The sequence below is a fragment of the Streptomyces sp. NPDC017936 genome (assembly GCF_044328485.1).
Classification (GTDB): domain Bacteria; phylum Actinomycetota; class Actinomycetes; order Streptomycetales; family Streptomycetaceae; genus Streptomyces.
Map to the genome: position 1 here is coordinate 198,095 of NZ_JBIRHK010000010.1, position 112,056 is coordinate 310,150.

Here is a 112,056-nt window from a genome sequence, read left to right on the forward strand (position 1 = left end):
CGGCGGGCAGGCGCTGCGGCGCTCCGTCTTCGACCCGCTGCCCGGCGAGAGCCGCTGGGGCACCGTCCTGCTCATGGACGGCAACGTCGGCATCGGCGGCGAGCCCCGCGCCCTGCTGGACCGCGTCGCCGCGCTCCTCGCCCCCGGTGGCCTGCTGATCGCCGAGACCGCGCCGGTGGACGTCGACGAACGCGCACAGGTGCAGGTCGTCGGCGTCACCGACGCGCGGGCGGGGAGCCGCCCGTTCCCCTGGGCGCGGCTCGGCACACCGGCCCTGCTGGGGCACGCGCGCCGCGCGGGCTGGCGGGCCGCCGATCAGTGGACGGCGGGCGGCCGCCGCTTCGTCGCCCTCCGCAGCCGCAGCACCAGCAGCGCTGCCGAGACGCCGAAGAGGGCGGCCGTGATCAGCAGCCAGCGGGCGAGGAACCCGTCCGTCGAGAGCCCCGCACCCCACCGGTAACGCCGCTCCACCCGGCCGCTGATCAGCGGGAACCACACGAGCAGCAGCAGGCCGGAGAGCACCGCCGGCACGCGCGCGTACGGGACCCACCGGCGGTGTCCGGCCGCGCCGAGTCCCCGCGCGACCGCCCGGTCGGCCGCCGCGTACAGCGGCAGCAGCACCAGGTCGTGCAGCAGCGCCGCCCCCACGAACCACAGCGCCACACCGACCGGGTCGTCGGCGAGCAGCCGTACGCCGGCGTAGGCGGCGAGCGCGAACGAACAGACCAGCAGGAGGAGTTGCGGGGGGCTGCCGACCGCGGTCCGCCATCGCGCACGGCGCATCACAGGTCCCCGAACGTCATCCGGGCCACCCACTTGGTGTTGAGCACACCGGGCGCGGCGGGCACGATGACCCGCGCCGGGTATCCGTGGTCGGGGGACAGGTCCTCGCCGTTGACGTACAGGGCGAGCAGGGAGCGCGGGTCGGCGACCTGGTTGGCGCGCAGGGCCGCGCGGCGGAAGGCGCCGTGCTGCTGGAGGGACTCGACGAGCAGGTCCGGCGGGTCGTCGTCGTGACCGACGAGCGCCGCGAGGTCCCGGAGCGGGACCCCCCGCCACCACTGGTCCGAGGTGGACCAGCCCTCGACGCAGGCGATGGGCAGCGCCGAGCTGCGCAGGGGCAGCCCCAGCAGCCGGGCGCGGCTGAGGCGGACGGTTCCGGTGCGGCCGGTGAGCACGAGCCGCCACGCGTCCTCGCCGGTCACCGCGGGGGTGATGCCCGCGTAGGCGGCCGTCTTGTTGATCTGGAAGCCGTTCGGGCCGCTGCCCGGATCGGGTCCTCCGTGCGGCGCGAGCAGGGCGGTCTCCCGCAGCGGCCCGTCGAAGCCGCGGCCGGCGCTGGTGGCGAACAGCAGCAGCGACCCGCCGCCGACCAGCCACAGCGCCCCGCGCCGGGAGACGGTGGGCGGATCGGGGGCAGGAGAGACCAGGACGTCCGGCGCCGGGAGCACCGAGGGGGCGCCGGACGCGTCGGACGCACCGGAGGCACCGGGACCGCCGGGGGCGCCGGACGGGCCGCCCGAGGTGCCGGACTCACCCTCGGACCGCCTCCGCCGGACCGTCCGCACGGCCATCGGCGCCCTCAGGGCCACATGCACCACGAACGCGGAGACGAACACCCACGCGCCGTAGAAGTGCAGCGGGTAGAACGAGCCGGGGAAGACGTAGTCGAGCTGGATGTTGAGCACGCCCGTCACGAACTCGAAGAGCACGCCGCCGACCAGGAGCAGCAGGGAGATCCGCTCCAGCGCGTGGGCGAGCGAGCGGGCCGGGGGCAGCGCGAACAGCCGGGGCACCACCGACCACAGCTTGGCCAGCAGCACCGGGACGAGGGTGATGCCGAGGGTGACGTGCACCCCCTGGGTGAGCCGGTACAGCCAGTACGGACGGGTCGGCCACGCGAAGAGGTAGAAGCCGAGGATCCCCTTGTCCGGGGTCTTGTCGTTCACCGGGGACAGGTCCGGGTTGTACGCGGCGTACGAGAGGAGACCCGTCACGAAGAGCACGGTGACGCCGACGAGCAGGACGAGGCCGAGCACCGAGGTGAACCAGGGGCCGCGCAGGGGGCTGCGCCAGAAGCCGGGCGAGGTGGGGAGCCGTGGGGAGTCGAGGGCGGGCATGTGCCGACGGTAGGCCGGGACCACGCCCCGGAGGGGGCCGTGACCCATGACGAAACGCTGACGTCCGTCGTGTGCGCCGTCCCGTCCGCCGTCCGGCGGCCTAGCGTGCCGCTGTGACCCGCCCCGCCCCGCGCGATCCGTACGCCGTCCTGGCCGCCGCCCTGCTCGTCACTGCGGCCGTCCTGGTCGGCCACCGCATCCAGCACGCCCACCACACACTGCGGGTGAACTGGCCCCCGTTGCTGGCGACCTGGCACCCCCACGCCGGTCCCGGCACGCCGGCCGCGCTGCTCGTGGCGGCGGCCGTGGCGATCCACGGGCCCGCCCTCGCCGCCCGTCTGCCCTGGCGGGCCCTGCTCGCGGCGGTCTGGGGGACCAGCACGGCCTGGGTCCTCTCCCTCGCCCTGGTCGACGGCTGGCAGCGGGGCGTCGCGGGCCGGCTCACCACGCCCCACGAGTACCTCCGGGCCGTCGACCGCTTCCCCGACGTCCCGGCCGCGCTGCACGACTTCGCACACCACATCCTGATCGGCTCCCCCGACAACTGGCCCGCCCACGTCGCGGGCCATCCGCCGGCGGCCACCCTCACCTTCGTCCTGCTCGACCGGCTCGGCCTGCGGGGCGGCGGCTGGGCCGGGACGTGGTGCGTCGTCGTCGGCGCGACGGCGGGCGTGGCCGTGCTGGTCGCGCTGCGGGCGCTGGCCGGCGAGCGGCTCGCCCGGCGGGCGGCGCCGTTCCTGGTGCTGGCCCCGGCCGCCGTGTGGATGGGCACGTCGGCCGACGCGTACTTCGCCGCCGTCGCCGCCTGGGCCGTGGCGCTGCTGGCCCTCGCGGTCACCGGCCGGCCGGCGGCGTGGGCGGCCGGCTCCGGGCTGCTCTTCGGTCTGGCCTGCTACCTCTCCTACGGGCTGACGCTGCTGGCGTTCCTCGGCGCGGCCGTGCTGCTGCTGCGCCGCCGGCGCGTCCGGGAACGCCCCGCGCCGCTCGTGTGGCTGCTCGCCGGGCTGGCGGTCGTGCCGACGGCGTTCACCCTCGCCGGGTTCGACTGGTGGGAGGCGTACCGGCTGCTGGTCACGCGCTACCACCAGGGCGCGGGCGGCGTCCGCCCGTACGGCTACTGGGTGTGGGCGAACCTCGCGTGCACGGTGCTGATCACGGGATTCGCCACGGCGGCGGGGCTGCGGCGGACGGGCGCGGTGCTGCTGCTCCGCCCGGACGCCGGGGGGCGGCGGCACCGCCCGGCCGGGGAGGCCGCCACCGCCGTCCTCGTGACCGCCGCCCTCCTCGCCCTCCTCGTCGCCGACCTGTCCGGGATGAGCAAGGCCGAGACGGAACGCATCTGGCTCCCCTTCGCCCTGTGGCTGCTCCCGGCCTGCGCCTTCCTCACCCGCCCCCGCGCCTGGCTGGCCGCCCAGGCGGCCCTGGCGCTGCTCCTCAACCACCTGCTGCTCACCGGGTGGTGATCCGACCGGAGCACAGCCGTGTGACGCAGATCACTTCTGACGGCAGATGAGATCGCGCCCGCCCGCCGGTCATCAGAGCGAGACGGCCCGCGACGGCCGACGCCACCACGTCCACCAGGACAGACGGGACGACCTGACATGACCGCCACCGCGAAGGGCCCCGCGAGCTACTTCCCCTCCATCGAGAAGAAGTACGGCCGCCCGGTCGCGGAGTGGAAGGAACTCATCCGCTCCTCGCCCCTGACCCGGCACATGGACCTCGTGAACTGGCTCAAGACCGAACACGGGCTGGGGCACGGCCACGCCAACGCGCTCGTCGCGCACACGCTCGCGGAGTCCGGCGCCGCGCGCTGACCTCCGCCCAGCCCACCCTTCCCTCCACCTTCAGGAGTTTTCCATGGCTTCGCGCCTCAACCCGTACCTCCACTTCGGCGGCGACGCCCGGCAGGCGATGGAGTTCTACCGGGACGTCTTCGGCGGCGACCTGAAGCTCAACACCTACGGCGATTTCGGACAGCCGGACAGCCCGGTGGCCGACAGGATCATGCACGGCATGCTGGAGACCCCGGGCGGCTTCACCCTGATGGGCTCCGACAGCCCGTCCGACACGGAGCCCGGCACCGGCGACGGCTTCTCCGTGAGCCTGAGCGGCGACGACGAAGCCGAGCTGCGCGGCTACTGGGAGAAGCTGTCGGCCGGCGGCACGGTGACCGTGCCGCTCGAGAAGCAGATGTGGGGCGACGTGTTCGGCATGTGCACGGACCGGTTCGGCGTCCCCTGGATGGTCGACATCACCGCGTCGCGGAGCTGAGGACGCGGACCCCGGCCCGGGAGCGGGGCTCCCGGCTCAGGGGGCCGGCGGGCCGGCCTGGACCAGGCCCGTCTGGTAGGCGACGACGACCAGCTGGGCGCGGTCGCGGACGTCCAGCTTGGTCATGGCCCGGTGGATGTGGGTGCGCACGGTCAGCGGGCTGAGCACGAGGACCTCGGCGATCTCGGTGTTCGACCGGCCCTGTGCCGCCAGCGCCATCACCTCGCGCTCCCGGCCGGTGAGCTCGGCCAGGCGTTCCGGCGGCGCCGGCCGGGCGCCGGGAGCGGGGGACGCGAGGAAACGGGTGATGAGGGTGCGGGTGGCGGCGGGCGACAGGAGCGCCTCGCCGGAGGCCACCGTGCGCAGGCCCGCCAGCAGCGTGTCGGCGGTGACGTCCTTGCCGAGGAAGCCGCTGGCGCCGGCACGCAGCGCCTGCGCGACGTAGTCCTCGGTCTCGAAGGTGGTCAGGATCAGCACGCGGGTGGCGGCCAGCTCCGGGTCGGCGCAGATGGCCGAGGTGGCGGCGAGGCCGTCCGTGCCGGGCATCCGGATGTCCATGAGGACGATGTCGGGGCGGTGGGCGCGGCTGAGGTCCAGCGCCTCCGCGCCGTCGGAGGCCTCGCCGACCACCTCCATGTCCTCGCAGGAGTCGATCAGGATCCGGAACGTGGCCCGCAGCAGGGCCTGGTCGTCGGCGAGCAGGACACGGATCGTCATGGGGTGCGTGCTTCTTCCGGGACGTGCGGGTGCAGGGGGAGCGCCGTGGAGACCTCGAAGCCGCCCTCGGGGCGGTGGCCGGCGCGGAGGTCGCCGCCGACGGACTGGGCGCGTTCCCGCATGCCCATCAGGCCGAAGCCACGGCCCCGCTCGGCGGACGGGACCGCGCCGGCCGCCGTTCCGTCGTCGGTGACGGTGAGCGTCAGCCGTCCTCCGGCGTAGGCGAGGCGGATGTGCGCCGCCCGGGCGGCGGAGTGCTTGGTGACGTTGGTGAGGGCCTCCTGCACGATCCGGAAGGCCGTCAGGTCCACGCCCGGGGAGAGGGGCCGCGGCTCCCCCTCGGTGGTGACCGTGACCGTGAGCCCCGCCGACGCGCACGCCGAGACCAGCTCGGGCAGGCGGTCGAGCCCGGGGGACGGTTCCAGGGACTCGCCGTCCGGGTCGTTCGGCCGGCGCAGCACGCCGACGGTGGCCTTGAGCTCGCGCAGCGCCGAGGAGGTGGTGCCGGTCAGGTCGTCGAGGATCCTCTGCGTCTGCGCGGGACGGGTGCGCGCGAGGTGGGCGGCGGTGCCGGCCTGGGCGTTCGCCAGGGCCAGGTGGTGGGCGACGACGTCGTGCAGCTCGCGGGCGATGCGCATCCGCTCCTCGGTGACCCGCAGCCGCGCCTCCTCCTCACGGGTGCGTTCGGCGTGTTCGGCGCGGGCCTGCACCGCGGCCAGGTAGGCGCGGCGCAGCTGGGTCGTCTTGCCGGCCGCGAGGGGCAGCATCAGCCAGAAGACCGGGCCGATCGTCCTGAGCAGCAGCGACAGGTGGTCCATGGAGTCGGCGAACACCGCCGCGAGCGTCACCGCCACCAGGGTGGTGACGCCGTAGACGCGGGTGGTCCTGCCGTCGGTGAGGGCGGCCAGCCAGTACAGCGCCCCCATGACGGGCGCCAGCAGGAGCGGGGTGAGCAGGTAGCCCAGGGCGACCGCCGCCACCGTGCAGAGCGCGGTCACGGTGACGGCGGTGCGCGGGTGGGTGCGGTGCTTCAGCAGGGCGAGGCAGGACACGCCCATGAGCGCGGTGGCGGCCCCGTCCGAGCCGGGCGGGGCCGCGCCGGGCATGGTGAGCGACCTGCCGAGCGTCGCGCAGCCCGCCAGCGACAGCACCAGCACCAGGTCGACGACGAAGGGGTGGCGGGCCGAGAACTCCTCGAGGCGGTCCGCGTAGCGCCGCTCCTGGGTGATGCTCATCTGGGTCTCCGGTCGGTTGCTGGCACCATCGTGGACTCCCCCGCGTGCGGACGGCGAGCGGGGCCGCCCGTGTCCTTCGCCACGGACGGCCCCGGTGGGGGGGGTCAGGTGCGCGCCGTCTCCAGTCCGGCCGCCCCGGCCGGGGCGGTGTCCGGGCCGGAGCGGCGGGTGAGCGCCTCGCCCTCGACGTCGACGCGGGGCAGGATCCGGTCCAGCCACGCCGGCAGCCACCAGGCCTTGTCGCCGAGCAGGGCGAGCACGGCGGGCACGATCGCCATCCGGACGACGAACGCGTCGAGCAGGACGGCGGTGGCCAGGCCGAAACCGATCATCTTGATCATGGATTCGCTCTCGCCGACGAACCCGGCGAAGACGGCGATCATGATGAGGGCGGCGGCGACCACGACCCGGGCGCTGTGCCGGAAGCCTGAGGTGACCGCCCGGCCGGGCCGCTCGCCGTGGACGTACGCCTCCCGCATCCGGGAGACGAGGAAGACCTCGTAGTCCATCGCGAGTCCGAAGACGATGCCCACCAGGAAGATCGGCATCAGGCTCATGATCGGGCCGGTCTGCTCCACGCCCAGGACCCCGGCGCCGTGGCCCTGCTGGAAGACCACGACGACCGCGCCGAGGGACGCCAGCACCGACAGCAGGAAGCCGAGCGCCGCCTTGAGCGGGACGAGCAGGGACCGGAAGACCACCAGCAGCAGCACGATCGCCAGGCCGACCACGACGACCAGGTACGGCACCAGCGCGTCCTGCACCTTGCCGGAGATGTCGATGTTCACGGCGGTGGTGCCGGTGACCTCGAAGGTCGCCCCGGTCGCGGACTCGGTCCCGGGCCGCTCGCCGCGGATGGTCCCCACCAGCTCCTCGGTCTTCCCGTCGGTCGGCGCGGTGGCCGGCACGACCTGGAAGACGGCGGTGTCGCCGGCCTCGTTGAACCGGGCCGGGGAGACGGACACGACGCCCTCGGTGGCGGCGATCCGCCGGGAGACCGTCTCCGTGGCGCCCTGCGCGTCGTCGGCGCCCCGGGCGTCCACGACGACGGTCAGCGGCCCGTTGAAGCCCGGCCCGAAGCCTTCGGCGAGCGCGTCGTAGGCCCGGCGCTCGGTGCTGGAGACCGGCTTGGCCTCGTCGCCGGGCATGCCCAGCTGGAGGCCGGTCACCGGCACGGCGAGGGCGCCGAGGCCGACGACGCCGAGGAGCAGCACGGGCAGGGGGCGGCGCAGCACGAACCGGGCCCAGCGGGTGCCCATGTTGTTCTCGGTGCTCTCCCCGGCGCGGCCGCTCCTGCGGGCCCGCCGCGGCAGCACGGCCTCCGGCCAGAAGCCGAGGAACGCCGGGACCAGCGTCAGCGCGACGAGGACGGCGACGACGACGGCGCCCGCCGCGGCCAGACCCATCCGGGTGAGCATCGGGATGCCGACCACCGAGAGTCCGGCGAGCGCGATGACCACGGTGAGCCCGGCGAAGACGACCGCCGATCCGGCGGTGCCCACCGCCAGCCCGACCGCCTCCCGCGGGGTGCGGCCCCCGGTGCGCTCCTCGCGGTAGCGGGAGACGACGAACAGGGCGTAGTCGATGCCGACGGCGAGGCCCAGCATCATCGCCAGGGTGCCGGTCGTGGCGGACAGGCCGAGGGCGTCGGACAGGGCGAGGATCGTGGCCATGCTGACGCCGACGCCGATGACCGCGGTGAGCAGGGGCAGTCCGGCCGCGGCCAGGGAACCGAAGGTGATCAGCAGGACGACGGCGGCGACGGCGATGCCGATCACCTCGGCGGGGCCGCCGGCCCCGGCGCCGCCGTCCGTCGCGTCGCCGCCGGTCTCGACGGTCAGTCCGGCGTCCCGGGCCCCGTCGACGGCCCGCTCGAGCTGGTCCCTGCTGGCGTCGGTGAGGTCGGCCGCCCCCACCTCGTAGGTGACGGTCGCGTACGCCGTCGTCCCGTCCTCGCTGACGGCGCGCGCCCGGAACGGGTCGGCGGCGCTCGCCACCTGGGTGCCGTCGGCGAGCTCGGCCACGGCCTTCTCGACGGCCCGCCGGTTCCCGGCCGCGGTCACCTTCTCGCCGCCGGGCGCGACGAACACGACCCGCGCGGTCGCGCCGTCGGCCGTGGCGCCGGGGAAGCGCTCCTCCATCAGGTCGAACGCCCTCTGGGACTCGATGCCCGGCATGCCGAACTCCTCGTCGGAGGCCCCCGGGGCCTTCAGGGCGCCCAGCCCGACGGCGGCCAGGACGGCCGCCCAGACCAGGGCGACGTACCAGCGTCGCCGGAAGGCCAGACGGCCCACTCGGTAAAGAAAAGCAGCCACGGCAGGGGGTCTCCACATCTGGTGCGACGGTCCGTCCAGGCTCCCCGGCGCGGCCCCGCCCTGTCGTCGTGCGCCTGCCGACAATCCCCGCTACTCGGAACGCAGTACGCGGCGGCCCGCCGGTCCGCCCCGGGGACGACCGCGTATCGGCCCCAGGTCGCGGTGGGCCCTCCCGCACGGCGCCGGCCCCGCACCCCGGAGGACGGGGTGCGGGGCCGGAGCGTCGGCCGGGGCGTGTGCCCCGCTAGAGGGTGACCTGCTTGCCGCCGAGGGTCACGACGAGCTTGCCGTCCGAGGCGAACGACCAGCCCAGGGCGCCGCTGTACGAGGAGCAGCGGGACCCGTTCGAGCCGGACCAGAACTGGTTCGAGCTGTCGGAGTTGCCGATGATCCGGTCGTTGGTGCCGCTGCCGCTGCGGCAGGAGGTGTTGTTGCGGAAGACCGACGTGCCGCCGTCGAAGGTGAAGTTGCGCTCGGTGTTGTCGATGCTCAGGTTGTTCGACACCGTCATCGTGCCCGGGTTGCTGTTCCAGGTGAACCCGTGCTTGCCGTTGTGGAAGGCGATGCTGCGCCGCACCACGTGGTCGACCGCGATGTCGTCGCCGCCGAGCTTGTAGCCGTTGCGGTCGCCGTTGCCGGCCTGGGAGCCGTCGCTGAGGGTGCCGTTGTCGTAGGCGAGGGAGTCCTCGATGGTCACCGGGCCGATCGCGCCCGTGTCCGTCTTGGTGTAGAGGTCCCAGCCGTCGTCGATGTTGTGGTGGGACACGGCGTAGCGGAAGACGTTCCCGGTGCCGGTGGTGAGCTTCGCGGCGAACCCGTCGGCGTCCTCGCCGTCGGAGTCGGCGTTGTCGTGCGACTCGGCGCTCAGGATCAGGTTGTCCGACGGCCAGTCGCTGCTCGGGGTGGAGGAGGCGATCCGGCCGAGCTGGAGGCCGGTGTCGCGGTTGTGGCGGGTCACCGTGCGCTCGATGATGTTGTCGCTGCCGCCGACGTAGATGCCGTTGTCGCCGGCGCGCTCCACGACGATGCCCTTGACGTGCCAGTACGAGCCGAACAGCTGGAGCCCGCGGTTGGAGGAACTCTCGCTCTGGGCCGCGAAGTTCAGCACCGGGGTCTCGCCCGGGTAGGCGGCCAGGGTGGTGCGGGCGGCGGCGGTGCCGTTGTTGGTCTGCGGGATCGTGACCGTGGACGCGTACGCGTACGTCCCGCCGCGCAGGTAGATCGTGCCGCCGGCGCCGATCCGGCTGATCGCCGAGGTGAGGGTGGTGGGCGCGGACTGGGTGCCGGCCGCGCCGTCGGTGCCGTTCGGCGCCACGTACAGCGCGCCGCTCGCGGGCGGGGTGCCGTCGGTGGTCACCGCCTCGAGGTAGTCGAGGTTGGCGAGGCCCGCGGAGGTGGTCGGGCTGAGCCGGACGGTGTTGCTGCCCGCGTTCAGCGTGACCGTCAAGGTCTTGGTGACCCAGGTCGACCAGGCGCCGGTGCCCTCGAAGGACGGGGTCTGCACGGTGGAGCCGTTGACCACGAGGGAGGCAGGGCGGGCGGTGGTGGTGCCGTTGGCGAAGCGGACATTGAGCGTCGCCGTGCCGGCGGTGGCCGCGTTCACGGTGAACTGGGCGTAGGCGCCGGACGCGTTGGTGCCGTTGCAGAAGCCGCTGCCGGAGTAGCCCGCCCAGTCGGAGTCGACGGTGCCCTGGCACACCGCGGGGGAGGTCTCGGCCTCGTAGCGGGTGGTGGCGGCCTGCGCGGTCGGGCCGGACAGCGCGGCGAGCGCGCCTGCCACCAGGCCGGCGGACGCGATGACGGATCTCAGACGCATCGTGGGATCTTCCTCTCCAGGACGGTGCGGGTCGTCTGTTGGAGAAAGCGCTTTCTCGCGAAGCTTTGCCGGGCTAGCCTGTACACGTCAATAGACGCGTCCTTGATTTCTGTTCACATGGATGGACGCGAGAAGCGTGCTTCCCCGCCGTGGCAGGCGTCGGCTCCGGCTCCGGCACCGACATCACGAGTCCCGCGGGACACCTGCCGGACGGGACGCTTGCAGGACAATGGGGCCATGAGCATCGTCAAGATCAACGTACTCACGGTTCCCGAGGAGCAGCGCGAGACGCTGGAGAAGCGGTTCGCCTCCCGGGCGGGCGCGGTCGAGGGCTCGGGCGGGTTCGAGTGGTTCGAGCTGCTGCGCCCGGTGGAGGGCACCGACCAGTACCTCGTCTACACGCGCTGGCGGACCGAGGAGGACTTCCAGAACTGGATGTCCGGGCGGGGCCAGGCGGCGCACGGCGGCGGCGGGTCCGCCGAGGGCGGCGGCGAGCGGCCGAGGCCCGCCGCGACGGACGCGACGCTGTGGTCCTTCGAGGTGGTCCAGCAGGCGGCGCCGAAGCAGGACTGACGGCCCGCACACCGGGCCGGCGCCCGTCCGCCGCCGGCGCCACCGGGCCGGCGGGCGTCCCACCGCCGGCGCCACCGGGCCGCCCCCGTCCCGCCGTCGACGTCCCTCCCGCCGGGACGCCCCGCACGCCGGACGGACGCCCGCCACACCGGTGACTCCCCTCCCCCGCCGGGCGTCACGCACACCGGGCGGACGCCCGCCACACCGCTGACGCCCGCACGCCGATGTGGCGGCTCGGGCGGACCTGCGGCGGCCGGAACGGACCCGCGGCGGGCGGGACGGCCCCGGGACCGACCGGAACGAACCCAGGACCGACCAGAACGGCCCCGGGACCGACCGGAACGAACCCAGGACCGACCAGAACGAACCCAGGACCGACCAGAACGGCCCCGGGACCGACCGGAACGGCCCCGGTACCGACCGGAGCGGTCCCGGGGCCGGCCACGGCGGTGTCTCCGGTCCGGTGAGCGGCGTGCCGCGGGGCCCGGGTCTGCCGGGCCGGAACCGGCCCGCGGCCGGGGCCGTGACCGGGCCACGGCCAACTGCACCACTTCACGCCCCGGTTACATTTCGCTCAACCCCTGGTGGACGCGCGGTGAGCGGGTGACCATGTGCGCATGACTCCGGCCGATCGCGCCATGGAACGACTCCAGGGCTGGCCCGACCTCACGGCGGGCCAGGCCAGTTGCGGCGCAGGACGGGCACTGCGCTCCGTCCACAGCGAGATACTCCACTTCCACTCCGCCCGGGACGTGGACCTGCACCTCACCGTTCCGGCCATCCAGCGCATCCACGCCGACCTGCGGGGGTCGACGGCGGTGCGGCTGGTGCCGGGCTCCCGCTGGGTCACCGTCCACCTCGACTGCGAGACGGACGTCGACCTGCTGATGAGCCTGGTCAGCATGGCCCTCAAGGCGCACCTGACGGAGGGGCCGGCCACCGGACCGTCCCCCGTCTCCTGCAACCTCCACCGCGTGACGCTGGTGCCGCGCGACGAACCCGACGAACGCTGAACCCCGGCGCCCCTTGGCCCTGCCGGGACCCCCGGCCGGGGCGCGGCGGCCGTCGGCGGGGGGGGTGTCGGGCCGCGGCGACGGCGCAAGCGTGTGCCGTCCCGTCAGACCGTCGGCTCCGCCAGGCCGGTGGCCCTTCCCTCCTCGTCCCAGCGCACCTCCAGGACGCGGGTGACGGCGTCGCGCTCCAGGGGGCCGAAGACGTGCGGGAACAGGGTGGCCGCCGGGACGCCGGGGGGCGGGGCCGGCGCCGCCGCCTCCCACGCGCAGCGCGCGGTGAGCCGGTCCTCGTCGACGAGCAGCGCCAGCAGGGGCCGGGGCGCGGCGCGGTAGAAGGCGTTGACGACGGCGAGCGTGGTCTCCTCGTCCGGCGAGCAGTGGACGAAGCCCTCCTCCGCGAGGGAGGCGGGCGCGTACGGCCGGTCGGGACGGGCGTCCCACTCGGACCTCGGCACGACGTGGTAGATCATGGCCCGATCATCCGGCCGCCGCGGCCGCCGTGAGGAGCGCGTACGGCAGGAGGACCGCCGGGAGGGTCCACAGGCGTGGCGCGAGGGGGCGGCCCTCGGCCAGGGGGCGCCGGACGTCGAGGAGCAGGACCAGCCACAGCACCAGCGCGCCGAACAGGACCAGCCCGAACAGGACGAACCCGCTGTTCTCGATCTGGTCGTACGTGCAGCCGTCCAGGTCGCGCCGCCGGAGGTCCTCGTCCCCGCAGTGGCCGTGCTCGGCGTACCACCGCGCGCACGCCGCGGCGACGACCGCCGGTATCCCGATCACCAGGTTGACCAGCAGTGCCCCCGCCCAGCGGCGAACGACACCACCGGGGACGTGGACGGCTGCGGGGGCGTTGTCGGTCATCCCGCCACCCTAGGCCGCCGCGCACCGCACCCACCGCTCCGGGCGGCGACCGTGCTCGCGGGCACAACGCGCGAGGCCCGCCCCGCAGAACACGGGACGGGCCTCGTCGAGAAGAGCGCCGGGCAGGCCTTGCACCTGCATTTCCCCGCAGGAAGCGGGGCGTCTTTCCTTGGACCACCAACGCAGAACCGTTTTGCCTTTGTTCTGGCGACCGGCTCAAGATCAAGCTTACCGCATTCCGGGGGGTGATCAAGCCCCTCCGTCAGTCGAGTTCCTTCACGTCCAGGTCGGGGCCGACGACGAGGGTGACCACCCCCGCGGCGGCGTCCGCGGACGCGGCGGACCGCGCCTCGGGCAGCCGCGAGGACAGGACCGCGGCCTGCTTCTCCAGACCCGTCGGGAAGGTGACGGCCGTCTTGGCCACCGTCTGCGGCGCGTTGCCCGTCCCGGTGACGGTGAAGCCGGCCTTGCGCAGCTTCTCGGCGACCTCCCCGGCGCGCCCGGAGACCCCGGTGCCGTTGAGGACCTGCACCCGCACCTGGGAGGCGTACACGAGGTCCTTCACGGCCGCCTGCAACTGCGCCTTGGTCATCTCCTTGTCTTTGGCCAGGGAGGTGAACAGGTTCGCGGCCTGCGGGTACTGCCAGACGACGTTGGCCTTGTCGGTGGGGACGTCCGCCTCGCGCGGGTAGTTGGGCACGGTGAGGAAGGCCAGCCGGTCGCTGGGGATGCCCTTGAGTTCGTCGGCGAGGCCGTAGATCGGCTGGATGCCGGCCAGGTCCGGGTCGGTCGTCAGGGACTTGGTCGCCGACTGGAGGAAGCCGTAGAGGGAGCTGGGGCTGGTCAGCTTGCCCTTGGCCTTCTTGACCAGGGCGTTCATGAACTCCTGCTGGCGGCCGATGCGGCCGATGTCGGAGCCGTCGCCGACGCCGTAGCGGACCCGGACGTAGCCGAGGGCCGTCTCGCCGTCGACGGTCTGGCAGCCGGCCTCCATGTTCAGGCGGGCCTTGTCCGACTTGATGGCCTGCTCGGGGCAGACCTCTATGCCGTCCAGGGCGTCGACCATGCCCTTGAAGCCGGAGAAGTCGACGGACATGAAGTGGTCGATCCGCAGGCCCGTGTGGGCCTCGACGGTCTTGATGCTGCACGCGGCCGCCTCGGCGACCTCGCCGCTGGTGCCGCCTATCGCGAAGGCCTCGTTGATCTTGGCCTTGTGCGGGGAGGACGTCTTGCCGTCCCCCATCTCGCAGGCCGGTATCTCCACCCAGGAGTCACGCGGGAACGACACGACCGCCGCCCACTTCCGGTCGGCGGGGATGTGCAGCACCATCAGCGTGTCCGACTGCATGGTGGTCAGGTCCTTGCCGTACTTGGCGTTCGCGCCGTCCCGGCTGTCGGAGCCGACGACCAGGATGTTCTTCGACCCCGGGCTGAGGTTCTCGGGCCGGTCGCCGCCCAGTTTGTCGTCCACGTCGGCGGAGTTGATGTTGTCGTTGAGGTCCTGGTAGATCCACGCCCCGACCCCGCCGACCGCGAGGACGACGACCGCCGTCACGCCCGCGCTCCACGCGAGTATCCGCCCCCGCCGCGTCAGCCTGGTCTTCCCGGGCCGCTCGTCCCGCCCCGACTGGGAACGCCGACGCCTTCCTGTACCGCTCACCGGCGCTCGCCCCTCCGCCTCGGCCGTTTCACCCCGTACACCGTGCTCGGATCGTGCGGCCTGCATGGTTCACCGCCGAACGACGGCACCTTACACGCAGGTTGTCATACGTCCTGAAAACTCAGACGTCTCATCGGCCCCGGGCGTTCCCGGGACGGGCCACCGGAACGGACGGGCCGCGGGGGGGCGCGGCGGCCGGGCTTCCGGGGCGGCGGTGGCCGTCGTCCGGCAGGCCCGGCCCGTGCCGGAGGCGCAGGCCGGTGATGCCGGAGGGCCGGACCGGACGGCGCCGGGTCCCGTCGCGGGCGTCGCCTGCCGGGGGGGGACTCACCTCTCCCGGCCGGCGCGCGGGGTCTCGGAGCGGAAGGAGTGGCCGAGCCGCGGGGCGAGGCCGTGGTGGTGCCGGAAGTTGTAGATCAGCGGGCTCCACGCCGACGGGTCGACGTGCTGCGTGCCGGGCACGACGACGGAGGCGTCGGCGTGCACGCGCAGCACCTCGCACTCGACGATCCGGAAGTGCCCGTCGGGACCGCCCGGGATCGTCCGCCGTACCGCCGCCTCCAGTTGGAGGGGGCACTCGGCGACCCTGGGCGGCCGTACCGTCTCGGCGGGCTGCGGGGTGAGCCCGGCGGCCGCGAACTTGTCCGGCTCGTGGCGGTAGGCCGCCCGCTTGGCCTCGGGCACCGGGTCCGCGCCGGTGAGCGGGGCGAGCGCCTCGACCTGCCGCCACGGACCGGGCCCGGGCAGGTTGACGACGAGCTCCGGCCGCGCGGCCAGGTTCTCGGCGGTGCGGCTCTCGCCGCCGATGCCGAGGACGACGGTGTACCCCAGCGCCCACGCCGAGGAGACGGGGGCGAGGTTGGGGCTGCCGTCGGCGTTCTCGGTGGCCAGCAGGGCCACCGGGGTGCCGAAGCAGAGGACGCCGGGGGAGAGGGCGATGTGCCGCCCGCCGTCCTCGGGACGGGCCGTCACGGTGCTGTCGGTCGGTGCGCTCATGCCGGGAACGCCAGGGGGCCGACGTTTCGGTCCCCGCCGAAGCGTGCGGCCCTGACCGTGGCGGACGTGAGCGGCCCCGCGGCCGGCGTGGGACGGTCCGGCGCGGGGGTCAGTAGCGCACCGCCCGGGGGACCGTCGCGCGGGTGCCGCTCGGCAGTCGGTGGGTGCTGCGGGCGGTCGCCGTCTTCTGCTTGCCGGCGGGGACGTCCGGGACGGTGACGACGACGGTGTCCTTCCAGTCCCCCTTGCTGTCCTTGAAGTCGACCTGGACGGCGAAGGACTTGGTGGAGCCGGCGGAGTTGGTGACGGTGACCTGGACCGTGGTGCGGTCGTCCGAGGTGGACGGGGTGCCGAGCTTCACGTCGTCCGTCGCGTCGACGCCGCCCTTGATGTCGTTCAGCTTTTCACCCGCCGACGCGGTCGCCGAGGCGAAGGCGTCCCCGGCGCGGCTGCCGACGGACTGGACGGCGGAGGCGGCACGGCTCGGGACGGACGACGCGCCGCCGTCGTCCGAGCAGCCGGAGAGCAGGACGGCGCACGCCGTCGCCGTCAGGGCTGTTCGCCCGGTCCCACGCGTGCGGTGAGGGGTCATGGGGGTCTCCAGCGTGCGGTGCGTCCTGGGCGGTGGTCGCCTCCAGTGAAAGGCCGGCCGCCGGCGTCCGCATGCCGGCTCACCCGGACGGGCCACCCTCGTGGTGACGGCGCCCGGCCGCACGGATGGTCGTGGGAGCAGGGAGAGAGGCAGAAGGGGAGAAGTCATGAGTGAGCATCCGTCGCGGCCCCGTCCTCCCTCCCCCGAGGATTCGCCCGTCTGGGACCCGTCCCACCAGGGCACCGGACCGCCCGTCTCCGGACGGCCCCCCGCTCCGGCGGCCCGGAGCGGATGGGCCGCCGGCGGTGTCGTCTTCGCCGGGGTCATGCTGGTGGTGAACGGCGTCCTCGCCGTCTTCCAGGGCATCGCCGCGATCGCCGAGGACGACGTGTACGCCCGGCTCGGCGACTACGTCTTCGAGATCGGCCTCACCGGGTGGGGCTGGGTGCTGCTGGTCCTCGGTGTCGTGGCGGTCGCCACCGGCTGGGGGCTGCTGCGGACGGCGGCCTGGGCCCGTGCCGTCGGCATCGCGCTGGCCTCGCTGGGCGTCGTGCTCCAGTTCCTGTTCCTGCCGTACGCGCCGGTCTGGTCGGTCGTCCTGATCGCGATCGACGTGTTCGTGATCTGGGCGCTGACCGTGTACCGGCCGGCCGGGACGGCGACGGCGCGGGCGGGGCGGTGACGGCGCACGGCGCGGGCGGGGCGGCGGGGCTGAGCCGTCCGCCGGGCGCCGGGGCCGGTCCTCAGCGTTTCGCCTTCTTGTACTTCCGCATCAGTTCGACGACGCGCGCCTGGTCCGCGGGCCCGTTCAGCTCGGCCGGCAGCTCGTCCGGGCACAGTTCGCAGAAGTCGCCCCAGTAGCGGTGGCCGCGGTTGTCCCCTATGCGGTAGCCGCCGGGCACGCCCCGGGCGACGCAGCGCCGCTTGCTCACCGTGCGCCCTCCCCTCACGTCGTCGTCGCCCCCACTGTGCCCGGCCGCCCTCACTTCCCGCGCGTGGTTTCCCGGTCGGCGGAGCCGGGGGGCGTCACGTCGACCGCCTTCCTCCGCAGCCACGGCAGCGGCGGCACCGAGGAGCCCAGGTAGGGCGTGACGCGGACCTCGAAGTGGAGGTGGGGGCCGGTGACGTTGCCGGTGGCGCCGGACAGGCCGAGGGGCCGGCCCGCCTCGACCCGGCGGCCCTTGCGGACGTCGATGCGGGAGAGGTGGGCGTACTGCGTGAAGTAGCCGTCGGGGTGGCGGACCAGGACCTGGTTGCCGAAGCCGTCGCCGCAGGTCGTGGCATGGACGACGCCCGGTCCGACGGCGTACACGGGGGTGGCGGCGGGCACGGCGAAGTCCTGGCCGGTGTGGCGGTGGGCCCAGCGGGAGCCCTGTTCGGCGTAACCGGCGGAGAGCCAGTAGCCGCGGGTGGGCACGGTCCAGGTCTCCTCGTCGTCGGCCCGCTCCCGGGGAGGGCGGTCGTCGGTGCCGGCGGCCTCGGGGCGGGTGTCGGCGGCCTCGGCGCGGGTGTCGGCGGCCTCGGCGCGGGTTCCGTCCCCTGCGCGGCCGTCGTCGTCCGCCCGGTTGCCGCCGTCGGCGCGCCGGTCGTCCCCGGTGCCGGCGACCGGGCAGTGGCCGGTCCTCCCGGCCGGGTCGACGGCGACGGGATCGCCCGCGCTCCGCGCCGACGCCCGCAGCAGGCCCCAGAGTTCCTTGCGCAGGTCCTGGCGGCGGCGTTCGGCGGCCTCGACCTCCGCGTCGTCGGCGTCCGCCTCCCGGAGCCGGTCGACGCGTTCGCGGGCCCGTTCGTGCGCCTGGACGACCCGGGCGGCCCGCTCACGGACGCCGCCGCTGCCACCGCTGCCGCCGTGCCCGTCGCTCCCGGCGCCCGCGGGCACCGCGGCGAGCGTGACCAGCAGGGCGGCCGGGAGGGCCGCCAGCAGCGCGGTGGCAGCGGGACGGCGGCACACAGGAAGTTCTCGTCGCATTGTGTGATCATCTGGCCGTCCTGGGCGGCCACCTGGCGGACGCGCCGCGCGCTCACCCGTACGGCGGCCCCGCCGCACATCACCCGGACGGCCTCGCCACCAGGCTCCGGTACACGGACGCCGACCGCGGGTTCCACGGGCACTGCCACACGCCGTGCGGGCAGTAGTCGCTGATGGTCTGGTAGAGGGGCCGGTGCCGGGCGAACCAGGTGAGCATCCCGCGCACGTACTCCGGGTTGTCCCCGTTGCGGAACAGTCCCCACTCGGGGTACGAGACCGGCTTCTTGTGCTCCCTGGCGAACCGCACGTGTGCCGCGAGCCCGTACGGCTCACGCACCTGTTCCGCGAAGGGCATGCCCTCCGGCTGGTCGTAGGCGTCCATGCCGATGACGTCGACGTACCGGTCACCGGGGTAGCACGCGGTCCAGTGGATGGCGTCCCGTCCCCGGTTGGGCGCGAAGTCGAACCGGAACCGCTGTCCCGGCACGGCCCGCATGGTCCGGACGATGCGCGTCCAGTACCGCTTCCAGGCGACCGGGTCCGGACCGCAGCGGTGGGTGTAGGTGATGCCGTTCATCTCCCACCCGAGGACGAGCACGGTGTCGGCGAGCCCGAGGGCGACGAGCCGCCGGCCGAGCGTGCGGAAATGCCCGTCGTGCTCCCCGCTCGCGCCCCTGGCCAGCTCCGCCCGTACGTAGGCGTCCGGCAGGTGCGCCTCGTTGCGGTCCAGCATCGGCACGTTGAGGACGAACATCCGGTCCGCACGCGCCCTGCGCCACGCGGCCCAGTGGTCCAGGTGCCCGGGTTCGCCCTCGATGCGGCTCCACCGGTCGCCCGGCAGGAACGCCCGCCCGACCCGCGGCGTCGCCGGCCCCACCCATCCGTCGAGCCCCGCGAGCTGCCGCACGGCGTCGGAGTCGTGCCCGAGGTAGGCGCCGAACGCGGGCGGCACACCCGGCGGCGGAGCGGCTCCCCCCGCCCCGTCCGCGCGGGAGCCGTCCGCGCGCGGAAGACAGGCCACGCCGGTGAGCAGGGTCAGGCCGACGAGGGCGAGGAGAAGGAATCGAAGCGGCTGTCGCACCGGCTCATGATGACCACCCCCGTCCCCCGCGCGGGCCGGACTCGCGAAGGGACCACCCGGACCGGCGAACCCCACCGGGCGGAACGGCGGAGGGGGCCCCGGCACCGAACCGGCCGGAACCGGTCCCGGCGGACGGCAACCTCGCGGGCGGCGGCGACGACCCACCGGCGTCATCGCCACTCGTTCCCCCCCACGAGGAGTTCACCCATGCGCAGGCATCTCGCACGGTTGTTCACCGTGCTCGCGGCCCTGGCCGCGTTACTGCACGCGACCGGGACGGCCGCCCCCCGCGCCGAGGCCGCCGCCGAGTGGAACCCGCCGTCGAACCTCGTCCAGCCGCTCGACGAGGTCTGGAACCACGTCTCGACGACCTACCCCGACCTCTACGGGTTCCGCAACTACGGCTGGGACCAGGTCATGGCCAACAAGGGCAGCATCAACTACTGCGTCCGCTGGGAGTCCGACGCCCCGGTCAGCGCGGCCCTGCGCGACCGGATCCACGCGTCGCTCAAACGGCAGTTCGCCCTGTGGATGTCGGCCCAGGTCGAGAACGGCCGCGGCTACGACGACTGGCCGTACACCACCGTCCCGGTCAACATCGTCGGCTGGGCCGTCAAGAACCGCTCCACCCTCCAGTGGACGGACGACTCCGTCGACGTCTACGCGGGCGTCCTGGACGGCGGCGGCGCCCCGCAGTGCGCCCCCGACTGCGGCCGCTTCTTCCACCAGGACGGCGACTACTCCACGTGCCCCGGCGGCACCGCCCGCCACTACGACCAGTCCCTGTGGCTGACCAAGGGCTTCCAGGGCGGCGCCGGCGGCGACTGGGGCCAGCGGGTCGGCCAGGAGTACTTCGTCTCCGCCCTCGACCAGCAGAACATCCACATCTACCTGCACGAGGTCGGTCACACCTTCGGCCTGGACGACTTCTACGACTGGTCGCCCACCGGCCAGTGCTGCTTCCTCATGAAGGCGGGCAGCGCCACGCAGATCACCGACTTCGACAAGTGGATGCTCCGCGACTTCTGGCGCCACCTGAAGGGACGCTACGGCCTCTGAGCGCGCCCGCGCGCCGAGCCGGTGTCCGCCTTCCCCCACCTCCTCCGCTGCGCACCGCGACGGCGGCGTGCAGCGGAGTGTCACGGCCGCCCGTGACGCCGACGGCGGGAAGCACGGCATCCGGGTGACCGGGACCGCTCCGGTCACCTCTCGAAGAGGTCCTCCGCCCTCTCCGCATGAAGCGCCCGCTCGACCCACAAGGCAAGAACATCGAGGTCGGAACAGGTCTCCACCCGCTCCCGCACGGAGTCGGAGACCGGCACGCCCCGCAGGCGCAGAAGCCGGATCACCGTCGCAGCCCGCTCCTTGGCGACGCCCAACCCGATGCCTTCCTCCCGGCCTTCCTCGCGTACCTGCTCGGCGAGCGGGTGCCGCCAGAAGTACTGCATGGTCGTCATCAGGTCCCTCCACATCTGCCGGGCCCGGGGATCTGCCAGGCACGAGTCGACGAACTGCACGAAGACCGCGGCGGTGTCGCGATCGATGGTCCGCAGGGCGGCTGCCAGGGATTCCAGTATGGCGGGGGCCTGCCGACCCCGGCCATGTGTCATGGCCGAGAGCACCGCGAGAGGGACATCTCGTCCCGCCGCCCCCTCGTCCGCGATCACCGGCACATTGTCCGGACCCAGCACGAACGGACGTACGGTCAGTGAGGGACACCCCCGCACGCCCAGGTGGATGGGCTGCGCCGCCCAGCGGGCGGTGGCACGGTTCTGCGTGACGACGATCAGCACCGGCTCACAGCGGTACTTCTCGTACAGGAAGCTGAGGTAGTACGGCCAGCTGCCGCGTTTCCGCTCGTCCGGCTCGCCCTGTGACTCCACGACCAGCAGGTACGCACCCTGGCCGGTCTCTGCCCGCAGCAGGGTGTCCACGCGCCGCTCGACCGGTTCGACCTCGGTGAGGTCGACGTTCATGGCCGCGAAGTCGTACGGATCCGGGAAGGGAACCTGCAGCACCCCTTGCAGGGCACGAGTCAGCAGCGCCGGGTCCTTCTGGAAGATGCGGTGCAGCGCCTCGTGCGTCGAGCCGACCATCAGCTCTCCTTCCTGTCCGACATGATCAACGAGTGAGGTCGTGGCCGGTCACCCCACGCGTGCTCGGCCCGGTGTCCGGGCCGAGGCAGCGCCTGCCGACCCCGGCCCTCACGCCCCCTCCCCGAGGACCCGTTCGATCAGTTCCCGTTGGGATTCGGACAGGCCCGGGTCGGTGAACTCGGCCGTGCGGTCGTCGCCCTCGACCGTGACCGTGTAGCGGTAGGCGTCGGGCACGGCCGCGGCGGGCGTGCGCGGGGGGCGTGCCGTGGCGAGGACCTCGTGGGCGAGGTGTTCCAGCTCGGCCGCGTCGGGGCGACCGGACGTGTCCAGTTCGCCCCGGCGGCTCGCGCCGAGCAGGCCCCCGCTCCGGGTCACCCTGACGCGCATGTCACCCCCGCGTCCGGACGGCCGGGATCACGGTCCATGGCCGTTCAGCCCCACGTCCGACCAGGCCTTGACGACCGCCTCGAACTCGGTCCGCGTCCCGTACAGCCGTTCCGCCGTGGCCACCGTGGCCCGCGCGAACTCCTGGAAGTCGGCGGTCCGTGACAGCCGCCCGGAGGTGAGCGTGTCGTACCAGATCCGGCCGGCCCGCTCCCAGGCGAAGCCGCCGATGGCGACGGCGGTCAGGTAGAAGGCGTGGTTGGGGATGCCGGAGTTGATGTGCACGCCGCCGTTGTCCTCCGGGCCGTGCACGTAGTGGGTCATGTGGTCGGGCTGCGGGTCCCTGCCGCCCAGCAACGGGGAGTCGTAGGCCGTGCCCGGAGCCCTCATCGAGCGCAGGGCCTGGCCGCGGACGGCCGGGGTGAACAGTCCCGCGCCGATCAGCCAGTCCGCCTCCTCGGCGGTCTGCCGTCGCGCGAACTGCTTGACCAGCGAGCCGAAGACGTCGGACATGGACTCGTTCAGGGCGCCGGACTGGTCCTGGTACTCGAAGCCCGCGGTGTACTCCGTGACACCGTGCGTGAGTTCGTGGGCCACGACGTCGACGCTGATGGTGAAGTCGTTGAAGACGCGACCGTCACCGTCCCCGAAGACCATGCGTTCGCCGTCCCAGAACGCGTTGTTGAACCGGCGCCGGTAGTGCACCGTGGCGTCCAGCCCCAGGTTGCCGTCGTCGATCGAGTGGCGGCCGTACGCCTCCCGGTAGAAGTCGAAGGTGAGGCCGAGGCTCTCGTAGGCGCGGGTGGCCGTGCCGTCCGTCCCGGGCGGCTCCCCCTCGCGTCTGACGACGTCACCGGGCAGGAACAGGCTGTGGTGGGTGTCGAAGACCGTCCGCTTCAGGACGAACCGCTCGGGCAGCGCCTCCGGCCCCACCCGGCTGGGCGTGATCGCCCGGGCCTCCCGGAACTCGGCGTCGACCGCCAGGGTCTCCTGTGCGGCCTCGCGCACGGCCGTCTCGTCGGCTTCGGCGAGTTTCTCGAGGATGTAGGGCGGCAGGATGCCGCACACGCGGCGCCCCGCCCCCGTGCCGTCGGTACCGGTCATGGTCATCAGGCCCCGCGGAACGTGTGGACGTGGTTCGGACTCGTGACCTCGAACTGGTGCATCTGGATCGTCCGCGACTGGGTGTCGGAGATCTTCTCGCACCACTCGAAGCGGCGCACCGGCACGAGTTCCGGGAAGGTGCCCGCCCACTCGACGCCGTCGCTGGTGTGCGCGTAGGCGTACCAGAAGCGGTTCACGGCGTCCGCGTCGGCGGAGTAGACGACGGCTTCCTGGCCGGGCTCGATGCGCCACCAGCCCTTCTTCAGCCAGTCCCCGCCGTCCGGGCAGTTGGGGAAGTACCGCTCGAACATCGCGAAGACCGTCGCGTGGTAGTCGTTCCTGAATGTCAGTGACATGGCCCGTCTCCTCACCCGTCACACGGAGGGGGCTTGCTTGCGAACTGCGGGCTTGGTGCCGTTGGACTGCGCCTCGGCGTTCAGTCCGGAGGTGGGGCGCGCCTCGCTGACGCTCACCCCGCTCCCTCCCGCGACCGCCGCCCTGGCGGCCTGTGCGCGGTCCAGCGCTTCTTCGGTGGTCCCGGTGGTCGGGTCGGCCTCTGCGGAAGGTACGTGGTTCATGGAAGTGCTCCAGACCTGGACCTCGGGGTGGGGACCCGTAGGAAAGGGGAGCCGCGTCGTGGGTGCGACGACGCAGGTCAGAGGAGTCCCACGGCTTCCATTCTGGTCCCGCACGCCCCGTCGTGCACGTGGAGCACGGCCTCACACGGCGGCCAGTTCGCCCCACACGTACTTGCCCCGCCGGCCGAACCGGGAGAGCGGCTGCCAGCCCCACACGTCGGCGCAGGCCCGCACCAGCGCGAGACCCCGGCCGTCCTCCGCGTCGGTCAGCTCGTCGAACTTCGCGGGCGGGTCGGGGGGTTCGGGGTCGGAGTCCCAGGCCCCGACCCGCAGCACTCCACCGGAGTGGCGGACGCGCAGCATCGCGGGGCCGTCCGTGTGCCGCACGGCGTTCGCGACCAGCTCCGCGGCGATCAGCTCGGCGGTGTCGACGAGGTGGATCAGCCCGTGCAGCGTGAGGATCAGCCGCAGGGTCCGGCGCGCAACGGGGACGGCTCTGGGGTCGTTGGGGATGTGGAGGGAGTACTCCCAGGTTTCGGACATGGCGGAACTCCGGTCGGTGGAGGGGTGGTCGAGGGCGCGGTGGCAGTGCCGCAGCCGTCGTGGCAGGACGGAGCGGTGCGCTTCCGCAGCGTGAACGTCGCGTCACCGACAGTAGATCTATATCTAGAGACACAGCAAGCGGATCGCGTAATCTGACACCGAACGAGTCGTCCTCGTGGGCGCGTTGAACCTAGGAGCGGTCGAGAGCATTGAGGCGCGAACCAACGGCACGCCAGATGCGTCTTGCGACGGAACTGCGCAGACTCCGCGAGGCGGCGGACCTCACCTCCCGCCAGGCGGCAGCCCTTCTCGGAGTGAGCCCCGCCCAGATCACGCACATCGAGTCAGGACTGGCGGGCGTGAGCGAGCGACGGCTTCGCCGCCTCGCCTCCCACTACGCCTGTACGGACGGCGAGTTCGTCGACGCGCTGGTCGCGATGGCCACCGAACGGACGCGCGGCTGGTGGGAGGAGTACCGGGGGCTGCTGCCGACGTCGTTCCTGGACCTGGCGGAGCTGGACCACCACGCCTCCTTCCGGCTGGGCGTGGCCATCCTCTTCGTGCCGGGCCTGCTCCAAACGGAACGCTACGCCCGAGCCGTCTTCTCCTCCCGGGTTCCTGAACTCCCCTCCGAGGAAGTGGACTTGCGCGTACGCCACCGCATGTCACGGCAGCAGTCCACCATCCCGTACGAGGTGGTGATCCACGAGGCCGCCCTACGCATGAGGGTGGGCGACCGAGCCGATTCGCAAGCTCAACTCGGTCGTCTGGTCGAGCTTTCCGAAGCGGACCACATCACCCTGCGCGTCGTCCCTTTCGACCTGGACGGCTTCTCCAGGGCCTCGAGCACCATGACGTACGTGGGCGGCCCCCTGCCCAAACTCGACACGGTAGTCCTTGACGCGCCCAGCGGCACAGTCCTCGTCGATTCCGAAGCTCAGCTCAAGGCCTATCGAACGCGCTTCCGTAAAGTGCAAGCTGTGTCACTCGAACCGGAGCAGTCGCGTGACTTCATCCACAGGCTGGCCAAGGAGCTGTGAGGACCCCCATGACCACCCCCCGCAACTGGCAGAAGTCGTCCTTCTCCGGCGAGGGCGACGGCAACGACTGCCTCGAACTCGCCTCCACCCCCACCACCCTCCACCTCCGCGAGTCCGACGCCCCCGCCACCGTCATCACGACCGCCCCTACGCCCCTGGCGCACCTTCTCGACGCGGTGCGTCGGGGGACCCTGTGAGCGAGGCCGGGTCCCCCACGGCCACCCTCCCCGCCCGCACCACCGTGTAGTACGCGCCGAGGGCGACGCCCTCCGGCTCCCGTCGGTAGTCGGCGAGGGTGCGCAGGGGTTCGGGGCCGGAGCGGGTGCCCGTGCTCTGGTCGACCATGGTGACGGCGCAGCGGATCGTGCGCTCGGTGAAGGTGAGCTCGGTGCCGCCGAGGGCGAGCCGGCCGGCGGTGTCCTCGGTGTGCGGGTCCGGCCAGCCGCCGATCACCACGTTGGGGCGGAAGCGGTCCATGGGAAGCGGCTGCTCGCCGCGCTCCACCAGCTTGGCGTTCAGCAGGTCGAGGGTGGCGCGGGAGACGACGTGCAGGCGGGCGCCGTTGCCGTCGGGCGGGCGGACCAGGCGGCTGGGGCTGCCGAGGAACTCGGTCAGCCAGGCGTCCGCCGTCCCGCCGCCGTCCGGCGGCACGCGGAGCGTCTCCATGCCGGGTGCGCGCAGCAGCAGTCCCCCGTCGACGGGTTCGGGAGCGATCAGGGCCAGCGTCGGGTCGCCCCCCTGCCAGCGGGTGTCGCCCTTCTCGTCGACGATCGCGTAGGCGCGGTCGTCCCGCAGGCCGGTCGGCAGCACCTCCGCTTCCGTGACGGTGACGCCCGCGCAGCCCTTCACTGGGTAGTACGTGATGTCCGTGATCCTCGCCGACATGTGCGGCACCCTCCTCAGTCCGTGACCAGCGCGAGCACGAAGCCGTCGTAGCCCTTCTCGCCCACCGTCTGCACCGCCGTCGCCGTCAGCCTCGGGTGGGCGGCGACGAGTTCGGTGAAGCGGCGGACGCCCCGCACGCGCGGGTCCTCGCTGCCGGCGTCCGTGACCGCGCCGTCGCGGACGACGTTGTCACCGACGATGACGCTGCCGGGGCGGGTCAGGCGCAGGGCCCAGTCCAGGTAGTCCGGGTTGGAGGGCTTGTCGGCGTCGATGAAGACCAGGTCGAAGGGGGCGGCCGGGCCGTCCGCCAGTTCCGGCAGCGTGTCCAGGGCCTTGCCCACCCGCAGGTCGACCACGTGCTCCAGGCCCGCCCGGGCGATGTTCGCCGCCGCCACCTCCGCGTGCCGCGGGTCCGCCTCCAGCGTCACCAGCCGGCCGCCCTCCGGCAGGGCCCGCGCGAGCCACAGGGTGCTGTAGCCGCCGAGGGTGCCGATCTCCAGGATCGTGCGGGCGCCCCGGAGGCGGGCGATGAGGTGGAGCAGCTTGCCCTGGTTGGGCGCCACCTGGTGCGGTGGCAGGCCGGCCGCCTCACTTCCCCTCCCGGCGGCCCTCAGGGCCTCGTCCTCCTCGACCAGCAGACCGTTGAAGTACGCGTCGACAGCCGTCCAGGTGTCCTTCGGCACCGGCTCTCCTCTCCCCCGACAGAGTTCCCTGTGGGAACTTACTGCGCCCCCGCCGACACGTCGAGCAAGTTTTTACGGAAACCGGTGAATTCCCGCGGCTCCGCGTCCGTACTCCTGTGCGTCCGACCCCGCCGAGCACGAGCCCAGGCGGTCATCCCCTACCGGGCAGGAGGAACGGTGCGCTTGTCGCGGAACGTGATGGGAACCGCCTTCGTGGGCGGCGCCCTGAGCTTGACTCTGGTGGCTCTGGCCTATCCGTCGATGCTGGGGCTCCAGACGGTCTCCACATCGAACGACCGGATCATCGCCAACACCCAGTGGGGTCCGCTGACGGAGGGCGACCGGGACTTCGTGGTCAAGGTCCGCGCCGCCGGGCTGTGGGAGTACCCGCTCGGCGTGATCGGGCTGCAGAAGGGATCGAGCCCGGCGGTCAAGACCGCCAGCGAGCACCTGATCGACGGCCACGCGGCCCTGGACACCACCTGCCGCAAGATCGCGCCGATGCTGAACATCACCCTGCCCAACGTGGCCAGCCCGCAGCAGGTGGGCTTCGTCAACCAGATCAACGCGAAGACGGGCAAGGACTTCGACTACGACTTCGCCAACATCCTGCGCATGACGCACGGTTCCATCTTCAACACCATCGCGAAGGTCCGTTCCACCACCAAGAACAGCCTGATCCGCGCCCTGGCCGACCAGGCCAACGACACCGTCCTCGACCACATCACGGTGATGGAGAAGACGGGGATGGTCGACTTCGACCAGACGCTCTTCCAGCAGACCACCCCGCCGAAGCTGCCCGACGCGGACCTGACCCCGCCGCCCCCGGCCGCCGGCCAGCCCATGGTCGTGCTCACGCCGCCGCCCACCGCCACGGCCGTCCCGGTGGACATCGACGCCGCGTCCGTGGTGGGCGGGGTCGCCCCGGCCCCCACCCCCACGGCCGGCTAGGCGTTCCGCCCGGCTTCCGTGTCACGCCAGCCAGACCGTCGTGTCCGGCCCGAGCCGTCCGTCGCCGTCCAGGGGCACGCTGCTCAGCAGCACCTCCCCGGGCGGCAACGGCACCGGGCGCTCCGACAGGTTCGCCACGCACCGCCAGCCGTCGGAGCGGGCGAAGGCCAGGACACCGGGCGGGGTGCCGTCCGCCCACCGCAGTTCCTCGCCCTCCAGCAGCTTGCGGCGCAGGCGCAGGGCCGTGCGGTAGAGCTCCAGGGTGGAGCCGTCCGCACCGTCCTGCGCCTCGACGGCGTACCGCGCGAAGGACTCCGGCTGCGGCAGCCACGCGCCGCCCGCGCCGAAGCCGTACGACGGGCCCGTCGTCGTCCACGGCAGCGGCACCCGGCAGCCGTCGCGGCCCTTGCGGACCCGTCCCGTCTGCTCCCACAGGGGGTCCTGGAGGACCTCGAACGGCAGGTCGGCGACCTCGGGCAGCCCGAGCTCCTCGCCCTGGTAGACGTACGACGACCCCGGCAGCGCCAGCATCAGCAGGGTCGCCGCGCGGGCGCGGCGCAGGCCGGCCTCCTCGTCGACGGGCGGGGCGTGGCCGCCGGACAGCAGCCAGGCGTTCTCGTCGGTGCCGGGCGGCAGCGACAGGCGGGAGGCGTGGCGGACGACGTCGTGGTTGGAGAGCACCCAGGTCGCGGAGGCGCCGACGGCGCGGGCGGTGGCCAGGGAGTGCGCGATGACCGCGCGGATCGCCTCCGCGTCCCACGGCGCCTGGAGGTACTCGAAGTTGAAGGCCTGGTTCAGTTCGTCGGGGCGGGCGTACAGGGCGCGGCGGGCGCCCGGCACCCAGGCCTCGGCGACCGCCGTGCGGGGCGGTGCGTAACCGTCGAGGACGCGGCGCCAGTCGCGGTAGATCGCGTGCACCTCGTCGCGGTCGTAGTAGGGGTGGGTGCCCGGGGGGAACGACGCCAGCGTCTCCTCGCCGATCGACCCGGGAGCGCCCAGGTCGCGCAGCGGTTCGTCCAGGTCCTTGGCGAGGGCGTGGGCCACGTCGACCCGGAAGCCGTCGACCCCGCGGTCGGACCAGAAGCGCAGGGTGGTGCGGAAGTCCTCGCGGACCTCCTCGTGGCCCCAGTTCAGGTCGGGCTGCTCGCGGGCGAACAGGTGGAGGTACCACTGGCCGTCCGCGACGCGCTGCCAGGCGCTGCCGCCGAACACGGACTGCCAGTCGGTGGGCGGGAGTTCGCCGTGCGCGCCGCGTCCGTCGCGGAAGACGTAGCGGTCGCGGGCGGGCGAGCCGGGGCCGGCGGCGAGGGCCTCCTGGAACCACACGTGGCGGTCGGAGGTGTGGTTGGGGACGAGGTCGACGATCACCTTCAGGCCGAGGCGGTGGGCCTCGGCGGCCAGCGCGTCGAAGTCGTCCAGCGTGCCCAGGCGCGGGTCGACGTCCCGGTGGTCGATGACGTCGTAGCCGCCGTCGGCCAGCTCGGAGGGGTAGAACGGGCTCAGCCAGAGCGCGTCGACGCCGAGGGCGGCGAGGTGCGGCAGCCGTTCGGCGACGCCCCTGAGGTCGCCGAGCCCGTCGCCGTCCGCGTCGGCGAAGCTGCGCGGGTACACCTGGTAGACGACGGCCTGGCGCCACCAGTCGGGGTTGCGGGAGGACAGGTCGGCCGGGAGAGCGGTCTCGTGGTCGGTCACGCAGGAAAGCCTGTCCACTTTGCCGGGAAAGCCAACGTCCGCACCATCCGGATCCGATCATTCCCCACGTGGGGGATGTGTGACGGACGTGCGAACTCCCCTTCCACAGGCCCAGGTTGACAGCCGTCCGCCGGTCGCTCCACGATGTGCCCACGCTGTGGCGCATGTGACCGATGAGCCCAGTGTTTCTTCCGGACCGACCCGTCGCCCCGGCCCGCCGCCGACCGGCCCGCGCCGCCCGTGACGGTCACTCGCCAAGATGGGATCCGCATGTCCATAGCGAGACGTGTTTCCGTGCGCCGCCTGCTGGGGACGGGCGCCGCCTCACTCGCCCTGTGCACCGCGTCCGTCGCCGCCGCCTCCGGCGCCTGGGCCTCCACCGGGACGCCCGGCGGCGACGGCTGGAAGTCCGGCGGCCAGTACCAGCCGGGGACCGGCGCGGGCACCGAGACGGGGACCGACCGCTGCCAGTTCTCGCTCGACGGCACGCACTTCTTCGACTCGGTGAAGGTCGACGACCAGAACCTGAGGCCGACCGGCGACGGCAAGGTCCACCTCACGGTCCGGGCCGCCGGCGACGCCACCACCTGCACCGCTTCCCTGGCCTCCTACCTGGCCCACGGACCGGACTTCAAGACCTCCGGCGAGCAGGTCTTCGTCGACTTCGACACCGTGACGGTGAAGCCGGGACGGACCGACACCCTCGACATCGCCGTGCCCGACGCCGGCTGCTACGCGCAGGTCGACCTCTACCGGGGCGCGGTGAAGTTCGACGGCCTGCTCGACGCCGAGGACGGCTTCGAGCACGGCCAGCTGCCCGAGGGACCGGACCGCACGGTCATCAAGGACAAGCTGATCGCCGCCTGGAACGGCGGCACCAAGGACTGCACGGCCGTCGAGCAGCCCCCGTCCGCTCCGCCGTCCTCGCAGCCGCCGAGCGCCCCCGGGTCCCCGTCGGCGCCGGCCTCCGAGACGCCGTCCGAGACCCCCTCGGACACGCCGTCGGACACTCCGTCGCAGACCCCCTCCGGGTCCCCGTCCGCCTCCGCCCCGGCGCCCGGCGCCTCGGAGTCCACCCCCGCGGCGGCGCCCACCCCCGACGGCGGTGGCGGCGACCTCGCGGAGACCGGCGCCGACGGCAACACCGGCCTGATCGCGGCCGGCGCGGCGGCCCTCCTCGCGGGCGGCGCGGCCATCGTCGTCGCGACGCGACGCCGCAGGGCGACGCGCTGAACGATCCGCTGGACGACCCGCCGAGAGATCCGCCGAGCGGGTCGCCGGGCGACCAGCCGAGTGGGCCGCCGGGCGAACGCGCACGCGTTCCGCGCGGAGGGCGGTGACGGGCCGCCGATCGCCTGACGGTCCGTCATGGCCGCTCGCGCCCACGCGGTGGAGCCGCCCACCGGCACGGCCCCGCATCCCTGCGGGGCGCCGCCGACCTCGCGGTCGGCCTGTGACGCGGCGCCGGCCGGGCCGTGGGAAACCGGCCGGCGTCGTTCGCCGCGGGCGGCAAAGGCCGCCGGGCCCTGACCCGATCAGGCCCCGGCGGCCGCCCGCCCACCCGGGCCGACGGCGGCGGCGCGGGGGGCTCGGTCCCCCCACCCCTCCCCGGCTCCCCTCCGTCCGCGAGCGCCCTACGCGGCGGTCCACAGTCCGGCGCCGCGGTCCGCGACCCGGCCGGCGATCCGGTGCAGCACCTCGTCCGCCGGCACCGCCCCCGGCCGCCGCCCGTCCCGCAGCCGTACGGCCAGCAGGCCGCCGTCGGCCTCCCGCTCCCCGATCACCGCCTGGTACGGCACGAGGCGCGCCGCCCGGATCCGGGCGCCGAGGGTGCCCTCCCCCGGACCGCGCACCTCCGCCCGCAGCCCCCGCGCCACCGCCTGCCGCACGACCTCGTGCGCCCGCTCCTCCTGCGCCCCCGCCACCGGCAGCACCACCAGCTGCACCGGCGCGAGCCACACCGGGAAGGCGCCGCCGTGCTCCTCCAGGAGGTGGGCGACGGCCCGCTCGACACTGCCGATGACACTGCGGTGGACCATGACGGGCCGGTGTTTCGCGCCGTCGGCGCCGACGTAGCGCAGACCGAAGCGCTCGGGCTGGTGGAAGTCGATCTGCACGGTGGACAGGGTCGCCTCGCGGCCCGCGGGATCGGTGATCTGCACGTCGATCTTCGGGCCGTAGAAGGCGGCCTCGCCCTCGGCCTCCTCGTAGGCGACGCCCGAGCCGTCCAGGACCTCCCGCAGCAGCGCGGTCGCCCGGCGCCACAGCCGCGGGTCGGCGACGTACTTGCCGCCCTCGCCGGGGAGCGAGAGGCGGTGGCGGGAGGCGCGGATGCCGAGGTCGGCGTAGGCGCGGGCGATCAGGGCGAGGGCGGCGCGGGCCTCCTCCACCACCTGCTCCAGGGTGCAGAAGACGTGCGCGTCGTTGAGGGTGATGGCCCGGACGCGGGTCAGGCCGCCGAGCACGCCCGACAGCTCCGAGCGGTACATGCCGCCCACCTCGGCCATGCGCAACGGCAGTTCGCGGTGGCTGCGGGAGCGGGAGCGGTAGATCAGGGCGTGGTGGGGGCAGAGGCTGGGGCGCAGGACGACCTGCTCCGCGCCCAGCTCCATGGGCGGGAACATGTCGTCGCGGTAGTGGTCCCAGTGGCCCGAGAGCTCGTACAGGTCGCGCTTGCCGAGGACCGGCGAGTACACGTGCCGGTAGCCGGCGGCCCGCTCCGCCTCCCGGACGTACTCCTCCAGGGCGTGGCGGACGACGGCGCCGTCGGGCAGCCAGTACGGCAGGCCCGCGCCCATCAGCGGATCGGTGTCGAACAGGCCGAGTTCACGGCCGAGTCGGCGGTGGTCGTGCATGGCTGCTCCTCCAGGGACACGGACGAGCACCCACGACGAAGCCCCGGGGCACTCGCCCCGGGGCTTCGGACATCCAGTGGTCAGCGCGCCGGGACACTCTCCGGCGTCGTCGTGGGGGACACGTGGGCGCGCTGCATGGGCAGACCGTAGCCGGGGCGGCGGGAGGACGGCGACCGGTTTTCCGGCGGACGGGTCCGCCGGGGACGGCCGGTGGAGCCGCGTACGGTACCGGTCCGCGCTGGTCGGGGCGGGTGCGGGGGCTTCCGGCGGGCGCCCGGCCGTGCCGACACGCCACATCACCCGGACGGCCCACCACGCTGGTCGGGGCCCCGCCGCGATGGTGCCGTGAGAGGAGGCAGTCCGCGGTCCGCGCCGGACACCGCCCACCCCGGGAGGCACCTACGATGACCCGCCGCACCCTCCTCGCCGCCGCGCTCTGCGTCACCGGGCTGCTCCTCGCCTCCAGTGCCTGCGCCACCCTCGGCCTGGAACACCCGCCGACCGCGCGGCCCGCGCTGCCCACCGTGCGGAAGTCACCGTCCGGGTCGGCCTCCCCGACCACCACCTCCGCCCTCACGGAAGCCCAGGCGCACGACGCCCTGATCAGCGCCACCGACCTGGGCGCGCCCTGGACGCCGACGCGCGGCGCCGCGACCTGGCGGGACGGCCTGCTCAAGGCCACCACCCCGACCGCGGAGTGCCAGAAGCTGCTCGACGGCCTCTACACCGACGAGCTGCTCGGCGGCACCGCCCGCGCGGTCGTCGCCCTCGACGACCCGGACGCCGGGGCCCAGCTGCGCTACCAGCTCACCGACCGCCGCCCCGCCGAGGCCGACCGGGCGCTCGCCTGGCTGCGGACGCTGCCGCAGAAGTGCGCGCGGTTCACGGCCGAGGCCCCCGACGCCACGGTGCTGGACGTGACGGTCACCGATCTGGCCCTGCCGGAGGTGGGGGACGCCCGTCAGGGGCTGCGGGTGACGCTGACCGACTGGAGCGCCGAGGGCGATCCGCTCACCCTGGGGGTCGACGTGGCCGCCGTCCGGACCGGCCAGGACACGTTCGCCCTCACCAACGGCAGCCTCGACGACGTCCCGAACGAGGCGACGCAGGTGGCGGTGCAGTTGGGGGTACGGCGGCTGACGGAGGTGCGGAGGCAGGGGCGGGCGCAGGTGTGAGGGGTGCCTGCGGCGGGCTGTGCCGTGTTCCTGTGCGCTGGGCCGCCCGCGGCGGGGCGTGCCCACCGGGGTGGGGTGTCCGCGCGGCGGGCGGGTGCGGGTGGGGTGTGGCTGGGCGCGCCGTTCCCCGCGCCCCTGGGCCGCCTGCGACGGCCTGCGCCCAGCTAGGCGGGGTGCCTGCCGGACGGCGCGTGCGGATGCGGTGTGGCTGGACGCGCCGTTCCCCGCGCCCCTGGGCCGCCTGCGACGGCCTGCGCCCAGCCGGGCAGGGGTGCCTGCCGGACGGCGAGTGCGGGTGGGGTGTGACTGGGCGCGCCGTTCCCCGCGCCCCTGGGGCGCCTGCGACGGCCTGCGCCCAGCCGGGCAGGGGTGCCTGCCGGACGGCGAGTGCGGGTGGGGCGTGGCTGGGCACGCCGTTCCCCGCGCCCCTGGGCCGCCTGCGACGGCCTGCGCCCAGCTAGGCGGGGGTGCCTGGGGTGGGCTGTGCCCAGCCGGGGTGCGGGTGTTCGTCAGTCGGGGTCGAAGCGGGTGGTGTGGGTGATGACGTCGTGGGCCAAGTGCAGGACCGTGCGGCCTTCCGCGAAGGCGTGGGCGCGGAGGAGGGCCAGGGCCTCGTCGGCGGTGACGCCGCACTGGGCCATGACCATGCCGACGGCCTGGTAGACCTCGTCGTGGTCGGTGGCCAGGGGGCTGAGCCAGAGGCCGTCGCCCAGCCGGCCGGCCTCCTCGCCGCGCGGGAGGGCCATCAGGGCCACCGTCAGCACGTCGGCGACGAAGCGGGCGGTGCTGATGTCGTCGTCGGCCAGCTCGCCGGGGGCGTCCCGGTAGAGGTCGAGGGTGCCCACGCACACCGAACGGTCGCCGAGCGGAAGCGCGTACACCGCCCGCACCCCGGCCGCCGCCGCCTGTTGCGCGTACACCGGCCAGAGCGAGGCGTCCCGGCCGGTCGTCAGGTCGGAGGCGAAGACGGGCGCGCCGGTCTCCGCGGCCCGCAGACAGGGCCCGTCCCCCAGGGTGGCCTGCACCTCCATCAGGTACGCGGCCCGCGCACCGCTCGCGCTCAGCGGTACGGGCATCCCCTCGCCCCGCAGCGACACGCTCGCACCGCTCACCGGCAGCAGCCGCACCGCCGCCGCGCACAGCCGCTCCGGCACCTCACCCGGCTCGGCGTCCCGGACCTCCTGGGCGATCACGTCGGCGATCCGCTCCCGGTCCTGTTCGCGCACGCCGACCACCTCCGCGCACGCCCGTCGCACAGACCTTCGCTTGCCCGGGTCGGGTACCCCCCGCCCGCAGGGGAAACCGGCGGCCCCGGCCCTCCTGCCCCCGCGCCGGCCCGCGCCCGCCTACGCCTTCTCGTACGGATCCGCGGGCTGCTCCACCCGGGTGACCGTCACCGCGTCGAGGACCGGCGGCCAGGCCTCGTCGGAGCCCGGGGCGCCCTCCGGGTGCCAGGTGCCGGTGACCGTGACCCAGGTGTCGACGGGCAGCGCGTCCGCGCCACGGACCTCCGCCTTGCCGGTGGTGGCGTCGGCGGCGCAGCAGGCGACGGCGAGACGGGTGACGTACCAGACGCCGTCGTCGCCGTGGGTGACGAAGCCGGTCAGCCGGACGGTCCGGCCCGCCAGGGAACGGCCGCTGTCGTAGATCGCCCGTGAGCTGAACTCCGAGAGGGTGAGCGGCACCGGGTCGCCCGCCGGGAGCGCCGGGAAGGTCCCCACGCCCTGCGCGGCCCGCCGCGCGGCCTCCCGGTCGGCGCTGTAGGAGCCGAGGGCGGGCGGCGGGAAGAGGAGCAGGGCGAGGGCGGGCAGGGCGAGGAGCCAGGCGAGGCGGGGGCCGGGGGAGTGGTGGGCGTGCCCGTGCGCGTCCCCGTCGTGCCCGTGCCCGACCCCGTCGGGCCCGTGCGCCTCCCCGTCTGGCCCGTCCTCGTCCGGTGTGCGGGTCCGCAGGACCGCCGTCACCACGCCCAGCAGCACCAGCACCGCACCGGAGACGATCAGGTACGGCCGGAGCCCCGTCTGCACGTACCGCAGGTACAGCTCGCTGAAGAGCGTGATGCGCAGGACGGCCCCGCCCGTCAGCAGGAGCAGCACCGCCGGTCCGTACCGCCTCACAGCAGCCACCACCCCACGAGCGCGCTGGCCGTCACGGCCACCACCCAGGTCGCCGACGCGAACCGGACCGCGAAGGCGCGGCCGAACGTGCCCGTCTGGAGGGCGATCAGCTTCAGGTCGACCATCGGTCCGACCACCATGAACGCCAGCCGCGCGGTCGCCGGGAAGGCGCTCAGCGAGGCGGCGACGAAGGCGTCGGCCTCGCTGCACACGCACAGCACGACCGCCAGCAGGGCCAGCAGCGGTACCGCCACCCAGGCGGAGCCGGTGAACACGTCGAGCACCGAGCGCGGGACGACGACGTCGAAGGTCGCCGCGGCGGCCGCGCCCAGGACGAGGAAGCCGCCGGCGTGCAGGAAGTCGTGCTGGAGGCCGGTGAGGAAGGCGCGGGCGCCGGTGGCGTGCGGGGCCGGCCGGCGCGGCGGGCGGATCCACTCGTCCTTCCCGAACCTCGCCCACAGCCAGCCCATGACCACGGCGGTGCCGAGCGAGGCGAGGAGCCGGGCCAGGACCGTCTCCGGCCGGCCCGGGAAGGCGATCGAGGTCGCGACGAGCACCACCGGGTTGATCGCGGGCGCCGAGAGCAGGAAGGCGAGGGCCGCCGCCGGCGCCACCCCGCGCCGCATCAGGCTCCCGGCCACCGGCACGGACGCGCACTCGCAGCCGGGCAGCACGGCCCCGGCCACCCCGGCCACCGGCACGGCGAGGGCCTGCCGGCGCGGCAGCAGCCGCCTGAGCACCCGCTCCGGCACGAACGCGCCGATCGCCGCCGAGACGACCGTGCCGAGCAGGAGGAACGGGACGCCCTGGACGGCGACGGCCGTGAAGACCGTCCACCAGGCGGCCACGGGCGGGGTGGAGAGGTCGAGCGCGAGGGTCGGCCCGAGGACGGACACGACGGTCGCGACGGCGAGGAGCGCGGTGCCCCCGAGGACGGCGTACACCAGCGCGCGCACGGCGAGGCGGAGGCCGTCGGCCACAGTCCGTTGTTCCCGCACGCGCACGTCCCACCAGTTCGTCGTCACGGGGACGCTAGAGGCGGCGGCTGTGCGCGACCCCGGGAACGGCGGGGAGGAACCTGTGAGGGCCGCGGGACCGCCGCCACCGCGCGTCCGCCGCTCCGGGCCCGCCGGGGCGGGGCCGGCATCCGACGGCGGCGGCGCCGCAGCCGGGCCCGCGGTCGGTCGTGCCCGCACCGCCCACGGCCCCCGGTCGGACAGGGAGCCGTGCCGCAGCCGGGGCAGCGGGCCGGCACTCGGCGGCGGCCGCCCGGAGCGCCCGCACGGGGGCGCGGGGAACCGCGCGAACGACCCGCCACGACCGGCAGCCGCTCCCGCGGCCCGGCCGGCGACGCCCCGGGCCCGCCCGAGGCGCCCGCCGTCGCCCCCTACAGCGGCGGCTGCGCCGGGGCCGGGCCCAGGGTCGTGGTGCCCGGCGCCGTGCGGTGGCCGAGGCCCGTCCGGTACGCGTCCAGGGCGGCCTCCACCCGGCCGGTGCGCCGCAGCAGGTCCCCGAGGAGCCGGCACAGGTCGGCGAGGTCGCCGGCGGCCCCCGCCCGCTCCAGGAGGCTGAGGGCGCGGACGTAGTGCTCCTCGGCGGTCTCCGTGTCGCGGGCGTCCTCGGCGATGATGCCGAGGAGGCGGTGCGCGCCGGCCGCGTGCACGGCCCCGCGCTCGGGGGAGAGGTCCCCGAGCACGCCGTGCAGCAGTGCGGCGGCCTCCTCCGACCTGCCCCTGCGGTGCAGCACGTCGGCGAGCTCGACGGCGACCTGACTGCTGTAGAGGGCGGCGCGCTGGGCCGAGAGCATGGCCTGGGCCTGCTTCAACTCGTCCTCGGCGCGCTCCAGTTGGCCGTTCTGGGCGTAGACGTAGCCGCGCATCCAGTGGCAGTTGGCGAGTTCGGTGCGCAGCTGGAGCTGGCGGTAGAGCTCGGCGGCCTTGCCCAGGGAGGCGTCGGCCTCGGCGAGGCGGCCCTCGGCCAGGAGGGTGCGGGCGACGGAGCGGTGCATCCGCGCGACGAGGGCGGGGTCGCCGACCTGGGGCGCGAGGGCGAGGGCGAACTCGGCGGCCTGGGCGGCGCGGGCGTGGGCGCCCATGTCCATGTAGGGGCCGATCACGGAGGCGTAGAGCAGCAGGAGCGCGTCGGGGTCGTGCAGTCCGCCGCGGTTGAGTTCGTCGAGGGTGGACTCCAGCAGGTAGACGGCGTAGCGGAGTTCACCGGCCAGGTAGTGGGCGACGGCCCGGCCGCGCAGCGCGGGCACCCGGGACGGCAGCGGCGCGTGCGCCAGACAGCCCTCCGCCCGTTCGAAGAACTCCCGGCCCGGCTCCAGGTCCCCGGTGGCGAGGGCGCACTCCCCGAGGCCGAGCAGGGCGGTGGCCCGCTCCTCGGCGAACCCGTGCTCCTCGGCCTCCGCGAGCAGCCCGGTGTACTGGCGGGCCGCTTCCTCGGCCTCCCCGGTGGCGAGGGCGCGCCGGGCCTCGGTGAGCCGGAGCCGCAGGTCGGTGACGAGCCGTGCCGAGCGTCCGGTGGCCAGCTCCTCGAAGTCGACGCCGAGCCGCCCGGCGATGTGCTTGAGCGCCTCGTCGGAGGGCCGCACCCGGCCCGCCTCCAGGGTCGAGACGTAGGCGGGGGTGTAGGTGGGCTCGGCCAGCTGCCGCTGGGTCATCCCCCGCTCGACCCGCAGCCGCTGCACGCGGCGCCCGATGACGTCCGGTTCATCGCGCTCTCCCACGCTCCCGCTCCCCCAACTCCCCCTGGAACCCTTGCCGTCGGGCTCGCACAGCCCCTAGGTTAAACGGCGAATTAATCATGCTTAATACACGGTTGACGCGAGCAGCCGTGGCAGAAGTCGCTTTTTGACCGCCGCAGTCGCCGACGTTGTGAGGTTGCCGTGCCCGGACGCGCCCCGACCGCACCCCACGGACGCCCCTCCCGCCTCCCCCACGCCCGGCTGCGCTCCGGCGGGGGCGCCTCCGCGGTCAGAGCCGTCGCGGCGGCCGTCCTCGCGGTGGCCGCCCTGGTCACCGCGGCCAACGCGGTCCCGGCCCACGCGACGCAGCCCGCGCCGGCGTCGTCCTCGGCGCCGGACCGGGCACGGGACGAGTAGGTCAGGACTCCGCCGTGTCCAGGCCGAACCCGAGCGGGGCGGGCAGCGGCACGGTGAGGCCCACGACGCGACCCTCCCGGCGTGGGCGGGGAGCCCGGGGAGGGAATCCGGAGCCGTCCACTCGAACGAGCGTGCTGGTGCGTTTCGCGGCAGGCGTCCCCCTGCGCGCACGTCCCCGGGGACCGGTCGGACCGGTCAGCTCTGGGTCTGCAACTGGCGCAGCTGGCGGTGCACGTGGTCCAGGGCGCCCTCGCGGCGGCCCGGGACGCGGGCGCGCAGGGCGGCCAGGGCGGGGCCGAGGTCGCGGGCGCGGGTGGCGTCCGCTATGCGGCCCCACTGGTGGTGCGCGCGGTCCACGGCCGCCTCGACCGCGGGCGCGTCGGCCGGCTGTCCGGCGGCCAGCCGCGCGTCGGCGACCGCCATCCAGGTACGGCAACTGCGTTCCGCGTCCCCCGCGAACATCGCGAGATCGGCCCGCACCTCGGTCCAGTGCAGCGCCTCCTCCGACCCGGTGCCGTGCGCGTCCGCGGCGGCCCGCTCCCAGCGGGCGGCGAGGGCGTCGGCGTCCGCGTGTTTCCCGGACTGGACGGCGGTGGTGATGGCGGCGTGGGGGTCCGCGCTCGGCGTCGCCGGCGCGGGGGGGACCGGTCCGGCCGGCGGTGCCCCCTGCGGGGCGGCCTGGGGACCGGTCCCGTTCAGGGCCGGGACGGGGGGCCGGGCGCGGAGGTCCCCGGGGAGGGAGGGGACAGGGGCGGCGGGGGCGAACCCGCCGGCCGGGGCGAACCCGCCGACGGGAGCCGGACCGCCCACGGAGGCCGGGCCACCGGCGGCGAACCCGGCGAAGGGACCCGCGCCGGCCCCCGACAGCACGAGGTCCCCCACCTCCCCGTCCCCGGCGATCCGCGCCAGCGCCATCTGGTGCAGCTGCTCCACGGGCGGCCGCCCGCCGCTGCGCAACACGGTCGCGACGGCCTTCATGTACGTCGGCGCGGCCACCTTCCGCCGCCCGGCCGGCGGCGCGATCCGGCCGTGCACGGCGACGCCGGGCCCGCAGTCCAGCGCACGCCCCCGCAGCCACTCCCACGTCTCCGCGTCCGCGTGCAGATCGACCAGCAGCGTGGTCGAGCCGGCCGGCCGCAGTCGCAGCTCCTCCCGGAACCACTGCCAGGGAAAGGCCGTGTACCGGACGGTCGCCGGTGTCGTGCGGGCCAGCGCGAGGTGGGGCAGCCGCTGGCGGCGGTCCAGCTGGAGCTGGCCGGCGACGAACACCGTCAGCGGCCCGGTCGCGGCCGCGGCGGCCCGCAGCCGGGTGAGGACGGCCTGCGGCTCCAGCGGATCGGCCAGCTCGACGACGTTCGCGGTGTCGGTACCGGACAGCACGGCGGGCGGCACCGCCGCCAGCACGGGAAGCACGGAGGCCGCGTCCACCAGGCACCCCTTGCCCGCGGGTGAGGCCGCGAGCAGCAGCACGGTTCCGGGCATCGTCCCTCCCCCTGTCGATCAGTACGTCAGCACCGTAACCGCTGCTGCTGCAAAGGTGTGCCTCAGGACCGCAAACGTCCCCGTACGGGGTCTTCGCCGGCCGCCCGCCGCACCGCGAAGACCGTCGTGTCGTCGGCGAGCCGGCCGCCGCAGTGCAGCAGCGTGCGGTCGCGGACGTGGGCGACGAGACGGGCGGGCTCGGCGGTGCCCGGCTCGCGGGCGAGGGCCTCGGTGAGGTCCTCGACGAGCGGGTAGAAGGCGCCGGAGCGGTCGCGCGCCTCGGTGACCCCGTCGGTGACCAGCAGCAGCGTCTCCTCGGGACCGAGGGCGGCGCGCCGGACGGGCGGGGCGCCGCCGGGGATGAGGTCGCCGAGGCCGAGGGGGAGGCCGCCGCCGTGCGGCAGGACCCGTACGCCCGCCGGGCCGACCGCGAGCGGCGGCTCGTGGCCGAAGCCGACGACGTCGACCGCGCCCCGGTCCCCTCGCGGGAAGCCGATCAGGACGGCCGTGGCGAAGCGGTCGCCGTCGTCGCGGCCGAGCTCGGTGCGGTGCCGGCGGTGGAGCAGCATCCGGGTCTCCAGCCGGCCGGCGACGGTCGCCAGCTCCGGCTCGTGGTAGGCGGCCTCGCGGAACGTGCCCAGCAGCGCGGCCGCCGCCTCCACCGCGCCCAGCCCCTTGCCCTGCACGTCGCCGAGGAGGACGCGGGTGCCGTGCGGGCCGGGCTGGATGTCGTAGAAGTCGCCGCCCATGCGGGCGTCGGCGTCGGCGGCGAGGTACACCGCCGCGTGCTCCAGGCCGCCCCAGCCGGGCGGCAGCGGGCGCAGCACGGTGCGCCGCGTGGTCTCGGCGATGCGCCGCATGCGCCGCATCCGCCGCTCGCCGCGCACCCGGACGGAGCACGCGAGGACGGAGAGGAGCGCGCCGACCAGGACGAGGACGAAGTCCGCGGTGCCGCCCCGGTACTCGCTCGGCCAGGTGGCGTCGACCAGGACGTACGTGACCATCGCCAGCACCGCGAAGAGGGCCGTCGTCCACACCCCGCACAGCGCGGCGGCGATGGCGACGACGAACACGCACCAGGAGACGATCCGCAGCTCGCCGGCGGTGTTCATGTCGACGAGCGCGATGACCACGAGCATCAGCAGCGGCACCAGCCAGGTCACGCTGTGCCCGCGGATCCGCAGCAGCTCGTGCCGTGGCACGTCCCCGCGACGGGCGCGCGGGGATCCGTCGGGCAGCCGTCGGCCCCGCCTCATGAGGCCAGCGAAGCACGGGCGGGTCCCGGGCGCACCCGGACGCGGTCCGACTTGCCACCGCGCCCTCCCCAGGTGTGCCCTGGAAGCCGGGGGCGAGGAGAGAGAGGAGTGCTCCCATGGCTCACGCGGCACCCGCACCGGGCATGCGGCCCCGTTCCACCCCTTCCACCACCCGTGCGCTTCCTCCGGCGGCGACGCCCGACGTCTTCGGCGAACGCACCCACCGGATCGCGAAGTGGGCGGTGCCCGCCGTCCTGGGGCTCGTCTACGGCTACTGGGCGGCCGCCAACCAGCGCCACGGCGGACCCGTCACCGGCTGGAACCTCCTGTTCGGCTTCGTCACCGCGCTCGTGTTCTTCGCGCTGTACGTCGCCGTGCGCGCGCTGGCCTCGGGGATGATGCGGGAGCTGCACGCGCTGTTGTGGGCGGTGTTCGCCGGCTGCGCCCTGGGCTTCCTGGTCAACCAGACCGGGGCGAGCGTGGTGTGGTCCGCCGGCATGGGCGTGGTCACCGCGTTCGGTTTCTTCGCGGTGCTGTTCTACCGCTACTACACGCACGAGGACGCGGCAGGACACCGCATCGGCTGACCGCGTGCCCGGAAGGCGCGCGGGGCGCGCAGGGCGTGCGTGGGCCCCGGCGGTTCCCGCCGGGGCCCACTTCCCTCATCCCTCCACTCACCGCGCGGGCGGAACCGCTTCCACCCGCCCGACGAGGCTTCCGGAAGCGACGCGGCCTCGCACCCCGGGGCCGTGCGGTGCGTTCGGCCGCTTCGTCCTCAGATCCATGAGACACCCGTTCGGGTGAACCCTCCACCGGAGGACACGGTGACCGCCCCGACCAGGGCGGACACCGGCCGCGGGGTCCCGGTCCCCGACAGGGCGTCCTGACCGGAGGTTCCGCCTCCGGTGTCCGGTCGCCTCACCCGGCGCTCCCCTCCCGTGCGATCGCCGCCAGGACGCCGAGCGCCCGGTCCAGCTCCTCCTCCCCCGCCGACGCCAGCCCCAGCCGCACCGCGTCCGGGGTGCGGTGCGGGTCGACGGCGAAGGCGGTGCCCGGGGTGACGGCGATGCCGTGCGCGGCGGCCGCGGCGGCGAAGGTGTCCGCGCGCCAGGGCGCGGGCAGCTCCCACCAGGCGAAATAGGCGCGCGGGCCGGTCCGTACGGCGAACCCGTCGAGGTGGGCCGCGAGCAGCCGCTGCCGGCGTTCCGCGTCCGCCCGCTTGGCGGCCACCAGCCGGGCCACGGTCCCGTCCCCGGTCCACCGCACGGCCGCCTCCAGCGCGAACCGCCCCGCGCTCCACCCGCCGGACCGCACGACCGCGGCCACCGCCTCGACCCGGTGCGGCGGTACGACGAGGAAGCCGGCCGTCAGCCCCGGCGCGACCCGCTTGGACAGGCCGTCGACGACGTGCGCCCGCTCGGGGGCGTGGGCGGCGAGCGGGGTGGCGTCCGGCCGCAGGAAGGACCAGATGCGGTCCTCGACCACGGGCAGGGCCGACTCCCGCACCACCCGGCCCAGTTCGGCGAGGCGCCGGTCGCTCGTGGTCAGCGAGGTCGGGTTGTGCAGGGCCGGCTGGAGGTAGAGCGCGGAGAGGGGAGCGGCGCGGTGCGCGTCGGCCAGGGCATCCGGCCGCAGCCCCTCGCCGTCACCGGCGAGCGGCACCAGCACGATGCCCAGCCGGGCGGCGATCTCCTTGACCAGCGGATACGTCAGCTCCTCCACCCCGAGACGGCCGCCCGGCCGGACCAGGGAGGCGAGCGCGGCGGCGATGGCCTGGCGGGCGTTGCCCGTGAAGAGGAACTGTCCGGGGTCCGGGCGCCAGCCGGGGACGGCCAGCAGGCCGGCCGCGGCCGCGCGGGCGGCGGCGGTGCCGCCCGCGGCGGCCGGCCGCATGACCTCGCCCAGCACGTCCGGCCTCAGCAGCGGCGCCAGCGCGGGCGCGAGCAGCTCGGACTGTCCCGGCGCGGAAGGGTAGTTGAGCTCCAGGTTGACCGGGGCGGCCGTCGCCGTCTCGACGAGCGCCCGCCCGTGTCCGACGTCCGGCGCGGCCCGCACGAAGGTCCCCCGCCCCACCTCGCCGACCACCAGCCCGCGCCGCACGAGTTCGCCGTACACCCGCCCCGCCGTCGAGGCGGCGATCCGGTGGCGGCGGGCGAACCGACGCTGCGGGGGCAGCTGCTGGCCGGGACGGAGCCGTCCGGCGGCGATGTCCTCGGCGATGCGGTCGGCGATGCGCCGGTAGTCGCCCATCGGGGCCCCCTTCACGGAACGACGAGACGGAACGGCGGGACGGAACGGCGGGGATTGCACCGAGGGCAAAGATCTTATTGCACCGGGGAGTTGGCCCCGCCTAGGGTCGACACATGGCACCCTTCCTCGCATACGAGGACAAAGGCGCGGATTCCCCTCTGCTTCCCTTGGTCCTCGTCCACGGCCACCCCTTCGACCGCACCATGTGGGCCCCGCAGATCGAGGCGTTCGCCCCGGCCCGCCGGGTGATCGCCCCCGACCTGCGCGGCTACGGCGCCTCCCCCGTCCGCCCGGGCGTCACCCCCCTCTCGCGCTTCGCGGAGGACATCGGGGAACTGCTCGACGCCCTCGGGGTGGACGCCTTCGTCCTGGCCGGACTGTCCATGGGCGGCCAGATCGCCATGGAGTGCTACGACCGGTTCGGCGACCGCGTCCGCGGCCTGGTCCTCGCCGACACCTTCCCCACGCCGGAGACGGCCGCCGGCAAGGCGGTCCGGCGCGAGACGGCCGACCGGCTGCTCGCGGAGGGCATGCGCGGCTACGCCGACGAGGTGCTGGAGAAGATGGTCGCCCCCTACGCCGATCCCCGGGTCAAGGCGCACGTGCACCGCATGATGACGGCCACCTCCCCCGAGGGCGCCGCGGCGGCCCTCCTCGGCCGCGCCGAGCGCCCCGACTACCGGGGCCTGCTGACCCGGGTCGCCGTCCCCGCCCTGGTCGTGGTCGGCGCGGACGACGAGTTCACCCCGGTCGCCGACGCCGAGGCGATGCACGCGGCGCTGCCGGACTCCGGCCTGTGCGTGATCGACGGCGCCGCCCACCTGCCGAACCTGGAGCGCCCCGAGGAGTTCAACGCGGCCCTGGGGAAGTTCCTGGAGCGGGTCGACGGCGCCGCGTGAAGCCGTCACGGACGGAACCGCCGCCACCGGCGGGTAAAGCCTTCGCGGGCGGGACGCCGCCGCGGATACCGTCACCGTCCATGAGCGACACGACGACCCTGTGGCGCCCCACCGGCCCCGAGGAGCTGGCCCTGGTGGAGGCCTCCGGGTGGACGGCCTGGCCGCCGCGCCTGCCCGAGCAGCCGATCTTCTACCCGGTCCTCGACGAGGACTACGCGGTCCGGATCGCCCGGGACTGGAACGTGCCCGCGTCCGGCGTCGGCTACGTCACCCGGTTCGAGGTCGACAGCGCGTTCCTGGAGCGGTATCCGGTGCGCCGGGTCGGGGGAGAGACCATCCTGGAGCTCTGGGTGCCGGCGGAGGAGCTGGATGAGTTCAACGCGCACATCACCGGGCGCATCGAGGTCGTCCGGGAGTTCCGCTGACGTGCCCGCGGGACGGCGCCGGGGACGGCTGCTCGGGGGCTGGTGCGCGGGGCTGCTGTTCGCCGGGGTGAGCGTGGTCATGGGGTGCCGGACCGCCGACACCGACGCCTTCACCCCCGTACCGCAGCTCCTCGCCTTCCTGCCGTGGCTGCTCGTGCCGGCCGGCCTCGGGCTGCTGCTGTCCCTGCTCTCGCGCTGGTGGACCGGGCTGGTGTGGGGCGTCACCCTGCTCGCCCTGCTCGCCTGGTTCATCGAGCCGTACGGGAAGGACAACGAGCCCGTGGGGGCGCCGGTCGCCCGGTTGCGGGTGCTCGCCTCGAACGTCGAGTTCGGGCGGGCGACGGACGAGCTGATCGCCGCCGTACGGCGGGAGAAGCCGGACCTGGTGTTCGTGGCGGAGTGCGAGCACGGCTGCCAGGCGGCGGTCGCCCGGGAGCTCGGCGGCGGCTATCCGCACCGCCGGGCCGTGCCGGGGGGCACCTCCGTCGGCTCGGTCGTCCTCAGCCGTTTCCCGCTGACGCCCACCGCCGGCGTGCCCGGCCGCATGGGCATGCCCGGTGCCGTCGCCGACGTCGGCGGACACCCCGTACGGCTCCAGCTCGCGCACCCCGAACCGCCGCTGCCCCGCCAGGTCGCCGTGTGGAAACGGGAACTGGGCCGGCTGCGGGACTTCGCCGGCCGGCACCGCGACGACGGGCCGCTGATCCTCGCCGGCGACTTCAACGCCTCCCAGGACCACGCGGCCTTCCGCCGCATCCTCGACACCGGGCTGTACGACGCCGCCCGCCTCGCCGGATCACCCCGCGAGCCGAGCTGGCCCACCCGCACGACCCCCGCCTTCGGCGTCCAGATCGACCACGTCCTCGTCTCCGAGGAGTTCTCCGCGAGCCGCGCCCGCTTCCTCGACCTCCCCGGCACCGACCACCGCTCCCTGCTCGTCGACGTCACCCTGCACCGGTCGTAGCCGCGCCCCCCGTGCCGCCGGGACGGCACGGGGGGCGCGGCGGTCGCGTCAGGCGACGAACCACACGTCAGACGCCGATGTCCTCGCCGTCCCGCCGCCACACGGCCACGACCGCCGGACGGACGATCCTGCCGGGACCGTCGGGCCAGGTGCTCGCCGGCTTCTCCACCGACGCCCCGTCGACCTCCCCCGGGTGCTGCACAGCGACCAGCACCCGCCGCTCCTGGACGAGCGGACCGCAGGTCTCGGCGCCGGTCGGCACGGTCAGGAACTGCTTCAGCTCACCGCGGCGCTCCCCGCGCGTGGCCACGCCGAACAGTCCGTCGTGCGAGCCGAGCTGGGAGCCGTCCGTGGAGATCCACAGGTTGCCGTGGGGGTCGAAGGCCACGTTGTCCGGGCAGGAGATCGGGCTGACGGAGTCCTTCGGGAAGCCCGCGAAGTAGGTGGCCGGGTCGTCCGGGTCACCCGCGACGAGGAACAGCGACCAGGCGAACTTCGTGCTCTCGGGCCGGTTCCACCGCTCGGTCAGCTCCAGCACGTGCCCGTGCTTGTTGGCGTTGCGCGGGTTGGCCTCGTCCGCCTTGGCGTTGGAGCCGACACCGCGGTTGGTGTTGTTGGTGAGGGCGACGTACACCTTGCCGGTGACCGGGTTCGGCTCGATGTCCTCGGGCCGGTCCATCTTCGTCGCGCCGACCTTGTCGCCGGCGAGCCGCGTGAAGACGAAGACCTCCTCGGCGGTCATGCCCTCGACGTGCGAGACGGCGCCCTTGGCGGTGGCGGTCGCCAGCGGGATCCACTCGCCGCCGCCGTCGAACTCGCCGTCGGACGGCAGCTTGCCGGTGCCGTCGATCTCGAGGGCCGGGGAGTCGCCGGTGAGCCTGGCGACGTAGAGGGTGCCCTCGTCGAGCAGCGACAGGTTGTGCTCGCGCACGGCCCGGGAGGTGCCGTGCTTCATCCGCTTGCTGCTGACGAACTTGTAGAAGTAGTCGAAGCGCTCGTCGTCGCCGGAGTAGACGACGGGACGGCCGTCGTGCGTGAGCCGGACGGTCGCCGCCTCGTGCTTGAAGCGCCCGAGCGCGGTGTGCTTGCGGGGCGTCGAGGCCGGGTCGTACGGGTCGAACTCGACGACGTACCCGAACCGGTGCACCTCGTTCGGCTCCTGCGCCACGTCGAAGCGCTTGTCGAACCGCTCCCACTTGCGCTCGGTGGCGCCGGTCCCGATGCCGTACCGCTTGTCCGTGGCCCGGCCGCTGTTGGCGAAGTACTGGTTGAAGTTCTCCTCGCCGTGCAGCGTGGTGCCCCACGGGGTGGTGCCGCCGGAGCAGTTGTTGAGCGTGCCGAGGACCTTGGTGCCGGTCGGGTCGGCGGAGGTCCTCAGCAGCGCGGAGCCGGCCGCCGGGCCGGTGATCCGGAACTCGGTGGTGGCGGTGACCCGCCGGTTCAGCGGGTGCCGCGGCACGGCGACGAGCCGGCCCGTCCTGCGGTCCCCCTCCACGACGACCGCGGACAGCCCGTGCGCGGCCCAGGCGATCTCCACCTGCTGCCGGGTCGGGGCGGCGGGGTCGTACCCCCGGAACATGAGGATCTCGTCGGTGTACTCGTGGTTGGCGACGAGCAGCTGCCGGTTCTTCTCCCCCGGGAGGGGCAGCAGCGCGAGGAAGTCGTTGTTGTAACCGAACTGGCCCGCCTGGGCGGCCGGCGTCTGGTTCTCCGGGTCGAAGGCCGGGGCGCCCCGCAGGATGGGCTCGCCCCAGCGGATCACGACGTTCTGCGCGTACCCGTCCGGGACGACGACGGCGTCGGCCGTGTTCGGCGCGACGCTGCTGTACCGCAGCCCTCGCGCCGCCTTGCCCGGTTTCGAAGGATTCGACGATCTTCCGGAGGCGGACGCCGCGGACGAGCCGCCCGCCTGCGTGCTCGCGGCCGCCGGGAGCGCCCCCGCGACGCCCGCCGCGCCGGCGGCGCCCGCGACGGTGACGACGGCGGCGGCGCGCATCATCGAACGGCGGCTCAGGGCCCCGGCGATGACGTCGCCGACGTACTCGTTGTCGCTGGTGTTGGGCACCTCGTGGAAGCAGGCGTCACCACACCGGAAACGGCAGGTCATGGCGGAACGCCCGCCCGGATGGGACTGGGACGGCGTTCCGATCAGCGGCAGCAGCTTGCGCACCTTTACTCTCCCCTTGCGTGCCCGTGGGTGTGATCGTGACGGTAGGGGGACGTACGTGCGGGAGTGCTGACGCCGGGTGAATGCCGGGTGAATCCCCGGAAGCCGCCGGGGTGTCGGAAGGGCGGCCGGCGGAGCTCCGAGGCGGTGTTGACACACCCGCCTTCTCCCCACTCACCCCTACCCAAGATCACTACCCGGGGCCGCTAACCTTACGTGTCCGTCCTGGCCAGGGATTGACGGGCATCACCTCACGCGAAGGGTTGCGCACATGGGCATTCTCTCTCTCCTGCGGAACGCGTTCGGCCGCTCCCGCAAGACGAGCACGGCCGAGTCGGAGAATGCGGAACGGGTCCCTTCGCAGGGCACGACGCCCCCGCAGGACACGACCCTCTCCCCGGACACGACGCCTTCCCCGGACACGACGCCTTCGCCCACCACGGAACCCGAGCACCCGCCGACCCCGGCGGCCCAGGTGCCCGAGCCCCGCACGGAGTCGAACGAGGAACACGAACTCGTCGCCGCGGCCTTCGACAACGTGACGGTCCCGAAGCCGGCCCGCTCCACCGAGGACACGCCCGCAACCCCCGAACCGGCCACCGAGAAGCCCGAAGCCGCGGCCGAGCCGACTGCCGAGAAGCCCGAGGCTGCGGCCGAGCCGGCAGGAAGCGAACCGTCCGCCACGGAAACGGCAGAAGAGACCGAGCCGACCACCGAGGCGCGCGAGCCCGAAACGCAGCCCGAGCCCGAGGCGACCCCCGAGAAGCCGACGGCCGAGTCCGAGCCCGAGGTGACGGCCGAGGCCGAGGTTGCGGCTGAAGCCGAGCCCGAGGTGACGGTCGAGGCCGAGCCCGAGGTTGCGGCTGAGCCCGAGGCGGTTACCGAGGAGCCCGAGGCCGAGGTGGCGACTGAGCCCGAGGCCGAGGTGGCGACTGAGCCCAAGGCCGAGGTGGCGACTGAGCCCGAGGCGGATGCCGAGGAGCCCGAGGCCGAGGCCGGAAACAAGGCCGCGACCGAGACGGTTGCCGGGAAGCCCGAGGCCGAGGCCGAGCCCGAGGCGGTTGCCGAGAAGCCCGAGGCCGAGGTGACAGCTGAACCGGTTGCCGACGAGCCCGTGGCCGAGGCGGTGGCTGAGGCCGAGCCCGGGCTGGTTGCCGAGGACCCCGAGGCCGAGGCCGAGCCGGTTGCCGACGAGCCCGAGGTCGGGGCCGAGGACGAGGACGAGCCGCAGGCCGAGGCGGCCGCCGAGGCGGATACCGTGGAACCCGCGGCCGCCGACGGCGAGGACACCCCGCAGGGGCCACCCGCACCCGACGACGAGACCCGCACGGGTGGTGCGGGTGGGAACGACCCGGCCGAAGGCGAAGCCGAGGCCGACCAGCCCGAAGCGACCGAGCCCCCCACGGCGGAGCCGCAGCCCGCGCCGGCGGAGTCGGCGGCTGAGCCGGCGGAGTCGGATTCGACGGAGCCGGCGCCGGAGCCGCAGCCCGAGCCGGAGGCCGACCCGGCACCGGCCGCCGAGGCCGACCAGCCCGCAGCGGCCGAGCCCCGGACCCCGCCCCACCTCACCACCGCCTACAAGGCAGCCCACGCCACCCTCACCAAGCTGAACCTCACCGAGGCCGGCGCCGGCGTCTACCTCGTGCTCGACCGCTCCGCGTCCATGCGCCCGTACTACAAGGACGGCTCCGCCCAGGCCCTCGCCGACCAGACCCTCGCCCTCGCCGCCCACCTCGCCCCGGCGGGCGCCGAGCCCAAGGTCCACGTCGTCTTCTTCTCCACGGAGGTCGACGGCACCGCCGACCTCACCCTCGCCGACCCCGAGAACCGGATCGACGAGCTCCACGCCGGCCTCGGCCGCATGGGCCGCACCAGCTACCACGCCGCCGTGGAGGCCGTCGTGGCCCACCACGAGGAGCACGGCGGGGGCCCCGCCCTGGTCGTGTTCCAGACCGACGGCGCCCCGGACGCCAAGACCCCCGCCACCCAGTCCCTCACCGACGCCGCGAAGAACCACCCCACGGTGTTCTTCTCCTTCGTCGCCTTCGGCGAGCACGACAACAAGGCCTTCGACTACCTCCGCAAGCTGAAGACCGGCAACACGTCGTTCTTCCACGCGGGCCCCACCCCCCGCGAGCTCACCGACCAGGAGCTCTACGAGGGCGTCCTGGCCGCCTGGCGCCCGTAGGCACCCGCCGCACGGCACCCGCGCCCGGGGGGTGGACGGACCGGACCGGTCCCGTCCACCCCCCGAAACGCGTGTGAGTCGATCTTCAGGGGGCCAGTAGGATTTCGACCATGGCGGCCACTGGAACCGAGAAGCAGGGGGCGAAGGCGTACTACGTCTCGACCCCCATCTACTACGTCAACGACGCTCCTCACCTGGGCCACGCCTACACGACCGTCGCAGGGGACGTGCTCACCCGCTGGCACCGTCAGCGCGGCGAGAAGGTGTGGTACCTCACCGGCACGGACGAGCACGGTCAGAAGATCATGCGCACGGCCGAAGCCAACGGCGTCACTCCGCAGGAGTGGGCCGACAAGCTCGTCGACGAATCCTGGCGCCCCCTCTGGGAGCACCTGGAGATCGCGAACGACGACTTCATCCGCACCACGCAGAAGCGGCACACCGACCGCGTCCAGGAGTTCGTGCAGGACCTGTACGACAAGGGCGAGATCTACAAGGGCGGCTACGAGGGCCCGTACTGCGTCGGCTGCGAGGAGTACAAGCTCCCCGGCGAGCTGCTCGACGGCGAGGGCGACTTCGCGGGGCAGAAGCTCTGCCCGATCCACAAGAAGCCCGTGGAGATCCTCAGCGAGGAGAACTACTTCTTCAAGCTGAGCCAGTACGGCGACAAGCTCCTCGCCCACTACGAGGCGAACCCCGGCTTCATCCAGCCCGAGTCCGCGCGCAACGAGGTCGTGAACTTCGTCCGCCAAGGCCTGCAGGACCTCTCCATCTCCCGCTCGACCTTCGACTGGGGCATCCCGATCCCCTGGGACACCAAGCACGTCATCTACGTGTGGGTCGACGCGCTGCTGAACTACGCCACGGCGGTCGGCTACAACGAGAACCAGGAGAAGTTCGAGGCCACCTTCCCGGCCGACGTCCACCTGGTCGGCAAGGACATCCTCCGCTTCCACGCGGTGATCTGGCCCGCGATGCTGATGGCGCAGGGCCTCCCGCTGCCCGGCAAGGTCGCCGCGAACGGCTGGCTGATGGTCGGCGGCGAGAAGATGTCGAAGTCGAACCTGACCGGCATCAAGCCGCAGGACCTCACCTCGCACTTCGGCGTGGACGCCTACCGCTGGTACTTCCTGCGCGCGATCGCCTTCGGCCAGGACGGCTCCTTCTCCTGGGAGGACTTCTCCGCCCGGTACACGAGCGAGCTGGCGAACGACTACGGCAACCTCGCCTCCCGCGTCGCGGCCATGGTCGGCAAGTACTTCGACGGCGTCCTGCCCGAGGCCGCCGCCGAGGGCGAGGCCGAGCAGGCGCTGCGCGACGGCCTGGCCGCGGCGGCCGCCGCGGCCGACCGGAAGATCGGCGAGGAGCTGGACTTCCAGGGCGGCATCCTGGCCGTCTTCGACTTCGTCAAGCAGGTCAACGGCTACATCACGGAGCAGGAGCCGTGGAAGGTGGCCAAGGACGACTCGCCGGAGGGCAGGGCCCGCCTGGCCACGATCCTCTACACGGCCGCCGAGTCGCTGCGCGCGGTCGCCGTGCTCCTCAACCCGGTCATGCCGGACACCTCCCAGAAGCTCTGGGACTCCCTGGGCGCCGAGGCGACCCTGGGCGCCCTCGCCGACCAGCGCGTGCAGGAGGCCGCCGAATGGGGCCGCCTCCCCGCCGGCTCCACGGTCACCAAGGGCGCGGTCCTCTTCCCCCGCCTGGAGGAGAAGCCCACCGCGTGACCCACGGGCCCCACGACGACGCGCCCCGCTCCCGGTTCTCACCGGGAGCGGGGCGCGAACGTTTCCTCCGCCCTCGCGGGAGGGAACACCTTCCGTCCGCCGGACGCACCGCGGCGAGAACCGCCGCGGAGGGCGGGGCGGAGGCCGGTGTGGGTACGCGAGGGCCGGGGGCTCGTGGTCACCCGGCCCTCGCGCGTCCGGGGTGTTACTTCAGGACGCCCGCGCCGGCCGAGGCCGCCAGCGTCGTCGGCAGGTTCTTCGCCGAGGACTCCAGGCCCGCCGTCAGGGTCGGGGTCCAGTTGACCGTCGTCTTCAGGTCCTTGGAGGAGGCGGCGTTGTAGGCGGCGACCAGGTCGGTCACCGTGCCGTTGACGAGGTTGCCGGAGCCCTTGACCGAGCCGGTGCCGTCGCCGCTGAGCAGCTTGGCGACCTTCACGCTCGACGGCACCTTCCAGTAGTTGTTCTCCGCGACGACCTGGGCCTTGGCGCGGGAGTTGATGCTGTACTGCACCGCGTAGCCGTTGAGGGGCGTGACGTCGTACAGGTTGTTGTAGATGTGCACCTGGCCGACCCGGGCCAGCGGGGCCCGCTGGACGATGCCCTTCCACACGTTGTGGTGGAGGGAGACGCGCAGCTTGCCCGCGGGCTCGCTGTCGCTGCTGCCGATCAGCATGGTCTTGTCGTGGTTGGTGAACTGGTTGTTCGAGACGGTCACCAGGTCGGAGCTCTTGGTGATGTCGAGGGCGCCGTCGTGGATCTGGTACTCGCGGCCGAAGTACGTGGGGTTGGCGCTGTCCAGGTGGGGCGCGTCGGTGAAGGTGTTGTGGTCCGCCCAGACGTGGGTCGCGCCGCGCAGGGTGACGGAGTCGTAGTTGGAGTTCCAGTTGCCGTCGTCGCCGTCGGTGGGGTCCCACTGCGGGAAGCAGTCCTCGGTGGCGGAGAAGGCGAGGTTGCGGACGATGACGTTGTCGACGTTCTGGATCTGGACCATGCCGCCCGTGATCCCGGCGTCGGTGCCGGGCACGCCCACCAGGGTGGTGTTGGCGGGGACCTTGAGGACGACGTTCTTCGCCTGCTTGGCCTGCGCGGCGGCGCGCGCCGTCTCCTGGGTGCCGGAGGGCAGCTTGGAGGTGCCGTAGGTGGCGGGGTCGTAGGCCTTCAGGTACGCCGACAGCGAGTAGCCGGTGCCGGACGCGTAGTCGGCGCAGGTCAGCTTCTTGCCGGAGTCGTCGGTGTTGGCGTCGATCGTGCCCTTGACCTTGATGATCCGGGGCGTGGTGTCGGACGCGGACCCGAGCGCCTTCACCAGCTCGGCGCGGGTCGAGACGGTGAAGGTGTGGGCGGCGTCGGCCTTCGCGCCCCCGGTCGTCCCCGTGCCGGAGGACGCCCAGCCGTCCTTCGCGGCGAGCGTCTGGTGGTACAGGTCGACGGTGTCGGCGTTCGCGTTCAGCACGAACACGCCGGCACCGACCCCGGCCGCCACGACGGCGGCGGAGACGACGAGGGTGCGCCGCTTGCGGAGGGACCGGCGGTGGGAGGGAGCTGCCACGGAGGAGTCCTAACAGGTCTGTCGAACAAGCCTTACGCCTCATCAGTGGCCGCCCGGCCGGGAAGGGTTGCCGTGCCGGGAAGATTTTTTTCAGTGGTCCGCCGCGACGCGGTCACGGCCCCGTGGGCCGTGGGTCCCTCCGGCCGCGGTGCCCGTGGCGGGACCGGCGGGCGGACGCGGCCCCCGGTCGCCGGTCCGCACGGCCTCCCCGTGATCACCGGCGTCCGCACGAACGTCCCGGGCCGTCGCCACGACCCGGGCCGTCGTCGCTCCGACGGGTTCAAGGGCCGTTCGGGCCGTTCGGAGGTGGGCCAGACCCTCGGTCGCCGCACGGGTCGCCTCCGCGTAGTCCGCCGGCGTGCGGGCCGTGGACAACCGGGTGCGGGCCCGGCGGTGGCATTCCGCCGCGCTCGTCAGCGCGCGGCCCGCCTCCTCGCCGGCGGCCGACCAGGCACGGGCGTCCGGCGGGACCAGGCCGGCCGTCAGGCGTACGAGCACGTGGTGGGCCTCCGCCTCCGCGTCCAGGCCGGACGGGGGACGGCTGCGGTGAACCCGGCGCCGGGCCAGGACTCCCGCCCCGGCGCCGACGACCAGCAGTACCGAGAGCCCGATCGCGAATGCCACGGCGCCTCTCCTCCCTCGTCCCGCCGGCCCTCGCCGGCTCCCTCCTCCCCATGAGAAGGCAGACCGCTGTGACCGGCCCCCGGGGTTCCTGTGCGGGGCCGGTGAGGGCACCCGGAAGGGGGCGGGAGGGGGCGGGACAAGGGGGAGATCCCGTCGGACCGCGGGAAGCGTCGGATCGCGGGACCCGTCGGGCCGCGCGGGAGGCGTCAGGTCGCGGACGGGGACGCCGACGGCGCCGGGCCCGGCTGCGGGGCGTCCTGGCCGTCGTGGGTGGCGTCCGGGTCGACGCCCACGGTCAGGGTCGCCTCGACGCCCTTCGTGATGTCCCGCTCGTCGTAGCGGAGCTTGAGCAGGCCGCCCGCCGTGCCGTTCTGGTCGTAGATCGTGTCCTCGGTCAGCAGGGTGCGCTCGGCGGTGTTCGAGGCGTACGGCTCCACCGTCTCCGTGGCCACCACCGACTCCTCGTCGAAGAAGAACTGGCCGGTGTGGCAGGCGTGCCCGCCCTCGTAGCCGCCGGCGGTCCACTCGCCGTCCACGTGGACCTTGGTGTGGATGTGGACGCAGCGGCCCCGGTACCAGCCCGGGAAGATCGTCTTGAAGGTGACGAAGCCGTCGCGGTCCGTCCGCCACGTGCCGCGCAGGTAGCGGGTGTCGTCGGTGGGCTCCTGGTGGCCGCCGGGGTTGCCGGACGGGGGCGCGCCCGTCGGGACGCCGGTCGGGGGCTCGCCGGTGGGGACGGGGCCGCCGCCACCGCCGCTGCCCATGTCCTCGTAGCCGGAGTAGACGCCCACCGCGTCGCAGTGCCAGATGTCGACGGCCGCGTCGCGGACGGGCCGGCAGGTCCCGGCGTCGATCACCTTGAGCCGGAGGGTCAGCGGGATGCCCGCGCGGTCCTCCCGGACGTCCCGGCGGATCTTGTCGGCGTCGATGTAGTAGGGGCCCTCGACGGTCTCCGAGGTGAGGACGTAGCAGTCCTTCGGCGGGGTGCCCGTCCCGCCTCTCGCGCCCGGCGCGCGGTCGTCCGGGGTTCTCTCGCCCGCCGCCGCGTCGACCGCCAGCGCGCCGCCGCCGAGTCCCGCCACGGCGAGCGCGCCCGCGCCCACCGCGACGACCCGACGCCGTGTCAGATCACGTGCCTCAGGGGCCGTTCGGGGTTCCTGGTGCTCAGCTGTCATGCGCATGGAAGCTAGGGAGGAACCCTGTCAGCGGGCTGAGAAAACGGCGCCCTTTCGCACTCCCGCGCGAAAGGGGCCGGAAATCGACGGAGGGGTGGTCGCGGTTCAGTCCGTGCCGTCGTGGGTCGCGTCGGTGTCGACGCCCATCGTGAGGGAGGCCGTCACGCCCTTGGCGATGTGCTTCTTGTCGTACTTCAGCTTGAGCAGGCCGCCCGTCGTGCCGCTCTGGTCGTAGATCGTGTCCTCGGTCAGCTTGGTGCGGGTGGTCGTGCTCGTCGAGTACGGCTCGACCTCCTCGGTGAGGAGCACGGTCTCCTCGTCGAAGAAGAACTGACCGGTGTGGCAGGTGTGCCCGCCCTCGTAGCCGGCGTCGGTCCACTCGCCGTCCACGTGGACCTTGGTGTGGATGTGGACGCAGCGGCCCTGGTACCAGCCAGGGAAGATCGTCTTGAAGGTGACGAAGCCCTTCTTGTCCGTCTTCCAGGTGCCGCGCAGGTAGCGGGTGTCGCTGGTCGGCTCCTCGTGGCCGCCCCCGCCCCCGCCGGACGGCGGCGCGCCGGTCGGCATGCCGGTCGGCGCGTCCGTGGGCGTGCCGGTCGGCGCGTCCGTGGGCGTGCCGGTCGGCGCGTCGGAGGGGGGCGCGCCCGTGGGAGCCGTGCCGCCGCCCTGGGAGAGGCTCTCGTAGCCCGAGTAGAGGCCGAGCGCGTCGCAGTGCCAGATGTCGACGGCCGCGCCCACCACCGGCTTGCAGGTCTCGGCGTCGATCACCTTGAGCCGGAGGGTCAGCGGGATGCCCTCCTTGTCCTCGGTGATGTCCTGGCGCAGCTTGTCGGCGTCGATGTAGTACGGCCCCTCGGTGGTCTCCGAGGTGAGCTTGTAGCAGGTCTCCGTGGTGCCGGACGCGGACGCGGACGCGGTGTCCGCCGCCTCGTCGGCGGAGGCGTTCAGGGCGAGCGCGCCGGCCGCGCCCACGCCGACCACGGCGGCGCCGCCCGCGACGACGACCCTACGGCGCGTCATGTTCCGCTTGTGGGCGGGCCCGTGGGGTTTCTGTTCTTCGGTGTTTCCCGTCATGCCCCGGACGCTAGGGAAGGAGGCTGTCAGGGTCGTGGGCGCGGACTGTGGCTTCCTGAGAAACCTGAAGTCGCCGGCCGCCGACGACGCGGGAGGGGCGGGGAACCGGTCCGGTTCCCCGCCCCTCTCGCGTCGGCCTACTTCGGCTGCGGCTTGCGCACCGACAGGTGCAGCTCCTTCAGCCGCGCCTCCTCCAGCTCCGTCGGCGCGCCCATCATCAGGTCCTGGGCGTTGCCGTTGAGCGGGAAGGCGATCGTCTCGCGGATGTTCGGCTCGTCCGCGAGGAGCATGACGATGCGGTCGACGCCCGGCGCGATGCCGCCGTGCGGCGGGGCGCCGAAGCGGAACGCGCGCAGCATGCCCGCGAACTTCTCCTCGACCGTCTCGCGGTCGTAGCCCGCGATCTCGAACGCCTTGAGCATGATCTCCGGCTCGTGGTTCCGGATCGCGCCGGAGGACAGCTCGACGCCGTTGCAGACGATGTCGTACTGCCAGCCCAGGATGTCCAGCGGGTCCTGGGTCTGCAGCGCCTCGAGGCCGCCCTGCGGCATGGAGAACGGGTTGTGCGAGAAGTCGATCGCGCCGGTGTCCTCGTCCTTCTCGTACATCGGGAAGTCGACGATCCAGCAGAAGCGGAAGACGCCCTCCTCGAAGTGGCCGGCCCGCTTGGCGGCCTCGACGCGCACCGCGCCCATGATCTTCGAGACCTCGTCGAACTCGCCCGCGCCGAAGAACACGGCGTGCCCGGCGGCCAGCGACAGGCGCTTGGTCAGCTCGGCGACGTTCTCCTCGGTGAGGAACTTGGCGATCGGGCCGGTCAGCGAGCCGTCCTCGGCGACACGGACCCAGGCCAGGCCCTTGGCGCCCAGCGAGATCGCGTACTCGCCGAGCTGGTCGAAGAACTTGCGGGGCTGGTCCTGGACGGCCGGGACCGGCAGCGCGCGCACGTGCTTGCCGGCGAACGCCTTGAACTCCGAGCCCTCGAAGACGTCGGTGATGTCGACGAGCTCCAGCTGGGCGCGCAGGTCCGGCTTGTCCGAGCCGTACTTCAGCATCGCCTCGCGGAACGGGATCCGCGGGAACGGCGAGGTGACGTGGCGGCCGTTGCCGAACTCCTCGAACAGCTCGGTCATCAGCTGCTCGATCGGCCGGAAGACGTCCTCCTGCTCGACGAAGCTCATCTCGACGTCGAGCTGGTAGAACTCGCCCGGCGAGCGGTCCGCGCGCGCGTCCTCGTCGCGGAAGCAGGGCGCGATCTGGAAGTAGCGGTCGAAGCCCGAGATCATCAGCAGCTGCTTGAACTGCTGCGGCGCCTGCGGCAGGGCGTAGAACTTGCCCGGGTTGAGGCGGGACGGCACGACGAAGTCACGGGCGCCCTCGGGGGAGGTCGCGGACAGGATCGGCGTCGCCATCTCGTTGAAGCCCAGTGCCGTCATCTTGTGGCGGATCGCCGAGATGACCGCCGTGCGCAGCATGATGTTGCGGTGCATGCGCTCGCGGCGCAGGTCCAGGAAGCGGTACTCCAGGCGCCGCTCCTCGTTGACCCCGTCCTCGGTGTTGATGGTGAAGGGGAGCGGCTGGGCGGCGCCGAGCAGCTCGACCTCGCCCACCTCGACCTCGACCTCACCGGTGGGCAGGTCCGGGTTGACGTTCTCGGCGCCTCGGGAGACGACCTTGCCGTCGACGCGGACGGTCGACTCCTTGGTCAGCTTGTCGAGGGCCTCGTACGCGGACGTGCCGGGACGGGCGACGAGCTGCGTGATGCCGTAGTGGTCGCGCAGATCGATGAAGAGGATGCCGCCCAGGTCGCGCCGATTGTGCAGCCAGCCACTCAGCCGGACGTCGGTGCCGACGTCAGAGGCGCGGAGCTCGCCGCAGGTGTGGGACCTGTACCGATGCATCGTCGTTCATCCAGTCTTCGCGGATCGGGGGCACGTTTCACGTGAAACAACCCCCAGGGTACCGGGCGGGCCGCCATCGGCTCTCCTGACCGAAGAGGGACCAGGGGGACGGCGTGCGACCGCGCCCCTGCCGACAGGTGGCCCGGGAGGATCGGTGGCATGCTTCGGCGGGCTGTTCTTAAAGTGGGGCAATGCGCACTGGCGAGGCCCTGCCCGCCGTGGGGGAGGTCCTCGCCGCCCTCGCGACCGGTCTGTGGCACTGGAGCACGGCCACCGGGCTGGTCACGGTCGACGCCGAGGCGGCCCGGCTGCTGGGACTGCCCGCGGAGGAGACCGTCCTCACCGAGGCCCAGACCCGGGCCCGGCTGCACCCCGTCGACTGGAACGAGATCACCGGCGTGATCCAGCTCGCCGTGGCCGAGGGCACGCTCGCCGAGGTCCGGATCCGGATCATGGACGACCGGGGGCGGGTCGTGCGGGTCGTCCGCAGCCGCTCCAAGCCGTCGTTCGACCCGGAGAAGAAGGCGTACGAGCTGATCGGGACCCTCCAGGAGGTCACCGAGCCGAGGCCCGGCACCCCCGCCGGGCGCACCACCGTCACCGGCGACTGGCGGCGCTCGCGGGAGGCGTTCCTGCTGGACGCGGGACGGGCGCTGGCCGAGGCCCGCTCCACGGAGGAGGTGCTGCGGGTCGCCGCGGGCCTGTCGATGCCGGGCTTCTCCCCGGACGGCCTCGCCGTCTTCGGGAGGGAGGGCGACCGGCTGACGATCATCGGGCAGCACGGACACCGCGCCGGCGACGCGGAGCCCTTCACCCAGATGTCCCTCCAGACGGACTATCCCGCCGCCGAGGTCACCCGCACGGGCCGGGCCGTCTACATCTCCTCGCCCGAGCAGTACAAGGAGCGCTACCCGCTCACCTGGCCGCTGATCGCGCACTTCGACCGGCAGTCCTGGGCGTATCTGCCGCTGACGGTGGCCGGCCGCACGATGGGCGCCTGGATGGCCGCCTTCACGCATCCGGTGGCGTTCACCCCCGACGAGCGGTCCGTCCTCACCACCGTGGCCCGCATGCTGGCCCAGGCCCTCACCCGGGCGGGGGCCGCCGAGACCCAGCGCGAGCTGACGGACGGCCTGCAGCGCTCCATGCTGCCCACGCTCGGCCCCGAGATCCCCGGCATGACCCTCGCCGCCCGCTACATCCCCACCGGCGGCGGCCTCCAGGTCGGCGGCGACTGGTACGACATGATCCCGCTGCCCGGGGGCACCTCCCGGACGGAGTCCCGGGGAGGCCGGTTCGCGCTGGTCATCGGGGACGTCCAGGGGCACGACGTACGCGCCGCCGGCCTCATGGGCCAGCTGCGCACGGCCCTGCGGGCGTACGCCGCCGAGGGCCACCGTCCCGACGCCGTCCTCTCCCGCGCCTCCCGCTTCCTCCACGGCCTCACCCACACCGACGACGAGGCCGCCGACCTGCGGTTCGCGACCTGTCTCTACGTCGAGGTCGACCCGGTCACCGGGGTCCTGGAGACCGCCCGGGCCGGCCACCTCGACCCGGCGGTCCGGACGGCCGACGGCACGGTCCTGGTCCGGGCCACGGCCGGCGGACTGCCCCTCGGCGTCGACCCCGACTCCGACTACCCCACCACCCGCCTCGCCCTGGAGCCCGGCGAGACGCTGATGCTGTGCACCGACGGTCTGCTGGAGACCGGCGGACACGACCTCGACACCGGCTGGCGGCGGATCCGCAGGATCCTGGAGAGCCACGAGGAGGGCCTGGAGGAGCTGGCGGACGCGCTGGTCCAGGCGGTCCACGGGCCGTCCTCGCACCACACCACCGGCCCGTTCGCCGACCGGCGGGAGGACGACATCGCCGTCCTGCTCCTCGGCCGCCACGGGGAGGGCGCCGTCCCCGCACGGCCGCCCGTGCGGCGCACCGTGCTGACGATCGCGCAGGCCGAACCCGAGCGGATCGCCGAGGCCCGCGGTCAGGTGCGCGAGCTGCTGCACGACTGGCCCAGCGAGGACCAGGTCGACTCGGCGGTCCTGCTCGTCTCCGAGACGCTCACCAACGTGCTCGTGCACACCGACGCCGACGCCCTGCTGGTCGCCGAGGTCACCGGCGGGCCCGGCGAGCGCCGGATGCGGATCGAGGTCACCGACACCAGCGACGCGCTCCCGCACAAGCGCCGCCCCGGAGAGCTGGCCTCCTCCGGGCGCGGCCTGGTCCTCATCGAGCTGCTCGCCGACGAGTGGGGGGTGGCGCCGCGGGGCGAGGGCAAGAGCATCTGGTTCGACCTCTACGAACCGGGCTGCGGACCCGACGGCCCGGGCGGCGACGGAGCGGCGGGCGCGGCCCCGTCGGGGGCGTAGCGCTGCCGCAGCTCGTACACGACCCCGAACGCCGCCGCCGTCAGCGGCACGGCGAGCAGCATGCCGAGGATCCCGGCGACGGACGCCCCCGCCGTGATCGTCAGCATCACCACGGCGGGATGCATCTGCACGGTCCGGCTCTGGATCGCCGGCTGGAGCACGTGCCCCTCCAGCACCTGCACGGCGAGCACCACCCCGAGCGCCCACAGCGCGATCACGAACCCGCGGTCGGCGAGCGCGACGAGCACGGCCACGCCACCGGAGAGGAAGGCGCCGAGGTAGGGGATGTACGCCCCGACGAAGACGAGCGCGGCGAGCCCCGCGGCGCCCGGCACGTCGAGGACGAGCAGCCCGACGCCGATGCACACGGCGTCGATGAACGCGATGACCGTCGTCCCGCGCATGAACCCCTCGACGGCGTGGAAGGCACGCCGCCCCATGGCCTCCAGCGTGTCCGCGGTGCCGTGCGGCGCGACCGCCCGCAGGGTGCCGACGGCCCGGTCGGCGTCGCGCAGGAAGAAGAAGACCAGCAGCAGGGCGAGCACGGCCATGGCGATGGTCTCGCCCACGACGCTGACCCCGCTGAGGACGCCGGACGCGGCGGTCCCCCCGAACTTGGCCAGCAGCTGGCGGGCGTTGGAGGCGAGGTCGTCCAGCGAGGTCCCGGCCGCCCCGAAGTGCCGGGCGACGTCCCGCGCGGCGCCCTTCAGCGCCACGACGATCTGGTCCCCGCTGTCGACCAGCGCGGCGACGACGATGTAGACGGCCCCGCCGACCACCCCCACGACCGCGACGCAGGTGACCCCGGCGGCGACGGACCGGTTGACCCGCGCCTTGACGAGCCGCCGGTGGAACGGTCCCAGCAGCGCGGTCCCGAGCAGGGCGAGCAGCACGGGCACGACGGCCGTGCGCAACTGCGCGCAGAGCCGGATCCCGACGTAGGCCACACCGGAGACGAGGAGCAGGACGGCACACCAGGCGGCGAGACGGCGGACGGGGGCGGGGAGCAGGCGCACAGGACCAGCGGACCACACGCCCCGGACGTTGTCCTGTGCGGACGGACCGCCCGGGTGACGGCCCGTCACCCGCCCGAGGGCGGTGGGGGTATGGCGCGGCGGAGCGCCCGAGGTGAAGATGCTCTGGAACGCAGCGTGCGCCGGACGGGGACGGTGAGAGGTGCGGACGAGAGCCTTGTCGATCGGTGAGTTACCGCCGCAGGCGGCCGGATCCGACGTCACACGGCAGTTGTGCACGGCGGTGTACGCCCGCCCGGACCGGGCCGGCGACCGCACGCCGTGGGGCGAGGACCTGCTCTTCCGGCTGATCGACGAGGTGCTGCGCGACCCGGCCCGCTCGGTTCCGTCGTACGGCTTCGACCTGGTGCCGGTCCTCGCGCACGGCGTGCGCGCCCGCCGGCTGCGGCTGGCCCGCCGCGCGGCGCTGCTCGCGGTGCTCGTCCTGGTCGCCGTCTGGGCGCCGCTCGCCTCCCTGACCTGGCTGGTGGCGCTCGGCTGCGCCTACGTGCTGGGCCCCTCGGGGACCGGCTGGGCCGTGCTCCCGCTGGCCGGGTACTGGATCTTCGCCCTGCTGGCGATCCAGCGGCACGACGGGCTCGTGGAGCTGTGGACGCGCAGCGTCCAACTGCCCCTCGTGCTGGGTGCCGCCGTCGCCCTGGTGTACGTGGTGGACGCGGTGGCCGCCGGGGCGGCGCGGGAGCGGGCCGTCCGGGACGGCGGTACACGCGAGCGGCTGCCCCCCGTCGGCGGGCCGCGCCGAAGACGGGTGGAGCGGCTCGCCGCCCGGCAGAACGGCACCGAGCTGCCGTACGACGACCTGGGCCGCTTCATCGGCGCGGGCCGGGACGTGCGGGGCGCGGCCCAGCTCCGGGTGCCGCTGCGGCCGGAGCACCCGCAGCGGCCGGTCGTCGCCCTGCGGGAGGCCGACCTCCTGCACAGCATCGCCGTCGCCCTGAGCGCGGCCGGGCACGGGGAGTCGGCGCCCGGCGAGCCGACGGAGACCGCCCCGCTGCCCGGCTTCTCCGTGGCGCGGGTGCTGGCCCTCCCGGCGGGACTGTGGCTCGAGCGCAACCGCAAGGACGGACGGGCGTCCCCGCAGGCCGGCGGCCTCGGCCGGCCGGACCGGCCGTACCTGCGGGCGCAGTGCGTCAGCTGGGAGGGGCAGCTGGTCGTCAACCTCTTCGTGCACGCCGCGCTCCAGGCCGGTGAGCTGCGGCTGACGATGCGGCCCCAGGTGATGGCGCCGTTGCTGGCGCTGCCCGGCCCGACCGGACCGGCCGTGCTCACGGGCCTGCGCCGGACGGCCGTCCCGTGGCACGCGCTGTGGCGGCGGATCCGCAAGACGCCGGCCGAGGGGACGCGACCGGCGGCGCCGGACGGCCCGCTGAGCCTGCGTGACGCCCTCTCCCTCGCCGCGCCCGCCGACCTCCACCAGCGCGGCGACGCCGAACGCCACGTCGAGCTGATGCAGTCGGCCGTCCTCAGCGCCGTCGAGTCCCTGCTGGAGCGGCACGGCTTCGCGACGGAGGCGTTCTCCGACCGCCGCACGGTGATCAACAGCATTCACGTGCTGGGCGACAACACCGGGGTCGTCCAGCTCGCGGGAGGCGTGCGGGTGACGCACGTGGCCCAGGACGCGGAGGCCGCCACGCGGCACACGGGCGCCGGCCCGGCCCCGGGCGCCGCGACCGGCCCGGACGCCGTCCCGGCGGTCCCGTCCCCGCCGCCTCCTCCTCGTCCGCCCGGGAACACGACCGAAGGAGTGCTCATGAGCCCGGGATTCCCGCGCAGGGACCCGGCACCCGAGCCCGCCAGGGCCCCGGGTGCCGGTATCAGCATCGGCGGGGACAACAACGGCACCGCGCAGAACGCCGTCGGTCACCGCCTGTCCCGCATCACCCAGTCGGGGACCGGCCAGGCGAGCGCGCCCCTCGACTCCGTCGCCCGCCTCCTCGAGGCCTTCCGCGCCGACGTCGACCACCACGCCGCCCTGCTGGCGGACCCGCAGGCCCTCCAGGACCAGGCGTCCGTCCTGGCCGGCGCCCTGACCGCCCCGGACGGCGAGGGCTTCCGCCCCGCGCTGCGCACGGCCGCCCGCTCCCTGCCCGCGCTGATCGCCGGAACGGCCGTCCAGCAGTCGGGCGAGGCCCTGGTCACGGCGATCAGGGAGCTGCTGGGCTGACGGGGAGCCGCCGGGCCGCTCCGGGCCGGCGGCGACACCGCCGTCGCCCGGGAAACGTGGGCGAGGCCCCCGGCCGCGAGCGGAATCGCGGCCGGGGGCCTCGCGCGCACCGTGTCCGGTTCCTCAGGCCTCCGGCCCGCTCTCCGTCATCCCGTGCACCGCCGGGACCGTGCCCAGGCGGCCCTTCTGGAAGTCCTCGAAGGCCTGCATGAGTTCGTCCTTGGTGTTCATGACGAACGGGCCGTAGTGGACCATCGGCTCGCGGATCGGCTGCCCGCCGAGGAGGACCACCTCGAGGTCCGGGGTGTGCGCGTCCTGCTTCTCGTCGGCGCGGACGGTCAGCGAGGAGCCCGCGCCGAAGACCGCCGTCTGGCCCAGGTGGATCGGGCGGCGCTCGGCGCCGACCGCGCCCCTGCCCGCCAGGACGTAGGCGAGGCCGTTGAAGTCCTCCCGCCAGGGCAGGGTGATCTCGGCGCCCGGCGCCAGCGTCGCGTGGATCATCGTGATCGGCGTGTGCGTGATGCCGGGGCCCGCGTGGCCGTCCAGCTCACCGGCGATGACGCGCAGCAGCGCGCCGCCGTCGGGGGACGTCAGCAGCTGGACGGAGCCGCCGCGGATGTCCTGGTAGCGCGGGGCCATCATCTTGTCCTTGGCCGGCAGGTTCACCCACAGCTGCAGGCCGTGGAAGAGACCGCCGGACATGACCAGGTGCTCCGGCGGCGCCTCGATGTGCAGCAGGCCCGAGCCCGCGGTCATCCACTGGGTGTCGCCGTTGGTGATGGTGCCGCCACCGCCGTTGGAGTCCTGGTGGTCGAAGACGCCGTCGATGATGTAGGTCACGGTCTCGAAGCCGCGGTGCGGGTGCCAGGGGGTGCCCTTGGGCTCTCCCGGCGCGTACTCCACCTCACCCATCTGGTCCATCATGATGAACGGGTCGAGGTGGCGGTAGTGGATCCCGGCGAACGCGCGCCGCACCGGGAAGCCCTCGCCCTCGAAGCCGCCGGGCGCGGTCGTCACACCGAGCACGGGGCGCGCCACGGCGTCGGCCGGCGCGGCGACGCGGGGCAGCGTCAACGGGTTCTCGACGGTCACTGCGGGCATGTCGGTACCTCCTTGGGCGACGTGCGCTCCACTTTAGTTGAGCGTTGAACTTTCCGCCAGCCTGAACGACGGGAGCCCGGAGGACATTCCCTCCGGGCTCCACCACCGACGATCCGGCGTCCAGGGCCTGACTCGGCGCCGCTCCGGCACCCGGGTCCCGTCCGCCGCCGGCGCTCAGCCGTACATCCGCCGCATCGCGAAGTCGACCATCTGCTCGACCGCCTTGGCGTCGAAGACCATCCGGTGCTCGCCCTCCATGTCGAGGACGAAGCCGTAGCCGGTGGGCAGCAGGTCGAGCACCTCGGCGCCCGTGATCACGAAGTACTTGGACTCCTTGCCCGCGTACCGGCGCAGCTCCTTGAGCGTGGAGAACATCGGGATCACGGGCTGCTGCGTGTTGTGCAGGGCGAGGAATCCGGGGTTGTCGCCGCGCGGGCAGTACACCTTGGAGGTCGCGAACACCTGCTGGAAGTCCTCGGCGGCCATCTGCCCGGTGGTGAAGGCGCGCACCGCGTCCGCGAGCGAGGGCGGGGACGGCTCGGGGTACAGCGGCGGCTGCTGGCCGTATCCGCCGGCCATGGGCTGCTGCGGCGGGGCGTAGTGCTGCTGAGCGCCGCCACCGTCCATGCCGTATCCGTACATGCGCGCAAGCCTACCGAGAGCGGTGGGCGCGGCGGGCCGGTACCGGAGCCCCGGGGACCGGCGGCGGGCCGGCGGCCGCCCCGCCGGTCGCCGGCGGTCCGCCGCACACGGCGCCCGCGGCACCGGGGGGGCACCCGTGACGGCGCCGCACCGGCGGGGACCGCGTCGTCGGGGACGGCCGCGAGCGGCAACCGGCAACGGCGACGGGCGACTCGGGGACGGGAGTCACCACGGCCCTCCGTGGTCCCGGTGTGACCTGTCACAGTTCCGCGGATCGGGGTTGCGTCTTATTACCGACGGGTAGCATCATCGTCTAGCTACTTGTTGGTACGTGAACTAGCGCGAGGATCCAGTGCCTCGCCGATCTCTCTACGGAGCCGGGAGCCGTCGCCATGGGGCACTACAAGTCGAATCTCCGCGACATCGAGTTCAACCTCTTCGAAGTACTCGGGCGCGACAAGCTGTACGGCACCGGCCCGTTCGAGGAGATGGACACCGAGACCGCCAGGAGCGTCCTCGAGGAGCTGACCCGCCTCTCGGAGAACGAGCTCGCGGAGTCCTTCGCGGACGCCGACCGCAACCCGCCGGTCTTCGACCCGGAGACCAACACCGCGCCGGTCCCCGCGTCCTTCAAGAAGAGCTACCAGGCCTTCATGGACTCGGAGTACTGGCGCCTCGGCCTGCCCGAGGAGATCGGCGGCACCACCGCCCCGCCGTCCCTGATCTGGGCGTACGCCGAGCTGATCCTGGGCGCCAACCCGGCCGTGTGGATGTACTCCTCCGGCCCGGCCTTCGCCGGCATCCTCTTCGACGAGGGCAACGACGTCCAGAAGAAGATCGCGCAGATCGCCGTCGAGAAGCAGTGGGGCTCCACCATGGTGCTCACCGAGCCGGACGCCGGCTCGGACGTCGGCGCCGGCCGCACCAAGGCGGTCCAGCAGGAGGACGGCTCCTGGCACATCGAGGGCGTGAAGCGGTTCATCACGTCCGGCGAGCACGACATGTCGGAGAACATCCTCCACTACGTCCTCGCCCGCCCCGAGGGCGCCGGCCCCGGCACCAAGGGCCTGTCCCTCTTCCTGGTCCCGAAGTACCTCTTCGACTTCGAGACCGGCGAGCTGGGCGAGCGCAACGGCGTCTACGCCACCAACGTCGAGCACAAGATGGGCCTGAAGGCCTCCAACACCTGCGAGATGACCTTCGGCGACCGGCACCCCGCCAAGGGCTGGCTGATCGGCGACAAGCACGACGGCATCCGCCAGATGTTCCGCATCATCGAGTTCGCCCGCATGATGGTCGGCACGAAGGCGATCTCCACCCTCTCCACGGGCTACCTCAACGCCCTGGAGTACGCCAAGGAGCGCGTCCAGGGCCCCGACCTGGCGAACTTCATGGACAAGAGCGCCCCCAAGGTCACCATCACCCACCACCCCGACGTCCGCCGCTCGCTGATGACGCAGAAGGCGTACGCGGAGGGCATGCGCGCCCTCGTCCTCTACACGGCCTCGATCCAGGACGCGATCGCGGTCAAGGAGGCCGCCGGCGAGGACACCAAGGCCGAGCACGCGCTGAACGACCTGCTCCTGCCGATCGTCAAGGGCTACGGCTCCGAGAAGGGCTACGAGCAGCTCGCCCAGTCGCTGCAGACCTTCGGCGGCTCCGGCTTCCTGCAGGAGTACCCGATCGAGCAGTACATCCGCGACGCCAAGATCGACACCCTGTACGAGGGCACCACCGCGATCCAGGGCCAGGACTACTTCTTCCGGAAGATCGTCCGCAACCAGGGCGCCGCGCTGAACTCCCTCGCCGAGGACATCAAGAAGTTCCTGGCGCTCGGCACGGGCGGCGAGGAGCTGTCCTCGGCCCGCGAGCACCTGGCCAAGGCCGCCGTCGAGCTGGAGGCGATCGTCGGCCTGATGCTGACCGACCTCGCGGCCACCGAGCAGGACGTCAAGAACATCTACAAGGTGGGCCTGAACACCACCCGCCTGCTGCTGGCCTCCGGTGACGTCGTCGTCGGCTACCTGCTGCTCAAGGGCGCCGCGATCGCCGCCGAGAAGCTGGAGACGGCCTCCGCCAAGGACAAGGCCTTCTACACCGGCAAGATCGCCGCGGCGAAGTTCTTCGCCGCCAACGTCCTGCCCGGCGTCACCCTGGCCCGCAAGATCGCCGAGGGCGTCGAGCTGGACCTGATGGAGCTGGACGAGGCCGCTTTCTAGGACACGTCCCCCGAGGACGCGTTTCCGGACACATCCGTACAGCCGAGCGAAACTCCACACCGTCCTCACGAAGGCCCGCTCCCATCACCGGGAGCGGGCCTTCGTCCGTCGTTAAGGTGAACCCATGAGCGAACCGGCCCACCCGTCACCCGCCGCCACCCCCGCGGAGAACGCTTCGCGCGCATCCGCGCCGTTCGACCGCGGCCACACCGACGACCTCATGTCCTTCCTGACGGCGAGCCCGTCGCCGTACCACGCCGTGGCGAACGTCGCCGAGCGGCTGGAGAAGGCGGGTTTCCGGCAGGTCGCCGAGACGGACGCCTGGGACGGGGCGAGCGGTGGCAGGTACGTGCTGCGCGGGGGCGCGGTCGTGGCCTGGTACGTCCCCGAGGGCGCCGCGCCGCACACCCCCTTCCGGATCATCGGCGCGCACACCGACTCCCCCAACCTGCGCGTCAAGCCGCTGCCCGACACCGGGGCGCACGGCTGGCGCCAGGTCGCCGTGGAGATCTACGGCGGTCCGCTGCTCAACTCCTGGCTCGACCGCGACCTGGGGATCGCCGGCCGCCTCACCCTGCGGGACGGCTCCACCCACCTGGTGAACGTGAACCGGCCGCTGCTGCGGGTGCCGCAGCTCGCCATCCACCTGGACCGCTCCGTGTCGTCCGAGGGCCTCAAGCTCGACAAGCAGCGCCACCTCCAGCCCGTCTGGGGCCTCGGCAACGACGTCCGCGACGGCGACCTGATCGCCTTCCTGGAGGAGGAGTCCGGACTGCCGGCCGGCGAGGTCACCGGCTGGGACCTGATGACGCACTCCGTCGAGCCGCCCGCCTACCTGGGCCGCGACGAGGAGCTGGTGGCCGGGCCGCGCATGGACAACCTGCTGTCCGTGCACGCCGGCACGGCGGCCCTGGCTGCCGTGGCGACCGGCGGGGCCGCCCTGCCGTACATCCCCGTCCTGGCCGCCTTCGACCACGAGGAGAACGGCTCGCAGTCGGACACCGGCGCGGACGGGCCGCTCCTCGGCAGCGTGCTGGAGCGTTCGGTGTTCGCGCGCGGCGGGTCGTACGAGGACCGGGCACGGGCCTTCGCCGGCACCGTCTGTCTCTCCTCCGACACGGGCCACGCGGTCCACCCCAACTACGCGGAGCGGCACGACCCGACGCACCACCCGCGCGTCAACGCCGGTCCCATCCTCAAGGTGAACGTCAACAACCGCTACGCGACCGACGGTTCGGGCCGGGCGGTCTTCGCCGCCGCCTGCGAGAAGGCCGGCGTCCCCTTCCAGTCCTTCGTCTCCAACAACTCCATGCCGTGCGGCACGACCATCGGCCCGATCACCGCGGCCCGGCACGGCATCCGGACCGTCGACATCGGCGTGGCCATCCTGTCGATGCACAGCGCCCGCGAACTGAGCGGCGCCGACGACCCGTACCTGCTGGCGAACGCCCTGGCGGCGTTCCTGGAGGGCTAGCGCCGCCCGCGCAAGGGAGCGCTCCTGCATGGGAGTTGCCCGCCGGGGTACCCGGATGCGGACACCGGAACAACCGGTACACCGATCAGGGAGGCGACACTCATGGGCCTCGGCGGGTGCATCATCCTCATCGCCGTGGGAGCCATCCTCACGTTCGCGACCGACTGGGACATGCAGGGGGTCAACCTCGACATGGTCGGGATCATCCTGATGATCGTCGGCCTGATCGGCGTGACGACCTTCAGCAGCATCGCCCGGCGCCGCCGGGTGATGGTGCCCCCGGCCTCGACCACGGTCGTCGAAGAGGAGCACCACCACCACCGCGGCGGATACAGCGACGGCTACGGCGTCTGACCACCACCACGGCCGAGCGGCGGCCAGGGCGTCCGGCCGCCGCCGTCAGGCGTCCAGACCGGCCAGCACCAACGGCAGCCGGTCGGCGCCCTTCTCGGTGAGCACCACGGGAACGCCCCAGTCCTGCTGGTGGACGTGGCAGGCCGGGTACTCGTTGGAGGGGTCGTCGTCGCACGAGGCCGCCATCGCGGAGACGTGCAGCACCCCTTCCCCCGCCTGCGGGTCGAGCTCCAGCGTGCGGGAGAGGTCCGTGCCCGCGCCCCCGCCCGACAGCAGCAGCCCGGGCGGGGTGGAGGAGACCAGGAGCCGGGTGGAGGGCCCGTACCGCGTGTCGAGCTTCTGGCCCGCGGGGGCCTGGAAGATCACGTCGAGGCGGAGCGTGCCCGGCGCCACCTCGGTGGCCGCCCGCTGGGTGCGGTGCGCGACGGCCGCCACGCGGACCGCCTCCTCCGGCAGCCGCAGCCGAGTGAGCCGGTGCCGCGCCGACTCCACGACCACGAGGTCGTCGCCGACGAGGACGGCGTCGCTGGGCTCGCGCAGATCGGTGGCGAGCGTGGTGACCTCGCCCGTCGCCGGGTCGTAGCGGCGCAGGGCGTGGTTGTAGGTGTCGCTGACGGCGACCGAGCCGTCGGGCAGCGCGGTGACGCCCAGGGGGTGCTGGAACAGGGCCTGATCCGCCGCGCCGTCCCGGTGACCGAAGTCGAACAGCCCGGTGCCGACGGCCGTGCGGACGACGCCGTCGAGGTCGACCCAGCGCAGGGCGGAGGTCTCCGAGTCGGCCAGCCACAGCCGCTCGGCGGTGGCGGCGAGCCCCGACGGCTGCGCGAACCAGGCCTCGGCGGCGGGTCCGTCGACGAGCCCCTCGTTGGTGGTGCCGGCCGCGACCGCGACGGTGCCGTCGGCGGGGTCGTACACCCACAGCTGGTGGACGCCCGCCATGGCGATCCACACCTTGCCGCCGAACAGCGCCACGTCCCACGGCGAGGAGAGGTCGGTCTCGCGGGCCGGTCCGGACGTCGGCGAACCCTGCCACCACTGCTTCCCGGTCCCCGCCAGGGTCGTCACCTCACCGGAGACCGGGTCGTAGCGCCGCAGGGCGTGGTTGACGGTGTCGGCGACCACGACGGACGAGTCGTCCAGCAGGGCCAGCCCCTGCGGCTCGCTGAAGGCCGCCGTCCCCGCCGTGCCGTCGGCGAAACCGCGCGTCCCGGAACCGATCCGGCGCACGACGGTCTCCCCGTCCTCCGCCAGCTCCACGAGCTGGTGCCGGGTGGTGTCGCTGACCAGGAAGTTCCCGGAGGGCAGGACCAGCGCCTTGCCGGGGAAACGCAGAGCCGTCGGCTCCGGCTCCGGCGCCACGTACGGCCCGTCACCGCGCCGCAGCGTGCCCTTCGCCCCGTGCTCCGCCTCCAGCTCGCCGACCAGCCGCTCGATGGCGTGCGCGTGTCCCTCGCCCGCGTGCTGCGCGACGACGTACCCCTCGGGGTCGATGACCACGAGCGTCGGCCACGCGCGCACGGCGTACTGCTTCCAGGTGGCGAGCTCGGGGTCGTCCAGCACCGGGTGCTCGACGCCGTAGCGCTCCACCGCGTCGACGACCGCCCGGTGCTCCGCCTCGTGGACGAACTTCGGCGAGTGCACGCCGATGACGACGACGGTGTCCCGGTGCTTCTCCTCCAGTTCGCGGAGCTCGTCGAGGACGTGCAGGCAGTTGATGCAGCAGAACGTCCAGAAATCCAGGATCACTATGCGCCCCCGGAAGTCGGCGAGGGTGTACTGCTCGCCGCCCGTGTTCAGCCAGCCGCCCTCGCCGATCAGCTCGGGGGCACGGACGCGGACACGGCGGGGGGTCGGGGCCGGGGATGCGGTCATGGATCAAGGGTGCCACCCGCCGCCGGCCGCCGCGGCGGGCGGGGCGGGGTCAGTCCGTCGGCCTACCGGGGGGAGTCCCGGGGCGGGCGCCGGGGAAGCGCTGAGCGTATGAGATTCCTCGTGCGCGACCGGCTGCTGGCGTTCGGTGACGACTACTGGATCGAGGACGACCGCGGGAACCGGGTCTACCTCGTCGACGGCAAGGCGATGCGGCTGCGGGACACCTTCGAGCTGAAGGACACCCAGGGGCGGGTGCTGATCGACATCCGCAAGAAGATGTTCGCCCTGCGGGACACCATGGTGATCGAACGCGGCGGCGAGCCGCTGGCCACGGTCCGGCGCAAGCGGCTGTCCCTGCTGCGCAACCACTACCGGGTCGCCCTGGCGGACGGCGGCACGGAGCTCGACGTCAGCGGGAAGATCCTCGACCGGGAGTTCGCGATCGAGTACGACGGCGAACTGCTGGCCGTCGTCTCCCGGCGGTGGCTGCACGTGCGGGAGACGTACGGCGTCGACGTCGTGCGGGAGGACGCGGATCCGGCGCTGCTGATCGCGGTGACGGTGTGCGTGATCCACCTGGCGGACAAGGAACGGGAGGACTGAGCGCGCCGCCGTTCAGCGCCGGGGCGGCGTCAGCCCCAGCACCCGGTCCTTCAGGGCCGGGAACTGCTCCCGGGTGGCCGCGACCCGCGCCGGGTCGAAGTCCACCGTGAGGACCTCCTCGCCGGGGCCGGCCTCGGCGAGCACCTCGCCCCACGGGTCGACCACGATCGAGTGACCCGCCTGCGGAACCCCGGCGTGCGTCCCGGCCGTTCCGCAGGCGAGCACGAACGCCTGGTTCTCCACCGCCCGCGCCCGGGCCAGCAGCGTCCAGTGCGCCCGGCGGCGCTCCGGCCAGCCCGCCGGGACGACGAGGGTCTCGGCGCCGGCGTCGACGAGGCCGCGGAAGAGTTCGGGGAAACGGAGGTCGTAGCAGGTGGCCACGCCGAGGGTCGTCCCGGGGAGCCGCACCGTCACCAGTTCGCGCCCCGCGCCCATCAGGACGGCCTCGCCCTTGTCGAAGCCGAAGCGGTGGATCTTGCGGTAGGCGGCGGCCAGCTCGCCGGAGGGGGAGAAGACGAGGGACGTGTTGTAGAGGGTGCCGTCGCCCGCGGCGGAACCGCCGTCGGACGGGGCCCGCTCGGGGATCGAGCCCGCGTGCAGCCACACGCCCGCGTCGCTCGCGGCCTCGGCCATCGCCTCGTGGGTGGGGCCCTCCAGCGGCTCGGCCCCGCCGCCGAACTCCTCGTAGGCGAACGCCCCGGTCGTCCACAGCTCCGGCAGCACCACGAGATCGGCGGAACCGGCCTGACGGCGGACCAGCGAGGCGACCCGCGCCCGCCGGGCTTCGACCGATTCGCCCTCGTCCACGGCGATCTGGATCAGAGAGGCGCGCACACTACCACCGTCCTGGCATTCGAGTCGTCCACACGGGCCTACGATCGTCACACGAAAGCACTGCCGGGGTGCCTCACAGCAGCGTAACTTAGCGTTCCAGACACCCGCCGACAGCCGCCGACAGCCGCTCCCGTGGCGACGCCGCCACCATCTGCCCGCCCGTGTACCGACCGCCGAGGGGTCCCGTTCCGTGAGTCTGCATCCCACCCTCCAGCCCTACGCCGACGCCTGGACCCACTCCATCGAAGCGATATCCGAGCTGGTGCAGCCGCTGGTGGAGGCGGACTGGAACCGCCGGACCCCGTGCCCGGGCTGGTCGGTGCGGGACATCGTGTCGCACGTCATCGGACTGGACTGCGAGATGTACGGCGACCCGCGGCCCATCCACACCCTCCCCCGCGACCTCTTCCACGTCACCAACGACCTCCAGCGCTACATGGAGATCCAGGTGGACGTCCGCCGCCACCACACGGCGCCGGAGATGACGGCCGAACTGGAGTACACGGTCATCCGCCGCAACCGCCAGCTGCGGAACGAGTCCCGCGCCCCGGGCGCCACGGTGCGCGGTCCCCTCGGCACCGAGCTCACGCTCGAGGAGTCCATGCGCGCCCACGCGTTCAACGTCTGGGTGCACGAGCAGGACCTGCGCGCCGCCCTCGGCCGCCCCGGCAACCTCGACTCCCCCGGCGCGCACATCGCCCGTGACGTGCTGCTCGCCGAGCTCCCGGCCGTCGTCGCGGACCGGGCCGACGCCCCGCGCAGCTCCGCGGTCGTCTTCGACGTGCACGGCCCGGTCGAGTTCCTGCGCACGATCCGCGTCGACATCCAGGGCCGCGGCACCCTCGAGACGGCGCCCGCCCTCGGGCCGGCCGCGGCCCTCACCCTCGACTGGGAGACGTACGTCCGCCTCGCCTGCGGCCGGGTGAGCCCGGAGGCGGTCGCGGACCGGGTGAAGGCGGAGGGCGAGCCGGAGCTGACGGCGGCGATCCTGCGGAACTTCGCGGTGACCAAGTAGCGCTCCGGCGCCGGACGACAACGCGAGGGCCCGTCGTGCGTGTCACGACGGGCCCGCTGCGTACCGTGTGCCGGCGTCAGATCATGGCGTAGCCGAAGTTGATGAGCTTCTTCACGTCCGTCGTGCGGTTGGCCGCCGAGGAGGAGGTGAGGACGGCGCCCATGACCGACTCGCCGTTGAGCGTGGCGGCGAAGACGAGGCAGTACTTGGCGTCCGGGCCGGAGCCGGTCTTGATGCCGAGCGTGCCGTTCCAGCCGAGCAGGGTGTTGGTGTTGGTCCAGGTGCTCATCGTGCGGGTGGCGCCGCTCGCGGTGACGGTCTTGGCCGTGTACGCCTTGGTCTTCACGACGGACTTGAACGTGGGGCTCGCCATCGCGCTCCGGGCGAGCTTGGTCAGGTCGCGCACGGTCGAGTAGTTGGAGCCGTTGCTCAGGCCGTCGAACGAGTCGAAGTGCGTGTTCGTCATACCGAGGTTCTTGGCCATGGTGTTCATCTTGGCGATGAAGTTCTTGGTGCGGGCCGCGACCGTCGTACCGGTTCCGAACTTGTCGGCGAGGGCCATCGCGGCGTCGCAGCCGGACGGCAGCATCATCCCGTACAGCAGCTGACGGACGGTCACCTTGTCGCCGACGATGAGGCGGGCCGACGAGGGGTAGCCCTCGGCGACCATGTAGCTGCTGATCTCCTTCCTGATCGTGACCTTGGTGTCCAGGTTCAGGTTCGCCTGGGAGAGCACCACCTTCGCGGTCATGATCTTCGTGGTGGAGGCGGTGAGCCGGCGCGTGTCGGCGTACTTGGCGTAGAGCGCCTTGCCGGTGGCGCCGTTCATCACGAATCCGCTCTTGGCGGTGATCGTGGGCACCGTCACGGCCTGCGCCGGCGCCGCGGTGAGGGCGCCGGTGACGAGCACGGTGCCGGTCGTCACGGCGACGGCTGCGGCCCTGCGGACGCGGAAGCCCTTGGTGGCGGTTATCAACTGAAATACCCCGATTACGTCGAATGCCCCTGCGATGCGGCCGAGTTGGAGGGGGGAAAGCAGAGGGGGCCGCATGTGTGTGACACGTAGGTAGCACAGAAAGTTGTGCGGCCGCTGCGGGGAGATTCCCGACCGCCCCTCCCGTCCCCCCAACCGGTGACCTCCGCCCCTCCGACCGGCCCCGTCCGGGTCCGCATGGTGGACGCGCCCCTCCTTGCGTACGTGTTGTATCTATCCTGTGGGCATGCCTTCGGCCCCACCCGCACCGCTCAAGCAGCCACCCGCCGCCGACCGCGTCTACTCCCACGTCAAACAAGGCGTCCTGGACCGCCGTTACGAGGGCGGCACGCTCCTCACCGAGGGCGAGCTCGCCGAGGCCGTCGGGGTCTCGCGCACGCCGGTGCGCGAGGCGCTGCTGCGGCTCGAGGCGGAGGGGCTGATCAAGCTCTACCCGAAGAAGGGCGCGCTGGTCCTGCCGGTGTCCGCGCAGGAGATCGCGGACGTCGTGGAGACCCGGCTGCTGGTCGAGGAACACGCGGCGCGCAAGGCCGTACCCGCCCCGCCGGGGCTCATCGAGCGGCTGGAGGAGCTGCTCGCGCGGCAGAAGGCGCAGGCCGCCGCCGGCGACCTGGCCGGGGCCGCCGTCACCGACCGCTGCTTCCACGCCGAGATCGTCCGCAGCGGCGGGAACGAGATCCTGTCCCGGCTGTACGACCAGCTGCGGGACCGCCAGCTGCGGATGGGCGTCGCCGTGCTGCACTCGCACCCCGACCGGATCGCCAAGACCCTCGTCGAGCACGAGGAGATCCTCCGGGCCCTGCGCTCCGGTGACGCCGAGTCGGCCGTCGGGCTGGTCCACCGGCACGTCGGCTGGTTCTCGCACCTGGCGCGGGGGGAGGTCCGATGAAGCCGGACGGTCCGGTGAGCAACACCACCCTTCCGGGTGACCCGCCGGGTGGACGGCGGGCCGTCACCGTCTGGGGGATCGGCGTCTCCGTCTACTTCGTCGCCGTCATCTTCCGCACGTCGCTGGGCGTCGCCGGCCTCGACGCCGCCGACCGCTTCCACGTGAACGCCTCCGCGCTGTCCACCTTCTCCATCCTCCAGCTGCTGGTCTACGCGGGCATGCAGATACCCGTCGGCCTGCTGGTCGACCGGCTCGGCACCAAGAAGGTGCTGGGCATCGGGGCCGTGCTGTTCACGGCCGGGCAGCTCGGGTTCGCGTTCTCGCCGTCGTACGGCACGGCGCTCGCCTCCCGGGCACTGCTCGGGTGCGGGGACGCGTTGACGTTCATCAGCGTGCTGCGGCTCGGGACGCGGTGGTTCCCCGCCCGGCGCGGGCCGATGGTCGCGCAGTTCGCGGGCCTGGCGGGCATGGCCGGCAACCTCGTCTCCACGCTGGTGCTGGCCCGGCTGCTGCACGGGATCGGGTGGACGGCGGCGTTCGCGGGGAGCGCGCTCGCGGGCGTCGTCGTCCTGGTGCTGCTCCTGCTGTTCCTGAAGGACCATCCCGAGGGGCACGAGCCCGAGCCCTTCCCGCACCAGGGGGCCGCGTACGTACGGCGGCAGATCGCCGCGTCCTGGCGGGAGCCGGGGACGCGGCTGGGGCTGTGGGTGCACTTCACCACCCAGTTCCCGGCGATGGTGTTCCTGCTGCTGTGGGGACTGCCGTTCCTCGTCGAGGCGCAGGGGCTCAGCCGGGCCACCGCCGGTGAACTGCTCACCCTCGTCGTGCTGTCCAACATGGTCGTCGGGCTGGTGTACGGCCAGGTCGTCGCCCGGCACCACGGGGCGCGGCTGCCGCTCGCGCTCGGGACCGTCGGCGCGACCGCGCTGCTGTGGGCCGCGACGCTCGCGTACCCCGGCGGGCGCGCGCCGGTGTGGCTGCTGGTGGTGCTGTGCGCCGTGCTCGGCGCCTGCGGGCCCGCCTCGATGATCGGCTTCGACTTCGCGCGGCCGGCGAATCCGCCGGAGCGGCAGGGGACCGCGTCCGGCATCACCAACATGGGCGGTTTCGTCGCCTCCATGACGACCCTCTTCGCGATCGGCGTGCTGCTGGACACGACCGGGGACGACTACCGGGTCGCGTTCTCCGTGGTGTTCGTGCTGCAGGCGGTCGGGGTGAGCCAGATCCTGCGGCTGCGGACGCGGGCGGCCCGGCGGGAGAGGGAGCGGTTGATCGCCTCTCGGGTGTCCTCGGTGCACGTTCCCGTGTAGGCGCCGGTGCGGGTGCGGGTGCCGGCGGGACGCCGCAGGGGCTCGGGACCGCGCGAGGGCCGACCGCGTCGCCCCCGGCGGTCGGCGCCGGAAACCCGTTTGTCCGCACCGGCGTTCGACCTCTACCGTCGGGGCCATCGACGTGTAGCTCAACAGCAGAGCACCGGGCTCGGGACCCGGAGGGCACGGGGGCGGCACCCGTCACGTCGGCTTATGAACCACGACGCTGACCAGCAGCACCTCGCAGAGGCGAACCCGGGCTACGCGTCCGGCCAACTGGCCAGGGCGCTCAGGACCGCCCGTACCCACCACGACCCCGACACCCGCGACCGCGCGCAGGAGAAGACCCGCACCTGGCGGGCCGTCCTCGCCGGCATGGCCGGCGGGCTGCTGTCGATCGGCTCCCGCACGCCGGTCGCCGGGCTGCCCGCCTGGGTGACCCCCGAGGTCGTCCGCGGCGGCTTCGCCACCGGTGAGGCGGCCGCCGGCGGCCCGCTGCTGCCGTACGAGACCGAGCTCGCGCGGCAGGCGGGGCTCCCGCAGGAGCGGCGGGCCCTGTTCGCGTACTGCCTGTCCGAGGACGGGCTGGGGCGGCTCGACGACCTGCTGGACAGCGGACGGTACGAGGTGACCGTCCCCGAGGAAGCCGCCCTGCTCACCGTGGCCTGGCTCGTCCGGGCCGGGGAGCCGGAGGCGGCCCTGGACCTCGTCGAGGAGCTCGCCCCGTTCGCGGACCGGCTGCGCTTCACGCCGCGGCCCGCCGGGCGTCGCGCGCCCGACGCCACCGCGGTGCACCGCCGCACCGTCGGCGACGCCCGGCACGACCTGGGCCGGCGCCGGCCCAGTGACGCCGTGGAGACGCAGCGGGAGGCGCTGGCCGTCTGGCAGCCGTTCGGCGACGAGCTGCTCGCGCACTGGCTGGAGACGGCCGGGGACGGGCAGGTGCTGACGCGTACGCCCGACGCCGGCTGGCACGCGCGGGGCGCGGAGCTGCTGCGCCGTTACCGCGCCCTCGCACGGGAACACACGTACTGCACCAAGCACCTCAACCCCAAGCAGAACCTGGCGATCCTGCGGGGCGCGCTGGAGGAGACCGTCGCGGGGCGTCCGCTGGACGCGCGCCGGCTCGGGCTGCTGCGGCACGCGGTCGCCTCCATGGTGCGGCGGCGCGGGCTGCCCGGCTCGCCCGGGCTGACGGCGCTGCGCCGGGAGCAGGCCGCCCAGGCGGCGCTGCCCTCCCACCACGCGCTGGCCCAGCTGGTGCTGCGCCGGCTCTCCGGGCTGCCGCTGGAGGAGGGGGTCCCCGAGGTCGCACCGCTGCTCGTCCCGGTGAGCGAGGAGGAGGCCCGGGAGACGGGACTGCCCGCGGGGACGGCGATCCCGCGCGCCGTGCGCCGGCCCGTCGAGGGCGCACTGAGCGCTCCCCTCGGCACGCTGGTCGAGCGGGGTGTCGTGCCGTCGGCGGAGGTGCTGGCCGAGCTGGTCCCGCAGCTCGTCGGCGCCACCACCGCGCAGGCCTACCCGGAGGGGCCGCTGCGCACCCTCGCCGCCGCCCACTACCGCGCCTTCCGCAACCGGCGCTCGCTGCTCCTGCTCCACCTGGAACGGCAGGTGCGGGTGGAGGAGCTGCCGTGGGTGAGGGCCGTGGCCCGGCGGCGCTCCGGCACCGAGGCGGGCGAGGTGTCCGCCCGCGCGCTGCGGCAGCTCGGCGAGCTGGCCGTGCAGGCGTTCCCCGGCACGATCCTGCCCAACCCGCTCGTCCGCGAGCTGTCCGTCCTCGCCCGCCAGGCCGACCTGGGCGCTCCCCTGGTCGAGGAGCTGGCCGCGGACATCTTCACGGGCGCGTTCACCCCGAAGTTCCTCGTCGCGGCCCGTGTCGCGGCGGAACTCCTCGGCGGCGGTTCGCTCTACGAGCGCTACTACGCCATCGACTACCGGGCCCTGCGCAACCTGGCGATCGCCGAGGCCGGCGAGGCACAGACCCGGACGATCCGGCCGCGGACCTCGCCCGCGTTCGCGAAGCTGTGCGCCGAACGGGCCGGGTCCGGCACGTCCCGCAGGGGGTGGGGCTTCGGCTCGGTGGCCGCGAACGGCACGGTGATCGAGCAGGCGCAGATCCTCACCACGCACAATCTGGCCACCCTGGTCCACCGGGTGGGCATCGCCCCGGCCACGGGCTGGGAGGACCTGGCCCGCCGCAGCTTCGGCACCGTCTGCCGCCTGACCGCCCGCGTCCAGGGCAACCCGCGTCCCCTGTCCACCATCAAGGACACGGCGTACGCCTGGCGCCAGATGCTGTTCCACCTGTCCCTGTGCACCCCGCGGGAGCAGACTCGCACCCTGTCCTGGTTCTCCGACGAGCTCGCCCGGCACCCCGCCCACGTCTCCGCCCGCCTCGCGCCCGCCCTCACCGGCCTCCACCAGGTCGCCGAGGGAGGCTCGGCGGAAGCCGGCACCGGCCGCCGGCTGCTGGGCTGGACCACCCGGGGTCACTGGATGCGGGAGACGACGGCACCGTCCCCGACCCGGTGAGGGGCATGTCCCTGGCGGGTCCTCTCGACCGGCCGGGTCGGGTGGTGGGCGGGCAAAGGCCCGGGGTCCGGGGGCGGAACCCCGGGGACGGGACGGGCAGGGGCGGCGGGGGCGAGAACACCCGAGCCGCAGCCCGGGCAGGGCTGCGGCCGCCGGGCCACCGGCTCCGGGGAGCCGCGCCCCCGTCGACGGACACGCGGCTCCTCCAGTGGACCTGGGGCCTCAGCCCCAGGTGATCAACTTCTTCGGCTGCTCCAGGATCGCCGCCACATCCGCCAGCACCTTGGAGCCCAGCTCCCCGTCGACCAGCCGGTGGTCGAAGCTCAACGCCAGCGTGGTGACCTGACGCGGCTTCACCTTCCCCTTGTGCACCCACGGCTGCGCCTTGATCGCCCCGACCGCGAGGATCGCGGACTCACCGGGGTTGAGGATCGGCGTGCCGGTGTCGACGCCGAAGACGCCGACGTTGGTGATGGTGACCGTGCCGCCCTGCATGGCCGCCGGGGACGTCTTCCCCTCGCGCGCGGTCGCCACCAGCTCACCGAGCGCCTCGGCGAGCTGCGGCAGCGTCTTGTCGTGGGCGTCCTTGATGTTCGGCACGATCAGACCGCGCGGGGTCGCGGCCGCGATGCCCAGGTTCACGTAGTGCTTGCGCACGATCTCCTGGTTGGCCTCGTCCCAGGACGCATTGACGTCCGGGTTGCGCTTGATGGCGACCAGCAGGGCCTTGGCGATCAGCAGGAGCGGGTTGACCCGCAGGCCCTGCATGTCCTTGTCCTGCTTGAGCTCCTCGACGAGCTTCAGCGTGCGCGTGACGTCGACCGTCACGAACTCCGTGACGTGCGGAGCCGTGAACGCCGAACCCACCATCGCCTGCGCGGTCGCCTTGCGCACGCCCTTGACGGGGACGCGCGTCTCGCGGGCCGTGTCGTAGGTGACGACCGGAGCCGGGACGGCGGCGGGGGCGGTGGCCGGTGCGAGGACGGGCGCGGCCTCCGGGACGGGCTGCGGTGCCGTCGGCCCGGCGGGCGCCGCGGCCGAGGCCGCCGCCGCGTGGACGTCCTCGCGCGTGATGACGCCGTCCGGACCGGACGGGACCACCGTCGCGAGGTCGACGCCCAGGTCCTTGGCCAGCTTGCGCACGGGCGGCTTGGCGAGCGGGCGGACCCGCTCCACGGCCTCGGGCGCGGCCTGGGCCGCCGTCCCGTGGCCGTTCAGCTCGGTCTGGACGGCCGCGGCGGCCGCGGTCTCCTGGGCCGGGGCCTCCGCGGACTTGCGCGGCCGGCGCTTGGTCGAGGAGGCGGCCACGCCGTACCCGACGAGGACCGGCCGGCGGCCGGACCCCTCCGCCTTGGGCTCGGCGGGCTCCTCGGCGGCCGGCGCCTGCGCCTCGGCGGGTGCCGGAGCCTGCGCCGGGGCGGGCGCGGCGCCGCCCGACACGTCCACCGTGATGATCGCCGTGCCCACGTCCACCGTGGTGCCCTCGGGGAAGCGCAGCTCGTGGACCACCCCGTCGTAGGGGATGGGCAGCTCGACGGCGGCCTTGGCCGTCTCGACCTCGCACACCACCTGTCCGTCGGTGACCGTGTCACCGGGCTGGACGTACCACTTGAGGATCTCGGCCTCGGTGAGCCCCTCGCCCACGTCGGGCATCTTGAACTCGCGTACGGACGCTTCCGTCATCGTCGTCACGACCCTCTCCTCAGTACGCCAGGGCACGGTCGACGGCGTCGAGCACCCGGTCCAGGCCCGGCAGGTACTCCTCCTCCAGGCGCGCCGGCGGGTACGGGGCGTGGTAGCCGCCGACCCGGAGCACCGGGGCCTCCAGGTGGTAGAAGCAGCGCTCGGTGATCCGGGCGGCGATCTCCGCGCCCGAGCCGAAGAACACCGGCGCCTCGTGGACGACGACCAGTCGGCGGGTCTTCTCCACGGAGGCCTGGATGGAGTCGAAGTCGAGCGGCGAGACCGAGCGCAGGTCCAGGACCTCCAGGTTCTTGCCCTCCTCGGCGGCCGCGGCGGCGACCTCCTGGCAGAGCTTCACCATCGGGCCGTAGGCGACGAGGGTCAGGTCGGTGCCCTCCCGGACGACCCGCGCCTTGTGCAGGGGGCCGGGGATGGCCTCGGTGTTGACCTCGCCCTTGTCCCAGTAGCGGCGCTTCGGCTCGAAGAAGATCACCGGGTCGTCGCTCTGGATGGCCTGCTGCATCATCCAGTAGGCGTCCCCGGCGTTCGACGGGGAGACGACCTTCAGGCCCGCCACGTGCGCGAAGAGCGACTCGGGGGACTCCGAGTGGTGCTCGACGGCGCCGATGCCACCGCCGTAGGGGATGCGCACGACGACGGGGAGCTTGACCTTGCCCAGGGAACGGGCGTGCATCTTCGCGAGCTGTGTGACGATCTGGTCGTACGCGGGGAAGACGAAGCCGTCGAACTGGATCTCCACGACGGGGCGGTAGCCGCGCAGGGCCAGGCCGATCGCGGTGCCCACGATGCCCGACTCGGCGAGCGGGGTGTCGATGACGCGGGCCTCGCCGAAGTCCTTCTGCAGTCCGTCCGTCACGCGGAACACGCCGCCGAGCTTGCCGACGTCCTCACCCATGACGACGACCTTGGGGTCGGACTCCAGGGCGTGGCGCAGCGACTCGTTGATCGCCTTCGCCAGGGCCATGTTCTTGCTGGTCGCACCGGCCATGTCAGTTACCCCCCTCACCCGCGGCGAAGCCGCTGTCGGACTCGGTCGCGAACGACGCCTGGTAGGCGGCGAACTGAGCCCGCTCCTCGTCGACGAGCGCGTGCCCGTCCGCGTACGCGTTCTCGAAGATGGCGAAGTGGTCCGGGTCCGGCATGGCACGGACCGCTTCGCGCACTCGCCTGCCCAACGCCTCGCTCTCGGCCTCGAGTTCCGCGAAGAATCCCTCGTCCGTGTGGTTCGAGGCCTCCAGGTACCGGCGCAGGCGCAGGATCGGGTCCTTCGCCTCCCAGGCGACGCGCTCGTCGTCGTGCCGGTAGCGGGTGGGGTCGTCGGAGGTGGTGTGGGCGCCCATGCGGTACGTGTACGCCTCGACGAGGGTGGGACCCTCGCCCCTGCGGGCCCGCTCCAGCGCCCACTTGGTGACGGCGAGGCAGGCCAGGACGTCGTTGCCGTCGACGCGCACGCCCGGGAAGCCGTAGCCCTGCGCGCGCTGGTAGAGCGGGACGCGGGTCTGCTTCTCGGTCGGCTCGGAGATCGCCCACTGGTTGTTCTGGCAGAAGAACACCACGGGCGCGTTGTAGACCGCGGAGAAGGTGAACGATTCGGCCACGTCGCCTTGGCTGGAGGCGCCGTCGCCGAAGTAGGCGATGACCGCCGAGTCCGCGCCGTCCTTGGCGACGCCCATCGCGTAGCCGGTGGCGTGCAGGGTCTGGGAGCCGATGACGATCGTGTAGAGGTGGAAGTTGTTGCCGTTGGGGTCCCAGCCGCCGTTGTTCACGCCGCGGAACATGCCCAGCAGGTTGGTCGGGTCGACCCCGCGGCACCAGGCGACGCCGTGCTCGCGGTAGGTCGGGAAGACGTAGTCGTCGTCGCGCAGGGCGCGGCCGGAGCCGATCTGGGCGGCCTCCTGGCCGAGCAGCGAGGCCCACAGGCCCAGCTCGCCCTGGCGCTGCAGCGAGGTGGCCTCGGCGTCGAAGCGACGGGTGAGCACCATGTCGCGGTACAGGCCGCGCAGCTCCTCGGGGGTGACGTCGGCGACGTACGGGTCGTACTCGGCGTCCTTCACGCGCTTGCCCTCGGGCGTCAGCAGCTGGACGAGCTGGGGCTCGCCGTCCCGCTTCGCGGCGGCGCGGGTGGAACGGGTGGTGCGGTTCGCGCCGGCGGTGCGCTGGGCACCGGTGGCCTTGGCCGCCGCGGCGCGGGTGGTGCCGGCCGTCGCCTCGGTGCCGGTGGCGCCGGCCTTGCTTCCGGCGCTGCGTCGCGGCTTGCGCGCGGCAGTGCTCTCCACGGTCACGTGTGCTCCTCCGTCGGTCCGGCCCCCGGGGTTGCCGGGAACCAGTGCGGCTCACCTGTTTCCGACACCCGTGCACAGGGTGGGTGTCACTCGGCCGGAACAGGCGTGACAGGTGCCCCGGCGAGCGCCCTGCAGGATGCACGTTACCCAGTGCGCCACATTTCTGTGAAACCCCACCTGACCTGCGTTTTTGCTTGGATTTCCAAGTAAATCGGCAAAGCCGGGAAGGCGCCTGGTCACAGCCTTGCAGGAGGCCGGAGCAACGGCACGTTATCCCGCTGACCCAGCTCACGGGAAGAGTTCGCGGGCGAGTCCCTGCGTGTCCCCGCAGAAGGACATATCGCGGCATTTCCGCCGGACGGCCGCGGCCGGGCGGCGGGGCCCGGAACGGAAAGCGGTGTCCTCCGGCCCCGCCGCCGGAGCGGGCCGGCCGCCGCGCCGTGGACGGCCGTGACGTCGCGCGGGACCGCTTCGCGCCCGACCCCCATCACAAGCCGACCGCAGTGGACCGCTTGTGACATCCGGTGACAGGGTGTGACAACGCCCAGCTCACAGCGTTCTTCCGTGCCCTAGCATCGGCGCGTGCCGCGCTCCTGTGTACCCCCCCTCGTGCCCCACGCGCCCCCTCTGGGCGCCCTGCTCCGCCACTACGCCGCCGGGTCGGCCCTCGCCTGCGAACCCGTCGACCAGGGGCTGCTGAACCGCGGCTACCGGCTGCGCACCACCCGCGGCCGCTACTTCCTCAAGCACCACTTCGATCCGGACACCGCCGACCCGGCCTCGATCGTCCGCCAGCACCGGGCCACCCAGCGCCTGGCCGACCTGGGCGTCCCGGTGGCGCCCCCGCTGCCCGGCCGGGACGGCCGCACGGTGGCCGTCGTCGGCGGCCACGCCTACGCCCTGCATCCCTGGGTGGACGGCCGCCACCGCCACGGCGCCCAGCTCACCCCCGCCGAGTGCGCCCGGCTGGGGGCGCTGCTGGGGGTCGTGCACGCGAGCCTGGAGCGCGTGATGCCCGCGCACGCCCGGGCGCGGGCCACCCGGGCCGAGAGTCCCGCCCCCGCCGACACCTTCGCCCTGATCGACGACCTCCTCGCACGCGTGCGCCGCCACCGCCCCGCCGACTCCTTCGACGAACTGGCCCGCCACCGGCTCCTGGAACGGCGCACCCTGCTGGAGCGGCACGCGGACCGGCGCCCGCCGGGCAGCGGCCCGGTCGGCTGGGTCCACGGGGACTTCCACCCCTTCAACCTGCTCTACCGCGGCGACGCCCCGGCCGCCATCGTCGACTGGGACCGGCTCGGCGTGCAGCCCCGCGCGGAGGAGGCCGTGCGCGCCGCCGCCATCTTCTTCGTCCGGCCCGACGGCGCCCTCGACCTGCCCAGGGCGCGGCCGTACGCGCGCGCGTACCGGCGCACGGCCGGGGCCACGCCCTCGGAACTGTCGGCGGCCGTGCACCGCGTCTGGTGGGAGCGGCTGAACGACTTCTGGATGCTGCGCTGGCACTACGAGCGCGGCGACACCCGCGCCGACCCCCAGTTCCCGGCGGCCTCCGCCCTCGCGGTGTGGTGGACCCGGCGGTACGACGCGGTGTGCGACGCGTTCACGGACTGAGGCCGCCGCGCGGGGCCCGGCCGGCGCCCGGGCGGACCGGGAGAACGACCACGCGCGCGGGGAGCCCCGTCGGGGCTCCCCGCGCGCGTGCGGGAATCGAGGTGCCGGCGACCGTCAGCCGAGGGTTCCGAGGCTGGTTCCGCCCTGTTCCGTGGCGCCGTTCGCGTTGCCCTGCGTCGTGCCGCCCTCGTCGCCGCTGCCGCCGTCCGCGGTGCCGGGATCGCTCGACTGAGGGGCGCTGGGCTCCTCCGAGGGCTGCGTCTCGGTCGGCTGGTCCGACGGTTCCTCGGACGGCTCGCTGCTGTAGCTGGGGGACTGCTGGTACGTCGGCGTCTCCTCAGGGCTCCAGTTGCCCCCGGAGTCCCAGCCGGTGCTGCCGTCCGAGGTGTCCTCCGTGGACTCGTCGGTCGGCTCGTCGCTCGGAGAGGCGCTGGCCTGGTCGTCCGTCGCCGACGGCGTGGCGCTCGGCGACTGCGTGGTCTTCGACCCTCCGCCGCCCGAGCCGCCGCTGTTCAGGGCGAGCGCGACACCCGCGGCGATGGCGATCACCGCGAGGACGGCGAGCACCCACAGCTTGCCGCGGCCGTTGCCCTTGTTGCCGTGCCCCTCGAAGCCGCCGTCGTCGCCGCCTCCGTAGCCCGAGGGCAGGATCGGCTGCGGGATCTGCGAGGTGCTGGAGCCGTCGGCGCCGTGCGGCAGCACCGTGGTGCTCGCCAGGCCCGCCGCGGCGGCGGCGCCGGCCGGCGCGTCGACCGGCCCGGTGTTCCAGGTGCCGGTGTGGCCGCCCTGGTCGTACAGCATCTGGAGGGCGTACTGGACCAGGCCGCGCATCTCCTCCGCGGTCTGGAAACGGTCGTCGGGCTCCTTGGCGAGGGACCGCATGACCAGGCCGTCGAGTTCCGGCGGGCACGCCCCGTCCGAGGTCCGCGACGGCGGCACGGGGATGTCCTGGACGTGCTGGTAGACCACCGAGAGGGGGGTCTCGCCGGTGAACGGCGGACGCAGCGCGAGCAGTTCGTACAGCAGGCAGCCCGTCGCGTACAGGTCGGAGCGGTGGTCGACGGCCTTGCCGAGGGCCTGCTCCGGCGACAGGTACTGCGGGGTGCCCATGACCATGCCGGTCTGCGTCATCGTCGTCGACGCGCCGTGCAGGGCGCGGGCGATGCCGAAGTCCATCACCTTGACGGCGCCGTTGTGCGTGATGATGACGTTCGCCGGCTTGATGTCGCGGTGCACGATGCCGTGCTGGTGCGAGTAGGCCAGCGCCTCCAGCACCCCGGAGACGATGATCAGCGCCTGTTCGGGGCCCGGCGCCTCCGCGTTGAGCAGCAGGTCGCGGATCGTGCGCCCCTCGACCAGCTCCATGACGATGTACGGAACGCTCTGGCCGCCGACGACGTCCTCGCCGGAGTCGTACACGGCGACGATCGCGTGGTGGTTGAGGCCGGCCACCGACTGCGCCTCGCGCGTGAAACGGGCCTTGGACACCGGGTCCTCGGCGAGGTCGGCGCGCAACAGCTTGACGGCGACGGTGCGTCCGAGGCGCACGTCCTCGGCGGCGAACACCTCCGCCATGCCGCCCCGGCCGAGTCTGCCGGTCAGCCGGTACCGGCCGTCCCCGACGAGTCCGCCGTTGCCCCACGTCTCCGGCGCGTCCGACATACCGCCGCCAGTCGCCTCGGGGTCGGACGGGCCCGGAGCGCGCTGCTGCTGTGCCATCAGTCCTCGCCGTCGTTTCTGCCCGCGGTGCGCGCGGTGTTGTCACGGTCTCCGTCGGTCACGCTACAGCCTCCGCGCAAGCCGCCGGACCGGGACGAGCGCGGGTACCGGTCCGAGACGGATCGGCCATGAAACCTGTACTCCGTACCTGCGTGCAAATTCTGTGTACCGGGCGTAGGCCCGCTGTAACGCTTCCGCGACGCTTCTTTCGCGTACGGTCACGGAACGGGCACCGAGCTTGACGTGTCAGTGCCCTGGGGCAGACTTGGCCGGGAATAGCACTTTCGATCAATGGCGAGCCACAGCACGAGACAGGCGCCTGAGGCCTTACGGGGGACGCAGAAGATGAGCCAGGACGGCGCACAGGGCCGGTTCGCGGGGCGGGCACTCGCCGGCGGCCGCTATCAGCTGCGCGACTTGCTCGGCGAGGGCGGCATGGCCTCGGTCCACCTCGCCTACGACTCGGTGCTCGACCGCCAGGTCGCGGTCAAGACCCTGCACACCGAACTCGGCCGCGAGCAGGCCTTCCGCGAGCGCTTCCGCCGCGAGGCCCAGTCCGTGGCGAAGCTCACGCACACCAACATCGTCTCCGTCTTCGACACCGGCGAGGACGACGTCGACGGGATGACGACGCCGTACATCGTCATGGAGTACGTCGAGGGCCGCCCGCTCGGCTCGGTGCTCGACGAGGACGTACGGCAGCAGGGCGCGATGCCCGCCGACAAGGCTCTGAAGATCACCGCGGACGTGCTGGCGGCGCTGGAGATCAGCCACGAGATGGGGCTGGTCCACCGCGACATCAAGCCCGGCAACGTGATGATGACCAAGCGCGGCGTCGTCAAGGTGATGGACTTCGGCATCGCGCGGGCGATGCAGTCCGGCGTCACCTCGATGACGCAGACCGGCATGGTCGTCGGCACCCCGCAGTACCTCTCGCCGGAACAGGCCCTGGGCCGCGGCGTGGACGCCCGCTCCGACCTGTACTCGGTCGGCATCATGCTGTTCCAGTTGGTCACCGGGCGGCTGCCGTTCGAGGCGGACTCGCCGCTGGCGATCGCGTACGCGCACGTGCAGGAGGAGCCGGTGGCTCCGTCCTCCGTCAACCGCGCGCTGCCCCCGGCCGTGGACGCGCTCGTCGCCCGCGCGCTGAAGAAGAACCCGAACGAGCGCTTCCCCACCGCCGTCGCCATGCGTGACGAGTGCCTGCGGGTCGCGGCCTCCTTCCAGGCCGCCCCGCCGAGCATCGTCCCCGGCGCCCAGACGTCGAGCGGCGCGGGCGTCGGCTCCGCGGTGTTCCCGCCGGTCGGCCAGGGCACCCCGGCCCCCCAGGGCAACGTGCAGACGCCGTACCAGCCGACGCCGACCCCGAACAACCCGTACGGCACCCCGGCGCCCTCGACGCCCGCCCCGTCGTACGGCTACCCGCAGCAGGGCGGCTACCAGACGCCCGCTCCGGCGTACGGCCACCAGCAGGGTCCGCACACCCCGCCCTCGTACAACCTCACCCCGCAGTCCGCGACGACCGTGTCCTCGGGCGGCGGCAGGAGCAACAAGCCGGTGATCATCGGCTCGACGGTCGTCGCCGTCGTGGCCGTCGGCGCCCTCCTCGGGACGCTCCTGTCGAACGGCGGCGGCGAGGACGACAAGGGCGGCGGGGGCTCCAGCCCCACCGCGACGGCGACGAAGGCGGCCGGCTACCGCGGCCCGGACACGTCCAAGACGATCGACTCCGCCGAGTGCTCCGAGCCACAGGAGTCGTACAACGACCCGGACAAGATCCGGGTGCCGGACTTCAAGTTCAAGTACATCAAGTCGGTCAAGGAGTGCTTCCAGGCCGCCGGCTGGTCGATCAAGATCAAGGACTACGACGAGAACACGTACGGCGAGGGCGCGGTCATGGACCAGTTCCCGTCCGCCGGCACGGACGTCGACCCCGAGGACATGCCCGAGATCGAGCTGAGCGTGTCCACCGGCAACCCGCCGTCCTGACCCACCGGCACACGAAGGGCCCGGCGTCGGTCGCCGGGCCCTTCACCGCCGGATGCCGGCACACGCCGGGTCCTTCACCGCCGTGGCCGGGGCCGCTACGGCCCGTCGGCCGACGGCCGTTCGCCTAGAGGTACGGTCCGCCCGTGCGGCCGCCCGCGCGCGGGTCGTCGGCGCCCTCGTGGCCGCCCACGCCCGGCGGCAGCGCTCGGCGCATCTGCTCCAACTGGGCGCGCGCCGCCATCTGCTGGGCGAACAACGTGGTCTGGATGCCGTGGAAGAGGCCCTCCAGCCAGCCGACCAGCTGGGCCTGAGCGATGCGCAGTTCGGCGTCGCTGGGAGTCGACTCCTCGTTGAACGGCAGGGAGAGCCGCTCCAACTCCTCGACGAGCTCCGGCGCCAGGCCGTCCTCCAACTCCTTGACCGAGCTCGCGTGGATCTCCTTGAGCCGGGCCCGGCTCGCCTCGTCCAGCGGAGCCGCGCGCACCTCCTCCAGCAACTGCTTGATCATGCTGCCGATCCGCATGACCTTCGCGGGCTGCTCGACCTGTTCCGTCACCGGGGTCTCACGGGAGTCCTCGTCTGCGTCGATGCCGCCGAGTGCCATGCCGTCCTGGCCTACGACCAGGATCTTCTGGGCGTTCTCCGGCGACCTTTCGTTCCTCGGCATCTCCATGCCGCCATTCTCTCGCACCCCTGTACCTCACCATCGCGGCGCCCCCCGGTGAGGGTGATCCACCGTTTCCGTTCGGCGTAGTCCGCAATGCGGCAGATCGTCCGCTGTATGACGCTTGTGGCTACTTCTTTTCTGTCGGGTTGCACACCGGGAGGGGGTCACGTGTCGTGACTCCATGGCGGCGGGGGATGTACGGGCTGGGGGTGGGCCTCCTGCTGACGGCTGTCACGCTGCCGCCGGCGTACGCGTGCGCGTCGTCGTGCGCGGGCGTCCCGGCGTCCGCGGGCGTCCCGGCGTCCGCGGGCGTTCCGGCGTCCGCGGGCGTTTTGACACACAGCGGTGGCCCGTCGCGTGGCGGTGGTCCGACACACAGGGGTGGTCCGACACGCGGCGGTGGTCCGACGCACAGTGACGGGCCGACACATGGCGGTGGACCGACACGCAGCAGCGGACCGACACGCGGCAGTGGTCCGACACGCCGCGACGTCGTGTCGTCCGCCCCTGCCCCGTCGTACGCCCCCCTGTCGGCGTCCGTCTCCGCCTCCGCGTCCCCGGCCGGCCCCGACCGTGCCGGGAGCCGGGCCGGGGAGGGACGGGCCCGGCCGGGGCGGAGCGCCGAGGCCGGCGACGAGGAGGACGAGGAGGACTCCGCCGAGCCCGAGGCCGAGGAACCGGCCGCGGATCCCACCGACGCGGCCACCGGCGCGACGGAACCGCCCGGTGAGTCCGGGCACGCCCCCTCCGCGTCGCCGGGGTCCGTCACCGCCGAGGAGCAGCCCGTCGGCCGCGTGCTGCGGATCCTGCCCCTCGGCAGCGGTCTGATCCTCATCGGCCTCGGACTCGGTCTCGCCTTCCTCGGCCTGCGGCTGCGCCGCGGATAGGACGGGGTGCCGGGCCGGGTCCCTCACGGCGGACGCGTGACGGCGGCTCCTCGGCGGTGGGGCCTCAGGACGTGGTCAGCAGCACCTTTCCGACATGGCCGCTCTCCTCGAGGACCCGGTGGGCGGCGGCCGCGTCGCTCATCGGGAGCTCCCGGTCGACGACGGGACGGACGTGCCCGGCGACCAGCAGCGGCCAGACGTGCTCGCGCACGGCCGCGACGATCGCCGCCTTCTCGTCGAGGGGGCGGGCCCGCAGCGAGGTCGCGCTGATCGCCGCCCGCTTGCTCAGGAGCGCGCCGATGTTCAGCTCGCCCTTCACGCCGCCCTGCATGCCGATGATCGCGAGGCGGCCGTTGACGGCGAGGCTCTGGACGTTGCGGTCCAGGTACTTCGCCCCCATGTTGTCGAGGATGACGTCCGCTCCGGCGCCGTCCGTGGCCTGCCTGATCTCGGCCACGAAGTCCTGCTCGCGGTAGTTGATCAGGACGTCCGCGCCCAGCTCGGCGCAGCGCTGCAGCTTCTCCTCGGTGCCGGCCGTGACCGCGACCCGGGCGCCGACGGCCTTGGCCAGCTGGATCGCCATCGTGCCGATGCCGCTGGAGCCGCCGTGCACGAGCAGTGTCTCCCCGGGGCGCAGGTGGGCGACCATGAAGACGTTCGACCAGACCGTGCAGGTCACCTCGGGCAGCGCCGCGGCCTGCTTGAGGTCGGTGCCCTCGGGCACGGGCAGCAGTTGCCCGGCCGGGACGGCGACCTTCTGCGCGTAGCCGCCGCCCGCGAGCAGTGCGCACACCTCGTCGCCGACGGCCCAGTCGGAGACGCCGGGGCCGAGCGCGGTCACCCGGCCGGAGCACTCCAGACCGGGGTAGGGCGACGCGCCCGGCGGGGGGTTGTAGAAGCCCTGCCGCTGCAGGACGTCGGCACGGTTGACGGCACTGGCCACCACCTCGACCAGGACCTCGCCCTCGCCGGGTACGGGATCGGGGACCTCGTCCCACACCAGCGCCTCGGGACCACCAGGTTCGGGAATCGTGATCGCATGCATGGAGGGGACGCTACCCCTGTGGCCCCGGACGCGAGCTCTGCGCCTCGGACCCGCGCCGCCTCCCCCTCCGCTCCCGGCCCGAGCCGCCTCCGCCCCCGGCCGGTCCCGTCGGCCCGGGCGGCCGTCCGCGGGGAGATCCCGGTGCGCGGGACCGATGAGTTCGGGCGCCGGTGAGGGTCTCCCCCTGCGTCACCCGAATGCGTGGAAGGACTTCCCACCATGAGCCAGCACACCACCGGCCTGGCCATCGAGACGGCGGGCCTGGTGAAGACGTTCGGCGGGACCACGGCCGTCGACGGCGTGGACCTCGCCGTGCCGGTCGGCTCGGTCTACGGTGTCCTCGGACCCAACGGCGCCGGCAAGACCACCACCGTCAAGATGCTCGCCACCCTCCTGCGACCCGACGGCGGGGAGGCCCACGTCTTCGGCCACGACGTCGTCCGCGAGGCCGACGAGGTGCGCAGCCGGGTCAGCCTCACCGGCCAGTACGCGTCGGTGGACGAGGACCTCACCGGCGCCGAGAACCTGGTGCTGCTCGGCCGGCTCCTCGGGCACGGCAAAAAGGCCGCTCGGGAGCGCTCGGCACGGCTGCTGGAGGCGTTCGGGCTCACCGACGCGGCCGCGAAGCAGGTCAAGCACTACTCGGGCGGCATGCGGCGCCGCATCGACATCGCCGCGTCCATCCTCAACACGCCCGACCTGCTCTTCCTCGACGAGCCGACCACCGGCCTCGATCCGCGCAGCCGCAACCACGTGTGGGACATCGTGCGGGCGGTGGTCGCGCAGGGCACCACCGTGCTCCTCACCACGCAGTACCTGGACGAGGCCGACCAGCTGGCCTCCCGGATCGCCGTCATCGACCGCGGCAAGGTGATCGCCGAAGGCACGAAGGGCGAGCTGAAGGCGTCCGTGGGCGCCGGCTCCGTCCACCTGCGGCTGCGGGAGGCCGCGCAGCGGTCCGAGGCGGCGGACGTGCTGCGGCGGGTGCTGGAGGCCGCTGTGCAGCCCGAGCCGGACCCGGTGGCCCTGACCGCCCGGCTGTCCGCCACGACGGGCGACACGGCCGCCGGGCAGGCCGCACGGGCCCTCACCGAGCTGTCCCGGGCGGGGATCACCGTCGACAACTTCTCGCTGGGCCAGCCCAGCCTGGACGAGGTGTTCCTCGCCCTGACCGGACACGGCACCCACGACACGACCGACAACGCACAGAACGAGGTGACGGCATGAGCACCGTGACGACCGACGGCCCCCAGGAACTCGCCCCGGTCAGCGTCGACTCCCTCGCCGCGCTGCTCGTCGCCGAGGAGCGGCCGCCACGGCCGAGCGCCTGGTCGGCCTCCCTCACCTTCGGCTGGCGGGCCATCCTCAAGATCAAGCACGTGCCGGAGCAGCTCTTCGACGTCACCGCGTTCCCGATCATGATGGTGCTGATGTACACGTACCTCTTCGGCGGCGCCCTGGCGGGGTCCCCGGAGGAGTACATCCAGTTCCTGCTGCCGGGCATCCTGGTGATGTCGGTCGTGATGATCACGATGTACACGGGTGTCTCGGTGAACACGGACATCGAGAAGGGCGTGTTCGACCGCTTCCGCTCCCTGCCCGTCTGGCGGCCGTCGACGATGGTCGGCTACCTCCTGGGCGACGCCCTGCGCTACGCCATCGCCTCCGTCGTGATGCTCACCGTCGGCATGGTCCTCGGCTACCGCCCGGACGGCGGGGTCGGCGGGGTCGTCACCGGGATCGCCCTGCTGATCGTCTTCGCGTTCGCGTTCTCGTGGATCTGGACGATGTTCGGACTGCTGCTGCGCACCGAGAAGTCGGTGATGGGCGTCAGCATGATGGTGATCTTCCCGCTGACCTTCCTGTCCAACGTGTTCGTCGACCCGAAGACGATGCCCGGCTGGCTCCAGGCGTTCGTCGACAACAGCCCGGTCACCCATCTGTCGTCGGCCGTGCGCGGGTTGATGGCCGGCGACTGGCCGACAGCCGAGATCACCTGGTCGCTGGGGTGGGCCGGTCTGTTCGTGCTCGTCTTCGGGCCGATCACGATGCGGCTGTACAACCGCAAGTAGGGCCCGCTCACGCGCGGGGTACCGCCGGCGACTCCGGCGGCACCCGCACGATGGTGATCAGACGGTCCGTCAGCTCCAGCACCCCGACGGCAGGGTCGTCGTAGGCGAGCACCCGGTGGCCGCGTACGACGCTCACCACCAGGTCGTCCGTCTCACGCGGGGCGCGTCCCGACTCGGCCTTGGTGACCGGGCGTTCGACGAGGTCCAGGCCGCTCCCCTGGTGCATGAGGTCCTCCATCACCCGGCCGGCCGAGGGGCTGAGCACGGACAGGCCGAGGAGCCGTCCGGCGGCTCCGGCGCTGGTGATGACCTCGTCGGCGCCGGACTGCTTCAGCAGCGGCGCGTTCTCCTCCTCGCGTGCCGCGGCCACGATCTTCGCCCGGGGATTGAGCTGGCGGGCGGTGAGGACGACGAGGACGGCGGTGTCGTCGCGTTCCGTCGCGATGATGATCTTTCCCGCCCGCTGCACCTCCGCCCGCCGCAGCACATCACTGCGCGTCGCGTCGCCGACCACGCCCTCGTAGCCCTCGGCGGTCGCCGCGGCGACCGTCTTCGCCCCGGGATCGACCACGACGACCTGTTCCTTCCGCAGCCCCGAGGCGCAGGCGGTCCGGATGGCGGACCGTCCCTTCGTGCCGAAGCCGACGACGACGGTGTGGTCGCGCAAGGGGACCTCCGGGATGCTGGGCGAAACTTCGGTGTGGGCGGGTGTTGCATGCTGACGGGCACGGACCCGCCAGGAACCATGGTGCCCGCCGACGAGATCACCACCACAGGGGGGCACGCGATGCGAGAACAAGAACCACAGACCACCGGGGCGGGACGGCTCTCCCTTCTCCGGTCGCTCTGGAACCGCTCGCGCGCCGAGGCCCGTGACGACGCCGAGGCGGGCCGGTCCATCACGATGCCGCTGCAGAGCGGTCTGCCTCCGCTGAAGCAGGTGCTGCGGCGGCTCGCCCTCGCGCTGCTCGTGCTGGCCGTCACCACACTGATCGTCTACGCCGACCACTCCGGCTACAAGGACAGCTCCGACGGTTCCGTCGACTTCCTCGACGCCGCCTACTACGCCACCGTCACCCTCTCCACCACGGGCTACGGCGACATCACCCCCGTCAGTGACGCCGCCAGGCTCGTCAACATCCTCGTCATCACCCCGCTGCGGGTGCTGTTCCTGATCATCCTGGTCGGCACGACGCTCGAGGTCCTCACCGAGCGCACCCGCCACCAGGTCCGCATCCACCGGTGGCGCTCCCGCACCCGTGACCACGTCGTGGTCGTCGGCTACGGGACCAAGGGCCGCCACGCCGTGGCGACGCTGGTCGGGCAGGGCATCTCCAAGGAGCGGATCGTCGTGGTGGACGCCCAGCGCAAGGCGGCGCTGGCGGCGGGAGACGACGGGCTCGTGTCGGTGACCGGGGACGCCACCCGCTCCGAGACGCTCCTCAAGGCGGAGGTCCAGCACGCGGCCCGGGTGATCGTCGCCCCGCAACGCGACGACACCGCCGCCCTGGTCACCCTCACCGCTCGCCAGATGAACCGGCGCGCCACGATCGTCGCCGCCGCCCGGGAGGACGAGAACGTGCCCCTGCTCAAGCAGAGCGGCGCGGACACCGTGGTCACCAGCTCCAGTTCGGCGGGACGGCTCCTCGGGGTCTCCATGGTCAGTCCGACCGTCGCCAGGACCCTCGAGGACCTGATGACTCTCGGCAGCGGCCTGGACCTCGTAGAACGCCCGCTCACCCCGCAGGAGGCGGGCAAGTCGCCGCGCGACTGCGCCGACCTGGTCGTGGCCGTCGTCCGGGGCAGGAACCTCCTGGACTTCACGGATCCCCGGCTCACCCATCTCCAGGCCGGAGACCGCCTGATCACGGTGAGGCGGGCGACGGTCGCCCCTCAGGTGTGACCCGGATGGCCGATGCCCGGCCACCCGGACGTTTCACGTGAAACGGTCCTGGATGGCGCCTTGAGGGTGTTTCACGTGAAACACCCTCATGCGGCTTCGTCTCCGCATGCGGCACATGCATCGTCTTTCCGGTGTTTCACGTGAAACAGGCACCGATTCCTGCCGCAGCCCACGGCAGGTCCAGCAGCTCTGCTTCCTCACCGGCCCGTGTCCCGCCCGGCGGTACGACGGCGAGGGCATCGGCCGCCGCGACGCCCCGCAGCATCGCCGGGCCGTTGTAGTGCAGCGGCACGGCATGGTCGCCCCGCAGCACCACCGGAACGAGCCGGGTGTCGTGCGGGTGGCCATGAGCCGCCTCCCGCAGCGGCAGCGTGTACGGCTCGGACGCCGGACGGGCGGCGAGCGTCCGCAGCAGGGGCTCGGCGAGCGTCAGCAGACCGGAGACCGCCGCGAGGGGGTTGCCGGGCAGTCCGACCAGGTACTGGTCCGCGTCGAGGCGCGCCAGCAGCATGGGATGACCGGGGCGGACCTGGACACCGTCGACGAGCAGCTCGGCGCCGATGCGGCGCAGGGTCGGGTGGACATGGTCCACAGGGCCCGCGGCCGTGCCGCCGGTGGTGACGATCAGATCGGCGGCGGACCTGGTGAGGGCCCGGTGCAGGGCTTTCGCGTCGTCGCCCAGCCTGCGCAGTGCCACCACCTCGGCGCCCAGTGCGCGCAGCCACGGCGGCAGCATCGGGCCGAGCGCGTCCCGGATGAGGCCGTCGTGCGGGCGGCCCTCGGTGAGCAGTTCGTCCCCCAGGACGAGCACCTCCACCCGGGGACGGGGGACGGCGGCCAGCGTGTCGTACCCGGCGGCCGCGGCGAGCCCCAGGACGGCCGGGGTCACCACCGCTCCGGTGGGCAGCAACTGGTCACCGCTCCGGCACTCCTGGCCGCGCGGGCGGATGTCCTGGCCGTGCTGCACCTCGCGGGTGGGGTGCAGCCGGCCCTTCTCGTCGGTGCGGCCGTGCTCGCTGCGCAGCACCGCCGTGGTGCCCGGCGGGATCCGGGCGCCGGTGGCGATGCGGACGGCCTCCCCGTCGGCGAGGGGTGCGGGTTCGGCGTGTCCGGCGAGGACGCCCTCGTCCCGTACGCCCCAGGGGCCGGGCCCGGCGACCGCCCAGCCGTCCATCGCCGAGGTGTCGAAGGAGGGCAGGTCCGTGAGGGCGGTGAGGGGGGCGGCCAGGGCGAGACCGAGGGCGTCACCGAGGGTGACGGAGACGGGGCCTCGCCGGGCGGCGAGCGCGCGACCCGCCCGGCTGGCGATCACACGGGCCTCGGCCCAGGGGGTGGCACGGTGGTGGGCCCCCTGGCCGTGGCCTGCGCCGCGTCCCTCGCCGGGTGCGGCCGTCGGCGTGTGCGCCGGGCCGTGCCCCGCGGCCGGGCGCCCGGAGTGGTTGCCGTCCTTCACGAGAGCGAGCACCTCCTCGACGTCGAGGTCCTCGGCGTCCTGGCCGCCCCGGATGCCGGGGGCGGTCATCCGGCGTCCGGGCGGGTGTCCGGTGTGGCGTCGGGGGCCACGTCCGACCGGCCCTCGCTTGACTCGTCGGCCCAGCTCAACGCCAGGGCCGTGGCCTTGCGGGCCGCTTCGGCGACGGCTTCGGGCCCGCCCTGGGCCCGCGCCGCCGCGTAGCCGACCAGGAAGGTGGTCAGCGGGGCCGCGGGCCGGGCCACCTGGTGGGCGGCGTCGCGGGCGAGGTCGAGGAGGACGCCGGTGTCGACGTCGAGGTCGATGCCCAGCTCGTCCTTGACTGCGGTGATCCATTCATCCAACACGTGGCCATGCTCCCTGATTCGTGCCCTGGCGGTGGCGATGTCGTCCCAGGTGTCGCAGTCGAACGACGCGACGGGATCCAGGACGCGGGTGAGACCGAGCCCGGCGGTCAGCCGGCGCAGGGGAAGGCCGGTGAGACCGCCCCGCTCCTCGCCGAGCGCCGTCAGCTCGCGGTGCAGGGCGGCCGTGCGGTAGGCGGCGACGAGCGGCTGGTCGCGTCCGTCGGCGTCGCTGAGCAGCACGCCCTCGGTGCCCTCCTCGCCCAGGGTCGCCAGCAGCCGCCGTACGGTGTCCGCCGCGAGGAAGGGCAGGTCGGCGGAGAGGACGACGACGCGGTCGGCGGTGGTGTGGCGCAGTCCGGCGCCGAGAGCGGCGACGGGACCCGCGCCGGGCGGATCCTCTCGGGCCCAGTGCACGGGTCGGACGGTCGGCCGGGGGTCGGCGACGACGACGGTCGTGCGCGCGTCGGCACAGGCGGTCAGCACACGGTCGAGCAGGGCGCGTCCGCCCACCCGTACACCGGGTTTGTCGGCGCCGCCGAGGCGGCGGGCGCCGCCCCCGGCGAGCACGACGGCGTCGTACGCGCCGGCGGCCCGGCCCGACGCGCGGTCGGGGGCCGGGCCGCCGGCACGGGCGCCGAGGGGCGCGTTCGAGGTCACCCCCCGAGTATGCGCGGCACCCCGATCACAGGGAACGCCGGAGGGGTCCGGGCGGCGGGGTGCCGCAGGGGTGTCACGGCGCGCGCCAGGTCGCGTGCGCAGGTGTCACAGCGTGCGCAGCAGCACCGCCGGCTGTTCCACGCAGTCGGCCACGTAGCGCAGGAAGCCGCCCGCCGTGCCGCCGTCGCACACCCGGTGGTCGAAGGTGAGCGAGAGCTGCACCACCTGACGCACCGCCAGCTCGCCCTCGTGGACCCAGGGCTTGGGCACGATGCGGCCGACGCCGAGCATGGCCGCCTCGGGGTGGTTGATGATCGGCGTGGAACCGTCGACGCCGAACACGCCGTAGTTGTTCAGCGTGAAGGTGCCGCCGGTCAGCTCGCCCGGGGTGAGGGTGCCGGTCCGGGCCGCCTCGGTGAGGCGGGCGAACTCCGCGGTGAGGCCCTCGGCGTCCCGCGCCTGCGCGTCGCGGACGACGGGTACGACCAGCCCCCGCTCGGTCTGCGCGGCGAAGCCGAGGTGGACCTGGTCGAACTGGACGACCTCCCTCGCCTCCTGGTCCACCGTGGAGTTGAGCTCCGGGAAGCGGACCAGGGCCGCGGTGCAGATGCGGGCCAGCAGCGCCAGGAGGGAGATCTTCGGCCCGCCCGCCGCGTTCATGGCCGTCCGGGCACGCATCAGTTCCGTCGCGTCGGCGTCCACCCAGCAGGTCGCGTCGGGGATCTCGCGACGGCTGCGGGAGAGCTTGTCGGCGACCGTTCCGCGGATTCCCCTCAACGGGATGCGGGTGCCCCCGGGAACGGGCGCCGGGTGCGCCTGCGGCGCGGGAGACGGGGGCGCCGGGCGTCCCCGCGCGGCGGCGGCCCGCAGCGCGTACTCCACGTCGGCCCGCAGGATCAGGCCGTCGGGTCCGGAGCCGGTCAGCTCCCTCAGGTCGAGGCCGTTCTCCCGGGCGAGCCGGCGGACGAGGGGGGAGATCACCGGCACCGGGCCGTCCAGCAGGGCCGTGGCCTCGCCGGCGCCGGCGGTCCGCCCGTCGGCCGCCGCGGGAACGGGGGGCTCCGGCCGCACGGGCTCGCGCGGCGCCGGTGAGGCCGACGGCGCGGGCCGGGCCGGCCGCACCCGGCGGCGCCGCGCGGGCGCCTCCGAGGTGCCGTATCCGACCAGGACGTTGCCCGATCCGCCGCCCTCCGCGTCGTCGGCGGAGGCCGGCGCGCCGACCGCGACCGTCAGCAGCGGGGCGCCGACGGGCAGCTCCGTGCCCTCCTCGCCGAACCGGGCGGTGACCACCCCGCCGTAGGGGCAGGGCACCTCGACCATCGCCTTGGCCGTCTCGACCTCGACGACCGGCTGGTCGACGGCGACGACGTCGCCGACCTGGACCAGCCAGCGCACGATCTCCGCCTCGGTGAGCCCCTCCCCGAGGTCGGGCAGCTTGAACTCCAGCACCTGTGCCATCAGCTCTCGGCCTCCCACTGCAGACGCGCCACGGCGTCCAGGATGCGGTCGACGCCGGGCAGGTGGTGACGTTCCAGCATCGGCGGCGGGTAGGGGATGTCGAATCCGGCCACACGCAGCACCGGTGCCTCCAGGTGGTGGAAGCAGCGCTCCGTGACGCGGGCCGCAATCTCCCCGCCCGGACCTCCGAAGGAGCCCGATTCGTGCACGACGACCGCACGGCCGGTCCGCCGCACCGAGGCGCAGACCGTCTCGTCGTCGAACGGCACCAGGGAACGCAGGTCGACGACTTCGAGGTCCCAGCCCTCGGCCCGCGCCGCCTCGGCGGCTTCGAGGCAGACCGGCACCGACGGACCGTACGTGATGAGCGTGGCGCTCCGGCCCGGGCGCCGCACCACCGCGCGGCCGATGGGCTCGACGGTCCGCGGGTCCTCCGGGTTCCACGCGTCCTTGGACCAGTACAGGCGCTTGGGTTCCAGGAAGACGACCGGGTCGTCGGAGGCGACGGCGGCGCGCAGCAGCCCGTAGGCGTCGGCGACGGTGGCGGGCGTGACGACATGGAGCCCCGGAGTCGCCATGTAGTACGCCTCGGAGGAGTCGCTGTGGTGCTCGACGCCGCCGATGCCGCCGCCGTAGGGCACACGGACGGTGATCGGCAGCGGCATGCGGCCCCGGGTGCGGTTGCGCATGCGGGCGACATGGCTGATGAGCTGCTCGAACGCCGGGTAGGCGAAGGCGTCGAACTGCATCTCCACGACCGGTCGCAGGCCGTACATGGCCATGCCGACGGCGGTGCCGAGGATGCCCGCCTCGGCGAGCGGGGTGTCCGTGCAGCGGTCCTCGCCGAACTCCTCGGCGAGTCCGTCGGTGACCCGGAAGACGCCGCCGAGGGTGCCGACGTCCTCGCCCAGGACGTGCACGGACGGGTCGTCGGCCATCGCGTCGCGCAGCGCGCGCGTGAGGGCCTGCGCCATGGTGGCAGGCTTGACGGCGACGGTGGTCATCAGTGCGTCCCTTCCTGTTCCGCGTCGAGCTCCGCGCGCAGCAGGGCGCGCTGCTCGCGCAGTTGGGAGGTGGGCTCCGCGTACACGTGGTCGAACAGGTCCATGGGGTCGAGCGACGCGTCCTGGTTCATCCGGGCGCGCAGGTCGGCGGCCATGGTCTCGGCGGCGTCGCGCGCGGCCTGCCTCGCCTCGTCGTCGAGCAGCCCGCGCGCGGTCAGCTCACGCTCCAGCAGCAGGATCGGGTCGTGCTCACGCCAGGTCTCGACCTCTGCGTCGCCGCGGTAGCGGGTCGCGTCGTCGGCGTTGGTGTGGGCGTCGATGCGGTAGGTGAGCGCCTCGACGAGCGTCGGCCCGCCACCCGCGCGGGCGTGCCGTACGGCGTCGCCCAGCACCTCGTGCACGGCGGCCGCGTCGTTGCCGTCGACCAGCCGGCCCGGCATGCCGTACCCGACGGCCTTGTGGGCCAGGGAGGGGGCGGCGGTCTGCTTGGCGAGCGGGACGGAGATCGCGAAGCCGTTGTTCTGGACGAGGAAGACGACCGGCGCCTGCCAGACGGCGGCGAAGTTCAGCGCCTCGTGGAAGTCGCCCTCGCTGGTGCCGCCGTCGCCGACCATGGCGAGCGCGACCACGTCGTCGCCCTTGAGGCGGGCGGCGTGGGCGAGGCCCACGGCGTGCGGGAGCTGGGTGGCGAGCGGCGTGCACAGGGGCGCCACGCGGTGCTCGTGGGGGTCGTAGCCGGTGTGCCAGTCACCGCGCAGCAGGGTGAGGGCCTCGACGGGGTCCACGCCGCGGGCGACGGCCGCGAGGGTGTCCCGGTAGCTGGGGAAGAGCCAGTCCCGCTCCTCGAGGACGAGCGCGGCGGCGATCTCGCAGGCCTCCTGGCCGGTGCTGGAGGGGTAGACGGCGAGGCGGCCCTGCTTGGTCAGGGCGGTGGCCTGCGCGTTGTACCGGCGGCCGAGCACGAGCTGGGCGTAGAGCCGGCGCAGCAGCTCCGGGTCGGCCTGCGCGGCCGCTTCGGTGCCGAGGACGCGGTGGGGCTCGGCGTCGGGCAGCAGCGGCGCGGGGTCGGTTCGGGGCTGCCAGGCGGGCGGCGGCGTTGGCCGGTACGCGCCCCGCTGCTCCATGACCGTCATGACGGCACCTCCTCGTGGGAGTGGCTACGGGAGGCGTGTCGGCTGTGACCCGCCTCACCTACCGATTGTTCGGTCGCCGGCACATTTTGGCTACATGCGCCCTCAGGCTGTGGACAAACGGTTCTGCACACCCTCTGATGGACGCAGGACGTCCACGGCGGGAAGGCGGGGGGACATGACACCTGAACAAATGGCCGACGGCCAGGACGGCGGCCCCCCGCTGCTCCCGCCCCGCCCGCTCGACGCCATCGACCAGGACATCCTCCAGATGCTGCAGGCGGACGGCCGGGCCTCGATACGGTCGGTCGCCGAACGGGTCCACGTCTCGCGCGCCAACGCCTACGCGCGCATCAACCGGCTCCTCGAGGACGGCGTCATCCGCGGTTTCGGGGCGCGCGTCAACCACGAACGCGCCGGCCACGGCACCTCCGCGTACATCACGCTGAAGATCGTCCAGAACTCCTGGCGCACGGTCCGCGAGCAGCTCAGGCAGTTGCCCGGCGCCTCGCACATCGCCCTGGTGGGCGGCGACTTCGACGTGCTCCTCCTGGTGCACACGCCCGACAACCGGGCACTGCGCGAGCTGGTGCTCACCCGGCTCCAGGCCATCCCGGAGGTGCTGAGCACCCGCACCCTGCTGGTGTTCGAGGAGGAGGACCTGGAACCGCAGGGATGAGGTCAGCCCTCCCCGCGCAGTCCGGTGAACACCAGCCGCACCACCGCGTCCGCCACTTCCCGTTCGCCCATCCCCCGGCCGTCCGGCCGGTACCACTCGACGATCGAGTTGATCATGCCGAAGACCAGCCGGGTCGCGAGCCGCACCTCCATGTCGCCGCGCACGCTGCCGTCGGCGGCGGCCGCCTTGAGCAGGGCGGCGACCCGGTGGTCGAAGTCGCGGCGCCGCTCCAGGGCCCACCGCTCGGTGTCGGTGTTGCCGCGCACGCGCAGCAGCAGCGTCACGTAGGGCAGCTCGGCCGTCAGCACCTCGACCATGCGCCGCACGACGTGTTCCAGGCGGTCGACGGGGAGCCCCACGCGCGCGTGCTCCTCGTCGAGGATCGCGAAGAGGCCGTCCAGCGCCCGGCTGACGGCGCGGCGCAGCAGCTCCTCCTTGCCTGCGACATGGTGGTAGATCGACGACTTGGAGATGCCGGCCGCCTTGGAGAGGTGCTCCATGGAGGTGCCGTCGTAGCCGCGCTCGTTGAAGACCTGCACGGCGACCGACAGCAGCGTCTCCGGCGTGTACGTGTCGCGCTTGGCCGTGGTCATGAGGTTCCCTCCCGCCGGTCGGCGGCGTGTCCGTGGCGGTACAGGGCGAGCGAGGGCGCGTAGCGGCCGGAGGGCTCGCGCAGGTGCAGCTCCTCCAGGAGGTCGTGCGCCCAGATCCGGCCCAGCCTGCGGCTCCACTCGAAGGGGCCGAGGGGGTAGTTCACCCCCAGGCGCATCGCGGTGTCGATGTCCTCCTCGGTGGCCACGCCCTTGGCGACGGCGTCGTGCGCGAGGTCGACGATCCGGGCGACCGTACGGGCGACGATCATCCCGGGGACGTCGCCGATGACGCTGACGTCCTTGCCGAGCGCCTGGAACAGTCCGATGGCCTCGGACAGCGCCTGCGGGGAGGTGTCCTGGGACGCGGACAGGGCGATGCGGGTGGCCTTGCGGTAGTCCAGCGCGAGGTCGAAGTACACGACGTCGCGGAACTCCACGGAGGTCTGGCCGTCGGCGAGCGCGAGCGCGCCGTCGCTCGGCAGGACGAGACGGGTCCCGTGGTCCTCTTCCTCCTCACGGACCTGGATGCCCGCCTCGCGGATCAGCGCGAGCAGCTCGGAGGCGGGGCCCAGGTCGCCCTCGACGACGATGTACGCGGGCGGCCGGTGCTTCTCCGCGGTGTGCGGTTCGGCGCGCTCGGCCCCGTCGCCGTAGTCGTACCAGCCGTGGCCGGTCTTGCGGCCGAGGCGGCCGGACTCGACCAGGCGGCGCTGGGCGAGCGAGGGGGTGAAGCGCGCGTCCTGGAAGAAGGACTGCCACACGGAGTGCGTGACGGACTCGTTGACGTCCTGTCCGATCAGGTCGGTCAGCTCGAACGCGCCCATCCGGAAGCCGCCCGACTCGCGCAGGACGGCGTCGATGGTGGCCGGGTCGGCGCCCTGGGCCTCGTAGACGGCGAAGGCCTCGGCGTAGAAGGGGCGCGCGATGCGGTTGACGATGAAGCCGGGGGTGTCGGCGCAGGCGACGGGTGTCTTGCCCCAGGCGCGGGCGGTCTCGTACGCGCGCGTGGCCGAGGTGACGTCGGTGGCGAAGCCGGAGACGACCTCGACGAGGGGCAGCAGCGGCGCCGGGTTGAAGAAGTGCAGGCCCACGAAGCGGCCCGGGTTGCGCAGGGCGCCGCCGATGGCCGTCACGGACAGGGAGGAGGTGTTGGTGGCGAGCAGGCAGTCGTCGCCGACGACGTCCTCCAGCGCCCGCAGCAGTTCCTGTTTGACGTCCAGCCGTTCCAGGACGGCCTCCACGACCAGCGCGCAGTCCGCGAGTCCGGCGAGGCTGTCCACGGGTGTGAGGCGGGCGCGGGCGGCGTCCCGCTCGGCGGCGGTGAGACGGTCCTTCTCGACGAGCCGGTCGAGGCGGGCCCCGATCGCGGTGGCCGCTTCCCGGGCGCGTCCGGCGACGGCGTCGTGGAGCCGCACGGGATGGCCCGCGACCAGCGCGACCTGGGCGATGCCCTGGCCCATGGTGCCGGTGCCGACGACGGCCACGGGGCTGCTGAGGTCGAGTGCTGTCATGTGCGCGATCCTCCCGCACGGGGTTTTCCACAGATGCGGCAGGCCCCCTTGTCCCGACCGATCGTTCGGTTACTCTAACTCCGACGGGACCGCCCGTCACCCGCCACCGTCTCGGCCGAGGTGCCCCGCGCCGCGCCTCCTGATTTCCTGTCCTTGTATCGCCCCAGGTCATGAGCTCGACGAAGAGTTCACAAGACGAGGAGTTGGTCCCGCATGGCCGCCGAACTCACCGCGCACGATCTGATCGCCAAGCACCGGCCCACCCTCGACCAGGCCCTGGAAGCGATCCGCACACGCGCGTACTGGTCCCCGCACCCCGAACACCCGAAGGCCTACGGGGAGCACGGCAGCCTGGACGCCGCCGCGGGCAAGGCCGCCTTCGACGCCGTCCTGGGCACCCGCCTCGACCTGGGCCAGCCCGGCACCGACGACTGGGTCGGCGGCGAGACGTCCCCGTACGGCATCGAACTGGGCGTGACCTACCCGCACGCGGACGTGGACGTGCTGCTGCCCGCCATGAAGGCCGGTCAGGGCGCCTGGCGGGACGCGGGCGCGGAGATCCGCGCGATGGTCTGCCTGGAGATCCTCAAGCGGATCAGCGACCGGACGCACGAGTTCGCGCACGCGGTCATGCACACCTCCGGCCAGGCCTTCATGATGGCGTTCCAGGCCGGCGGCCCGCACGCCCAGGACCGCGGCCTGGAAGCGGTGGCGTACGCCTACGCCGAGCAGGTCCGCACGCCCGACACGGCCGAGTGGACCAAGCCGCAGGGCAAGCGCGACCCGCTCGCGCTGACCAAGCGGTTCACCCCCGTCCCGCGCGGCATCGCCCTGCTCATCGGCTGCAACACCTTCCCGACGTGGAACGGCTACCCCGGCCTGTTCGCCTCCCTCGCCACCGGCAACGCGGTCCTGGTCAAGCCCCACCCGCGCGCGGTGCTGCCGCTCGCGCTGACCGTGCGGACCGCGCGGGAGGTGCTCGCCGAGGCCGGCTTCGACCCGAACCTGGTGGCGCTGGCCGCCGAGCGGCCCGGCGAGGGCATCGCCAAGACCCTGGCCACCCGCCCCGAGATCAGGATCATCGACTACACCGGCTCGACGGCCTTCGGCGACTGGCTGGAGGCCAACGCCCGCCAGGCGCAGGTCCACACCGAGAAGGCCGGCGTCAACACGGTGCTCGTGGAGTCCACCGCGGACTACCGGGGGATGCTCTCCAACCTGGCCTTCTCGCTGTCGCTCTACAGCGGCCAGATGTGCACCACCCCGCAGAACCTGCTGATCCCCCGCGACGGCATCCGCACCGACGAGGGCCCCCGGACCTACGACGAGGTCGTCGCCGACCTGGCCCGCTCGGTCGACGGCCTCCTCGGTGACGACGCACGCGCGAACGCCCTGCTCGGCGCGATCGTCAACCCGGACGTCAAGGCCCGGCTGGAGGCCGCGGCCGGTCTCGGCGAGGTGGCGCTCGCCTCCCGCGAGGTGAGCAACCCGGAGTTCCCCGACGCGGTGGTGCGCACGCCCGTGATCGTGAAGCTGGACGGCGCGCGGAAGTACTGGGAGGGGGCCGGCGACGAGGCCGCCTACATGAGCGAGTGCTTCGGGCCGGTCTCCTTCGCCGTCGCCGTCGACTCCACGGCGGACGCGATCGAACTGCTGCGGCGCACGGTCCGCGAGAAGGGCGCGATGACGGTCGGCGCGTACACGACCGACGCGGAGGTCGAGCAGGCCGTCGAGGAGGTCTGCCTGGAGGAGGCCGCGCAGCTGTCCCTCAACCTCACCGGCGGGGTCTACGTCAACCAGACGGCCGCCTTCTCCGACTTCCACGGCTCGGGCGGCAACCCGGCGGCGAACGCCGCGCTGTGCGACGGCGCGTTCGTGGCGAACCGGTTCCGGGTCGTCGAGGTGCGCCGGGAGGCCTGACAGCCGGGAGCGGGACGGATCGCGCGGCCGCGGGCCACAGGGGCCGCCCGCGCGGTCCGTCACGCCTCCGCGCCCCCTCGAGGGGCGCCGTGCGACCCCGGGCCCGCGCTCCAGTGGTAGAGCGTCATCGCCACACTGGTGGCCAGGTTGTAGCTGGAGACCTGCGGCCGCATCGGCAGGGACAGCAGATGGTCGGCTCGCGCGCGCAGGCCCGCGGACAGCCCGCTGCGCTCCGACCCGAAGGCGAGGACCGCCTCGTCCGGGAGCTTCACCCCCCGGAGGTCCTCGCCCTCGGGATCGAGCGCGAACACCGGGCCGGGCGGCAGGTCGTCGACGGTCAGCCGCTCCACGACGGTCGCGAAGTGCAGCCCCGCACCGCCGCGCACGACGGTCGGGTGCCAGGGGTCGAGCGTGCCGGTGGTGACCACGCCGGTCGCCCCGAACCCGGCCGCCAGCCGGACCACGGCCCCCGCGTTGCCCAGGTTGCGCGGCTCGTCGAGGACGACGACGGGCGCGGTGCGCGGCAGCCGGGCCAGCGCCCGCAGCTGGGCCTCACGGGAGGGACGCACCGCCAGCGCGGCCACGGCCGTGGGATGCGGACGCGCCACGAGCGAGGCGTACGTCTCCTGCGGCACCTCCGTCAGCAGCGTGTCCAGCGTCGCCCGTACGTCGGGGGCGAGCTCCTCGGCGAGGCCGAGCGCCGCCCGCCGGTCGACGGCCACCGCCACGGGGACGTCGGCCCCGAAGCGGACGGCGTGCTTGAGGGCGTGGAAGCCGTCGAGCAGCACGCAGGCGTCGGCGAGCCGGCGCCACAGGGCGAGCGGGTCGGTCATGCCGTGAAGCCTACGCGGCCGGGTTCCGCCTCCTCGGGTGCCCGCGGGGCCCGCTCCGGGACGGCGGCGCCGGTGTCGGACCGGGCCGCCCCGCGCGCGCGTGCCGCCCATCCGCCCAGCCGGCGCAGGAACGACGTCGGCAGGAAGACCGCGTCCGCCGCGATCATCGCCAGCGAGAAGAACGGCAGTCCGAGGATCAGCGCGATCGCCGCGTGCTCGGTCATCATGACCACGAGCAGGACGTTCTTCACCCGACGGTTGAACAGGGTGAAGGGGAAGGCGACCTGCACCGCGACCGTCCCGTACGTCACGAGCATCACCATCGTGCCGCTGGCGGCCAGCAGGTCCCCGAGGGCGGGCCAGGGGGAGAAGTAGTCCAGGTGCAGGGGGTAGTAGACGGCGGTGCCGTCCTGCCAGCGCGAACCCTGGATCTTGTACCAGCCGGCCGTCGCGTAGATCAGGCAGGCCTCGGCCATGATCACCAGCAGGGCGCCGTTGTGCAGGACGTTGGTGACGACGTCCAGCAGGATCCGGGGCTGCGCGGAGCGCGTGAGGCGGCCCACGGCCCACCACAGGCCCTGCGCGGCCCACGCCGCCCACAGGATCGCCGGGACGACCGGGTCGCCGTCCAGGCGGCCCGTCCCGGTCACCGCGACCAGCACGATCCCGAGGACACCCCACAGGGCGGGCCCGACCCGGTCGGTGACGCGCTCCCCCCGCGCGCGGGCCCCGGACGCGCGCCGCGCCCGCCGCGCGTCCAGCGACCACACCTGGCCGCAGCGCGTGAAGACGAGGTAGACCGCCATCAGGTGCAGCACGTTGTCGCCGCCGTCGCCCACGAAGACACTGCGGTTCTGGAGCGACAGCACGCCCACCATGAACAGCACCGACATCGTGCGGGTGCGCCAGCCGAGCAGCAGCAGCGCGCTCGCCAGCACCGCGAACGCGTACACGGCCTCGAACCAGGCCCGCCCGTCGGACCACATCAGGGCGGTGAAGGCGCCGTTGCCGTCGATCAGCCGCCGGGCCAGCTCCCAGCTCCAGGGACCGTCGGGGCCGTAGAGCTCCCCGCGGTGGGGCAGCTCGCGCAGCAGGAACAGCAGCCAGGTCAGGCTGAACCCGATGCGTATGACGGCGCTCTGGTACGGACCGAGCGCGGACCCGGTCACGCGGGCTATGGCGGCGGACACCGACAGGGAGAACCGGTTCACCGTGCGCCTCCCCCGGTGGCGCCGGCGGCCGGCACCGGCCACCACGGCAGCACGCGGTACACCGGTCGCGGCGAGACCTCGTCCGTGCTCCACGACGGCGCCGGCACGTCGGTGGTGCTGGAGCGGACCTGCACCCGCTCGACGGTCCCGCCCTCCCCGGCCGCGCCGCCCCGCTCCAGGCGCAGGACGACGATGCGGCGCAGGTACTCCTCGGCCAGGGCGCCGCGCGGTCCCAGCGAGCGGTTGTCGGAGTCGTGCGAGCCGGTGTAGAAGTCCCAGGCGCGGCGCAGCTCGTTCTGCTGCGTGTGGCTGGGCGCCAGGTTGCCGTCTATGGCGCGGCCGTCCTGCGCCGAGAGGTCGTACCAGCCGGTGGTCCGCGACGAGCCGTCCACCGTGCGGACGTCGGCACGGACCTGGACGGCGATGTTCTGCTGCAGGGGGTTCGGCGCGAAGAGTTTCCAGTTCTGCTCGAACTCCGGGTAGATCCAGTCGTCGATCGCCCGGCCGTGCGTCTTGGTGACCGTGTTGGACGGCGCGACGTGCAGGAACACCATGCCGAGGTGCACACAGACGGCGACCGCGACGACCGCGAGCGCCAGCGCGGCGGCTGTGCGGTAGCCGAGGGAGAGGGCGGCCACTCCGGTGCGGGGGTCGTCGGGGGCGGGGACGGGGAGCGTCACGCCGGGAGCGGGGGCCGCCGGGTGTCCGGGACGGGACCACGAGACGGGATCGGCGACCTCGGCGTCGGCGTCGGCGGCACCGGCGTCGGCGGCACCGGCGTCGGGAGCGGGCGGACCGGCGTGGGCCCCGGGTACCGCCGGTGGAGCGCTCGGGTGCGCTTCGCCGGCTGCCGGTGAGGATCCGGAGCGTGCTCCGGGAGCCACGCCACGGCCGGCGGAACCGTCCGGGTCCGAAGGCCCGTCCGTGGGCCGGGCCGGCCCAGGCCGCCGCGGCGCCCCCGCCTCCCGCGGAGCGTCGGAGTCTCCGTCGTACGCGTCCATTCCGCCCCGTTCCCCGTTTCCGTCCGTCTTCCGGCCGCTCCGCCGCGTCGCGGCGGCCGGCCCGTGAGCACCACGGCGCCCCCGCGCGCCACCGCGCACAGTCGGACGGCCTTCGCACGGCCGTCGCACAGTCGCCGCACGGAACGGTACTCAGCCCCACCCGCCCCGCGCAGCACTCCCCCCGTACCGGCCCGGCCGGATCCCGCGAAGCGGTCCGCGGGAAGCGTGCGCGTCGTCCACAGGCGGACCCGCGGGTCGTCCACAGCGGTTGACACCTTACGACGGCCGACCCACCATGGAATCGCACGGACCGAACGATCGGTCGGGAGAAGGCTCGGAACGGAGCCCGAGGTCGAGGGGGACCGCATGGCGACAGCAGCAGCGCACCAGCCGGCCCGTACACGGCAGCACACGGCCCACGACGGCCCGGCCGACGCCGTCGGCGCACAGGCCGCCCACCAGCGCGCCTTCGACGCCGCCGTGGCCGCCGACGAGCGCATCGAGCCCCGCGACTGGATGCCCGACGCCTACCGCGCCACCCTGGTCCGCCAGATCGCCCAGCACGCCCACTCCGAGATCATCGGCATGCAGCCGGAGGCCAACTGGATCACGCGCGCGCCCTCCCTGCGCCGCAAGGCGATCCTGATGGCCAAGGTCCAGGACGAGGCGGGCCACGGGCTGTACCTGTACAGCGCCGCCGAGACCCTCGGAACCGGCCGGGACGAGCTGCTCGACAAGCTCCACACCGGCCGCCAGAAGTACTCCTCGATCTTCAACTACCCCACGCTCACCTGGGCGGACGTCGGCGCGATCGGCTGGCTGGTGGACGGCGCCGCGATCACCAACCAGGTCCCCCTGTGCCGCTGCTCCTACGGCCCGTACGCACGCGCGATGGTCCGCATCTGCAAGGAGGAGTCCTTCCACCAGCGCCAGGGGTACGAGCTGCTGCTGGCCCTCAGTCGCGGCACCCCCGAGCAGCACGCGATGGCGCAGGACGCGGTGGACCGCTGGTGGTGGCCCTCCCTGATGATGTTCGGCCCGCCCGACGACGAGTCCGCGCACTCCGCGCAGTCGACCGCCTGGAAGATCAAGCGCCACTCCAACGACGAGCTGCGCCAGCGCTTCGTGGACATCTGCGTCCCCCAGGCGGAGTCCCTCGGCCTCACCCTCCCCGACCCGGACCTGCGGTGGAACGAGGAGCGGGGCCACCACGACTTCGGCCCGATCGACTGGACGGAGTTCAAGGAGGTCCTCAAGGGCAACGGCCCGTGCAACGAACAGCGGATCACACAGCGCAGGCGGGCGCACGACGAGGGCGCCTGGGTACGGGAGGCCGCCGCGGCCTACGCGGCCAAGCACAGCGGTGCACCGGGCACCGGCGGGACGGGAGCGGAGCAGGCATGACGAACACCGACTGGCCCCTGTGGGAGGTCTTCGTACGCTCCCGGCGCGGCCTCTCCCACACCCACGCCGGCAGCCTGCACGCGCCGGACGCCGAGTTCGCCCTGCGCAACGCCCGCGATCTGTACACCCGGCGCGGCGAGGGCGTGTCGATCTGGGTGGTGCCGTCCGCCGCGATCACCGCGTCCTCGCCGGACGAGAAGGATCCGTTCTTCGAACCGGCCGCCGACAAGCCGTACCGGCACCCGACCTTCTACGACATCCCGGAGGGGGTGAAGCACCTGTGACGACGACCGTGCCCGTGAGGACCGCCGCCCTCGCCCTCGGCGACGACGCCCTGGTGCTCTCCCACCGCCTGGGGGAGTGGATGGGCCACGCGCCCGTGCTCGAGGAGGAGGTCGCCCTCGCCAACATCGCCCTCGACCTGCTGGGCCAGGCCCGCGTCCTGCTGTCGATGGCCGGCGACGAGGACGAACTGGCCTACCTCCGCGAGGAACGCGCCTTCCGCAACCTCCAGCTGGTCGAGCAGCCCAACGGCGACTTCGCCCACACCATCGCCCGCCAGCTGTACTTCTCCACCTACCAGCACCTGCTGTACGACCGGCTCGCCACCGCGGAGGGCCCGTTCGCCGGGCTCGCGGCGAAGGCGGTCAAGGAGGTCGCCTACCACCGCGACCACGCCGAGCAGTGGACCCTCAGGCTCGGCGACGGCACGGACGTCAGCCACGAGCGGATGAAGCGCGGGTGCGCCGCCCTGTGGCGGTTCACCGGGGAGATGTTCCAGCCCGTGGACGGCGTCGGCGTCGACCCGGCGGGGCTGGAGCCGGCCTGGCTGGAATCGGTCGGGAGCGTGCTGCGCCGGGCCGGTCTCGACCTGCCCGAGGGGCCGCGGACCGGCGCCTGGAGCGCCGGCGCGGGCCGCCAGGGCCTGCACACCGAGTCCTTCGGCCGGATGCTCGCCGAGATGCAGCACCTGCACCGCAGCCACCCGGGGGCGTCATGGTGACGCCCACCCCCCTGGAGGCGGAGCTCCTCGAGGTCGCCGGCTCGGTGCCCGACCCCGAACTGCCCGTGCTCACGCTCCAGGAGCTCGGCGTCCTGCGCGCGGTGCACGTCCATGACGGGGACGCCGTCGAGGTCGAGCTGACGCCGACCTACACCGGCTGCCCGGCCGTGGAGGCGATGTCCCTGGACATCGAGCGGGCGCTGCGCGACCACGGCGTCCGGGAGGTCACCGTGCGCACGGTGCTCACGCCCGCCTGGTCGACGGACGACATCTCCGCCGAGGGGCGCCGCAAGCTGTCGGAGTTCGGCATAGCGCCGCCGCGGGTCCGGCCGGCGTCGGAACCCGTCGCCCTCACGCTCGGCCCGACCCGCACGGGCACCCCGGCGGAGCCTGCCGGCGAACCGGTCCGCTGCCCGCACTGCGGTTCCGCCGAC

At 73.5% G+C, this 112,056-nt stretch carries 100 protein-coding genes, 1 tRNA gene and 1 pseudogene (2 of these 102 only partly in view); 43 read left to right on the top strand and 59 right to left on the bottom strand.

The annotated features are described in order from the left end of the window. On the top strand, positions 1-460 hold the 3' portion of the coding sequence (locus ACH4F6_RS22275) for a methyltransferase domain-containing protein (RefSeq protein ID WP_397962020.1). The gene continues 296 nt to the left of window position 1, outside the view; only the last 460 of its 756 coding nucleotides appear in the window; its start codon lies off the left edge, out of view; the stop codon is at positions 458-460. Between the two features lie 322 nt (positions 461-782). On the opposite strand, the gene ACH4F6_RS22280 is transcribed toward ACH4F6_RS22275, so the two are convergent. Next, entirely contained in the window at positions 783-2,120 is a 1,338-nt protein-coding gene (locus ACH4F6_RS22280) for a molybdopterin-dependent oxidoreductase (protein WP_397962021.1), read from the bottom strand. Positions 2,121-2,233: 113 nt separating this feature from the next. On the opposite strand from ACH4F6_RS22280, the gene ACH4F6_RS22285 reads away from it, so the two are divergent. From ACH4F6_RS22285 to ACH4F6_RS22295, 3 genes are all read left to right on the top strand, one after another. After that, complete coding sequence (locus ACH4F6_RS22285; protein ID WP_397962022.1) at positions 2,234-3,583, top strand: hypothetical protein; 1,350 nt, start codon at positions 2,234-2,236, stop codon at positions 3,581-3,583. Between the two features lie 138 nt (positions 3,584-3,721). Then, positions 3,722-3,937: a DUF4287 domain-containing protein gene (locus tag ACH4F6_RS22290; RefSeq protein WP_397962023.1), complete on the top strand. Its 216-nt coding sequence runs from the start codon at positions 3,722-3,724 to the stop codon at positions 3,935-3,937. Positions 3,938-3,980: 43 nt separating this feature from the next. Next, on the top strand, positions 3,981-4,394 hold the full coding sequence (locus ACH4F6_RS22295; RefSeq protein WP_397962024.1) for a VOC family protein: 414 nt from the start codon (positions 3,981-3,983) through the stop codon (positions 4,392-4,394). A 36-nt stretch (positions 4,395-4,430) separates the two neighbouring features. Here the strand turns inward: ACH4F6_RS22295 and ACH4F6_RS22300 are convergent, their stop codons facing one another. The 4 genes from ACH4F6_RS22300 to ACH4F6_RS22315 all read right to left on the bottom strand — a co-directional run bounded on the left by ACH4F6_RS22300 (position 4,431) and on the right by ACH4F6_RS22315 (position 10,477). Then, the gene (locus tag ACH4F6_RS22300; protein ID WP_397962025.1) at positions 4,431-5,111 is read right to left on the bottom strand and encodes a response regulator; all 681 of its coding nucleotides are present in this window, start codon (positions 5,109-5,111) and stop codon (positions 4,431-4,433) included. Next, positions 5,108-6,346 (bottom strand): sensor histidine kinase, encoded by a 1,239-nt coding sequence (locus ACH4F6_RS22305; protein WP_397962026.1) that lies wholly within the window; start codon positions 6,344-6,346, stop codon positions 5,108-5,110. The genes ACH4F6_RS22300 and ACH4F6_RS22305 overlap by 4 nt, the downstream gene beginning before the upstream one ends. 104 nt (positions 6,347-6,450) lie before the next feature. Beyond that, positions 6,451-8,661, bottom strand: a complete 2,211-nt coding sequence (locus ACH4F6_RS22310; protein WP_397962027.1) for an MMPL family transporter — start codon at positions 8,659-8,661, stop codon at positions 6,451-6,453. Between the two features lie 244 nt (positions 8,662-8,905). Then, positions 8,906-10,477, bottom strand: a complete 1,572-nt coding sequence (locus ACH4F6_RS22315; RefSeq protein ID WP_397962028.1) for a carbohydrate-binding protein — start codon at positions 10,475-10,477, stop codon at positions 8,906-8,908. Positions 10,478-10,714: 237 nt separating this feature from the next. Here ACH4F6_RS22315 and ACH4F6_RS22320 point away from each other — a divergent pair, with 237 nt between their 5' ends. Together ACH4F6_RS22320 and ACH4F6_RS22325 are read left to right on the top strand one after the other, a co-directional pair. Next, on the top strand, positions 10,715-11,050 hold the full coding sequence (locus ACH4F6_RS22320) for an antibiotic biosynthesis monooxygenase family protein (protein ID WP_397962029.1): 336 nt from the start codon (positions 10,715-10,717) through the stop codon (positions 11,048-11,050). Between the two features lie 617 nt (positions 11,051-11,667). Beyond that, positions 11,668-12,063: a luciferase family protein gene (locus ACH4F6_RS22325; protein ID WP_397962030.1), complete on the top strand. Its 396-nt coding sequence runs from the start codon at positions 11,668-11,670 to the stop codon at positions 12,061-12,063. Between the two features lie 104 nt (positions 12,064-12,167). On the opposite strand, the gene ACH4F6_RS22330 is transcribed toward ACH4F6_RS22325, so the two are convergent. The 5 genes from ACH4F6_RS22330 to ACH4F6_RS22350 all read right to left on the bottom strand — a co-directional run bounded on the left by ACH4F6_RS22330 (position 12,168) and on the right by ACH4F6_RS22350 (position 16,172). Beyond that, entirely contained in the window at positions 12,168-12,533 is a 366-nt protein-coding gene (locus tag ACH4F6_RS22330) for a DUF952 domain-containing protein (RefSeq protein ID WP_397962031.1), read from the bottom strand. Positions 12,534-12,540: 7 nt separating this feature from the next. After that, positions 12,541-12,924 (bottom strand): hypothetical protein, encoded by a 384-nt coding sequence (locus tag ACH4F6_RS22335; RefSeq protein ID WP_397962032.1) that lies wholly within the window; start codon positions 12,922-12,924, stop codon positions 12,541-12,543. A 262-nt stretch (positions 12,925-13,186) separates the two neighbouring features. Then, the gene (locus ACH4F6_RS22340) at positions 13,187-14,479 is read right to left on the bottom strand and encodes an LCP family protein (RefSeq protein WP_397962033.1); all 1,293 of its coding nucleotides are present in this window, start codon (positions 14,477-14,479) and stop codon (positions 13,187-13,189) included. A 432-nt stretch (positions 14,480-14,911) separates the two neighbouring features. Further along, on the bottom strand, positions 14,912-15,580 hold the full coding sequence (locus tag ACH4F6_RS22345) for a flavin reductase family protein (RefSeq protein ID WP_397962034.1): 669 nt from the start codon (positions 15,578-15,580) through the stop codon (positions 14,912-14,914). Between the two features lie 109 nt (positions 15,581-15,689). Continuing rightward, positions 15,690-16,172 carry a hypothetical protein gene (locus ACH4F6_RS22350; RefSeq protein WP_397962035.1) on the bottom strand — a complete coding sequence of 161 codons (483 nt, stop codon included), beginning with the start codon at positions 16,170-16,172 and terminating at the stop codon, positions 15,690-15,692. A gap of 166 nt (positions 16,173-16,338) precedes the next feature. Between ACH4F6_RS22350 and ACH4F6_RS22355 the strand changes: the two genes are divergently transcribed. Continuing rightward, positions 16,339-16,854 carry a hypothetical protein gene (locus ACH4F6_RS22355; protein ID WP_397962036.1) on the top strand — a complete coding sequence of 172 codons (516 nt, stop codon included), beginning with the start codon at positions 16,339-16,341 and terminating at the stop codon, positions 16,852-16,854. A gap of 61 nt (positions 16,855-16,915) precedes the next feature. On the opposite strand, the gene ACH4F6_RS22360 is transcribed toward ACH4F6_RS22355, so the two are convergent. The 3 genes from ACH4F6_RS22360 to ACH4F6_RS22370 form a co-directional block, all read right to left on the bottom strand. Then, a complete protein-coding gene (locus ACH4F6_RS22360; protein ID WP_397962037.1) occupies positions 16,916-17,104 on the bottom strand; it encodes a hypothetical protein in 189 nt (62 codons plus the stop codon). A 50-nt stretch (positions 17,105-17,154) separates the two neighbouring features. After that, the gene (locus ACH4F6_RS22365; RefSeq protein WP_397962038.1) at positions 17,155-18,141 is read right to left on the bottom strand and encodes a peptidoglycan DD-metalloendopeptidase family protein; all 987 of its coding nucleotides are present in this window, start codon (positions 18,139-18,141) and stop codon (positions 17,155-17,157) included. A 79-nt stretch (positions 18,142-18,220) separates the two neighbouring features. Then, on the bottom strand, positions 18,221-19,222 hold the full coding sequence (locus ACH4F6_RS22370) for a glycoside hydrolase family 26 protein (RefSeq protein WP_397962039.1): 1,002 nt from the start codon (positions 19,220-19,222) through the stop codon (positions 18,221-18,223). A gap of 207 nt (positions 19,223-19,429) precedes the next feature. Between ACH4F6_RS22370 and ACH4F6_RS22375 the strand changes: the two genes are divergently transcribed. Continuing rightward, complete coding sequence (locus tag ACH4F6_RS22375; RefSeq protein WP_397962040.1) at positions 19,430-20,281, top strand: hypothetical protein; 852 nt, start codon at positions 19,430-19,432, stop codon at positions 20,279-20,281. Between the two features lie 143 nt (positions 20,282-20,424). Here ACH4F6_RS22375 and ACH4F6_RS22380 read toward each other — a convergent pair whose 3' ends face one another. From ACH4F6_RS22380 to ACH4F6_RS22405, 6 genes are all read right to left on the bottom strand, one after another. Next, complete coding sequence (locus ACH4F6_RS22380; RefSeq protein WP_397962041.1) at positions 20,425-21,318, bottom strand: hypothetical protein; 894 nt, start codon at positions 21,316-21,318, stop codon at positions 20,425-20,427. A 108-nt stretch (positions 21,319-21,426) separates the two neighbouring features. Beyond that, positions 21,427-21,705 (bottom strand): protealysin inhibitor emfourin, encoded by a 279-nt coding sequence (locus ACH4F6_RS22385; RefSeq protein WP_397962043.1) that lies wholly within the window; start codon positions 21,703-21,705, stop codon positions 21,427-21,429. A 27-nt stretch (positions 21,706-21,732) separates the two neighbouring features. Continuing rightward, on the bottom strand, positions 21,733-22,806 hold the full coding sequence (locus tag ACH4F6_RS22390) for a M4 family metallopeptidase (RefSeq protein ID WP_397962044.1): 1,074 nt from the start codon (positions 22,804-22,806) through the stop codon (positions 21,733-21,735). A 5-nt stretch (positions 22,807-22,811) separates the two neighbouring features. Then, positions 22,812-23,162: a DUF1036 domain-containing protein gene (locus ACH4F6_RS22395; RefSeq protein WP_397962045.1), complete on the bottom strand. Its 351-nt coding sequence runs from the start codon at positions 23,160-23,162 to the stop codon at positions 22,812-22,814. An 18-nt stretch (positions 23,163-23,180) separates the two neighbouring features. Beyond that, positions 23,181-23,384 carry a hypothetical protein gene (locus ACH4F6_RS22400; RefSeq protein WP_397962046.1) on the bottom strand — a complete coding sequence of 68 codons (204 nt, stop codon included), beginning with the start codon at positions 23,382-23,384 and terminating at the stop codon, positions 23,181-23,183. Between the two features lie 141 nt (positions 23,385-23,525). Next, entirely contained in the window at positions 23,526-23,927 is a 402-nt protein-coding gene (locus ACH4F6_RS22405) for an ATP-binding protein (protein WP_397962047.1), read from the bottom strand. A gap of 236 nt (positions 23,928-24,163) precedes the next feature. Here ACH4F6_RS22405 and ACH4F6_RS22410 point away from each other — a divergent pair, with 236 nt between their 5' ends. Together ACH4F6_RS22410 and ACH4F6_RS22415 are read left to right on the top strand one after the other, a co-directional pair. Continuing rightward, positions 24,164-24,967 (top strand): helix-turn-helix domain-containing protein, encoded by an 804-nt coding sequence (locus ACH4F6_RS22410; protein WP_397962048.1) that lies wholly within the window; start codon positions 24,164-24,166, stop codon positions 24,965-24,967. An 8-nt stretch (positions 24,968-24,975) separates the two neighbouring features. Further along, on the top strand, positions 24,976-25,164 hold the full coding sequence (locus tag ACH4F6_RS22415) for a DUF397 domain-containing protein (protein WP_397962049.1): 189 nt from the start codon (positions 24,976-24,978) through the stop codon (positions 25,162-25,164). Here the strand turns inward: ACH4F6_RS22415 and ACH4F6_RS22420 are convergent. Together ACH4F6_RS22420 and ACH4F6_RS22425 are read right to left on the bottom strand one after the other, a co-directional pair. Next, positions 25,115-25,852: an MOSC domain-containing protein gene (locus ACH4F6_RS22420; RefSeq protein WP_397962050.1), complete on the bottom strand. Its 738-nt coding sequence runs from the start codon at positions 25,850-25,852 to the stop codon at positions 25,115-25,117. The two genes, ACH4F6_RS22415 and ACH4F6_RS22420, sit on opposite strands and share 50 nt — an antisense overlap. Positions 25,853-25,866: 14 nt before the next feature. Next, entirely contained in the window at positions 25,867-26,535 is a 669-nt protein-coding gene (locus tag ACH4F6_RS22425) for an O-methyltransferase (protein ID WP_397962051.1), read from the bottom strand. A gap of 198 nt (positions 26,536-26,733) precedes the next feature. On the opposite strand from ACH4F6_RS22425, the gene ACH4F6_RS22430 reads away from it, so the two are divergent. Then, positions 26,734-27,486, top strand: a complete 753-nt coding sequence (locus ACH4F6_RS22430; RefSeq protein WP_397962150.1) for a DUF4142 domain-containing protein — start codon at positions 26,734-26,736, stop codon at positions 27,484-27,486. Positions 27,487-27,507: 21 nt separating this feature from the next. Here ACH4F6_RS22430 and ACH4F6_RS22435 read toward each other — a convergent pair whose 3' ends face one another. Continuing rightward, positions 27,508-29,178, bottom strand: coding sequence for a glycoside hydrolase family 13 protein (locus ACH4F6_RS22435; RefSeq protein ID WP_397962052.1), 1,671 nt, complete (start codon positions 29,176-29,178; stop codon positions 27,508-27,510). A 270-nt stretch (positions 29,179-29,448) separates the two neighbouring features. Between ACH4F6_RS22435 and ACH4F6_RS22440 the strand changes: the two genes are divergently transcribed. Beyond that, a complete protein-coding gene (locus tag ACH4F6_RS22440; protein WP_397962053.1) occupies positions 29,449-30,411 on the top strand; it encodes an LAETG motif-containing sortase-dependent surface protein in 963 nt (320 codons plus the stop codon). A 401-nt stretch (positions 30,412-30,812) separates the two neighbouring features. Here ACH4F6_RS22440 and thrS read toward each other — a convergent pair whose 3' ends face one another. Continuing rightward, on the bottom strand, positions 30,813-32,033 hold the full coding sequence (thrS, locus tag ACH4F6_RS22445; protein ID WP_397962054.1) for a threonine--tRNA ligase: 1,221 nt from the start codon (positions 32,031-32,033) through the stop codon (positions 30,813-30,815). 404 nt (positions 32,034-32,437) lie between these two features. Between thrS and ACH4F6_RS22450 the strand changes: the two genes are divergently transcribed. Continuing rightward, positions 32,438-33,208, top strand: coding sequence for a hypothetical protein (locus ACH4F6_RS22450; protein WP_397962055.1), 771 nt, complete (start codon positions 32,438-32,440; stop codon positions 33,206-33,208). Positions 33,209-33,717: 509 nt separating this feature from the next. On the opposite strand, the gene ACH4F6_RS22455 is transcribed toward ACH4F6_RS22450, so the two are convergent. The 4 genes from ACH4F6_RS22455 to ACH4F6_RS22470 form a co-directional block, all read right to left on the bottom strand. Further along, complete coding sequence (locus ACH4F6_RS22455) at positions 33,718-34,443, bottom strand: GAF and ANTAR domain-containing protein (RefSeq protein WP_397962151.1); 726 nt, start codon at positions 34,441-34,443, stop codon at positions 33,718-33,720. A gap of 111 nt (positions 34,444-34,554) precedes the next feature. Next, positions 34,555-35,322, bottom strand: a complete 768-nt coding sequence (locus ACH4F6_RS22460) for a TIGR03943 family putative permease subunit (protein WP_397962152.1) — start codon at positions 35,320-35,322, stop codon at positions 34,555-34,557. Next, on the bottom strand, positions 35,319-36,347 hold the full coding sequence (locus tag ACH4F6_RS22465; protein WP_397962056.1) for a permease: 1,029 nt from the start codon (positions 36,345-36,347) through the stop codon (positions 35,319-35,321). The genes ACH4F6_RS22460 and ACH4F6_RS22465 overlap by 4 nt, the downstream gene beginning before the upstream one ends. Before the next feature lie 362 nt (positions 36,348-36,709). After that, entirely contained in the window at positions 36,710-38,053 is a 1,344-nt protein-coding gene (locus ACH4F6_RS22470; protein ID WP_397962057.1) for a tetratricopeptide repeat protein, read from the bottom strand. 159 nt (positions 38,054-38,212) lie between these two features. Between ACH4F6_RS22470 and ACH4F6_RS22475 the strand changes: the two genes are divergently transcribed. After that, complete coding sequence (locus ACH4F6_RS22475; protein WP_397962058.1) at positions 38,213-38,428, top strand: hypothetical protein; 216 nt, start codon at positions 38,213-38,215, stop codon at positions 38,426-38,428. A 195-nt stretch (positions 38,429-38,623) separates the two neighbouring features. Here ACH4F6_RS22475 and ACH4F6_RS22480 read toward each other — a convergent pair whose 3' ends face one another. Together ACH4F6_RS22480 and ACH4F6_RS22485 are read right to left on the bottom strand one after the other, a co-directional pair. Next, positions 38,624-39,910: a hypothetical protein gene (locus ACH4F6_RS22480; protein ID WP_397962059.1), complete on the bottom strand. Its 1,287-nt coding sequence runs from the start codon at positions 39,908-39,910 to the stop codon at positions 38,624-38,626. A 62-nt stretch (positions 39,911-39,972) separates the two neighbouring features. After that, on the bottom strand, positions 39,973-41,166 hold the full coding sequence (locus tag ACH4F6_RS22485) for a PP2C family protein-serine/threonine phosphatase (RefSeq protein WP_397962060.1): 1,194 nt from the start codon (positions 41,164-41,166) through the stop codon (positions 39,973-39,975). A 116-nt stretch (positions 41,167-41,282) separates the two neighbouring features. On the opposite strand from ACH4F6_RS22485, the gene ACH4F6_RS22490 reads away from it, so the two are divergent. Continuing rightward, positions 41,283-41,753 carry a hypothetical protein gene (locus ACH4F6_RS22490; RefSeq protein ID WP_397962061.1) on the top strand — a complete coding sequence of 157 codons (471 nt, stop codon included), beginning with the start codon at positions 41,283-41,285 and terminating at the stop codon, positions 41,751-41,753. Positions 41,754-42,084: 331 nt separating this feature from the next. Here the strand turns inward: ACH4F6_RS22490 and ACH4F6_RS22495 are convergent, their stop codons facing one another. Then, entirely contained in the window at positions 42,085-43,416 is a 1,332-nt protein-coding gene (locus tag ACH4F6_RS22495) for a PLP-dependent aminotransferase family protein (protein WP_397962062.1), read from the bottom strand. 113 nt (positions 43,417-43,529) lie between these two features. On the opposite strand from ACH4F6_RS22495, the gene ACH4F6_RS22500 reads away from it, so the two are divergent. From ACH4F6_RS22500 to ACH4F6_RS22510, 3 genes are all read left to right on the top strand, one after another. Further along, positions 43,530-44,315 (top strand): alpha/beta fold hydrolase, encoded by a 786-nt coding sequence (locus tag ACH4F6_RS22500; protein ID WP_397962063.1) that lies wholly within the window; start codon positions 43,530-43,532, stop codon positions 44,313-44,315. 80 nt (positions 44,316-44,395) lie between these two features. After that, complete coding sequence (locus tag ACH4F6_RS22505) at positions 44,396-44,740, top strand: hypothetical protein (RefSeq protein WP_397962064.1); 345 nt, start codon at positions 44,396-44,398, stop codon at positions 44,738-44,740. After that, the gene (locus ACH4F6_RS22510) at positions 44,685-45,704 is read left to right on the top strand and encodes an endonuclease/exonuclease/phosphatase family protein (protein WP_397962065.1); all 1,020 of its coding nucleotides are present in this window, start codon (positions 44,685-44,687) and stop codon (positions 45,702-45,704) included. The genes ACH4F6_RS22505 and ACH4F6_RS22510 overlap by 56 nt, the downstream gene beginning before the upstream one ends. A 67-nt stretch (positions 45,705-45,771) precedes the next feature. Here the strand turns inward: ACH4F6_RS22510 and ACH4F6_RS22515 are convergent, their stop codons facing one another. Beyond that, positions 45,772-47,874 carry a PhoX family protein gene (locus tag ACH4F6_RS22515; protein WP_397962067.1) on the bottom strand — a complete coding sequence of 701 codons (2,103 nt, stop codon included), beginning with the start codon at positions 47,872-47,874 and terminating at the stop codon, positions 45,772-45,774. 268 nt (positions 47,875-48,142) lie between these two features. Here ACH4F6_RS22515 and ACH4F6_RS22520 point away from each other — a divergent pair, with 268 nt between their 5' ends. Next, the gene (locus tag ACH4F6_RS22520) at positions 48,143-50,059 is read left to right on the top strand and encodes a VWA domain-containing protein (RefSeq protein ID WP_397962069.1); all 1,917 of its coding nucleotides are present in this window, start codon (positions 48,143-48,145) and stop codon (positions 50,057-50,059) included. 110 nt (positions 50,060-50,169) lie between these two features. Next, positions 50,170-51,786: a methionine--tRNA ligase gene (metG, locus tag ACH4F6_RS22525; RefSeq protein ID WP_397962071.1), complete on the top strand. Its 1,617-nt coding sequence runs from the start codon at positions 50,170-50,172 to the stop codon at positions 51,784-51,786. 205 nt (positions 51,787-51,991) lie between these two features. Here the strand turns inward: metG and ACH4F6_RS22530 are convergent, their stop codons facing one another. The 5 genes from ACH4F6_RS22530 to aspS form a co-directional block, all read right to left on the bottom strand. Then, positions 51,992-53,335 carry a polysaccharide lyase family 1 protein gene (locus ACH4F6_RS22530; protein ID WP_397962073.1) on the bottom strand — a complete coding sequence of 448 codons (1,344 nt, stop codon included), beginning with the start codon at positions 53,333-53,335 and terminating at the stop codon, positions 51,992-51,994. 90 nt (positions 53,336-53,425) lie between these two features. Then, on the bottom strand, positions 53,426-53,959 hold the full coding sequence (locus ACH4F6_RS22535; protein WP_397962075.1) for a hypothetical protein: 534 nt from the start codon (positions 53,957-53,959) through the stop codon (positions 53,426-53,428). A gap of 206 nt (positions 53,960-54,165) precedes the next feature. After that, the gene (locus ACH4F6_RS22540; RefSeq protein ID WP_397962077.1) at positions 54,166-55,134 is read right to left on the bottom strand and encodes an intradiol ring-cleavage dioxygenase; all 969 of its coding nucleotides are present in this window, start codon (positions 55,132-55,134) and stop codon (positions 54,166-54,168) included. Positions 55,135-55,239: 105 nt separating this feature from the next. Continuing rightward, the gene (locus tag ACH4F6_RS22545; protein WP_397962079.1) at positions 55,240-56,208 is read right to left on the bottom strand and encodes a dioxygenase; all 969 of its coding nucleotides are present in this window, start codon (positions 56,206-56,208) and stop codon (positions 55,240-55,242) included. Between the two features lie 137 nt (positions 56,209-56,345). Then, positions 56,346-58,109, bottom strand: a complete 1,764-nt coding sequence (gene aspS / locus ACH4F6_RS22550; protein ID WP_397962081.1) for an aspartate--tRNA ligase — start codon at positions 58,107-58,109, stop codon at positions 56,346-56,348. Between the two features lie 191 nt (positions 58,110-58,300). Between aspS and ACH4F6_RS22555 the strand changes: the two genes are divergently transcribed. After that, a complete protein-coding gene (locus ACH4F6_RS22555) occupies positions 58,301-60,481 on the top strand; it encodes a SpoIIE family protein phosphatase (protein WP_397962083.1) in 2,181 nt (726 codons plus the stop codon). Here the strand turns inward: ACH4F6_RS22555 and ACH4F6_RS22560 are convergent. Beyond that, the gene (locus tag ACH4F6_RS22560) at positions 60,409-61,497 is read right to left on the bottom strand and encodes an AI-2E family transporter (protein ID WP_397962085.1); all 1,089 of its coding nucleotides are present in this window, start codon (positions 61,495-61,497) and stop codon (positions 60,409-60,411) included. The genes ACH4F6_RS22555 and ACH4F6_RS22560 overlap by 73 nt on opposite strands. A 175-nt stretch (positions 61,498-61,672) precedes the next feature. Between ACH4F6_RS22560 and ACH4F6_RS22565 the strand changes: the two genes are divergently transcribed. Continuing rightward, positions 61,673-63,679, top strand: coding sequence for a hypothetical protein (locus tag ACH4F6_RS22565; protein WP_397962087.1), 2,007 nt, complete (start codon positions 61,673-61,675; stop codon positions 63,677-63,679). 123 nt (positions 63,680-63,802) lie between these two features. Here ACH4F6_RS22565 and ACH4F6_RS22570 read toward each other — a convergent pair whose 3' ends face one another. Both ACH4F6_RS22570 and ACH4F6_RS22575 read right to left on the bottom strand, forming a co-directional pair. After that, on the bottom strand, positions 63,803-64,780 hold the full coding sequence (locus ACH4F6_RS22570) for a pirin family protein (protein WP_397962089.1): 978 nt from the start codon (positions 64,778-64,780) through the stop codon (positions 63,803-63,805). A gap of 174 nt (positions 64,781-64,954) precedes the next feature. After that, complete coding sequence (locus ACH4F6_RS22575) at positions 64,955-65,422, bottom strand: SseB family protein (RefSeq protein WP_397962091.1); 468 nt, start codon at positions 65,420-65,422, stop codon at positions 64,955-64,957. Between the two features lie 392 nt (positions 65,423-65,814). On the opposite strand from ACH4F6_RS22575, the gene ACH4F6_RS22580 reads away from it, so the two are divergent. The 3 genes from ACH4F6_RS22580 (at position 65,815) to ACH4F6_RS22590 (ending at position 69,469) form a co-directional block, all read left to right on the top strand. Continuing rightward, the gene (locus tag ACH4F6_RS22580) at positions 65,815-67,641 is read left to right on the top strand and encodes an acyl-CoA dehydrogenase (protein ID WP_397962093.1); all 1,827 of its coding nucleotides are present in this window, start codon (positions 65,815-65,817) and stop codon (positions 67,639-67,641) included. A 124-nt stretch (positions 67,642-67,765) separates the two neighbouring features. Further along, entirely contained in the window at positions 67,766-69,115 is a 1,350-nt protein-coding gene (locus tag ACH4F6_RS22585; RefSeq protein ID WP_397962095.1) for a M18 family aminopeptidase, read from the top strand. 102 nt (positions 69,116-69,217) lie between these two features. Continuing rightward, positions 69,218-69,469 carry a DUF6458 family protein gene (locus ACH4F6_RS22590; RefSeq protein ID WP_397962097.1) on the top strand — a complete coding sequence of 84 codons (252 nt, stop codon included), beginning with the start codon at positions 69,218-69,220 and terminating at the stop codon, positions 69,467-69,469. Between the two features lie 45 nt (positions 69,470-69,514). Here the strand turns inward: ACH4F6_RS22590 and ACH4F6_RS22595 are convergent, their stop codons facing one another. Beyond that, positions 69,515-71,341, bottom strand: coding sequence for an NHL domain-containing thioredoxin family protein (locus tag ACH4F6_RS22595; protein ID WP_397962099.1), 1,827 nt, complete (start codon positions 71,339-71,341; stop codon positions 69,515-69,517). A gap of 108 nt (positions 71,342-71,449) precedes the next feature. Here ACH4F6_RS22595 and ACH4F6_RS22600 point away from each other — a divergent pair, with 108 nt between their 5' ends. Then, the gene (locus ACH4F6_RS22600) at positions 71,450-71,944 is read left to right on the top strand and encodes an LURP-one-related/scramblase family protein (protein ID WP_397962101.1); all 495 of its coding nucleotides are present in this window, start codon (positions 71,450-71,452) and stop codon (positions 71,942-71,944) included. Between the two features lie 12 nt (positions 71,945-71,956). Here the strand turns inward: ACH4F6_RS22600 and ACH4F6_RS22605 are convergent, their stop codons facing one another. Then, positions 71,957-72,778 (bottom strand): carbon-nitrogen family hydrolase, encoded by an 822-nt coding sequence (locus ACH4F6_RS22605; RefSeq protein WP_397962103.1) that lies wholly within the window; start codon positions 72,776-72,778, stop codon positions 71,957-71,959. A 190-nt stretch (positions 72,779-72,968) separates the two neighbouring features. Here ACH4F6_RS22605 and ACH4F6_RS22610 point away from each other — a divergent pair, with 190 nt between their 5' ends. Continuing rightward, entirely contained in the window at positions 72,969-73,793 is an 825-nt protein-coding gene (locus ACH4F6_RS22610) for a maleylpyruvate isomerase family mycothiol-dependent enzyme (protein ID WP_397962105.1), read from the top strand. Between the two features lie 76 nt (positions 73,794-73,869). On the opposite strand, the gene ACH4F6_RS22615 is transcribed toward ACH4F6_RS22610, so the two are convergent. Beyond that, positions 73,870-74,769 carry a D-alanyl-D-alanine carboxypeptidase family protein gene (locus tag ACH4F6_RS22615; RefSeq protein WP_397962106.1) on the bottom strand — a complete coding sequence of 300 codons (900 nt, stop codon included), beginning with the start codon at positions 74,767-74,769 and terminating at the stop codon, positions 73,870-73,872. 244 nt (positions 74,770-75,013) lie between these two features. On the opposite strand from ACH4F6_RS22615, the gene ACH4F6_RS22620 reads away from it, so the two are divergent. The 4 genes from ACH4F6_RS22620 (at position 75,014) to ACH4F6_RS22635 (ending at position 79,518) form a co-directional block, all read left to right on the top strand. Beyond that, positions 75,014-75,676: a GntR family transcriptional regulator gene (locus ACH4F6_RS22620; protein ID WP_397962107.1), complete on the top strand. Its 663-nt coding sequence runs from the start codon at positions 75,014-75,016 to the stop codon at positions 75,674-75,676. Beyond that, positions 75,673-76,986 (top strand): nitrate/nitrite transporter, encoded by a 1,314-nt coding sequence (locus ACH4F6_RS22625; protein WP_397962108.1) that lies wholly within the window; start codon positions 75,673-75,675, stop codon positions 76,984-76,986. Before ACH4F6_RS22620 ends, ACH4F6_RS22625 begins: the two co-directional genes overlap by 4 nt. A 138-nt stretch (positions 76,987-77,124) precedes the next feature. Further along, positions 77,125-77,196 (top strand) — tRNA-Pro (locus ACH4F6_RS22630). Between the two features lie 3 nt (positions 77,197-77,199). Beyond that, entirely contained in the window at positions 77,200-79,518 is a 2,319-nt protein-coding gene (locus ACH4F6_RS22635; RefSeq protein WP_397962109.1) for a hypothetical protein, read from the top strand. 222 nt (positions 79,519-79,740) lie between these two features. Here the strand turns inward: ACH4F6_RS22635 and ACH4F6_RS22640 are convergent, their stop codons facing one another. The 3 genes from ACH4F6_RS22640 to pdhA (ACH4F6_RS22650) are packed head-to-tail and all read right to left on the bottom strand — an operon-like array spanning position 79,741 to position 83,504. After that, positions 79,741-81,210 (bottom strand): dihydrolipoamide acetyltransferase family protein, encoded by a 1,470-nt coding sequence (locus tag ACH4F6_RS22640; protein ID WP_397962110.1) that lies wholly within the window; start codon positions 81,208-81,210, stop codon positions 79,741-79,743. A gap of 10 nt (positions 81,211-81,220) precedes the next feature. After that, entirely contained in the window at positions 81,221-82,210 is a 990-nt protein-coding gene (locus tag ACH4F6_RS22645) for an alpha-ketoacid dehydrogenase subunit beta (protein ID WP_397962111.1), read from the bottom strand. 1 nt (position 82,211) lies between these two features. Then, positions 82,212-83,504 (bottom strand): pyruvate dehydrogenase (acetyl-transferring) E1 component subunit alpha, encoded by a 1,293-nt coding sequence (pdhA, locus tag ACH4F6_RS22650; protein ID WP_397962112.1) that lies wholly within the window; start codon positions 83,502-83,504, stop codon positions 82,212-82,214. 609 nt (positions 83,505-84,113) lie between these two features. On the opposite strand from pdhA (ACH4F6_RS22650), the gene ACH4F6_RS22655 reads away from it, so the two are divergent. Then, positions 84,114-85,118, top strand: a complete 1,005-nt coding sequence (locus ACH4F6_RS22655; protein WP_397962153.1) for a phosphotransferase — start codon at positions 84,114-84,116, stop codon at positions 85,116-85,118. A gap of 114 nt (positions 85,119-85,232) precedes the next feature. Here the strand turns inward: ACH4F6_RS22655 and ACH4F6_RS22660 are convergent, their stop codons facing one another. Continuing rightward, entirely contained in the window at positions 85,233-86,837 is a 1,605-nt protein-coding gene (locus tag ACH4F6_RS22660) for a protein kinase (protein ID WP_397962113.1), read from the bottom strand. 345 nt (positions 86,838-87,182) lie between these two features. On the opposite strand from ACH4F6_RS22660, the gene ACH4F6_RS22665 reads away from it, so the two are divergent. After that, positions 87,183-88,826 carry a protein kinase gene (locus ACH4F6_RS22665; RefSeq protein ID WP_397962114.1) on the top strand — a complete coding sequence of 548 codons (1,644 nt, stop codon included), beginning with the start codon at positions 87,183-87,185 and terminating at the stop codon, positions 88,824-88,826. 124 nt (positions 88,827-88,950) lie between these two features. Here the strand turns inward: ACH4F6_RS22665 and ACH4F6_RS22670 are convergent, their stop codons facing one another. After that, positions 88,951-89,499, bottom strand: coding sequence for a bacterial proteasome activator family protein (locus ACH4F6_RS22670; protein WP_397962115.1), 549 nt, complete (start codon positions 89,497-89,499; stop codon positions 88,951-88,953). 488 nt (positions 89,500-89,987) lie between these two features. Between ACH4F6_RS22670 and ACH4F6_RS22675 the strand changes: the two genes are divergently transcribed. After that, positions 89,988-90,380 (top strand): hypothetical protein, encoded by a 393-nt coding sequence (locus tag ACH4F6_RS22675; protein ID WP_397962116.1) that lies wholly within the window; start codon positions 89,988-89,990, stop codon positions 90,378-90,380. A gap of 64 nt (positions 90,381-90,444) precedes the next feature. On the opposite strand, the gene ACH4F6_RS22680 is transcribed toward ACH4F6_RS22675, so the two are convergent. Further along, positions 90,445-91,425 carry an NAD(P)H-quinone oxidoreductase gene (locus ACH4F6_RS22680; protein ID WP_397962117.1) on the bottom strand — a complete coding sequence of 327 codons (981 nt, stop codon included), beginning with the start codon at positions 91,423-91,425 and terminating at the stop codon, positions 90,445-90,447. Positions 91,426-91,644: 219 nt separating this feature from the next. Between ACH4F6_RS22680 and ACH4F6_RS22685 the strand changes: the two genes are divergently transcribed. Both ACH4F6_RS22685 and ACH4F6_RS22690 read left to right on the top strand, forming a co-directional pair. After that, positions 91,645-92,652, top strand: coding sequence for an ATP-binding cassette domain-containing protein (locus ACH4F6_RS22685; RefSeq protein WP_397962118.1), 1,008 nt, complete (start codon positions 91,645-91,647; stop codon positions 92,650-92,652). After that, positions 92,649-93,497: an ABC transporter permease gene (locus ACH4F6_RS22690; RefSeq protein WP_397962119.1), complete on the top strand. Its 849-nt coding sequence runs from the start codon at positions 92,649-92,651 to the stop codon at positions 93,495-93,497. The genes ACH4F6_RS22685 and ACH4F6_RS22690 overlap by 4 nt, the downstream gene beginning before the upstream one ends. Before the next feature lie 7 nt (positions 93,498-93,504). Here the strand turns inward: ACH4F6_RS22690 and ACH4F6_RS22695 are convergent. Next, positions 93,505-94,164 (bottom strand): annotated as a pseudogene (locus ACH4F6_RS22695) (potassium channel family protein); the annotation flags it as partial. Between the two features lie 120 nt (positions 94,165-94,284). Here ACH4F6_RS22695 and ACH4F6_RS22700 point away from each other — a divergent pair. Further along, positions 94,285-95,400, top strand: a complete 1,116-nt coding sequence (locus ACH4F6_RS22700) for a potassium channel family protein (protein ID WP_397962155.1) — start codon at positions 94,285-94,287, stop codon at positions 95,398-95,400. A gap of 136 nt (positions 95,401-95,536) precedes the next feature. Here ACH4F6_RS22700 and ACH4F6_RS22705 read toward each other — a convergent pair whose 3' ends face one another. The 5 genes from ACH4F6_RS22705 to pdhA (ACH4F6_RS22725) form a co-directional block, all read right to left on the bottom strand. Next, positions 95,537-96,922 (bottom strand): molybdopterin molybdotransferase MoeA, encoded by a 1,386-nt coding sequence (locus tag ACH4F6_RS22705; protein WP_397962120.1) that lies wholly within the window; start codon positions 96,920-96,922, stop codon positions 95,537-95,539. Then, positions 96,919-97,875, bottom strand: a complete 957-nt coding sequence (locus tag ACH4F6_RS22710; RefSeq protein ID WP_397962121.1) for an NTP transferase domain-containing protein — start codon at positions 97,873-97,875, stop codon at positions 96,919-96,921. Before ACH4F6_RS22710 ends, ACH4F6_RS22705 begins: the two co-directional genes overlap by 4 nt. 105 nt (positions 97,876-97,980) lie before the next feature. After that, the gene (locus ACH4F6_RS22715; RefSeq protein WP_397962122.1) at positions 97,981-99,333 is read right to left on the bottom strand and encodes a dihydrolipoamide acetyltransferase family protein; all 1,353 of its coding nucleotides are present in this window, start codon (positions 99,331-99,333) and stop codon (positions 97,981-97,983) included. Next, positions 99,333-100,337 carry an alpha-ketoacid dehydrogenase subunit beta gene (locus ACH4F6_RS22720; RefSeq protein WP_397962123.1) on the bottom strand — a complete coding sequence of 335 codons (1,005 nt, stop codon included), beginning with the start codon at positions 100,335-100,337 and terminating at the stop codon, positions 99,333-99,335. Before ACH4F6_RS22720 ends, ACH4F6_RS22715 begins: the two co-directional genes overlap by 1 nt. Next, a complete protein-coding gene (gene pdhA, locus ACH4F6_RS22725) occupies positions 100,337-101,470 on the bottom strand; it encodes a pyruvate dehydrogenase (acetyl-transferring) E1 component subunit alpha (RefSeq protein WP_397962124.1) in 1,134 nt (377 codons plus the stop codon). Before pdhA (ACH4F6_RS22725) ends, ACH4F6_RS22720 begins: the two co-directional genes overlap by 1 nt. A gap of 175 nt (positions 101,471-101,645) precedes the next feature. On the opposite strand from pdhA (ACH4F6_RS22725), the gene ACH4F6_RS22730 reads away from it, so the two are divergent. Then, positions 101,646-102,146: an Lrp/AsnC family transcriptional regulator gene (locus ACH4F6_RS22730; RefSeq protein WP_397962125.1), complete on the top strand. Its 501-nt coding sequence runs from the start codon at positions 101,646-101,648 to the stop codon at positions 102,144-102,146. A gap of 2 nt (positions 102,147-102,148) precedes the next feature. Here ACH4F6_RS22730 and ACH4F6_RS22735 read toward each other — a convergent pair whose 3' ends face one another. Continuing rightward, on the bottom strand, positions 102,149-102,739 hold the full coding sequence (locus ACH4F6_RS22735) for a TetR/AcrR family transcriptional regulator (RefSeq protein WP_397962127.1): 591 nt from the start codon (positions 102,737-102,739) through the stop codon (positions 102,149-102,151). Next, entirely contained in the window at positions 102,736-104,250 is a 1,515-nt protein-coding gene (locus ACH4F6_RS22740; RefSeq protein WP_397962128.1) for a 3-hydroxyacyl-CoA dehydrogenase, read from the bottom strand. Before ACH4F6_RS22740 ends, ACH4F6_RS22735 begins: the two co-directional genes overlap by 4 nt. A gap of 213 nt (positions 104,251-104,463) precedes the next feature. On the opposite strand from ACH4F6_RS22740, the gene paaN reads away from it, so the two are divergent. Further along, positions 104,464-106,170 (top strand): phenylacetic acid degradation protein PaaN, encoded by a 1,707-nt coding sequence (paaN, locus tag ACH4F6_RS22745; RefSeq protein WP_397962129.1) that lies wholly within the window; start codon positions 104,464-104,466, stop codon positions 106,168-106,170. Positions 106,171-106,229: 59 nt separating this feature from the next. Here the strand turns inward: paaN and ACH4F6_RS22750 are convergent, their stop codons facing one another. The 3 genes from ACH4F6_RS22750 to ACH4F6_RS22760 are packed head-to-tail and all read right to left on the bottom strand — an operon-like array spanning position 106,230 to position 108,894. After that, a complete protein-coding gene (locus ACH4F6_RS22750; RefSeq protein WP_397962130.1) occupies positions 106,230-107,003 on the bottom strand; it encodes a TrmH family RNA methyltransferase in 774 nt (257 codons plus the stop codon). After that, a complete protein-coding gene (locus ACH4F6_RS22755; protein ID WP_397962131.1) occupies positions 107,000-108,214 on the bottom strand; it encodes an HTTM domain-containing protein in 1,215 nt (404 codons plus the stop codon). The genes ACH4F6_RS22750 and ACH4F6_RS22755 overlap by 4 nt, the downstream gene beginning before the upstream one ends. Then, positions 108,211-108,894 (bottom strand): DUF5819 family protein, encoded by a 684-nt coding sequence (locus ACH4F6_RS22760; RefSeq protein ID WP_397962132.1) that lies wholly within the window; start codon positions 108,892-108,894, stop codon positions 108,211-108,213. The genes ACH4F6_RS22755 and ACH4F6_RS22760 overlap by 4 nt, the downstream gene beginning before the upstream one ends. Before the next feature lie 687 nt (positions 108,895-109,581). On the opposite strand from ACH4F6_RS22760, the gene paaA reads away from it, so the two are divergent. The 4 genes in view from paaA to paaD are tightly spaced (each overlapping or abutting the next) and all read left to right on the top strand, a layout consistent with a single transcriptional unit that may run on beyond the window. Next, positions 109,582-110,619, top strand: coding sequence for a 1,2-phenylacetyl-CoA epoxidase subunit PaaA (paaA, locus tag ACH4F6_RS22765; RefSeq protein WP_397962133.1), 1,038 nt, complete (start codon positions 109,582-109,584; stop codon positions 110,617-110,619). Further along, positions 110,616-110,903 carry a 1,2-phenylacetyl-CoA epoxidase subunit PaaB gene (paaB, locus tag ACH4F6_RS22770; RefSeq protein ID WP_397962134.1) on the top strand — a complete coding sequence of 96 codons (288 nt, stop codon included), beginning with the start codon at positions 110,616-110,618 and terminating at the stop codon, positions 110,901-110,903. Before paaA ends, paaB begins: the two co-directional genes overlap by 4 nt. Beyond that, positions 110,900-111,622, top strand: a complete 723-nt coding sequence (gene paaC / locus ACH4F6_RS22775; protein WP_397962135.1) for a 1,2-phenylacetyl-CoA epoxidase subunit PaaC — start codon at positions 110,900-110,902, stop codon at positions 111,620-111,622. The genes paaB and paaC overlap by 4 nt, the downstream gene beginning before the upstream one ends. Beyond that, positions 111,616-112,056, top strand: partial view of a 1,2-phenylacetyl-CoA epoxidase subunit PaaD gene (gene paaD / locus ACH4F6_RS22780; protein ID WP_397962136.1) — the 5' portion only. It continues 96 nt past the right edge of the window; only the first 441 of its 537 coding nucleotides appear in the window; its start codon is at positions 111,616-111,618; its stop codon lies beyond the right edge, outside the window. Before paaC ends, paaD begins: the two co-directional genes overlap by 7 nt.

Bases quoted from the DNA above. Each gene is read 5' to 3' on its own strand.
- ACH4F6_RS22280 (WP_397962021.1), bottom strand. From the start codon at position 2,120: ATGCCCGCCCTCGACTCCCCACGGCTCCCCACCTCGCCCGGCTTCTGG.
- ACH4F6_RS22290 (WP_397962023.1), top strand. From the start codon at position 3,722: ATGACCGCCACCGCGAAGGGCCCCGCGAGCTACTTCCCCTCCATCGAG.
- ACH4F6_RS22295 (WP_397962024.1), top strand. From the start codon at position 3,981: ATGGCTTCGCGCCTCAACCCGTACCTCCACTTCGGCGGCGACGCCCGG.
- ACH4F6_RS22300 (WP_397962025.1), bottom strand. From the start codon at position 5,111: ATGACGATCCGTGTCCTGCTCGCCGACGACCAGGCCCTGCTGCGGGCC.
- ACH4F6_RS22305 (WP_397962026.1), bottom strand. From the start codon at position 6,346: ATGAGCATCACCCAGGAGCGGCGCTACGCGGACCGCCTCGAGGAGTTC.
- ACH4F6_RS22315 (WP_397962028.1), bottom strand. From the start codon at position 10,477: ATGCGTCTGAGATCCGTCATCGCGTCCGCCGGCCTGGTGGCAGGCGCG.
- ACH4F6_RS22320 (WP_397962029.1), top strand. From the start codon at position 10,715: ATGAGCATCGTCAAGATCAACGTACTCACGGTTCCCGAGGAGCAGCGC.
- ACH4F6_RS22325 (WP_397962030.1), top strand. From the start codon at position 11,668: ATGACTCCGGCCGATCGCGCCATGGAACGACTCCAGGGCTGGCCCGAC.
- ACH4F6_RS22330 (WP_397962031.1), bottom strand. From the start codon at position 12,533: ATGATCTACCACGTCGTGCCGAGGTCCGAGTGGGACGCCCGTCCCGAC.
- ACH4F6_RS22335 (WP_397962032.1), bottom strand. From the start codon at position 12,924: ATGACCGACAACGCCCCCGCAGCCGTCCACGTCCCCGGTGGTGTCGTT.
- ACH4F6_RS22345 (WP_397962034.1), bottom strand. From the start codon at position 15,580: ATGAGCGCACCGACCGACAGCACCGTGACGGCCCGTCCCGAGGACGGC.
- ACH4F6_RS22350 (WP_397962035.1), bottom strand. From the start codon at position 16,172: ATGACCCCTCACCGCACGCGTGGGACCGGGCGAACAGCCCTGACGGCG.
- ACH4F6_RS22355 (WP_397962036.1), top strand. From the start codon at position 16,339: ATGAGTGAGCATCCGTCGCGGCCCCGTCCTCCCTCCCCCGAGGATTCG.
- ACH4F6_RS22365 (WP_397962038.1), bottom strand. From the start codon at position 18,141: ATGCGACGAGAACTTCCTGTGTGCCGCCGTCCCGCTGCCACCGCGCTG.
- ACH4F6_RS22375 (WP_397962040.1), top strand. From the start codon at position 19,430: ATGCGCAGGCATCTCGCACGGTTGTTCACCGTGCTCGCGGCCCTGGCC.
- ACH4F6_RS22380 (WP_397962041.1), bottom strand. From the start codon at position 21,318: ATGGTCGGCTCGACGCACGAGGCGCTGCACCGCATCTTCCAGAAGGAC.
- ACH4F6_RS22385 (WP_397962043.1), bottom strand. From the start codon at position 21,705: ATGCGCGTCAGGGTGACCCGGAGCGGGGGCCTGCTCGGCGCGAGCCGC.
- ACH4F6_RS22390 (WP_397962044.1), bottom strand. From the start codon at position 22,806: ATGACCGGTACCGACGGCACGGGGGCGGGGCGCCGCGTGTGCGGCATC.
- ACH4F6_RS22395 (WP_397962045.1), bottom strand. From the start codon at position 23,162: ATGTCACTGACATTCAGGAACGACTACCACGCGACGGTCTTCGCGATG.
- ACH4F6_RS22400 (WP_397962046.1), bottom strand. From the start codon at position 23,384: ATGAACCACGTACCTTCCGCAGAGGCCGACCCGACCACCGGGACCACC.
- ACH4F6_RS22405 (WP_397962047.1), bottom strand. From the start codon at position 23,927: ATGTCCGAAACCTGGGAGTACTCCCTCCACATCCCCAACGACCCCAGA.
- ACH4F6_RS22410 (WP_397962048.1), top strand. From the start codon at position 24,164: ATGCGTCTTGCGACGGAACTGCGCAGACTCCGCGAGGCGGCGGACCTC.
- ACH4F6_RS22415 (WP_397962049.1), top strand. From the start codon at position 24,976: ATGACCACCCCCCGCAACTGGCAGAAGTCGTCCTTCTCCGGCGAGGGC.
- ACH4F6_RS22420 (WP_397962050.1), bottom strand. From the start codon at position 25,852: ATGTCGGCGAGGATCACGGACATCACGTACTACCCAGTGAAGGGCTGC.
- ACH4F6_RS22430 (WP_397962150.1), top strand. From the start codon at position 26,734: ATGGGAACCGCCTTCGTGGGCGGCGCCCTGAGCTTGACTCTGGTGGCT.
- ACH4F6_RS22440 (WP_397962053.1), top strand. From the start codon at position 29,449: ATGTCCATAGCGAGACGTGTTTCCGTGCGCCGCCTGCTGGGGACGGGC.
- thrS (WP_397962054.1), bottom strand. From the start codon at position 32,033: ATGCACGACCACCGCCGACTCGGCCGTGAACTCGGCCTGTTCGACACC.
- ACH4F6_RS22450 (WP_397962055.1), top strand. From the start codon at position 32,438: ATGACCCGCCGCACCCTCCTCGCCGCCGCGCTCTGCGTCACCGGGCTG.
- ACH4F6_RS22480 (WP_397962059.1), bottom strand. From the start codon at position 39,910: ATGCCCGGAACCGTGCTGCTGCTCGCGGCCTCACCCGCGGGCAAGGGG.
- ACH4F6_RS22485 (WP_397962060.1), bottom strand. From the start codon at position 41,166: ATGAGGCGGGGCCGACGGCTGCCCGACGGATCCCCGCGCGCCCGTCGC.
- ACH4F6_RS22490 (WP_397962061.1), top strand. From the start codon at position 41,283: ATGGCTCACGCGGCACCCGCACCGGGCATGCGGCCCCGTTCCACCCCT.
- ACH4F6_RS22495 (WP_397962062.1), bottom strand. From the start codon at position 43,416: ATGGGCGACTACCGGCGCATCGCCGACCGCATCGCCGAGGACATCGCC.
- ACH4F6_RS22500 (WP_397962063.1), top strand. From the start codon at position 43,530: ATGGCACCCTTCCTCGCATACGAGGACAAAGGCGCGGATTCCCCTCTG.
- ACH4F6_RS22505 (WP_397962064.1), top strand. From the start codon at position 44,396: ATGAGCGACACGACGACCCTGTGGCGCCCCACCGGCCCCGAGGAGCTG.
- ACH4F6_RS22510 (WP_397962065.1), top strand. From the start codon at position 44,685: ATGAGTTCAACGCGCACATCACCGGGCGCATCGAGGTCGTCCGGGAGT.
- ACH4F6_RS22520 (WP_397962069.1), top strand. From the start codon at position 48,143: ATGGGCATTCTCTCTCTCCTGCGGAACGCGTTCGGCCGCTCCCGCAAG.
- metG (WP_397962071.1), top strand. From the start codon at position 50,170: ATGGCGGCCACTGGAACCGAGAAGCAGGGGGCGAAGGCGTACTACGTC.
- ACH4F6_RS22540 (WP_397962077.1), bottom strand. From the start codon at position 55,134: ATGACAGCTGAGCACCAGGAACCCCGAACGGCCCCTGAGGCACGTGAT.
- ACH4F6_RS22545 (WP_397962079.1), bottom strand. From the start codon at position 56,208: ATGACGGGAAACACCGAAGAACAGAAACCCCACGGGCCCGCCCACAAG.
- aspS (WP_397962081.1), bottom strand. From the start codon at position 58,109: ATGCATCGGTACAGGTCCCACACCTGCGGCGAGCTCCGCGCCTCTGAC.
- ACH4F6_RS22555 (WP_397962083.1), top strand. From the start codon at position 58,301: ATGCGCACTGGCGAGGCCCTGCCCGCCGTGGGGGAGGTCCTCGCCGCC.
- ACH4F6_RS22570 (WP_397962089.1), bottom strand. From the start codon at position 64,780: ATGCCCGCAGTGACCGTCGAGAACCCGTTGACGCTGCCCCGCGTCGCC.
- ACH4F6_RS22575 (WP_397962091.1), bottom strand. From the start codon at position 65,422: ATGTACGGATACGGCATGGACGGTGGCGGCGCTCAGCAGCACTACGCC.
- ACH4F6_RS22580 (WP_397962093.1), top strand. From the start codon at position 65,815: ATGGGGCACTACAAGTCGAATCTCCGCGACATCGAGTTCAACCTCTTC.
- ACH4F6_RS22585 (WP_397962095.1), top strand. From the start codon at position 67,766: ATGAGCGAACCGGCCCACCCGTCACCCGCCGCCACCCCCGCGGAGAAC.
- ACH4F6_RS22590 (WP_397962097.1), top strand. From the start codon at position 69,218: ATGGGCCTCGGCGGGTGCATCATCCTCATCGCCGTGGGAGCCATCCTC.
- ACH4F6_RS22595 (WP_397962099.1), bottom strand. From the start codon at position 71,341: ATGACCGCATCCCCGGCCCCGACCCCCCGCCGTGTCCGCGTCCGTGCC.
- ACH4F6_RS22600 (WP_397962101.1), top strand. From the start codon at position 71,450: ATGAGATTCCTCGTGCGCGACCGGCTGCTGGCGTTCGGTGACGACTAC.
- ACH4F6_RS22620 (WP_397962107.1), top strand. From the start codon at position 75,014: ATGCCTTCGGCCCCACCCGCACCGCTCAAGCAGCCACCCGCCGCCGAC.
- ACH4F6_RS22625 (WP_397962108.1), top strand. From the start codon at position 75,673: ATGAAGCCGGACGGTCCGGTGAGCAACACCACCCTTCCGGGTGACCCG.
- ACH4F6_RS22635 (WP_397962109.1), top strand. From the start codon at position 77,200: ATGAACCACGACGCTGACCAGCAGCACCTCGCAGAGGCGAACCCGGGC.
- ACH4F6_RS22645 (WP_397962111.1), bottom strand. From the start codon at position 82,210: ATGGCCGGTGCGACCAGCAAGAACATGGCCCTGGCGAAGGCGATCAAC.
- ACH4F6_RS22660 (WP_397962113.1), bottom strand. From the start codon at position 86,837: ATGGCACAGCAGCAGCGCGCTCCGGGCCCGTCCGACCCCGAGGCGACT.
- ACH4F6_RS22665 (WP_397962114.1), top strand. From the start codon at position 87,183: ATGAGCCAGGACGGCGCACAGGGCCGGTTCGCGGGGCGGGCACTCGCC.
- ACH4F6_RS22670 (WP_397962115.1), bottom strand. From the start codon at position 89,499: ATGGAGATGCCGAGGAACGAAAGGTCGCCGGAGAACGCCCAGAAGATC.
- ACH4F6_RS22680 (WP_397962117.1), bottom strand. From the start codon at position 91,425: ATGCATGCGATCACGATTCCCGAACCTGGTGGTCCCGAGGCGCTGGTG.
- ACH4F6_RS22685 (WP_397962118.1), top strand. From the start codon at position 91,645: ATGAGCCAGCACACCACCGGCCTGGCCATCGAGACGGCGGGCCTGGTG.
- ACH4F6_RS22690 (WP_397962119.1), top strand. From the start codon at position 92,649: ATGAGCACCGTGACGACCGACGGCCCCCAGGAACTCGCCCCGGTCAGC.
- ACH4F6_RS22700 (WP_397962155.1), top strand. From the start codon at position 94,285: ATGCGAGAACAAGAACCACAGACCACCGGGGCGGGACGGCTCTCCCTT.
- ACH4F6_RS22705 (WP_397962120.1), bottom strand. From the start codon at position 96,922: ATGACCGCCCCCGGCATCCGGGGCGGCCAGGACGCCGAGGACCTCGAC.
- ACH4F6_RS22715 (WP_397962122.1), bottom strand. From the start codon at position 99,333: ATGGCACAGGTGCTGGAGTTCAAGCTGCCCGACCTCGGGGAGGGGCTC.
- ACH4F6_RS22720 (WP_397962123.1), bottom strand. From the start codon at position 100,337: ATGACCACCGTCGCCGTCAAGCCTGCCACCATGGCGCAGGCCCTCACG.
- pdhA (WP_397962124.1), bottom strand. From the start codon at position 101,470: ATGACGGTCATGGAGCAGCGGGGCGCGTACCGGCCAACGCCGCCGCCC.
- ACH4F6_RS22730 (WP_397962125.1), top strand. From the start codon at position 101,646: ATGACACCTGAACAAATGGCCGACGGCCAGGACGGCGGCCCCCCGCTG.
- ACH4F6_RS22735 (WP_397962127.1), bottom strand. From the start codon at position 102,739: ATGACCACGGCCAAGCGCGACACGTACACGCCGGAGACGCTGCTGTCG.
- ACH4F6_RS22740 (WP_397962128.1), bottom strand. From the start codon at position 104,250: ATGACAGCACTCGACCTCAGCAGCCCCGTGGCCGTCGTCGGCACCGGC.
- paaN (WP_397962129.1), top strand. From the start codon at position 104,464: ATGGCCGCCGAACTCACCGCGCACGATCTGATCGCCAAGCACCGGCCC.
- ACH4F6_RS22750 (WP_397962130.1), bottom strand. From the start codon at position 107,003: ATGACCGACCCGCTCGCCCTGTGGCGCCGGCTCGCCGACGCCTGCGTG.
- paaA (WP_397962133.1), top strand. From the start codon at position 109,582: ATGGCGACAGCAGCAGCGCACCAGCCGGCCCGTACACGGCAGCACACG.
- paaB (WP_397962134.1), top strand. From the start codon at position 110,616: ATGACGAACACCGACTGGCCCCTGTGGGAGGTCTTCGTACGCTCCCGG.